Source organism: Metallosphaera sp. D4-4 (genome assembly GCF_046245145.1).
GTDB lineage: Archaea > Thermoproteota > Thermoprotei_A > Sulfolobales > Sulfolobaceae > Metallosphaera > Metallosphaera sedula.
Map to the genome: position 1 here is coordinate 888,479 of NZ_CP176412.1, position 115,343 is coordinate 1,003,821.

The 115,343-nt window shown below is 47.1% G+C and carries 112 protein-coding genes; 62 read left to right on the forward strand and 50 right to left on the reverse strand.

Features of this window, described 5'->3' with window-relative positions; translation table 11 throughout:
• Positions 1-12: 12 nt before the first annotated feature.
• A complete protein-coding gene (locus tag ACI49J_RS05030; protein WP_240253195.1) occupies positions 13-2,052 on the reverse strand; it encodes a xanthine dehydrogenase family protein molybdopterin-binding subunit in 2,040 nt (679 codons plus the stop codon).
• Positions 2,053-2,331: 279 nt separating this feature from the next.
• The gene (locus ACI49J_RS05035; protein ID WP_240253197.1) at positions 2,332-3,837 is read right to left on the reverse strand and encodes an APC family permease; all 1,506 of its coding nucleotides are present in this window, start codon (positions 3,835-3,837) and stop codon (positions 2,332-2,334) included.
• A 90-nt stretch (positions 3,838-3,927) separates the two neighbouring features.
• Here ACI49J_RS05035 and ACI49J_RS05040 point away from each other — a divergent pair, with 90 nt between their 5' ends.
• Entirely contained in the window at positions 3,928-4,908 is a 981-nt protein-coding gene (locus tag ACI49J_RS05040; RefSeq protein ID WP_240253199.1) for an N-acetylmuramoyl-L-alanine amidase, read from the forward strand.
• A 154-nt stretch (positions 4,909-5,062) separates the two neighbouring features.
• On the opposite strand, the gene ACI49J_RS05045 is transcribed toward ACI49J_RS05040, so the two are convergent.
• From ACI49J_RS05045 to ACI49J_RS05055, 3 genes are all read right to left on the reverse strand, one after another.
• The gene (locus tag ACI49J_RS05045; protein ID WP_012021214.1) at positions 5,063-5,389 is read right to left on the reverse strand and encodes a winged helix-turn-helix domain-containing protein; all 327 of its coding nucleotides are present in this window, start codon (positions 5,387-5,389) and stop codon (positions 5,063-5,065) included.
• A gap of 460 nt (positions 5,390-5,849) precedes the next feature.
• Entirely contained in the window at positions 5,850-6,551 is a 702-nt protein-coding gene (locus ACI49J_RS05050) for a hypothetical protein (protein ID WP_240253201.1), read from the reverse strand.
• A 265-nt stretch (positions 6,552-6,816) separates the two neighbouring features.
• Complete coding sequence (locus ACI49J_RS05055; protein ID WP_240253205.1) at positions 6,817-7,989, reverse strand: NRAMP family divalent metal transporter; 1,173 nt, start codon at positions 7,987-7,989, stop codon at positions 6,817-6,819.
• A gap of 273 nt (positions 7,990-8,262) precedes the next feature.
• Between ACI49J_RS05055 and dps the strand changes: the two genes are divergently transcribed.
• Together dps and ACI49J_RS05065 are read left to right on the forward strand one after the other, a co-directional pair.
• On the forward strand, positions 8,263-8,847 hold the full coding sequence (gene dps, locus ACI49J_RS05060; RefSeq protein WP_240253210.1) for a DNA protection during starvation protein: 585 nt from the start codon (positions 8,263-8,265) through the stop codon (positions 8,845-8,847).
• A 21-nt stretch (positions 8,848-8,868) separates the two neighbouring features.
• A complete protein-coding gene (locus tag ACI49J_RS05065) occupies positions 8,869-9,204 on the forward strand; it encodes a Rieske 2Fe-2S domain-containing protein (protein ID WP_240253220.1) in 336 nt (111 codons plus the stop codon).
• Between the two features lie 195 nt (positions 9,205-9,399).
• Here ACI49J_RS05065 and ACI49J_RS05070 read toward each other — a convergent pair whose 3' ends face one another.
• Positions 9,400-9,906 carry a hypothetical protein gene (locus tag ACI49J_RS05070; RefSeq protein WP_240253222.1) on the reverse strand — a complete coding sequence of 169 codons (507 nt, stop codon included), beginning with the start codon at positions 9,904-9,906 and terminating at the stop codon, positions 9,400-9,402.
• Between the two features lie 337 nt (positions 9,907-10,243).
• On the opposite strand from ACI49J_RS05070, the gene ACI49J_RS05075 reads away from it, so the two are divergent.
• The 4 genes from ACI49J_RS05075 to ACI49J_RS05090 all read left to right on the forward strand — a co-directional run bounded on the left by ACI49J_RS05075 (position 10,244) and on the right by ACI49J_RS05090 (position 13,451).
• Positions 10,244-11,353: a signal peptidase I gene (locus tag ACI49J_RS05075; RefSeq protein WP_240253223.1), complete on the forward strand. Its 1,110-nt coding sequence runs from the start codon at positions 10,244-10,246 to the stop codon at positions 11,351-11,353.
• Positions 11,343-11,768: a hypothetical protein gene (locus ACI49J_RS05080; RefSeq protein WP_240253224.1), complete on the forward strand. Its 426-nt coding sequence runs from the start codon at positions 11,343-11,345 to the stop codon at positions 11,766-11,768. The genes ACI49J_RS05075 and ACI49J_RS05080 overlap by 11 nt, the downstream gene beginning before the upstream one ends.
• Positions 11,765-12,718: a DUF5305 family protein gene (locus tag ACI49J_RS05085; protein WP_240253229.1), complete on the forward strand. Its 954-nt coding sequence runs from the start codon at positions 11,765-11,767 to the stop codon at positions 12,716-12,718. The genes ACI49J_RS05080 and ACI49J_RS05085 overlap by 4 nt, the downstream gene beginning before the upstream one ends.
• 493 nt (positions 12,719-13,211) lie before the next feature.
• On the forward strand, positions 13,212-13,451 hold the full coding sequence (locus ACI49J_RS05090; protein WP_240253230.1) for a winged helix-turn-helix domain-containing protein: 240 nt from the start codon (positions 13,212-13,214) through the stop codon (positions 13,449-13,451).
• Positions 13,452-13,627: 176 nt separating this feature from the next.
• Here the strand turns inward: ACI49J_RS05090 and ACI49J_RS05095 are convergent, their stop codons facing one another.
• Complete coding sequence (locus ACI49J_RS05095) at positions 13,628-14,443, reverse strand: hypothetical protein (protein WP_240253231.1); 816 nt, start codon at positions 14,441-14,443, stop codon at positions 13,628-13,630.
• The gene (locus ACI49J_RS05100; RefSeq protein ID WP_240253233.1) at positions 14,431-15,039 is read right to left on the reverse strand and encodes a maleate cis-trans isomerase; all 609 of its coding nucleotides are present in this window, start codon (positions 15,037-15,039) and stop codon (positions 14,431-14,433) included. Before ACI49J_RS05100 ends, ACI49J_RS05095 begins: the two co-directional genes overlap by 13 nt.
• A 101-nt stretch (positions 15,040-15,140) precedes the next feature.
• Between ACI49J_RS05100 and ACI49J_RS05105 the strand changes: the two genes are divergently transcribed.
• Positions 15,141-16,022 (forward strand): SDR family oxidoreductase, encoded by an 882-nt coding sequence (locus tag ACI49J_RS05105; RefSeq protein WP_240253236.1) that lies wholly within the window; start codon positions 15,141-15,143, stop codon positions 16,020-16,022.
• A gap of 149 nt (positions 16,023-16,171) precedes the next feature.
• Here ACI49J_RS05105 and ACI49J_RS05110 read toward each other — a convergent pair whose 3' ends face one another.
• Complete coding sequence (locus tag ACI49J_RS05110) at positions 16,172-16,579, reverse strand: DUF3211 domain-containing protein (RefSeq protein WP_240253239.1); 408 nt, start codon at positions 16,577-16,579, stop codon at positions 16,172-16,174.
• A 194-nt stretch (positions 16,580-16,773) separates the two neighbouring features.
• On the opposite strand from ACI49J_RS05110, the gene ACI49J_RS05115 reads away from it, so the two are divergent.
• Both ACI49J_RS05115 and ACI49J_RS05120 read left to right on the forward strand, forming a co-directional pair.
• On the forward strand, positions 16,774-18,462 hold the full coding sequence (locus tag ACI49J_RS05115) for an MFS transporter (protein WP_240253242.1): 1,689 nt from the start codon (positions 16,774-16,776) through the stop codon (positions 18,460-18,462).
• Between the two features lie 31 nt (positions 18,463-18,493).
• Positions 18,494-19,633, forward strand: coding sequence for an MFS transporter (locus tag ACI49J_RS05120; protein ID WP_240253244.1), 1,140 nt, complete (start codon positions 18,494-18,496; stop codon positions 19,631-19,633).
• A 14-nt stretch (positions 19,634-19,647) separates the two neighbouring features.
• Here ACI49J_RS05120 and ACI49J_RS05125 read toward each other — a convergent pair whose 3' ends face one another.
• The 5 genes from ACI49J_RS05125 to ACI49J_RS05145 all read right to left on the reverse strand — a co-directional run bounded on the left by ACI49J_RS05125 (position 19,648) and on the right by ACI49J_RS05145 (position 23,877).
• Positions 19,648-20,037 (reverse strand): CBS domain-containing protein, encoded by a 390-nt coding sequence (locus tag ACI49J_RS05125; RefSeq protein WP_240253247.1) that lies wholly within the window; start codon positions 20,035-20,037, stop codon positions 19,648-19,650.
• A 40-nt stretch (positions 20,038-20,077) separates the two neighbouring features.
• Positions 20,078-20,365: a ferredoxin family protein gene (locus ACI49J_RS05130; protein ID WP_240253254.1), complete on the reverse strand. Its 288-nt coding sequence runs from the start codon at positions 20,363-20,365 to the stop codon at positions 20,078-20,080.
• A complete protein-coding gene (locus ACI49J_RS05135; protein WP_240253256.1) occupies positions 20,365-21,528 on the reverse strand; it encodes an NAD(P)/FAD-dependent oxidoreductase in 1,164 nt (387 codons plus the stop codon). Before ACI49J_RS05135 ends, ACI49J_RS05130 begins: the two co-directional genes overlap by 1 nt.
• Positions 21,529-21,530: 2 nt before the next feature.
• Positions 21,531-23,324, reverse strand: a complete 1,794-nt coding sequence (locus ACI49J_RS05140) for an FAD-binding protein (protein WP_240253258.1) — start codon at positions 23,322-23,324, stop codon at positions 21,531-21,533.
• Positions 23,325-23,430: 106 nt separating this feature from the next.
• Positions 23,431-23,877 (reverse strand): hypothetical protein, encoded by a 447-nt coding sequence (locus tag ACI49J_RS05145; RefSeq protein WP_240253259.1) that lies wholly within the window; start codon positions 23,875-23,877, stop codon positions 23,431-23,433.
• A 159-nt stretch (positions 23,878-24,036) separates the two neighbouring features.
• Here ACI49J_RS05145 and ACI49J_RS05150 point away from each other — a divergent pair, with 159 nt between their 5' ends.
• Positions 24,037-24,279, forward strand: a complete 243-nt coding sequence (locus ACI49J_RS05150) for a hypothetical protein (RefSeq protein WP_012021193.1) — start codon at positions 24,037-24,039, stop codon at positions 24,277-24,279.
• Positions 24,251-24,649 (forward strand): PIN domain-containing protein, encoded by a 399-nt coding sequence (locus tag ACI49J_RS05155; protein ID WP_240253260.1) that lies wholly within the window; start codon positions 24,251-24,253, stop codon positions 24,647-24,649. Before ACI49J_RS05150 ends, ACI49J_RS05155 begins: the two co-directional genes overlap by 29 nt.
• Here the strand turns inward: ACI49J_RS05155 and ACI49J_RS05160 are convergent.
• Positions 24,646-25,170 carry a hypothetical protein gene (locus ACI49J_RS05160; RefSeq protein WP_240253261.1) on the reverse strand — a complete coding sequence of 175 codons (525 nt, stop codon included), beginning with the start codon at positions 25,168-25,170 and terminating at the stop codon, positions 24,646-24,648. The two genes, ACI49J_RS05155 and ACI49J_RS05160, sit on opposite strands and share 4 nt — an antisense overlap.
• A gap of 329 nt (positions 25,171-25,499) precedes the next feature.
• Between ACI49J_RS05160 and ACI49J_RS05165 the strand changes: the two genes are divergently transcribed.
• The 3 genes from ACI49J_RS05165 to merA all read left to right on the forward strand — a co-directional run bounded on the left by ACI49J_RS05165 (position 25,500) and on the right by merA (position 28,729).
• Complete coding sequence (locus ACI49J_RS05165) at positions 25,500-27,092, forward strand: B12-binding domain-containing radical SAM protein (RefSeq protein ID WP_240253262.1); 1,593 nt, start codon at positions 25,500-25,502, stop codon at positions 27,090-27,092.
• Positions 27,093-27,199: 107 nt separating this feature from the next.
• Positions 27,200-27,373 carry a TRASH domain-containing protein gene (locus ACI49J_RS05170; RefSeq protein WP_240253263.1) on the forward strand — a complete coding sequence of 58 codons (174 nt, stop codon included), beginning with the start codon at positions 27,200-27,202 and terminating at the stop codon, positions 27,371-27,373.
• A gap of 9 nt (positions 27,374-27,382) precedes the next feature.
• Positions 27,383-28,729: a mercury(II) reductase gene (gene merA, locus ACI49J_RS05175; RefSeq protein ID WP_240253264.1), complete on the forward strand. Its 1,347-nt coding sequence runs from the start codon at positions 27,383-27,385 to the stop codon at positions 28,727-28,729.
• A 14-nt stretch (positions 28,730-28,743) separates the two neighbouring features.
• Here merA and uvsE read toward each other — a convergent pair whose 3' ends face one another.
• Entirely contained in the window at positions 28,744-29,721 is a 978-nt protein-coding gene (gene uvsE / locus ACI49J_RS05180; protein WP_240253266.1) for a UV DNA damage repair endonuclease UvsE, read from the reverse strand.
• Between uvsE and ACI49J_RS05185 the strand changes: the two genes are divergently transcribed.
• Positions 29,710-30,141 carry a cation-binding protein gene (locus ACI49J_RS05185; RefSeq protein ID WP_240253268.1) on the forward strand — a complete coding sequence of 144 codons (432 nt, stop codon included), beginning with the start codon at positions 29,710-29,712 and terminating at the stop codon, positions 30,139-30,141. The genes uvsE and ACI49J_RS05185 overlap by 12 nt on opposite strands.
• A 185-nt stretch (positions 30,142-30,326) precedes the next feature.
• Positions 30,327-30,956: a DUF981 family protein gene (locus tag ACI49J_RS05190; RefSeq protein WP_240253270.1), complete on the forward strand. Its 630-nt coding sequence runs from the start codon at positions 30,327-30,329 to the stop codon at positions 30,954-30,956.
• A 17-nt stretch (positions 30,957-30,973) separates the two neighbouring features.
• Here the strand turns inward: ACI49J_RS05190 and ACI49J_RS05195 are convergent, their stop codons facing one another.
• The 5 genes from ACI49J_RS05195 to ACI49J_RS05215 all read right to left on the reverse strand — a co-directional run bounded on the left by ACI49J_RS05195 (position 30,974) and on the right by ACI49J_RS05215 (position 36,162).
• Entirely contained in the window at positions 30,974-31,666 is a 693-nt protein-coding gene (locus tag ACI49J_RS05195; RefSeq protein ID WP_240253271.1) for a class I SAM-dependent methyltransferase, read from the reverse strand.
• Positions 31,667-31,697: 31 nt separating this feature from the next.
• On the reverse strand, positions 31,698-32,525 hold the full coding sequence (locus ACI49J_RS05200) for an MBL fold metallo-hydrolase (protein WP_240253272.1): 828 nt from the start codon (positions 32,523-32,525) through the stop codon (positions 31,698-31,700).
• Positions 32,526-32,721: 196 nt separating this feature from the next.
• Positions 32,722-33,810 carry an AAA family ATPase gene (locus ACI49J_RS05205; RefSeq protein WP_240253273.1) on the reverse strand — a complete coding sequence of 363 codons (1,089 nt, stop codon included), beginning with the start codon at positions 33,808-33,810 and terminating at the stop codon, positions 32,722-32,724.
• A 302-nt stretch (positions 33,811-34,112) separates the two neighbouring features.
• A complete protein-coding gene (locus tag ACI49J_RS05210) occupies positions 34,113-35,462 on the reverse strand; it encodes a hypothetical protein (protein WP_409366467.1) in 1,350 nt (449 codons plus the stop codon).
• Positions 35,452-36,162 (reverse strand): ABC transporter ATP-binding protein, encoded by a 711-nt coding sequence (locus ACI49J_RS05215; RefSeq protein ID WP_240253277.1) that lies wholly within the window; start codon positions 36,160-36,162, stop codon positions 35,452-35,454. Before ACI49J_RS05215 ends, ACI49J_RS05210 begins: the two co-directional genes overlap by 11 nt.
• 297 nt (positions 36,163-36,459) lie before the next feature.
• Between ACI49J_RS05215 and ACI49J_RS05220 the strand changes: the two genes are divergently transcribed.
• Both ACI49J_RS05220 and ACI49J_RS05225 read left to right on the forward strand, forming a co-directional pair.
• Complete coding sequence (locus ACI49J_RS05220) at positions 36,460-37,443, forward strand: thermopsin (RefSeq protein ID WP_275691871.1); 984 nt, start codon at positions 36,460-36,462, stop codon at positions 37,441-37,443.
• A 43-nt stretch (positions 37,444-37,486) separates the two neighbouring features.
• Positions 37,487-37,843 (forward strand): hypothetical protein, encoded by a 357-nt coding sequence (locus ACI49J_RS05225; protein ID WP_240253279.1) that lies wholly within the window; start codon positions 37,487-37,489, stop codon positions 37,841-37,843.
• 369 nt (positions 37,844-38,212) lie between these two features.
• Here the strand turns inward: ACI49J_RS05225 and ACI49J_RS05230 are convergent, their stop codons facing one another.
• The 3 genes from ACI49J_RS05230 to ACI49J_RS05240 form a co-directional block, all read right to left on the reverse strand.
• Positions 38,213-39,031 (reverse strand): mechanosensitive ion channel family protein, encoded by an 819-nt coding sequence (locus tag ACI49J_RS05230; protein ID WP_240253281.1) that lies wholly within the window; start codon positions 39,029-39,031, stop codon positions 38,213-38,215.
• A 964-nt stretch (positions 39,032-39,995) separates the two neighbouring features.
• On the reverse strand, positions 39,996-41,105 hold the full coding sequence (locus ACI49J_RS05235; RefSeq protein WP_240253283.1) for a hypothetical protein: 1,110 nt from the start codon (positions 41,103-41,105) through the stop codon (positions 39,996-39,998).
• A gap of 113 nt (positions 41,106-41,218) precedes the next feature.
• On the reverse strand, positions 41,219-41,356 hold the full coding sequence (locus ACI49J_RS05240) for a hypothetical protein (protein WP_240253285.1): 138 nt from the start codon (positions 41,354-41,356) through the stop codon (positions 41,219-41,221).
• A gap of 742 nt (positions 41,357-42,098) precedes the next feature.
• Between ACI49J_RS05240 and ACI49J_RS05245 the strand changes: the two genes are divergently transcribed.
• The 4 genes from ACI49J_RS05245 to ACI49J_RS05260 all read left to right on the forward strand — a co-directional run bounded on the left by ACI49J_RS05245 (position 42,099) and on the right by ACI49J_RS05260 (position 45,718).
• A complete protein-coding gene (locus tag ACI49J_RS05245; RefSeq protein WP_240253287.1) occupies positions 42,099-43,256 on the forward strand; it encodes a helix-turn-helix transcriptional regulator in 1,158 nt (385 codons plus the stop codon).
• The gene (locus tag ACI49J_RS05250) at positions 43,257-44,060 is read left to right on the forward strand and encodes an ABC transporter ATP-binding protein (RefSeq protein ID WP_240253289.1); all 804 of its coding nucleotides are present in this window, start codon (positions 43,257-43,259) and stop codon (positions 44,058-44,060) included.
• Positions 44,057-44,734 (forward strand): ABC transporter permease, encoded by a 678-nt coding sequence (locus ACI49J_RS05255; RefSeq protein ID WP_240253291.1) that lies wholly within the window; start codon positions 44,057-44,059, stop codon positions 44,732-44,734. Before ACI49J_RS05250 ends, ACI49J_RS05255 begins: the two co-directional genes overlap by 4 nt.
• Before the next feature lie 90 nt (positions 44,735-44,824).
• The gene (locus tag ACI49J_RS05260) at positions 44,825-45,718 is read left to right on the forward strand and encodes an oxaloacetate decarboxylase (protein WP_240253292.1); all 894 of its coding nucleotides are present in this window, start codon (positions 44,825-44,827) and stop codon (positions 45,716-45,718) included.
• On the opposite strand, the gene ACI49J_RS05265 is transcribed toward ACI49J_RS05260, so the two are convergent.
• Positions 45,705-46,106, reverse strand: coding sequence for a PIN domain-containing protein (locus ACI49J_RS05265; protein WP_240253295.1), 402 nt, complete (start codon positions 46,104-46,106; stop codon positions 45,705-45,707). The two genes, ACI49J_RS05260 and ACI49J_RS05265, sit on opposite strands and share 14 nt — an antisense overlap.
• The gene (locus tag ACI49J_RS05270) at positions 46,103-46,315 is read right to left on the reverse strand and encodes an AbrB/MazE/SpoVT family DNA-binding domain-containing protein (protein ID WP_240253299.1); all 213 of its coding nucleotides are present in this window, start codon (positions 46,313-46,315) and stop codon (positions 46,103-46,105) included. The genes ACI49J_RS05265 and ACI49J_RS05270 overlap by 4 nt, the downstream gene beginning before the upstream one ends.
• A gap of 157 nt (positions 46,316-46,472) precedes the next feature.
• On the opposite strand from ACI49J_RS05270, the gene ACI49J_RS05275 reads away from it, so the two are divergent.
• A complete protein-coding gene (locus tag ACI49J_RS05275) occupies positions 46,473-47,978 on the forward strand; it encodes an AMP-binding protein (RefSeq protein WP_240253303.1) in 1,506 nt (501 codons plus the stop codon).
• On the opposite strand, the gene ACI49J_RS05280 is transcribed toward ACI49J_RS05275, so the two are convergent.
• The 3 genes from ACI49J_RS05280 to ACI49J_RS05290 form a co-directional block, all read right to left on the reverse strand.
• A complete protein-coding gene (locus tag ACI49J_RS05280; protein ID WP_240253304.1) occupies positions 47,953-48,717 on the reverse strand; it encodes an SDR family oxidoreductase in 765 nt (254 codons plus the stop codon). The genes ACI49J_RS05275 and ACI49J_RS05280 overlap by 26 nt on opposite strands.
• Before the next feature lie 103 nt (positions 48,718-48,820).
• Positions 48,821-50,221, reverse strand: a complete 1,401-nt coding sequence (locus ACI49J_RS05285; protein ID WP_240253305.1) for an MFS transporter — start codon at positions 50,219-50,221, stop codon at positions 48,821-48,823.
• Positions 50,222-50,399: 178 nt separating this feature from the next.
• The gene (locus ACI49J_RS05290) at positions 50,400-51,047 is read right to left on the reverse strand and encodes a helix-turn-helix domain-containing protein (RefSeq protein ID WP_240253306.1); all 648 of its coding nucleotides are present in this window, start codon (positions 51,045-51,047) and stop codon (positions 50,400-50,402) included.
• Between the two features lie 422 nt (positions 51,048-51,469).
• Here ACI49J_RS05290 and ACI49J_RS05295 point away from each other — a divergent pair, with 422 nt between their 5' ends.
• Positions 51,470-52,849 carry a 4-hydroxyphenylacetate 3-hydroxylase N-terminal domain-containing protein gene (locus tag ACI49J_RS05295; protein WP_240253307.1) on the forward strand — a complete coding sequence of 460 codons (1,380 nt, stop codon included), beginning with the start codon at positions 51,470-51,472 and terminating at the stop codon, positions 52,847-52,849.
• A gap of 36 nt (positions 52,850-52,885) precedes the next feature.
• Positions 52,886-54,058: an amidohydrolase family protein gene (locus ACI49J_RS05300; RefSeq protein ID WP_240253308.1), complete on the forward strand. Its 1,173-nt coding sequence runs from the start codon at positions 52,886-52,888 to the stop codon at positions 54,056-54,058.
• Here ACI49J_RS05300 and ACI49J_RS05305 read toward each other — a convergent pair.
• Genes ACI49J_RS05305 through ACI49J_RS05315 form a run of 3 tightly spaced genes read right to left on the reverse strand, consistent with a single transcriptional unit; the run spans position 54,055 to position 57,719 of the window.
• Positions 54,055-55,236, reverse strand: a complete 1,182-nt coding sequence (locus ACI49J_RS05305) for an acyl-CoA dehydrogenase family protein (RefSeq protein ID WP_240253311.1) — start codon at positions 55,234-55,236, stop codon at positions 54,055-54,057. The genes ACI49J_RS05300 and ACI49J_RS05305 overlap by 4 nt on opposite strands.
• 9 nt (positions 55,237-55,245) lie before the next feature.
• Complete coding sequence (locus ACI49J_RS05310; protein ID WP_240253313.1) at positions 55,246-56,697, reverse strand: acetyl-CoA hydrolase/transferase C-terminal domain-containing protein; 1,452 nt, start codon at positions 56,695-56,697, stop codon at positions 55,246-55,248.
• Positions 56,685-57,719 (reverse strand): MaoC family dehydratase, encoded by a 1,035-nt coding sequence (locus ACI49J_RS05315; protein WP_240253316.1) that lies wholly within the window; start codon positions 57,717-57,719, stop codon positions 56,685-56,687. Before ACI49J_RS05315 ends, ACI49J_RS05310 begins: the two co-directional genes overlap by 13 nt.
• Positions 57,720-58,166: 447 nt before the next feature.
• Here ACI49J_RS05315 and ACI49J_RS05320 point away from each other — a divergent pair, with 447 nt between their 5' ends.
• The 4 genes from ACI49J_RS05320 (at position 58,167) to ACI49J_RS05335 (ending at position 61,003) form a co-directional block, all read left to right on the forward strand.
• Positions 58,167-58,403 (forward strand): antitoxin, encoded by a 237-nt coding sequence (locus ACI49J_RS05320; RefSeq protein WP_240253317.1) that lies wholly within the window; start codon positions 58,167-58,169, stop codon positions 58,401-58,403.
• Positions 58,387-58,794 carry a type II toxin-antitoxin system VapC family toxin gene (locus ACI49J_RS05325; RefSeq protein ID WP_240253318.1) on the forward strand — a complete coding sequence of 136 codons (408 nt, stop codon included), beginning with the start codon at positions 58,387-58,389 and terminating at the stop codon, positions 58,792-58,794. Before ACI49J_RS05320 ends, ACI49J_RS05325 begins: the two co-directional genes overlap by 17 nt.
• A 179-nt stretch (positions 58,795-58,973) precedes the next feature.
• Positions 58,974-60,008 carry a thiamine pyrophosphate-dependent dehydrogenase E1 component subunit alpha gene (locus ACI49J_RS05330; protein ID WP_404809755.1) on the forward strand — a complete coding sequence of 345 codons (1,035 nt, stop codon included), beginning with the start codon at positions 58,974-58,976 and terminating at the stop codon, positions 60,006-60,008.
• On the forward strand, positions 60,005-61,003 hold the full coding sequence (locus tag ACI49J_RS05335) for an alpha-ketoacid dehydrogenase subunit beta (protein WP_240253328.1): 999 nt from the start codon (positions 60,005-60,007) through the stop codon (positions 61,001-61,003). Before ACI49J_RS05330 ends, ACI49J_RS05335 begins: the two co-directional genes overlap by 4 nt.
• A gap of 35 nt (positions 61,004-61,038) precedes the next feature.
• Here the strand turns inward: ACI49J_RS05335 and ACI49J_RS05340 are convergent, their stop codons facing one another.
• Both ACI49J_RS05340 and ACI49J_RS05345 read right to left on the reverse strand, forming a co-directional pair.
• Positions 61,039-61,278 carry a hypothetical protein gene (locus ACI49J_RS05340; RefSeq protein WP_240253331.1) on the reverse strand — a complete coding sequence of 80 codons (240 nt, stop codon included), beginning with the start codon at positions 61,276-61,278 and terminating at the stop codon, positions 61,039-61,041.
• Complete coding sequence (locus ACI49J_RS05345) at positions 61,275-62,144, reverse strand: sulfurtransferase (RefSeq protein ID WP_240253340.1); 870 nt, start codon at positions 62,142-62,144, stop codon at positions 61,275-61,277. The genes ACI49J_RS05340 and ACI49J_RS05345 overlap by 4 nt, the downstream gene beginning before the upstream one ends.
• Positions 62,145-62,909: 765 nt before the next feature.
• Between ACI49J_RS05345 and ACI49J_RS05350 the strand changes: the two genes are divergently transcribed.
• Positions 62,910-63,368 (forward strand): Lrp/AsnC family transcriptional regulator, encoded by a 459-nt coding sequence (locus tag ACI49J_RS05350; RefSeq protein WP_240253343.1) that lies wholly within the window; start codon positions 62,910-62,912, stop codon positions 63,366-63,368.
• Between the two features lie 191 nt (positions 63,369-63,559).
• On the opposite strand, the gene ACI49J_RS05355 is transcribed toward ACI49J_RS05350, so the two are convergent.
• Positions 63,560-64,123: a hypothetical protein gene (locus tag ACI49J_RS05355; RefSeq protein ID WP_240253344.1), complete on the reverse strand. Its 564-nt coding sequence runs from the start codon at positions 64,121-64,123 to the stop codon at positions 63,560-63,562.
• A gap of 621 nt (positions 64,124-64,744) precedes the next feature.
• On the opposite strand from ACI49J_RS05355, the gene ACI49J_RS05360 reads away from it, so the two are divergent.
• Together ACI49J_RS05360 and ACI49J_RS05365 are read left to right on the forward strand one after the other, a co-directional pair.
• Complete coding sequence (locus ACI49J_RS05360; protein WP_240253345.1) at positions 64,745-65,293, forward strand: hypothetical protein; 549 nt, start codon at positions 64,745-64,747, stop codon at positions 65,291-65,293.
• 441 nt (positions 65,294-65,734) lie between these two features.
• On the forward strand, positions 65,735-67,414 hold the full coding sequence (locus ACI49J_RS05365) for a plastocyanin/azurin family copper-binding protein (RefSeq protein WP_342780701.1): 1,680 nt from the start codon (positions 65,735-65,737) through the stop codon (positions 67,412-67,414).
• 162 nt (positions 67,415-67,576) lie between these two features.
• Here the strand turns inward: ACI49J_RS05365 and ACI49J_RS05370 are convergent, their stop codons facing one another.
• Entirely contained in the window at positions 67,577-67,747 is a 171-nt protein-coding gene (locus ACI49J_RS05370) for a hypothetical protein (protein ID WP_240253347.1), read from the reverse strand.
• Positions 67,748-68,211: 464 nt separating this feature from the next.
• Between ACI49J_RS05370 and ACI49J_RS05375 the strand changes: the two genes are divergently transcribed.
• The 7 genes from ACI49J_RS05375 to ACI49J_RS05405 all read left to right on the forward strand — a co-directional run bounded on the left by ACI49J_RS05375 (position 68,212) and on the right by ACI49J_RS05405 (position 74,907).
• On the forward strand, positions 68,212-68,478 hold the full coding sequence (locus ACI49J_RS05375) for a hypothetical protein (protein WP_240253349.1): 267 nt from the start codon (positions 68,212-68,214) through the stop codon (positions 68,476-68,478).
• A gap of 302 nt (positions 68,479-68,780) precedes the next feature.
• Complete coding sequence (locus ACI49J_RS05380) at positions 68,781-70,316, forward strand: MFS transporter (RefSeq protein ID WP_240253351.1); 1,536 nt, start codon at positions 68,781-68,783, stop codon at positions 70,314-70,316.
• Between the two features lie 119 nt (positions 70,317-70,435).
• Positions 70,436-70,693 (forward strand): hypothetical protein, encoded by a 258-nt coding sequence (locus ACI49J_RS05385; protein ID WP_240253353.1) that lies wholly within the window; start codon positions 70,436-70,438, stop codon positions 70,691-70,693.
• Positions 70,694-70,885: 192 nt separating this feature from the next.
• Positions 70,886-71,344: an Lrp/AsnC family transcriptional regulator gene (locus ACI49J_RS05390; RefSeq protein WP_240253355.1), complete on the forward strand. Its 459-nt coding sequence runs from the start codon at positions 70,886-70,888 to the stop codon at positions 71,342-71,344.
• A 209-nt stretch (positions 71,345-71,553) separates the two neighbouring features.
• Positions 71,554-72,642 (forward strand): 4Fe-4S dicluster-binding protein, encoded by a 1,089-nt coding sequence (locus ACI49J_RS05395; RefSeq protein WP_342780717.1) that lies wholly within the window; start codon positions 71,554-71,556, stop codon positions 72,640-72,642.
• Positions 72,639-73,877, forward strand: a complete 1,239-nt coding sequence (locus ACI49J_RS05400) for a pyruvate ferredoxin oxidoreductase (RefSeq protein WP_240253499.1) — start codon at positions 72,639-72,641, stop codon at positions 73,875-73,877. The genes ACI49J_RS05395 and ACI49J_RS05400 overlap by 4 nt, the downstream gene beginning before the upstream one ends.
• Positions 73,878-73,893: 16 nt before the next feature.
• Entirely contained in the window at positions 73,894-74,907 is a 1,014-nt protein-coding gene (locus tag ACI49J_RS05405; RefSeq protein ID WP_240253361.1) for a thiamine pyrophosphate-dependent enzyme, read from the forward strand.
• Positions 74,908-75,011: 104 nt separating this feature from the next.
• On the opposite strand, the gene araD is transcribed toward ACI49J_RS05405, so the two are convergent.
• Both araD and glcS (ACI49J_RS05415) read right to left on the reverse strand, forming a co-directional pair.
• On the reverse strand, positions 75,012-76,130 hold the full coding sequence (gene araD / locus ACI49J_RS05410; protein WP_240253363.1) for an arabinonate dehydratase: 1,119 nt from the start codon (positions 76,128-76,130) through the stop codon (positions 75,012-75,014).
• 225 nt (positions 76,131-76,355) lie between these two features.
• Positions 76,356-78,020 carry a glucose ABC transporter substrate-binding protein GlcS gene (glcS, locus tag ACI49J_RS05415; protein ID WP_240253365.1) on the reverse strand — a complete coding sequence of 555 codons (1,665 nt, stop codon included), beginning with the start codon at positions 78,018-78,020 and terminating at the stop codon, positions 76,356-76,358.
• A 473-nt stretch (positions 78,021-78,493) separates the two neighbouring features.
• Here glcS (ACI49J_RS05415) and glcT point away from each other — a divergent pair, with 473 nt between their 5' ends.
• Genes glcT through glcV form a run of 3 tightly spaced genes read left to right on the forward strand, consistent with a single transcriptional unit; the run spans position 78,494 to position 81,279 of the window.
• Positions 78,494-79,351, forward strand: a complete 858-nt coding sequence (gene glcT, locus ACI49J_RS05420; RefSeq protein WP_240253367.1) for a glucose ABC transporter permease GlcT — start codon at positions 78,494-78,496, stop codon at positions 79,349-79,351.
• Positions 79,348-80,199 (forward strand): glucose ABC transporter permease GlcU, encoded by an 852-nt coding sequence (gene glcU / locus ACI49J_RS05425; RefSeq protein WP_240253369.1) that lies wholly within the window; start codon positions 79,348-79,350, stop codon positions 80,197-80,199. The genes glcT and glcU overlap by 4 nt, the downstream gene beginning before the upstream one ends.
• Before the next feature lie 3 nt (positions 80,200-80,202).
• Positions 80,203-81,279: a glucose ABC transporter ATP-binding protein GlcV gene (gene glcV / locus ACI49J_RS05430; protein WP_240253373.1), complete on the forward strand. Its 1,077-nt coding sequence runs from the start codon at positions 80,203-80,205 to the stop codon at positions 81,277-81,279.
• 15 nt (positions 81,280-81,294) lie between these two features.
• Here glcV and ACI49J_RS05435 read toward each other — a convergent pair whose 3' ends face one another.
• The gene (locus tag ACI49J_RS05435) at positions 81,295-82,275 is read right to left on the reverse strand and encodes a Gfo/Idh/MocA family protein (protein WP_240253374.1); all 981 of its coding nucleotides are present in this window, start codon (positions 82,273-82,275) and stop codon (positions 81,295-81,297) included.
• Positions 82,276-82,486: 211 nt separating this feature from the next.
• Here ACI49J_RS05435 and ACI49J_RS05440 point away from each other — a divergent pair, with 211 nt between their 5' ends.
• From ACI49J_RS05440 to ACI49J_RS05460, 5 genes are all read left to right on the forward strand, one after another.
• Positions 82,487-83,587, forward strand: coding sequence for a glucose 1-dehydrogenase (locus ACI49J_RS05440; protein WP_240253375.1), 1,101 nt, complete (start codon positions 82,487-82,489; stop codon positions 83,585-83,587).
• 122 nt (positions 83,588-83,709) lie between these two features.
• Positions 83,710-85,386, forward strand: coding sequence for a dihydroxy-acid dehydratase (gene ilvD, locus ACI49J_RS05445; protein WP_240253377.1), 1,677 nt, complete (start codon positions 83,710-83,712; stop codon positions 85,384-85,386).
• A 241-nt stretch (positions 85,387-85,627) separates the two neighbouring features.
• Positions 85,628-87,208 carry a glucose ABC transporter substrate-binding protein GlcS gene (gene glcS, locus ACI49J_RS05450; RefSeq protein WP_240253387.1) on the forward strand — a complete coding sequence of 527 codons (1,581 nt, stop codon included), beginning with the start codon at positions 85,628-85,630 and terminating at the stop codon, positions 87,206-87,208.
• A 333-nt stretch (positions 87,209-87,541) separates the two neighbouring features.
• On the forward strand, positions 87,542-87,721 hold the full coding sequence (locus ACI49J_RS05455) for a hypothetical protein (protein WP_240253388.1): 180 nt from the start codon (positions 87,542-87,544) through the stop codon (positions 87,719-87,721).
• 134 nt (positions 87,722-87,855) lie between these two features.
• The gene (locus ACI49J_RS05460) at positions 87,856-87,993 is read left to right on the forward strand and encodes a hypothetical protein (protein ID WP_240253390.1); all 138 of its coding nucleotides are present in this window, start codon (positions 87,856-87,858) and stop codon (positions 87,991-87,993) included.
• Between the two features lie 140 nt (positions 87,994-88,133).
• On the opposite strand, the gene ACI49J_RS05465 is transcribed toward ACI49J_RS05460, so the two are convergent.
• Genes ACI49J_RS05465 through ACI49J_RS05490 form a run of 6 tightly spaced genes read right to left on the reverse strand, consistent with a single transcriptional unit; the run spans position 88,134 to position 93,383 of the window.
• A complete protein-coding gene (locus ACI49J_RS05465) occupies positions 88,134-89,996 on the reverse strand; it encodes a secretion system protein (protein WP_240253392.1) in 1,863 nt (620 codons plus the stop codon).
• On the reverse strand, positions 89,993-91,441 hold the full coding sequence (locus tag ACI49J_RS05470) for a type II/IV secretion system ATPase subunit (RefSeq protein ID WP_240253394.1): 1,449 nt from the start codon (positions 91,439-91,441) through the stop codon (positions 89,993-89,995). Before ACI49J_RS05470 ends, ACI49J_RS05465 begins: the two co-directional genes overlap by 4 nt.
• Positions 91,442-91,443: 2 nt before the next feature.
• The gene (locus ACI49J_RS05475; protein ID WP_240253397.1) at positions 91,444-91,887 is read right to left on the reverse strand and encodes a hypothetical protein; all 444 of its coding nucleotides are present in this window, start codon (positions 91,885-91,887) and stop codon (positions 91,444-91,446) included.
• Entirely contained in the window at positions 91,884-92,312 is a 429-nt protein-coding gene (locus tag ACI49J_RS05480; RefSeq protein ID WP_240253399.1) for a hypothetical protein, read from the reverse strand. The genes ACI49J_RS05475 and ACI49J_RS05480 overlap by 4 nt, the downstream gene beginning before the upstream one ends.
• Positions 92,309-92,797, reverse strand: coding sequence for a hypothetical protein (locus tag ACI49J_RS05485; protein ID WP_240253401.1), 489 nt, complete (start codon positions 92,795-92,797; stop codon positions 92,309-92,311). Before ACI49J_RS05485 ends, ACI49J_RS05480 begins: the two co-directional genes overlap by 4 nt.
• A gap of 19 nt (positions 92,798-92,816) precedes the next feature.
• Entirely contained in the window at positions 92,817-93,383 is a 567-nt protein-coding gene (locus ACI49J_RS05490) for an archaellin/type IV pilin N-terminal domain-containing protein (protein ID WP_240253402.1), read from the reverse strand.
• 221 nt (positions 93,384-93,604) lie between these two features.
• Between ACI49J_RS05490 and ACI49J_RS05495 the strand changes: the two genes are divergently transcribed.
• The 3 genes from ACI49J_RS05495 (at position 93,605) to ACI49J_RS05505 (ending at position 97,233) form a co-directional block, all read left to right on the forward strand.
• Positions 93,605-94,438 (forward strand): hypothetical protein, encoded by an 834-nt coding sequence (locus ACI49J_RS05495; RefSeq protein ID WP_342780696.1) that lies wholly within the window; start codon positions 93,605-93,607, stop codon positions 94,436-94,438.
• 283 nt (positions 94,439-94,721) lie between these two features.
• On the forward strand, positions 94,722-95,906 hold the full coding sequence (locus ACI49J_RS05500) for a cytochrome b/b6 domain-containing protein (protein ID WP_240253407.1): 1,185 nt from the start codon (positions 94,722-94,724) through the stop codon (positions 95,904-95,906).
• Positions 95,907-96,387: 481 nt separating this feature from the next.
• Positions 96,388-97,233 carry a winged helix-turn-helix domain-containing protein gene (locus ACI49J_RS05505; protein WP_240253409.1) on the forward strand — a complete coding sequence of 282 codons (846 nt, stop codon included), beginning with the start codon at positions 96,388-96,390 and terminating at the stop codon, positions 97,231-97,233.
• A gap of 161 nt (positions 97,234-97,394) precedes the next feature.
• Here ACI49J_RS05505 and ACI49J_RS05510 read toward each other — a convergent pair whose 3' ends face one another.
• Positions 97,395-97,526: a hypothetical protein gene (locus ACI49J_RS05510; RefSeq protein WP_256464100.1), complete on the reverse strand. Its 132-nt coding sequence runs from the start codon at positions 97,524-97,526 to the stop codon at positions 97,395-97,397.
• A 401-nt stretch (positions 97,527-97,927) separates the two neighbouring features.
• Between ACI49J_RS05510 and ACI49J_RS05515 the strand changes: the two genes are divergently transcribed.
• A complete protein-coding gene (locus tag ACI49J_RS05515; protein WP_240253410.1) occupies positions 97,928-98,398 on the forward strand; it encodes a hypothetical protein in 471 nt (156 codons plus the stop codon).
• A gap of 288 nt (positions 98,399-98,686) precedes the next feature.
• Positions 98,687-99,745: an ATP-binding protein gene (locus ACI49J_RS05520; RefSeq protein ID WP_240253415.1), complete on the forward strand. Its 1,059-nt coding sequence runs from the start codon at positions 98,687-98,689 to the stop codon at positions 99,743-99,745.
• Between the two features lie 121 nt (positions 99,746-99,866).
• Here the strand turns inward: ACI49J_RS05520 and ACI49J_RS05525 are convergent, their stop codons facing one another.
• From ACI49J_RS05525 to ACI49J_RS05535, 3 genes are all read right to left on the reverse strand, one after another.
• Positions 99,867-100,052, reverse strand: coding sequence for a DUF4145 domain-containing protein (locus tag ACI49J_RS05525; protein WP_240253416.1), 186 nt, complete (start codon positions 100,050-100,052; stop codon positions 99,867-99,869).
• Between the two features lie 90 nt (positions 100,053-100,142).
• On the reverse strand, positions 100,143-100,367 hold the full coding sequence (locus ACI49J_RS05530) for an AbrB/MazE/SpoVT family DNA-binding domain-containing protein (protein ID WP_240253417.1): 225 nt from the start codon (positions 100,365-100,367) through the stop codon (positions 100,143-100,145).
• Between the two features lie 474 nt (positions 100,368-100,841).
• Positions 100,842-102,260 carry an APC family permease gene (locus ACI49J_RS05535; RefSeq protein ID WP_240253418.1) on the reverse strand — a complete coding sequence of 473 codons (1,419 nt, stop codon included), beginning with the start codon at positions 102,258-102,260 and terminating at the stop codon, positions 100,842-100,844.
• 253 nt (positions 102,261-102,513) lie between these two features.
• Here ACI49J_RS05535 and ACI49J_RS05540 point away from each other — a divergent pair, with 253 nt between their 5' ends.
• From ACI49J_RS05540 to ACI49J_RS05580, 9 genes are all read left to right on the forward strand, one after another.
• Positions 102,514-104,046, forward strand: a complete 1,533-nt coding sequence (locus ACI49J_RS05540; RefSeq protein WP_240253421.1) for an extracellular solute-binding protein — start codon at positions 102,514-102,516, stop codon at positions 104,044-104,046.
• A gap of 9 nt (positions 104,047-104,055) precedes the next feature.
• Positions 104,056-104,994 (forward strand): ABC transporter ATP-binding protein, encoded by a 939-nt coding sequence (locus tag ACI49J_RS05545; RefSeq protein ID WP_240253423.1) that lies wholly within the window; start codon positions 104,056-104,058, stop codon positions 104,992-104,994.
• Complete coding sequence (locus ACI49J_RS05550) at positions 104,942-106,642, forward strand: ABC transporter permease subunit (RefSeq protein ID WP_240253425.1); 1,701 nt, start codon at positions 104,942-104,944, stop codon at positions 106,640-106,642. Before ACI49J_RS05545 ends, ACI49J_RS05550 begins: the two co-directional genes overlap by 53 nt.
• Before the next feature lie 44 nt (positions 106,643-106,686).
• Positions 106,687-107,412: a glycerophosphodiester phosphodiesterase family protein gene (locus ACI49J_RS05555; protein WP_240253427.1), complete on the forward strand. Its 726-nt coding sequence runs from the start codon at positions 106,687-106,689 to the stop codon at positions 107,410-107,412.
• A gap of 11 nt (positions 107,413-107,423) precedes the next feature.
• On the forward strand, positions 107,424-108,731 hold the full coding sequence (locus ACI49J_RS05560; RefSeq protein ID WP_240253429.1) for an FAD-dependent oxidoreductase: 1,308 nt from the start codon (positions 107,424-107,426) through the stop codon (positions 108,729-108,731).
• Entirely contained in the window at positions 108,710-109,144 is a 435-nt protein-coding gene (locus ACI49J_RS05565) for a CoxG family protein (RefSeq protein WP_240253431.1), read from the forward strand. Before ACI49J_RS05560 ends, ACI49J_RS05565 begins: the two co-directional genes overlap by 22 nt.
• Before the next feature lie 240 nt (positions 109,145-109,384).
• Positions 109,385-110,965 (forward strand): thiamine pyrophosphate-binding protein, encoded by a 1,581-nt coding sequence (locus ACI49J_RS05570; protein WP_240253434.1) that lies wholly within the window; start codon positions 109,385-109,387, stop codon positions 110,963-110,965.
• A 204-nt stretch (positions 110,966-111,169) separates the two neighbouring features.
• On the forward strand, positions 111,170-113,665 hold the full coding sequence (locus tag ACI49J_RS05575) for a penicillin acylase family protein (RefSeq protein ID WP_240253436.1): 2,496 nt from the start codon (positions 111,170-111,172) through the stop codon (positions 113,663-113,665).
• Positions 113,662-113,976 carry a hypothetical protein gene (locus ACI49J_RS05580; RefSeq protein ID WP_240253438.1) on the forward strand — a complete coding sequence of 105 codons (315 nt, stop codon included), beginning with the start codon at positions 113,662-113,664 and terminating at the stop codon, positions 113,974-113,976. The genes ACI49J_RS05575 and ACI49J_RS05580 overlap by 4 nt, the downstream gene beginning before the upstream one ends.
• A gap of 124 nt (positions 113,977-114,100) precedes the next feature.
• On the opposite strand, the gene ACI49J_RS05585 is transcribed toward ACI49J_RS05580, so the two are convergent.
• Positions 114,101-115,258, reverse strand: a complete 1,158-nt coding sequence (locus ACI49J_RS05585; protein WP_240253440.1) for an ATP-binding protein — start codon at positions 115,256-115,258, stop codon at positions 114,101-114,103.
• Between the last annotated feature and the right edge of the window lie 85 nt (positions 115,259-115,343).

Sequence of the window (115,343 nt, forward strand, 5' to 3'; positions counted from 1 at the left end):
CAAGAAAAAATCTTACCCTGGTAGGTAGGGGGTCCCGTTCAACTTCCTGTTGAGTGCCTTTTCAAGGGCAATGAAAACTGCAGGGAGAGCCCCAGTGGTTCCGGCCTCACCGACACCCCTTGCCTGGCTCAAGGTGTTGGAGGGGGTAGAGAAGGACTCGGAAGTTACTCTGCGAACTGCCTCAACAGCGGTCGGGAACCCGTTATCTGCGATTGATCCATACACAGGGTTACCGTTCTCGTCATACGGGGCGTACTCAAGCAGTACCTGGGAAGCTCCCTGTAGAACGCCTCCCACGATCTGTCCCTCGACCTCCGATGGGATTATTGCCCTCCCAACGTCGTCGATAGCGTAATACTCGAGGACCCTGGCGAAGCCCGTCTCCTTGTCCAGGTCTAGGACTGCCATATGTATTCCAGGGGTGTAGAGGTCCGAAGTCTTGGTGAAGGTCTCAGCCTCGAAAACCTCGTCTGAGTTTATGGCCTGCCTCACCGTGAGACCTCTTTCCCTTATCTTCTGGAGGACTGCCCTGGAGGCCTCAATCACGGCGGATCCACCGGCAGCCGCGCTCCTACTCCCGAAGCTACCTATCCCCTCCTTGATTAGGGAGGTGTTGTTTACCTCAACCTTGATCTCGTTCGGGTCAACCCCGAGCACCTCTCCTGCTAGGAGAGCGAATGTGGTTCTGTGGGCTTGTCCGTGGGGTCCACTGCCCACCGCAACGAAGACTTCTCCCCTCCCGATCCTCACCTTAGCTCCCTCGCCGGGGGACGCCCTCACGACTTCAGTGAAGGCTATGAAGGAGATCGCCTTTCCCTTGTGCCTCTCCTTGAGAGAGTGGTAAACCTGCTCGGCCCTGGTAAACATCTCCCTATAGGCAGCCTTGTCTATCTTTACCCCCAGTGGAGTCGTGAACTCCCCATCGAGGAAGTTCTTCTTCCTAACTTCAAGGGGGCTAAGACCCAGCGTCTCTGCCAGATCCTCAACAAGAGTCTCAGTGATCAGGGCTGCTTCAGGTCTCCCGGCTCCGCGGTAGGGGCCAGTGGGAGGTTTGTTCGTGTAAACGCCTAGGGCCCTCAACTTCGCGAACCTCATCTTATAGGGACCGTTCGTGAGGGAGGCAATGAATGCCGGGGTAGTCGTGTTGAGGGTGAAGGCGTAAGCACCTAGATCCACGGCAATGGTCCCCTCAAGGCCTAGGATTGTGCCGTCCCTCTTAGCATGAAGTTTAACCCTAGACCAGACTCCCCTCCCCTGGGTTGGGTTAGTAAGGTGTTCTCTCCTAGTCTCGATCCATTTCACAGGCCTTCTCAGCTTCGTAGAGGCCAGGGCAGTCAGGACGTACTCCGGGTAGGCAGGGACCTTGTTCCCAAAGCCTCCACCAACGTTTGGAGGTGACTGAACCACAATCTTCTCGGGTGAGACCCCAAGTGCTTCCTGGAGATCTGCCCTCACCCTGAAGGCTGATTGGAAGGATCCAATCACGGTGAGTGTTTCACCGTTGTAGTACGAGATGACACCCTTAGGCTCCATGGGGTGCTGGACGATCCTGTCTTGGAGGAGCTCCCTCTCGACCGTGACCTCGGAGTTCACCAGTTGCTCTAGATCTCCGCCACTTAGATCAAGGTCTATTGCAATGTTCCCTTTCTCATGTATCTTGATCTCCTCCCTCATGGAGTCCTTCACGGAGACTACTGGAGTCTCCTGGGCGTAGTCCACGCCTACCTCGTCAATCACGTCCTCAATGTCATATCTATCCTTAACAACGAAGGCGACCACGGGCTGACCAACGAAGTTCACTCTTCCATCGCTCACGATCGGCATCTTCACAAGGTTCTTAGTCCTGGGGTCTGGTCTAACTGGCATGTAAGTTGAGACTGAGTCCCAATCGAGGAAGAGGAGTACATTATCGCTTCTCGAGATGTCGAGCACCTTCCCCCTGGCCACCTGTGATCTAACCACGCCAAGGTAGACCGTGTTGGGGAGATTCACGTCGTCTGTGTATTTACCCTGTCCCGTGATTTCATCTAGGTGTTCCCTAATCTTGGTCATAACGATTGGCTATGAGATGGGCATTAAAAGCCTTTCTTGAACGTGTTTCATTACCACGTGATCAGCGTCATATAAGCGATTCCAACCTAAGTACATGATTTTATTTTGGCTTTAGATGAACTTGGTGTCGAAAAACTTACTATTATACGACATAACTCAAGGTTTCTCCTGTTTAGCTCAAGCTGTCTAAGTTCCTACTATCTAGAAACGTGATGCTAGTTATCACCAAGATAACACCTTAGCAAGTTCATCTGACCTGGATTAGGCACCCTTCACCAGTTAGTCAGGCGGGATCTCTTGAAACACCTCCCTGAGCTCGATGCCTTGTCTCCTCCTGAGCCAGCTCGCGACGGCGTAAATTATTGCCCCGCTCCCGACCAGCGCCACAAGGTACCCGGTCCCAATCACGTTAATCCCCGAGCTCGAGACTACCCCGAAGAAGGGATTGGCCACAGATTCATACGCGAGGAAGGCCATAAAGGTAGACGAGAGTCCTCCCAGTATCATCAATGGCCTGCTCCTCTCCTCCTTTCCCACTTTCATTCCCGTTAATCCTACTAGAAAAAGGTAGATGGCAGCTAATGGCGTATATGCATACAGCGATTCAGCACCATTCACGGAGATCAGGGGAATTGCGAGGAAGATCAGCGTCAGGATGAGGTCAAGTACGTGGGCTAGATAAGGAGAAGACGCCCTATTCAACTTGGCAAAGAAGCTAGGGAAGACCCTGTCAAAGGAGAACGCGAAGACGTACCTCGAGAAAACGACGACGCCGAAGGCCATGACAAAGAAGTTCCAGGAGATGAGACCAAGTCCCAGTATCCACTGTATCACGGGTGGCGACACGGCTATTGCCGCAGTCCAGAAGTTGTAGGTGAAAGAAGGATACAGGGATGCATTGTACGCGTACCCTCCCACTAAATCCATGACCAGGAAGGGTACCGTAATCATTGCCGTGGTTAGGAGGCTTCCGAGCACGAGGTTAAGTTTCACGTTACCCTTGGCCTCACTTGCAACTGCGGGTCCAGCGTAGAGCCAGATATACGCATACGACGCGAAGTAGGGAATCATGTAGATTGTGGACCCCCAGCTGAACGACGGACCAGCATAACTCGTTGGCGTAACGCCCTCCCTAGAGAGGAAGATCCCCACGGTCTGGTGAAAGTCATCAGCATTCACTAGGATCATCACAACCCCGAGTGCTAGGGTTGCCGAAGCGAAGATCCCGAGCCACGTCGTTAACGCGTAACCCCACCTCGGCTTCACTATGTTCACTGCAATGATCACTAGGAACGCGAGAGCTGAGAGCCCATAGATCAGGAGTTCTTGCTCCAGGGTGAGGGTTCCGTAGGGATTCACGAACACATTATTGCTGAGGTAGACCAACGACTTCACGTTGTCCAGTACCCCGATCTCTGAGAGCACTGCATTGATCGCGGACACAGAGAAGAAGGCAGATAACGCAAAGAAGGGAGGCATGTTGAAGGCTATGGCTATCCCCATAATGCTACCTAGGGCACCATTTAACTTCCTGGATAACCACACGTAATCCCCACCCGTCCTCGGCATCCTTGTCATGAGTGACGTGTACAGGAGGACGAGCGGAAGCGAGATAAGGAAGGTGAGGAGAGAGGCCACCCACAGCCTTGCCCCAGGAACTATGTAGGGCGAAATCCCTTGGAAAACTGCCAGCCCTGCTCCCATGTTTGCAACGTTGAGCATTACGAGATCCTTGAGGGTGGCCTGTTTCACGAGTCCGGAGGACTGTCTGAGGAACTTGGACATGTTAACCCAAACTCTAAAATAAGAAAATGTTCATAAATCATCATTATCCTAACAGAATATGCATACTGGGTAGGAGGGGATCGGCAAAAAATGCCAGATGCCGTGAAGAGAGTCCTCCTTCACGCGGAGGGGGATGGCAGAACAAGGGAGAGGGTGAGGAGACTCCTGAGGGAGTACGGGATTCAGGAGGTTTCAGAGGGTTATGACGCAGTGATAGAGATCGGAACTGACGGGGATCTCCTGAAACTCCTCCAGATACTAGGCGTTCCCAAGGTTCCAGTGTTCCACGTGAGCCCTCCAGGTTACTCCACCTTCTACTCCTCGGTGGACTGGGACCAACTCAGGCCCGGGTTGGAGAGGCTTTCCAGGGGCGATTATCGCGTGGAGCAACTCACGAGGTTAAGGGTTTGTGTCGGGAATAACGAGCCCGTGTACGCCCTTAACGAGCTCGCGCTCTTCCCCTCTAGGAGTGCAACTCTCATGGAGTATTCCCTCGTCGTTGATGACGAGGTCCTGTGGAGCGATAAGGCTGATGGTATCATTGTGGCCACGCCTGCAGGATCAACCGCCTACGCTTTCTCCGCTGGAGGTCCCATGGTTCTGAAGGGGGCCCCCGTGTTCGTTCTAGTCCCCGTGAATTCCCTAAACCCCATAAGGAGAAGTCTGGTGGTCCCGGACGAGTCGAGGATGGTGATAAGGGACATCTCAAGTCAGGTGAACGTTGAGGCAATCCTCGATGGGGTCGCTAGGGTCAGGGTGAATGGTGCGGTCACTGTGGAGAGAGGAGAATCAATATCCCTCATTAGGTTCACCGAGAAGGTTGGAGAGAACATCGAGAGGAAGGTAAAGCTTACCCTCGAAAGTCAGGACATACCACCAAGTGCAAAGTTTGTGTTAAAGATGCTTCAGATTTACGGTGAGGCCACACCGAAGGAGTTAGTGGAGAAGACGGGGCTTCCAGACAGGACCATAAGATACGCCCTCTCAATTCTCGTGAAAAAGGGGATTGTGAAAAGAGTTGCGAATCCTCGAAACATTCAGCAGAGAATCTACAGAGTCAGTAGAGCATGACTAGCATCTTGACCCAGCCTCAAATGACTATTAAGATAGTGAAGAATTCGAATTTAGAGCTTCTAGATAGTGAATGTCATGTTGTTCCATTGCGAAGATAAAACATCTCTCAAGAGGAATAAGTACCTTATCCAGAGTTTTTAACTGGTCCTTTCTAGTTGATTTTACTAATTTCGATCTCTTTCAGGCTCCCTGCACGAGAGGTCATCATTGATATTCTGAATTCCAGATCCTCTACCTCTTTCCTAACATTTTCGCGTTTCACCAGAAGGTCAAGCAGTCTCTGACCCTTATCAGTTAAACACCTTAGATTACCGGTTGTAACTATAAACCCGTTCTGCTCAAGATCGTTAAGGTACTTGTTAAGTAGGTCATAGCTTAAGTTTGCCCTATACATGATTTCAGTCTTTTTCCCTCCCATGGCACAGATCGACAGAATATCGAGGTAAATTTCGAGTTTCCCACGCCTTTTCGTCGTCATGATAAATAGATCTCTCGGGAATATTTAAGAAGTCTCTCATGTTGCGTATGTATCATTTGACAGAAATCACCTAACGCCTGTCAACTTTTTCTTGGTGTAAGGCTATCTAGGTTTTCCATTTGATCATAACTTTGGTAGTCTAACGGACACCTGGTTGACCTTGATTGTCGTAATGCCACCAAAGGCCATCCCTTCATGGAAGACTTGTGGTCAAAGGGCGAATGATAACTGCAGTTGTGAGCTTATTCGCGGCCTTATGGGACTTAACTTACATTTGGATTTTCCAGGTTCAAGGAGGCCCTGCTCATCCTAAACTCTACATAATCTGGGATCATGAAAAACGGTTTTAGATGCTCAATAAGAATCTTTATCCAGTACTGTAAATCAGAATTTGGGATAGATTAACATGAAATAAAATAAAATTTATATATAAAAAGAAAAAAAAAGAAAATATTTCGTGTTACTCGGTTAACTGATAGCCGTAGAGGTTCAGGTAGTAATCGAAGGTTGTCTGTTGAGGAGCACCTGGGTTGTTGACTAATAGTTCTACTATCAATATATCATAGCCAGGCTGTCCACCAGTCAAGGTTACACCTGATGTAGCGAAGTGTTGGTTTATATTCTCTGTTGCTAGCAATGTGAACGTAACTCCACCAAGACTTATTTGTCCACTTTTAGCTTGGGTAGCTGACTGAGAGACTGGGATCATGTTACTGGAGAACAACTCATTAGAGTTTAGAGTTGAAGTGTTTGGATAAGCAAGTATAAGGAACCCAATATTTTGATCTACGCTAGATGGAGAGAAGTGTGCATCCTCGATAGAGGCATTAACCATTAATGTACCATTTCCATTATATTCTACATCAACTACTTTCCAGACATATATAGCTGTATAGCTATTGTTCTGATCATTAACTAAATTTGTAGCTGGGGCGCTACCAGGTCCTACCTCAGGTAGTTGCACAGTCAACTGACCTCCGCTGTTAACAGTAGCGAAGCTTTCAAGAGGTTGAATCTCGATTAGAGCATCATGACTATTAATGTTCACGACGCTTCCACCAACGTCAGTTCCAATGCTGAAACCCACTAAAAACATCTGGGCAAACAACACTGTAGCTAACGCGACTAACACGGATATTGCGGTTATAGTTTTCAGATTCACGGTTTCACTGAAAACATAAGAGCGAGGCCAACTATTTAAATTAAGTTCATCATGTTAAAATAAAATATATATCAAAAATTGTGTGATATATATCTAGCACTAGACTTCGTATCTACTAAAAAGAGAGTAAGAATCTAACTTGGTCAATTTCTTGAAACGGGCCAATCATCGTCAAATGAACTACGTCAGTTCATCCTTTGTCTGTCCGCTTAAGACGAAGAAACGTTACCTATTACTGTGATTCTTGGTAGAGATGACACTATCACTATGCCAGTTCAATAATACCTATAATTCCGCCCAACGTTATCAACGCTATTGTCACAAAATACAGGATTAGTCTCGCCTTGCCATATGCATATCCTCCCATGATTTCGCGTTTGCTCACAAGTATCCCTATGAGTATACCTGGCAATGCAACAACTATGGGCGACAGCGAGAGTAAGGTCAAGGCGAAGTTAACTATCGTCGAATAGTTACTACCCATTATTAAGATGACAAGAATTGCGGGAATAGATTCCAGGACATATAACTTTATAGTATTACTGTAGCTGTTTCTGTTAGTGGCCTCTAAAACTCCCCAGGCACTACTCAAGGAGACTACTACGAGTGTAAGAAAACCTGCAGTAATCAGGGTCACACCAAATATGAAACGGAGCTGACCTAGGACATTTCCCAGCTTTAATGGATCCTCCGGGTCAACCCCACCTAGGACTGTTCCCACGATCTCAGCTATTACAACAACGATCTCGGTCACTATAGACCCCAGGACTGTTTCCAAATTTAGCCAGGACACCTTTTTTGAGGTATCTATCCTCAGGGAAGAGTATTTGGTTGCCGTGGCAGAGCTCTGGTAAATCAGCATACAAGGAGGCGTGACCACGGCACCAACGTTAATTGCTAGATAAAAGAGGTAGTTCCGAGAACTCGAAAAATAAACTAGGCTCTCCCCAGAGTTAATTCTTGGTGCCACTATAATGAGGGACGACAAGATCAAGATAACCGATGTGAGAATAAGGGATTTCTCAGTAATCTGATAATTTCTGGTTACAATAACCAGAACGTGAAGTCCAAAGAACATCACTAACCCAACTAGGGGATTTATTCCAACCAAAACAGATCCAATCGCTATCCCAGCATATTCGCTGAGATAAGTGAAAAAGTCGACCACGAAGATTGGAATTGTAGCCAGTATAGATGTTCTCCTAGAATAGTTTTCCCTGATTAGCGTACCAATACCCCGATTTGATACCGCTCCCAACCTTCCGGAGGCTTCCTGAATGATGAACAGAGGAATGGACAGAACTAGCAGGAACCAGATTAGCCTGTAACCAAATTCTTCTCCGGACGATATTCCTCCTAAAATACTGGCTGCATCGGAATCTGCCAAGAGAGCTATCCATGCAGGTCCAAAAAGTTTAGCTGAATCCCTTATGCTCATTTTCTTCACCTCAGCTAAAGAGTGGATGACGTAATCTCACCCTGTTGTGTGTCCTCGATGGTCAAGACACTCCTTTGAATTTCATGGTTCTTTGTACAATTCATAAACATCCTACCAGATCTTGCCACTGTCCAGATTATAAGTATTCTTATCTAGAATTAACTTTCAACAACTATTGTTTCTTACTATAAGATCATGTTAGGAAGATTGGAGTAACTCTTAATTAGAATGTTTTATAATATAGTATTCATTCTAGATTATGAGGGTGAATAAATGCAAGATAAACCTCAAAGGGATGAGCCTACGGTAGTGGGCGTAGAAATCCTGGAAAAATCTGGATTAGATGTCAAGAAACTTATAGAGAAGCTCGTGAGAGCAACTGCAGCGGAGTTCACGACGTACTACTACTACACGAATCTCAGGATGCATCTATCGGGTATGGAAGGAGAGGGATTTAAGGAGATAGCCGAGGACGCTAGATTAGAGGACAGACTACACTTTGAACTCATGTCGCAAAGAATCTACGAATTAGGTGGAACATTACCTAAGGACATAAGGCAAGTGGCTGAGTTGTCTGCATGTGCTGATGCGTACCTGCCCGAGAACTGGAAAGACCCCAAGGAGATATTGAAGGTGCTGCTAGAGGCGGAGCAATGTGCCATAAGAACATGGAAGGAGGTATGTGATATGACCTACGGAAAAGATCCCAGAACCTATGACCTTGCACAGAGAATATTGCAGGAAGAGATAGAGCATGAGGCTTGGTTCATGGAGTTACTCCACAGTAGACCATCGGGTCACTTCAGGAGAAACTATCCAGGGGAAGGTCCCTTCTCTAGGAAATCAAGATATGAGTAATTTTTTGGGATAAAGATGTATGTGAAGGTATGTAAGGTACCGGAACTTAAGGAGGGAAAACCCACTATGTTCCGGCTTGACTATGTAGACGCTGTTATTGTGAAAGTCGGTGATAGGATATTTGCCATGGATGCGTACTGTCCGCATAAGGGAGGAAATCTGGAGTATGGAGACGTCTTATGTGACGGGAGATGCAGAATAAGGTGTCATCTGCATTATTACGAGTATGATTTGTCTGACGGAAAACTGATACCAAACATTTACAGCAATAAACCAGGATCGTGGTATCAGTCCCCAGATTTGAAAGTCTACGATACCAAGATAATTAATGATGAGGTTTTCGTTAACGTAGACTAGTGTGGAGCATATGAAAATTAACGTCATTCTCTTAATCAGGACTATCCATATAACTGGGGCTAAGTAATCAAATACTACACATGCTGCACGTAAACATAAAATGAGGTCTGACAAGCGGGACTTGATCGATTAGTTGCGTACTCTAGGCATCTTGGACGTCAAATACATAATCTCGGGTAGTCCTCAAGCGATCTATTAATTTGTCTTACTCACGGATGACATCAGTTTAACGGTGTTGGAAACATGAATCAAGAGAACAATGATGATCAAAATAAGAAGGATGACATTTCCGTAAAGCACGACCTGAAACTGAAAAGAGCTCATTAGTCTAGAGAAGGGTCCTAGCACTGCCTCTATCACAGCTATGACTGAGAGAATCTTGATCGACCTGGTGATGAACCTAGAAGAATTGATTCTGTTTGTCAAGTTACCTATCACGTTGGCCTTACTCAACACGAGCTCCAGTTGCCTCTTTATGGGAACAAACTTGCTGATAACCTCGGAGTATATATCGTTCCACTCCTTTCCCTGAAGATTGGTTATGTATACTAGTAAATCTTCAAGCAGGTTCATTGCATCTCCCTGGGTTAACAGGTCAGTGAGCGACATCAAAAAGTCAAGGACAACTCCGTTTATCGCCTTGGTCTTCATGGATGAGATCATCTTATCGTAGTAATCAACTAATTTCCATAACAGTATCAAACTGGTCGCGGATAGTACAAGGTTAATTAATTCGAGTAATGTCAAAAACATAACATCACGGTTAATTATCATGGAGAGTTAATAAAATAGGACTGAGCAAAGCTTAAACTACTATATATCTGCCTCAACAGGTAATTCATGAGTAGGGAGTCACAGATTAAATCTTCTGAATGAAATCTTATCTGCAGGAATTAACTACCTTGTGGAGATTTTCGTGACTACAAGTGAGATAACGAAGTATGTACTAGGGCAGGATTAAATGAGAGTATTTTAAATATTTTTCAAACAGTCATTAGACCATGATATTAATTAGCTTAGGCTATGGAGTTGAGCTTCCTTGAACCCTGTTGTCAACCTGACCTGGGAATACGTTAAGCCTATTCTGAAACTGCTGTTTAAGGTTTTCCTTGTCATCCTCTTGATCTTCTCAATTGCCGTGATCTCTGCGAATCTCGACGGAAGACCCCTATTTGTTGCATTTACTAGCGGATATAGTATGTATCCCTACCTTAAGCCGGGGGAGTTGGTGTTTATTGTACCGGAACCCTTTGCAGGAAAGGTGAATGTAGGAGACATAATAGTGTTTCACGATCCAGATTACGGGAAGATACCGGGATATCCACCTTACATAATCCACCAGGTGGTAAATTCCACTGCCAAGGGGTTCATCACTAAGGGGATAAATGACAATTACGTGGATCAGATATACATGCCTCCTGTGAACTCCTCAGAGGTCTACGGGAAGCTCCTTATCCTAGGTGGTAACCCCGTAATTGTTCCGGGAATAGGATCTATGGTCTATTTCCTAGAAAATAACTCCTTGGAGGGGGTTATAGTTCTCACGCTGATGGGAATATCCTTCCTAGTTCTGGATACGTCCTTCAACAGAAGGTATCAACGCAGACAGCTGAGGATTTCCACAAAGGGAATTATGTTGGCTATAGGTATTGTGATCATCTCCTTCACGATTATCGCCTCTCTCGCGATGTCCTTCTCCGCCACCTTTTCGTATTTTACCTCGAATACTCCTGTTGAGATCGGAGGCGGAGCTCTAAACACGCCCTCAATAAACCTAGGAGTCATCTTACATGGACATTCATCTTCCTACGTCGTTAACGTGACTAACAGACTTCTAATACCTGAATATGTCGAGGTATCCTCGGTTAAGGGTTCTAGCTCAGCTTACTATAACGTGACTCCAACAAACATGATCCTTATGCCCTCTCAAACTCTTCACCTGAGGTTCACCGCAATAGGAAACGGATCTCAGGGACTTAAGTTGGTTGTAGTCAAGGCCTTCGTAATTCCGTCCCTTTTCCCTATTTCTGCGCTGGCAGAGGGTCTGAAATACTATCCCCTGGAGTTGCTATTGATTAGTTCGGTCATTAGTACATTGCCATTTATAATGTTCGTGTACATTGTGAGGTTGAAAAGCGATGATTGGTAAGATAGCTCTAACCATGTTCATGATCGCAGTTGCATCCTTTCTGGTCCTCTCTTCCTGGATGCCAGGTTTTGGTGTCTCGAATCGTGGGGTCTTTGAAATAGGACCCACAATGGCATATGGCTCCATTTCGTATGAGGGGAATCAGACTTATGATCTATCATTGAATGACGTGTACCTAGTATCCTATACAAACCAAATTCAAGTGGTTATTATCTGCCCCCACGCTTCCATAGTTAACGTGAAAACAGATGGATCGTACACGATCCAGAACGGGGAACTAGTGATTCAGTACTTTGATCAACTACCGTGCGCTGAGGTCACACTCAACTCAACCTCAATACCTACTCCAACCGTGTCCATGCAAATGTTCATTGCTCAAGGTAGTTTAGGGTTGGTAGGGGTTGATCTCTCATGAAAACTAAAACTATGTTGGCACTTGCAATATGCCTGCTATTTCTGTCCATTTCAGGGACCATGATCTATTACGGCTACGCCTCTAACGTTCCTTATTACAGGAGTTATGAGGTCCCAACGTATAGCTATCAGGCTCAACTAAACCTGTGGAGCAATTTCCATATCAACAACTCCATCCTGTTTAACAATGCCTCGTGCGTGAACGCCAGTACAATGTTCTCCAAACTCGTGGAGAGCGTGAATCTACACGCCAACGTTAATGCCACAGGAAGTTCGCCTACCTCGTATAATGGAAGTTATGTAGTTTATGAATATCTTTCCACAAGTGATTGGACAAAATACTTGGGAAGCTTCCATGGGGTGATCCAAAACTCCTCAGGAGAGTTACTCTTCTTCCAGTACTCTCCCAACATAACTCAGTACAATAACTTAACCCAGAAAATTAATCAGCAGGTGGGAATCAGTTTCAGCAGGTTTACAATAAAACTTGTAGTTGTCGCTAACTTGACTCTCCACAGTAGCCAGGGAAATATTCCAGTGACCCTTGACAAGAGCATGGAGGTATATTTCGGCTCGCTGAACTATACTTTCTCTCAGGATCCAGGGGGTAACGTGACCCAGACGCTTTATCATCAGGACCTTGTGAAGGGGATGACTGGATACAACAAGATGCTGTTCATATCTGGAGGAATATTTGCACTGTTTGGAGGAGTCTCCTTCGTTTATGGACCCAAGGCAGGAGAAGCCATGAATCCGGAGGCAGTGGCAGAGAGGACATTGAGGAAGTTGTCAGTGAGCGGGACAAATCCACCTGGTACTCGTGAAGTCAAGGTTGAAAGTGCTAGGGGGCTGCTAAAGCTCGCGAAAACGTTATCCAGAACTCCTGTCAGGTTTGATAAGGGATATTACGTTATCGACTCTGATACGGCTTATGTTTGGTATAAAAGTTAATTATTTTTAGTTTTTTATTAATCTTTACTACACTTATTTTTGAAGAGTTATGTAGTGTGTGGAGTATCCGAAAATTAACATCATCCGAATCAGAACCATTCGTAGATTTGGCGTTAAGTAATCAAATACTCCACACACTAAGAGTCACATGAGGTTATTCAGGCTGATATCTGATGATCCGCCTTCTCCTGGTGCCTTTTTGATAGAACCCCACTAGAAGAACGTGTTATGATCTTCTGTCTTCGTTATCCTTAAAGTTCTAGAATTACTCACTCTATGAAGATAGAAAACATCGTGAGTCAGTGGACACCACTATCACTCTCTTGTGCTGGCTCATCAAGTTTTTGTCCGTATTAGGATATAAAGATTTGACAAACGAATCACAATTCTGTCAAGGTTACGAGCTCACACGTACATTTAGTTTATAAGTTAAAGGTTGTTAATTTGACTGGTTATGATGATAAGAAGAACTAGACAAGAAATTGTTTTAAGTATGCTAGAGGGCTGTTCGGGTATTGGAACCAATAAGACCAACTTGATGTATAAGTCTGGTCTCAACTATGATTCGTTTCTTAGATACTTAAATCACCTCATGGACCTCGGTCTAATCTCCTTCTCCGAAGGGAAGTATAGGTTGACGGGAGAGGGGATGAAGACCATGGATAAGCTGAGGAAATTCAAGGAACTTAAGAAAAGCATGCAAAAGATGATGGATGACATTGCTGACGTTTGAGAGGTAGAGAAGGTACTCCCTCTACGATCAATTTTTTTTTATACGAATTAAATCCTTAAAATTCGTACATCTTTGGTATTGATTAAGTAAAAATTCTTCCTAAGTCCTTGGTATCTATAGTTATAATATTCATCTTCTACGATATAAAACTAGGGAAAACTAGATTATTTTAATCATTATATATCAATCTTCATTATTTTACTGAATTCTGTCGATAGCATGAAGTAATCCCTAAACCAGATCAGGATTGCCTTCTCCCTATCCATCTTCACGAAACCGTAGGGATGAACTATTCTAGAGAGGTTGCTGTAAATCCTTTCGAGTGTCCTAGAGTCATGGCCCAAGAGGTAACACGTGAGTCCAATCAGTGCGCTCACCTTTGGCATAGCCAGCGTTAAGGCCACGGCGGGTGCACCGCACTTACATTTCACCTTTCCCTTGATCCTAAACCTGGAGATATCCCTAGAGTACTCTGGAAAGGTTAGATGTCTCCTGCACACCGGTTTCCCAGCAAGGAATATCCCCTCTCCCTCCAGACTAGCTTTCGTGCCTAACCTCTTCCTCCGGGAGAGCGCCTCACCTAGACTCGTGATTATGAACCCGCTATCCACAAGCCTGTGCCAGGTTCTACTCTTTATGAGATCCAGGTAGATATTACTCGTCCTCTCGACGAACCTAGAGAGACAGAACCTTTCCAAGATAAACCTGTTGCTCTCCTCAGCAGAGTGGAGATTCCCCCTTAGGGCACTGTGATAACCCTCGATCACAGCGTGACGTATCTCGTCCTCAAACACTAGACCACGGTAAAGGATCATGGACCTCCTGACGTATTCCCTCACTAGCTTGTTGAGGCCTGACCATCCGGACGGAACTTGATCCATGATATCCAGTGTGTTCCTCCTAGTTCTGAACAGGTTATCCGACACGAAAAGGAGGGCCTCCTCGCAGGCTCTTGATCTGCATCTCCTTATCTTGTCCTCTATCCATCCCATTTAACTCCCTCGATCAATACAGAGGACGCAGTTATCACAGGTTTTTCTCCCTTTAACCTGTCAAGATAGGGAAGCGTGGACAGAATGGTACAAGCAACGTAAACTATCTCAGCCTCGTGATTTTCGTGGCCTATCTTTACAGCGCTTTCCACAAGGTGAGGAGGAGTGCTCGATATTGCGTCTCCACCTGTTCTTCCCAGAGCCACTGAACCCACTACCTTACTAAACTCTCTCAGCCACTTGACCTCGTAGTCATGCCTGTACTGATTGTACGGTGACACGAGGAAAACCTTCTTTTCCCTCACGCGTTTAGCTATCTCCTCGGTGGAGATGATCATGGGTTTCGAGAAGAATGAGTGAAGTAGTTTCCATCCTTCACTTGAGAATACCCCATAGGATCTCGCGTATAGGATAAGGTCGGCTTTCTCTATCTCCGCCTTCATCTTGGAGAGCTCCTGGAACATTCTTCTCCTCTCCTTGGGGGTCTCACCGTGACCTGGATAGTATCTCATGTAGAAGGTGTTAACGTCCATTAACCTGGAAATATCCCTTTCAAGTGTTTTATTTTCCTCAGAGATTATGAGAGAAATTCTCATTTTACATTTTAAAAGATTAATCAATTTTTTACTTATAAGTTTATTGGAAGGTGAGATTCAGAGAGACATAAAGATAAAGGTTGAGGAGACCGGGTTTACCCATGAGAGTTGTGGTAACGGGGGCTGGTGGTCTCCTTGGTAAGAGGATAGTGCAGGCCTTCAAGGATCACGAGGTTGTGGGGGTATACCACAGGAGCCAACCGGAGACCTCCCCTTTCCTTATCCTTGACCTTAGCTCCCTAAACTTGAAGCCCATTGAGGAGCTATCGCCGGACGTCATTATTCACGCCGCAGCCCTCACTGATGTGGATAAATGTGAAAAGGAACCAGATCTCGCCAGACTCCTCAACGTTGACGTAACTGGGGAGATCGTAAGGGTTAGCAAGAGGACCAACGCCTTCCTCGTTTACATTTCAACGGATTACGTCTTTGACGGGACTAGGGGCGATTATCGAGAGGAGGACGAGACCAATCCCGTGAACATTTATGGTCTAACGAAACTCGAGGGAGAAAAGCTGGTGAGCGACGTGGATAGCCTAGTAGTTAGGACGAGCACGCCCTACGGGAGTAATCCTGCTAGCGGAAAGGACAACTTCGCGCTCTGGTTGCTCAAGAGGCTGAAGGCTGGGGAGAGGGTTAACGCCCTCGTGGATCAGGTTACTTCTCCGACCCTCAACACGAACTTTTCCCTGATGTTGAGGGAGGCCGTGGACAAGAGGATTAAGGGTGTGTTGCACCTGGCTGGTCGATCCCAGGTTAGCAGATATGACTTCTCCCTAGCCCTCGCAAGGACCTTTGGGCTCGATGAGGCCCTGATTAACCCAGCTCACTTTAACGAGATGAAGTGGTTCGCGAAAAGGCCCATGAACTCCTCCCTCAACGTAAGCAAGGCAATGTCGCTTGAACATAAACCCATGAGCCTTCAGGAGGCCTTGAGCGAGTTCAGGAGGGAGATTGAGGCCAACGATAGAGTCTGGAAGTGAGATGGAAGGATTTCTAGTAATTGCAATCCAATCCAGAAGCAAGACCCCCTTCCCCGCCATATTCAGCATTGAGTAGAGTAATTAGCCCATTAATCCTCAGCATTGCATTAACTCCGTGTACTTGACATGTGGAACCTTTATCGAGAATCTCATATCTTTCTCCTAATTCTTTCAAGTCTAATCTCTTCGTTCAACTTCTCCAGAAACCCTCCAATCCACCTGTTCCGAGAAGTTAGGGAAAACAGACGTTCAAACGCTCCCTCATATTCGAACTTAAGGATCAGCTCATCATCCTTTGGAGCGAAGGTTAATCTTCCCGTCCCTGATCCACTACTCTTGACTTGGAAGACGTATCTAATCTCTGTTCCCTTGAAAACCGTTCCCGATATCTCGAAGTCCCTCATTGCATATTTTCCGCTACCCCTAAAGGAAGAACCGTTAACCGTGATACTTTTGACTGGTGGAAAGACTCTAGGAATCACGAACTCAGGATCAGATAGAATAGTGTTTACCGCTTCCCATTCATGATCCAGTTTTATGCTTCTCGTTATTTCCATACATAAGAATGAGGCGACTTATGCCTAAAAGTATTTTTGAAACGGAATTTAATCACAGGTATAAATCTCTTGATATTCATGAGTAATCTAGGGCGTGATCTATCACATTTAATATAGAGAAAATCACCTTTTTTAAGCCCTGACTCGGATCATGCGAAGAAACTTTAATAAATAAAGATTAACCCTCTAATTGTATGGTTCAGTACAAATGGATAGCTTTATCAAACACTAGCCTCGGCGTCTTCATGGGTTTCATGAACGCCAACATCGTGTTAATCTCTTTACCGGCGATATTCCGCGGAATAGGAGTGAATCCCTTCAATTCATTTCAGTACTTGTTGTGGATTCTATTTGGGTATAGCATAGTCTCAGCGATCCTAGTCGTGAACGTGGGGAGGATCTCAGACATTTTTGGCAGGGTGAGGATGTACAACCTTGGGTTTCTGATTTTTACTGTGGCATCGATCCTCCTCTACCTGACTCCTGGACAGGGGGATGTGGCAGCCCTTCAGCTGGTGATTTACAGGGTGATACAGGCAGTTGGGGGAGCACTCTTAATGGCGAACAGCGCGGCGATCCTGTCAGAGGCTTTCCCTCCAAAGGAGAGGGGATTTGCTCTAGGCCTCAACGGAGTCATAGGAATATTTGGAGGAGTAGCTGGGATAATTATAGGGGGTATACTGGCCTCAATCTATTGGAGAGACGTCTTTCTAGTTAACGTCCCCATAGGGATCCTAGGGACAATCTGGTCAATGAAGTCCCTCAAGCAACTGAGCAAACCGGAAAGGAACCAGAGGATAGACATTCCAGGTAATGTCCTGTTCGCGGTCTCCCTGATCCTAATCCTTGTGGGAATAACGTACGGGATACTCCCCTACGGGAACCAGGTGACCGGGTGGTCAAATCCATACGTAATCTCGGCGATTGTGAGCGGGTTAGCCCTGTTGGGAGTCTTCCTTTTTGTGGAGACCAAGTTTCCAGATCCCATGTTTAGGTTGGAGCTCTTTAAGATTAGGGCTTTCTCAATGGCATCTCTGGCAGTGATCTTGGCCCAATTAGCCTTTGGCGGTCTCCAGTTGATGCTTGTCCTCCTGTTACAGGCCATATGGTTACCCCTTCACGGTTACAGTTATGAGGTGACTCCATTCTGGGCAGGGATATATCTACTTCCTCTATTGGCAGGGTTCGGAATAATGGGTTCAATTGCCGGAAAGCTCTCCGACAGATATGGGGCTAGGACCCTAGCTACCCTTGGGCTAGTGATTCTGGGAGTTGGGCTTTTGGGACTCACCACATTGCCTTACAACTTCAATTATCTCGAGTTTGCCACAATCATCTTCTTCATGGGTATTGGGAATGGACTTTTCGTGTCCCCGAATACGGCATCCCTCATGAATGCCTCCCCTCCACAACACAGGGGATCGGCATCAGGGATAAGGGCAATGCTTACCAACACGGGAAGTACACTGAGCATTGGTGTATTCTTCACAATAGTGATCGAGGTACTCTACCTAGTATTACCAACAACCTTATCTACGGCATTGACATCTGCGGGAGCTCCTCAGTTAATTCCCTACATGACCAAGATTCCGCCCACTGCAGCAATATTTGCGGCGTTTCTTGGTTACAACCCGGTTTCTGCTATTCTGTCACAGCTTCCGCCTTCAGTTGCAAGCTCAATCCCAAGCTCAGTCGTTTCCACGATAACTGCAAATACCTGGTTCCCGAACGTCATAGCGCCTGCGTTCATGCAAGCGTTGAGGATAGCATTCTTCACCGCTTCAGGACTTTCCTTTGCCGCAGCAGTAGCCTCAGCCCTTAGGGGTAAGACAGTGATTTATGAGGAGAGAGTTGTGGAGACTACCAGGGGACAAGGTAAATGATCCTTTTTACTCGGTTCTCGCTTAAGCTTCCATGGACAGGAAACTAGCACTTCTGGCCTTAACCTTAGTTCTCTCCACGATGTTAATAAGGGCTTCAAGTAATGTGATCTCAACTACTCTACCGATCCTGGCCAAGTATTACCTCGGGTTCTCAAACCTGTTGGTTGGGGTCCTAAGTGCTATCTTTACCGTTGCTACCTTCGTGGGAAGTGCATTCCTAGTCAGGTATTCCAGCAGAGTAGTCCTGGTCACGACTCTCCTGGTTTACTCCCTGTCTTTGGCCCTTCTCTCTGTGGTTTCCTCTCTCTCCGTCTGGATTGTGACCGGGATCTCTGGGGTCACTCTCGGCGTCATTATGCCTAACCTTATCACGATCTCAGGTAAGGCCGAGGATAGGAGGACAAGGGAAAGGCTACTGAACATCTATGCCCTGTCCCTTAGCATTGGCCTAGTTGTGGGTCCCCTGATCGAGGCGAGACTAATCCCGTTCTTAGGAGTCCGAGGCGTTTTCCTAGCGTTCGCCCTAGCTCCTCTAGTGGCTATACCCCTCCTTCGTGGGGCTTCAGTCTCTTCAGGTTCAGGCAGAACCACGGTGAGGAACCCAGCTCTCACGGTGGCGATCCTCAACATAGCTAGCTATGAACTGGTCTTCTCCTTCCTTCTTACCTTTGGTGGGATCTTCATGAGGGAGAGTTTCGGGTCTAGTCCACCTGAGATCGAAATAGGATTTTCCCTGTTCTTCCTGGCATCTCTCCTGACTAGGTTAATCCTCTCTATTTCCCCGGTGGAGAGGGTGAGTAGGGGAGTATTACTATCACTTCTGCTTACTATGACTGGAGTTGTGGTCATGATAGTCTCAAGATCCTTAGTTGACTTCATGATATCCTTGACGATACTGGGAATACCTCATGGAATAACAATGCCCATGTCCACCGTGGTGATTACAAGGGGAATTCCACCGGAGATGAGGAACGTTGCAAACGGTCTCTTCTTTGCGTCCCTAACCATGATAGGATCTACGACCGCGTTCCTTTCCGGGATAGGGATCACCCTTTTAGGATTTAGGGACGTCCTCCTCACTATCCTTGGTCTCGTGTTGTTAATAGGTGTTGTACTCATGAGCAGGGTTAGAATAGTGGATACATGGACAAGTAGAAAGATGAACAAATAGAAAGAAAAAAAGAACTAGTATGAATCTGCGAAGTTCATCAACGAGATCGTGTTAGCTATTTCCCTTAAGGACACAATCCCCAAGGGTTGGTCCTTGTCCTTCACTAGGAGATGGCGAATCTTCTTCTCACCCATTAACTCGAGGGCCTCAAACAGGGGCAAGTCCCTGTCCACAGATATGACTGGCCCCTTCCCAATCTTTCCTGCAGGAGTTGAGTAGTCAAGTCCGTCCGCCACGGCCCTGGTTATATCCCTTTCAGTAACTATGGCCACGATCTCTCCCCTCTCGTTAGTGAGGACAACCGAGCTAACGTCATTTTCCCTCATGACCTGAGCAACTTCCCTAATAGATGAGGCAATGGGTAGTGAAACCATCTTTTTTACAACTAATTGTCCAACATTCATTATCATATATTATAATAACTACTACTTAAAAAACTTTGACTTACCCGTACCTGAGGGACATTCCAAGGCCATACCTTGGGTAACTCCAGGCTATGTTGTGGAAGGGACATGCAATTCTGCACGCACCGCACTCTACGCAGTTCTCGTAGGATAGCACAAGCTTATGTCCGTCCCACGTGTAAACGTTGGCAGGGCAGACAGATATGCAGGGTTGCGGAGTTCCATACTCCTGTTCACACTTGATGCATTGCGCCTGGTCCCTTATCCTCAGATGCGGTTCTTCGTCCCTCTTGTACCTAAGGGTGTAAAGTTTCTCCTCGACTCTCATTATAGAGCACCCATGAGTAGTAATGCATGTTTAAACAGTCTCCACGAGTTCCTCTTGACTGGGTCAAGGGAAAGCTCGCCTGAGACCCAGGACGAGGATAGCTCGGTCGCCATGGAAATATACGAGCTCATGTTCTCCTCTCGAAGGAGCTCCTTTACCAGAGGTCTCAGCTTAACTGACTGGGACACGATCCTGTCTCCTAGGAGAGCCCTCTCATACCCCTGGCATTCTCCCTTGACCGCATACTCTCCCGCAAGGGCACCTGAAATCACTGCGGGGCCAATTCCGTTAAAGGTGATCGGATTGACTAGACCCAGGGCGTCTCCAGCCAGGAAGACGTTCCCGTGGCAGGGTTTCCATGCGGGGAAACCGTTCTCTGGGATAATCTTGGCAGAGTACTCCCTAAGCGAGAAACCCTTCACCAGTTCCTGAATCCCAAGGGTTCTCTTAACCTCCTCAAGGACGTCCTGTGGTCTAATCTTGTGGGAGATGAGGGAGGTCATGTGAATTCCTATGCCAAAGGCGATCGAGTCCTTGTACGTGTAGAGGAATCCTGCCCCAGGTACAGGATCCTGAAACAGATACCTCACGGATAACCCCTCCTGATCACTGGACAGGCCTAGCCTCTTGTTTACCTCGTCCTTGTTCAGGGAATACACCTCCTTCACCGTCTGAACGGTTTCCTCAGGGGTTAGGTCTCTCCTTAGGCCTGCCCCCATGGATACGAGTGCGTTGGCACCCTCTGCCAGGATTATGGTTTTCCCCTGGACCTCCCCCCTATCTGTGATAACTCCCTCTGGCCCAAGTTTCAGGGCTGTAGTCTTGGTCAGGACCAGTGCCCCCGCACCCTCGGCTTGGGAGGCCATCCACTTATCTAGCTTAAGCCTGCCCACGTTTATTAACCTCTCCTTTGGCCTTATCTCCAGCTGGACCTCCCCGCTGTTACCCATGACAAGTCTGACTCTCTTAACCTCCCTTTCCACAGGAATGCTCTTGACATCAAACACCTTTAGGTCGTCGACCCTGACCATCGCCCCTGACACGTTCTTCGCTCCCGGCTCAGATCCCCTCTCCAGCACCAGGGTCTTGGCACCTAAGCTGGCAGCCTTGAGCGCAGCTGCGCTCCCCGCAGGCCCAGCACCAACAACTATGACGTCGTACATCCTCACAACCTCCTGATGAGTTCTGGTATTACCTCAAACAGGTCCCCAACAAGGCCGTAATCAGAGTTGTTGAAGATCTGTGCATCGGGATCGTTGTTTATGGCTATGACCTTCTTAGCACCTGAGATGCCCACTAGGTGTTGAACTGCACCAGAGATTCCCACAGCGACGTAAAGCTTGGGCCTTATGGTTACACCTGTCTGTCCCACTTGCCTTTCCTTGGGGTACCAGCCAGAGTCGGCGAGGGGCTTAGTCACTCCCACGACTCCGCCCAGTTTCGACGCCAATTCCTCAATCATCTTTATGTTGGAGGGATCCCTGATCCCTCTCCCAACACCCACAACCACCTCAGCCTCAGCCAGCACATTTCTCCTCTCCAGAGCCTTTCTCTCTAGGACCCTGAACCTTGTGAAGAGGTCCTCGATCTCCTCCCTCACTATCTCCCCCTTCTGCTCCAGTCTGATTGGCCTAAACACTCCAGGTCTAACCGTGACCATCACTGGTCTCGAGGTGGGACATATTATGGTGGACATCTCCTTTCCTCCAAAGTCAGGCCTGGTGGAGTTCAGGACTCCCTTATCATCAACCTCAAAACTCGTGCAATCAGCTATCAACCCCGTGTTAACCGTGATCGCTGTAGTGGACGCAAGCTCCCTCGCGTTCCTGGTCCCTGGGAACATGACCGCCTCTGGCTTGTATTTCTGAATGAGACGGGAGAGGGCCTGAGTGAAGACGTCGTTATCGTAGTAGTTGAAACCCTTGGTTACGGCGTGATACACCTTATCGGCCCCATGTTTAAAGGAGAGCTCCGCCAGGGACTCTACGTTCTCTCCCACGACGACGGCCCCAAGCTTCGTTGACATTAAATCTGCAATTCTCCTTGCCTCAGCCATGATCTCGAATGATGCCAGGTTTGGATTGCCTCCCACATGATCCACGTAAACCCACACCTCCCCCTGTACCTTTACCTTGGGTTGTGGTTTCACGTATTGTTCCGTACCCGAGGAGTCGTCCTTGAGGGACTCCCTTATCTTCTCCACCAACCAGTCTATGGCTCCTGGCTCACTCGCCTTCTTTATCTCTGGATTCCTAGTCTTGGGTGGAGGATGAACCTTAATCACCTTTGTGGGCGAGCCCGCAAGCCCAATCTTGTTTGGTTCCGCCCCAATGTCATCCTTCGAGAGTTTGACTATCTTGGTGGTTTTAGCCCTGATTAAGGAGTTTATGTCAGGTTCCCTGGGCTTGTTCGCTGTGTCCATAATTGTGAGCACCGCAGGGATGGGAGCCTCCATTGTTACCTCCTCAACTTCGGTTGCCTTCACTGCAATCACATGCCTCTCATCCAGTTCCTTCACCTCCTTAACGTAACCCAGGACTGGTATTCCAAGCCACTTCGCAGTTTGAGGACCCACTTGCTCCGTTTCACCGTCTACTGCCCTTCTTCCAAAGAGGTAGAGATCGGCTCCTCCAAGCTTCTGTATGGCCTTGAACAGGGTGTATGACGTGGCCCAGGTATCCGCACCGGCCATTGCCCTGTCAGTGATGAGGTAGGCATCATCTGCTCCCATGGCAAGGGCGTCTCGAAGGGCCTGTTCTCCCTGGGGTGGTCCCATGGTGATTACCGTGACCTTACCCCCATACTTTTCCTTGAGTCTCACTGCCTCCTCTATGGCGTGAAGATCTGGGGGATTAACCACCGCAGGAACTCCTTCCCTCACAAGGGTGTTGGTTACTGGATCAACCCTAAGATCGTCAGCGTCTGGGACCTGTTTGATGGAGACGATAATTCTTACCATGTTTTTCATCATTAATTACGATACTCACGTATATAAATTCACCATCAATTGTAATGAACATGATGATAGATGTTTTAACAGGAATTGTTGTATAAAATGACCGTCTTCAATCCTGTATCTCGCGACAGGTCTCGTCCAGTAGGTCTTTCCACTCCCCTGTGGCAACTTCCCTGCAGTAATCAGTCAACATCTTCACGTCAGCTAGGTTCACGTAACTTAGAAGCTTAGGTAAGGTCACATACCAGGACAATCTCCTCACGTTCACGTCCTTGTCCTGGAGCAATTCCAGGAAACAGGGTATTCCCGATATGATGACCTCCCTCTTCACGTGGGGGAGATCGGGAATCAAGTTCCATACCCTATACCTAGTTCCATGATCTGGGAAACATAGGAGTGGTTGTAACTCAAGCTTTCCGCTCCTTATCAATTTCTCTGCGGTCACCCACGCCTCATGTTTGATGTCCTTATCGTCGCTCTGAAGGTATCTAAAAAGGTCCTCGCTCTTCACCCTAAGCTCCCTGAGGTCGGAGAGAACACGTTCTTTCTCTTCCATTAGGCTACATACTCAAGTCAGAATAAAAGGGTTCAGGACTCAGATTACCGTGACATGTCAGGTAGTTGCTTAATTCGAAGTCACGCATTAGAGGATCTGTTGAACTCGGAGAGAGAAAATATAGGATAGTTTAATATTTAGATAGCTAGATATTCAGACATGAGAAAGACATTGGTTCGTCTAGACGAAAACATTTACAGGGAGCTCGTAAGACTCTCCCTTAAGGAGTACGGAAATACCAGGCATATCTCAGACGTGTTGAATGAATTGCTGAGGAAACAGTTAGCTGAAGGTAGAAGGAAAAAGGTTGAGATGAAAATCTCCGTGAAAGTTGAGGGAGCCGAGAATCTTACGCCTGAGGAGATAGATAGGCTTGCAGAGGACGCATATAGCGGTAGTTGATACCAACGTCCTTGTTTACGATCTAGTCGAGAACTCGCCCTTTCACATGGATGCCAGGGAGAGGTTGAACAAGTTGGACGCAGTGGTGCTCCTCCCAAACATTCTCGTGGAATTTATCCTGGTTACCTCGGTGAAACTTAAGATGGACCAGGAAATAGTGAAGGGGAAGGTAGAGGAGATACTCAGGAACTCGGTGATTGCAAGGGTAACAAGAAGAGACTTCAAGACAGTTCTAGGCCTTCACCTCAACATGAGGGAGATAAATGATCATCTTCTCGTCGCTGTTGCCAAGAGACTGAAACTCCCAGTCCTAAGTTATGATTCTGACGTGATCAACCTGTGTACTAGGTTTGGGGTTGAGACGATCTAGCACATGCTCTTGGACACAGGATATCCGCTCATAATGGGAACCACGTGCCCCTTTATCATATGTTCCATGAACTCAGAGAAATTGAAACCTGAGGCCCTGAGCCAGAAATTGGAACTGGACGTGATATTTACCATGATCTTGACTAAGCTTCCCTCGTTCATCTTATTCACGGAGATGTCCATCTCAAACTTCGTTTCATGATCCAGTAATTCGCCCCTATAGGAAATCCCCAGAGGTGAGTATATAGGTCCCTCTAGAAATCCCTCCCTGGTTTTCACTCCGTTCCCGATCTTTATCCAAGCCTTCCCAGCCCCGAAGAGGTAAGCTACGTGAAACCTGGAGAAGTTTGGGGAGGTGGCCTGAGACGGCATGACAAAGTTTTGGGATGATTCGTCAAATAGCTCAAGGATAGCCACGTGTCCCAAACTCCCCACGAAAAAGAAGGGATTGGCAAACCGTGACATCACCGTCTCTCTGGGAACGTTAACTGTGAACTCAAAGTTCTCAATCAAGGGTATCATGTAAATAATCGCATTTTAGTATAAAAACTTTCACTTATATCTTCTATTTATAATTATAATAATTCTTTAGAAACAGGATTAGACTTGTCCCTTAGGAGAAGATTCGCGTAGACTCTATTCTGGATGAGGTGTAGGGATCAAGATCAAGAAAACTCTACTTTTTTCTGAGCGTTCACGATAGGATGTGAATCGAGCCATCTCACTACCGTACAAACAAGAACGAGCTTTGAGGATCTGATCGCGAATGAGCCAATATCTGTGTCACAAAACTTCGTGTGCTCATTCCACAGGATACTAAAGTATTTAATTATAAGATCATGAAACAATATATGAAAGTCGTTTTCATACGCCCCAGTAATCCAACTGGGAGTGGATATCTTAGGTCCTTTGGATTCCTTCCCGTTCCCCTAGGTTTGCTACAATTAGCTGGCGATGTGAGGGCGACGGGGAATCATGAGATCAAGATCATTGACATGGAGGCTGATCAGATGTCTATTCCAGACGTAATCAACGACACTGTCAGATTTAACCCAGATATTGTTGGGCTAACACTCCACGCCACCGCTGCCCATAACGTGTCTGCGTCCATAGCCAAGGGAGTAAAGGAGATGAAGCCTGACGTAATTACCCTGGCTGGAGGTCACCACGCTACATTCGTCCCTGAGGAGATGCTGAGAAGCAATTTCGACGTTGTAGTGATGGGGGAGGGCGATGAGACTATGATGGAGTTGGTTAACGTGCTCGAGAACAACGATGACTTGGGTAAGGTGAAGGGAATAGTATACAAGGATAAGGAAGGGAACATTAAGAGGACACCGCCCAGGCCACTCATAAAAAGTTTAGATAAGCTTCCCATGCCGGCCTTCGACCTAGTGGATAGGGAAAAGTACACTTTTGATGTATTTGGTAGGAACGAGACAGTAGCCTGTATGGAGACCAGTAGGGGATGTCCCTACGCCTGTGAGTTCTGTTCCGTAACCCCTACCTGGGGGAACTCGTGGAGAAACAAGTCCAATGAGAGGATACTCAAGGAACTCTCGGAGATAAGAAGGTTAGGTTATAGCTGGGTGTTCTTCACGGACGATATCTTCATCGTTCAGCCCAATATAAAGGATAGGATGAAGCTCTTCGACCAGATGATGGAGATGGGGTTAAGTACCAACTTCATAGCCCAAATGAGGGTTGACATTACGGCGAGGAACCCAGAGGTAATTAAAAAGGCCTCAGATGCTGGGCTAAGAATAGCTTTCCTAGGGGTGGAATCAGGGGACGATGAGACCCTGAAGAAACTTCATAAGGGAACAGTTACGTCTTTGGCAGAGAAGGCAGTCGAGGTTCTTCACGAGAATGGGGTAGTAATCCTGATAGGCCTAATACTGGGTGCACCTTACGATACCTTCAAGAAAATGATGAAGACCATAAGGTTTGCCTACAGGCTATCCGATCTTGGGGCTGATAGCGTTCAGTTCAGTATTTACACCCCACTACCTGGGACTAGGGTTTTCGTTAAGGCGCTTAAGGAGAAGAGGTTGTTCACCCTAAATTGGGACTACTATGATATCCTGCTTCCAGTTATGAAAACAAAGAGCAACCCCCTTCTGGTTCAGTTCCTTCAATATTACGGTAATTACACCTTCTACGTGAGGAAGTGGATAAGGAGCAAGTTCGTGCGCAATAGGGTTCCTGAGAGGAAAATGGAATTGTTGAGGAGGGCCGAGAAGTATTTCGCCGGAAAACTGGGATATTACATGAAGGAAATAGTCGTGAGCCTTCCCATGGGATTAATCAAGACCGCAAGACTAATGAGGCAGGAATCTCTTCCTCCAGACGGGAAATTGCAGGAACTTATCGCCTCTAGTAAGGTTATAGTGTACAGTGAGACCGAGGACAAGAGGAACAAGTACTTTTCCATAGATGATTAAGGAGGCGACGATTAAAGATGAAGGGTTAGTATGCTCGGGATTTAATGATAGATGAACAACTGTTCAGATATAGAAATGTTTATTAGAGATGAGGGTGACTTGAGGTTATGAAGCTAAATCTTAGAATTAACCCTGAAGCATCCACCGGTGAAAAGTGCGAGACTTGTGGTAAACCCCTCACTCCTGAAAACCTTTACACCAGGAGAATAGGCGGGCAGGTCCACTACTTCTGTTGCTCCCACTGTGCTGACGCCTTTGAGAAGGATCAGCATTGTTGTTAGTGAAGGGAAATGCATAAGCTGGCCATAATCGGGTATGGGGCGGCCGGATTTGCGGCAATGATTAAGGCCAACGAGTTGGGAGTTAAACCTGTTCTAATAGGGAAGGGGGAAATAGGAGGAACTTGCGTTAACGTGGGCTGCGTTCCTTCCAAGAGGATGTTACACGTCGCAGAAATCTACAAGAAAGCTAGGGAGGTCACGGGAAGCGAGGTATATCCACCCTTCAGTTCTTTTCAGGAGAAAGATGCTCTAGTTCAGGAGATGAGGAAGACGAAGTACGAAGATCTCCTCTCGTATTACGACGTGGAGCTTATTCAGGGCGAGGCCAGGTTCATCTCTCCCCACGCGGTAAAGGTGAATGGTCAGGTAATTGAGGCCGAGAAATTCGTGATTGCAACCGGATCATCTCCCCTAATCCCTCAGATACCTGGCCTGGACAAGGTTGGGTTCTGGACCAACAGGGAGGCCCTGTCCCCAGATAGGAAAATTGACTCCCTTGCAGTGATAGGTGGAAGGGTCCTGGCCCTCGAGTTCGCACAGATGTACTCTAGGATGAAGGTTGAGGTCGCGATCCTTCAGAGGAGTCCGATGTTGATCCCAGACTGGGAGCCTGAGGCCTCAGTAGAGGCAAGGAGGATCATGGAAAATGACGGAGTGGCCGTAGTCACAGGTGTGAACGTGAAGGAGGTCAGGAAAGGGGCAGGAAAGATCGTGGTAACAGATAAGGGTGAAGTTGAGGCTGACGAGATACTCCTGGCCACGGGGAGGAAGCCCAACGTTGACCTAGGACTTGAGAACGCTGGTATTCGCCTAAATGAGAGGGGAGGGATTAAGGTGGATGACGAACTGAGGACTGACAACCCACACATATACGCGGCAGGGGACGTCTTGGGAGGTAAAATGTTGGAGGCCCTGGCTGGAAGGCAAGGTTCAATTGCCACAGAGAACGCGTTAACAGGTTCGCACAAAAGAGTGGACGAGAACGCAGTCCCTCAGGTCATCTTTACTCAGCCCAACCTTGCGAGGGTTGGTCTCACGGAGGCTGAAGCTAGAGCTGGGGAAGGTGAAGTTGAGGCAAGGGTTCTCCCCATGAGTTCAGTGGCAAAGGCTGAGATCATCAACTCCAGACTAGGTTTCGTCAAGATGGTGACCATGAACGGTAGGATCGTGGGAGTTCATGCTGTCGGAGAGAACGTTGCGGAGATGATCGGTGAAGCTGCTCTTGCGATAAGGTTTGGGGCCACAGTGGACGACCTCATAGACACAGTGCACGTGTTTCCAACAATCGCCGAATCCCTCAGGTTAGTTGCACTGGCATTTAGGTCTGACGTGAGTAGGTTAAGCTGTTGTGTGTGATTGAATGCTGATAGCTAACCGAGCAGGTTAACAGCCTTGAGAATCTCAACTGCCCTAAGCGCGCTTCTCTCTTTGTCTCTTATCTCCAACATGATGTCTGCGTCTCCAATCCTGGATATTTCCCCAATGTACTCTCTGAAGTCGTTTTCATCTAGGGTATTGGCGTGAACCCCTGGCATCTGGCCAGGTTCCTGAGAACTATAGTCAGTCATCGGGGTTCCTCTCCACGTGTCCTTGGCGAGGGAGAAGGCTTCAGATAGGGTCTCCCCGTTACCGTTAACCTGGTGATGGAGGTTGTCAAATACTACGGGAACTCCAAGTTCCCTGTGCAATGAGAGACAATCCCGGAGTGTATATATCTTGTCATCGTTTTCCACGGCAAGCCTCTTCGCAACATTTTCTGGAAGAAGGGAGAAGCCCCTCACGAACCTCTCGATACCACTTTCCTTCCCACTGGATCTGCCTCCAACGTGTATCTGAATATACCCCTCGACTCCCATGATGTCTAGGAGATTTGCATGGTACTCCAGCTCCCTAATGCTTGCCTCAATAATCTCCCTTCTTTCAGAGTTTATTACTGTGTATTGTCCAGGATGCATGGAGACCCTTATTCCGTTATTTCTCACGTAAGACCCAATTTCCTTAAGCAAGTCTCTCAGCTCATCCCTCCAGTTCGTCGTGTTCTTGGGATGAGACGCGAAGGGGATGGTGTTCGAGCTTATCCTGAAGAAGAGGATTACGTGTTCCACATTCCACGCTAGAATCCTCTTGAGACAGTTGAGGTTTGAGGAGGCAGTATCTAAAACCTTTTCCTCAGTCAAGTTCTTCAATCTGAACGTTGCGTCAGCCCTACAGTCCAGGGAATAGTTGGTGGACACGTATCCTATCTTCACGAAATCGACTGCGGTCCTTAGCTTAAATTTTAGTTTTAGTGCGGAGTTTACATCAAGATTCTTTACCTTGAGTCTTGAAATAATATCATGTTCGTTCATAACGCCCTGGATCTCCTGAGGTTTGAGCACGCGGTGATTAGGTTGAGGTTCTCCATAGCCATGGAGATACTAGATCGCGATCCTGAACTTGGTTTATCTCTTCTCAGGGATACGCATAACTTCGTTGTGAAATGGCACGCCATGATAGAGGACAAATACGTCTTTCCCTCGTTTGGGGACAAGGCGAAGCCCTTCAGCAACGATCACCTACTCATAGACAAGTATGGTACCAACTCCATTTCCCAGGGAAGAAAAGACTGGATTCAGAGATATGTGAAGATCGTCCTCGATCACAACCTCAATGAGGAAAGGGAACTTTTCGTCATGCCAGTTGATCAAGGTTCCTGGAGCAAGATTCTGGAGGAGATTAGACGGTACCCGGACTACACTAGGATTACGGGAATGAGGGTAGAGTCTTGACGATGTAAGCGTGTCTTGCTTGGCATCCACATCAATCCACAATTGAACATAATTGTAGTTTTCCCATTTAGTTAAAGTATTAACTAAGATAAATCGCGGATAACGTAGTTAGAAACTATAAACAAAATACAAATCAACATGCCATATTTAAAATCTTGAAAATCAAAGGTAACATGGTGATTAAAATGGTGTTTATAGATGATTTAGCCTTAATGTTATTCACCTTACCCTTGGTCTCGGTTCTCATAGCTTATACAACAATACAGGCCTATCTTGGCTTCAGGAAGGAGGGATATAGTGCCATAAAGAGAAGCCTTGATGACTCTATCATTCCAGCCAGCGTCCTAGGAGTTGTCATCACAGTTATGGCTCTTTGGGGAGAGTTTACCTGGACCTTACCGGGCAGTTACAATATTCTTTTCTATGACGTTTACCTCCTAATGGGAATCATAATCCTCTCCTACTCTATTGCCGTTTACATGGAGAAGAGGCTTCAGACCACGGGGATATTTGCCCTCTTCGTTGGTCTAATCACAATATACTACGGAGTTGTAGGCTATAGGCTAGGGTTGACAGAGGAACCACTGGCGTTGTTGGGACTTTACGTTGCGTATGGTATTGCAGGAATTCTAGGTTACCCCGTGACAGTGATACTTGATAGGTTGAGGTCTCAGGCAGTTGAAAACAAGGATCCGCCAATTGGTGCTTGGATTGTGGTTTTCGTGTTATTCTGGTTAGCTGTAATAGTGGCAGGAATACTAGGGGCAGTAATCGGAATTGAGACGATCCCGGCACACCTGGCCCATGCGCCGTGATACTCTCTTTTTTTATTTTACCTCTCGTCTTCTCCCCTTTTCTCTCCCACAACAAAGTAGAACAGGTTGAGTGCTAACTCCCTGTAAACCCTAAGGTTCAGCAGTCTAGAGAACAGTTGTCTGTAGTACGAGTTAGTGTATAACCTCCTGTAAATATAGTAGATGTACCTGTAATCGCTGGCCTTGGCTCCACCCAACGCGGCAATGTATGGCATCACGTAATGAAGATAGAACCCCACGTAAGCCCTTTTCCACACGGAATCGGGCTTCCCCATGGCAATGAACGCTAGAACATGACGAGAGACCCTCTCCATCTCCCTCACCACCGCTTCAACGTTGTCTGAGGCGTGAAGCGCGAAACTACTCATCACAAGGTCAAAGGAATTATCCCTGAAGGGGAGCGCGTCAAAAGAGCCCTGAATCCTATCTCCCTCCACCAGGGAGTGCCTCAACATGTTTTCTGAGTAATCCACCATCACTGAGTAGGCTTGGGTGAACTTCCTAAGAACGTATGTGAGCTCTCCCTTACCTGATGCGACATCGAGGACTGACCCTGGATTGGGACAGAACTTCAATGCAGTCTTAACTAGATTGGCTCTCCATCTAACGTCTTGATTGAAGGAGATGAACCTGTTTGCCCTATCGTAACTGGAAGGTATATCCTCGTAAATTCTCTTGAGCTCGTCGTCAGTAGCCTTAATTTCCTGCATGGCTAGAGTATCACTTGAGGATTTAAACGTTTCACGTTAACTTGAAGGTCTTGCCCACTCCCATGTCCACGAATACCTTCTGGTTCTGGGCTAGGGATTTCACCAAGTTCCCGCTACAGTGAGCTGGCCCTATTCTCTTGCTCTCCTTGAGCAGGCTTGAGAACACCTCCTCCACATGTTCCCGTGGAGAGGAAAGGAGATGAAAACCTCCCAGGACGGCCTGAATCTCCTCGGGCTTAACCTTCTCCTTGAGATCCCTTACTATGTTTAGGACTCCCGCATGACCGCAACCTGTGACGGCAACGGCTCCTTCTCTCGTCTTAATGTAGAGTGACGCGTCATCCTCCATGTTATCCTGGGTAACTCCCTCGCTAACCTTGAAGAGGCCTCCCGTATACTGCGGGAAACCAAACCTCTTCACCTCTCCGCTGAACACCAGCCCGTCAACGAATTCCAGGGGACTCTTGGTAAGGACTAGTGAGAACTCCTTCTCCATTTCCTCCCTAGTGAGGGGAATAGAGATATCCTGCAATTTCCCAGACCAGTTGAGTAGTTTCCGCTCAAATACGCCAGGGTGAGCAATCACCATCTTTCCCCTGAGTTTCTTGAGTAGCTTGGGGTTACCAAGCCCGCCAATGTGGTCTCTATGTCCGTGGCTTAGGACAACGTAATCTACCTGCGTTAGGTCCAAACCTAGGAGGGACGCGTTGTGCAGGACTGGAATCCCAGAGTTCCCAACGTCAAACAGGACCTTGACCCCTTGGTACTCCACTAGTGCTGAGAAGCCCCACTCTCCTAGAAGGGGAGGTATCACCGTCGAGGAGAAGTTGTCACTCAGAACCGTGATTTTGAGTTCCATAAGTATTATACTTACGGCGGGTTATGAAACTTCTTTAACCGGGGAGTTAAAGGAGAGGGTCAAGGGTCGCCTATCGCTTTCAAGAAATCTTGGAAACTTGCTTTCCAGAGACATTGAAATCCACGTTTTCGCCAGTTTTGGAGGTAGCTCATCTCGAAATCTTGATGGGATCTTCCGCAGATCCTCAAAGAATCATCTAGTACATGATCCATTCACTCAGGGTCAAGCCCCTTTCCAAGAGCTTCTTCTTTAGCCCCTGAGGATCTTGAATCATAGTTACCCTAGTCTCTCCCGTCTCTCTATCAAGGATGACCAGCTCTGATGGATACAGGAAGTCCATGACCATGGGCGAGTGCGTTGTGATCAGGAATTGGGGTTTAGAGTACCTAAGAATATCAATTAACTTCTCCATGAAGCTCAGATGCAGGGAATTTTCCAATCCATCTATGATTATCAGGCTAGGCTTAAGTACGTAGATTGAAGTCAAAAGGATTATCATCTTGAGTACGCCCGAGGGAATCGAGGTTGAGGGAATGGCTATCTCTTTCCCATTCACGACCTCCACAGCGAACATTGTAACATTACCGTCGTCGGAGACAGTTTCCCTCAGGTTCATGTTTAGGGAGTTCAGGAGATCGCTTATCTGATCTGGCAGAGGTTTCCCCAGCAGAACCCTAGGGAGACCTGCCCCATCCTCTCCAATACCCTCAGGAGCTGAGACGTGAACAGGTTGGAGAGCGTTCTCCGTGGAACGAAGAATAAGGACGTCGTTGAAGAAGTTTAGCATGAAGTCCTTCAATTCGCTTTCCAGCACAGAAAGGGAGAACAAGTTATCAAGTGTACCGTGATCAAGCGCATTAAATAAATTGAAAACACTATGGTTCACGGGGATATTGATTCTTTTGTCCCCAATCTTGACCGCGTCTCTCTCCCTCTCTATTTCCCTGTCCCCTAGCCTGACCTCCTCCCTTTTTATGGTGAAGGAGTGCTCTCCGTTGATCTCAAGGAAATATCTGTATTCCATTCCCTTGTATTTTCCCTCTAGCTCGAAGGAAATATCCAAACCAGGATCTTGCATGAAAACTACGTTCTTGTATTCGCCCCATCTCGCGAAAGGGTAGGGTGAAAGCGAGGAGGGTCTCAAAACCTGCTTTAGAAGGGAGAACGCATCAACTAGGTTAGTCTTTCCACTACCATTTGGGCCTACTACTGCACTTATTTTTCCGAGATTAAGTGTGACGTCCCTGAAGCTCTTGAAGTTCTTGATTTTGATGGTAGTAATCAAGGTTTTCCTGATTAGTTCCTCCTCCTACGTAAAAAACTTTAGACGAGACCTACACAAGCCTAAGGAATAGCGCGTAATTGATTGCCTGTTTCGGAGAAAGCTAGGATATGATGCAAGGGAAACATACTCCCTAAGGAGTCATATTAATGTTAGTAGGAGCTAAATTATACCTCTTTCGAAGAGGATTTTTATGTATCCCTATAATGGACTAAACCTCTCTTAAGGTAGAAAGTTCCTCGTCATAAAGTCTACATGTGGAGGGAAGTCACCACCAAGTTCAGAATAACAACCTAGTTCAGAAATCACACTGTGGTCACTATCTTTTCCACAACCCTCTCCCAGTACCTCTTCATTGCCAGGAAGGGCAGAGAGATCAAGGCCTCAAAAACCGTTACCCCCTCCATCACTCCGGGGGTAGGTAGGAACGCAATCAAGACTATCCCCACTAGGGGAATCATGGTGAGGAATCCCACAAGGTACCTAGACGGACTGAAGGTCATGGGGTTCTGGAAGTTGATCTGATAGAACCTGGCATAAAGTGAGATGATCATGATCGAGCTCAGCGGCAAATCCACTAGCATGGCAACAGCTATTCCAATCCTCCCCAGGGCAAGGAAAGACAGGGAGATTGGGAGCAACATTAGCCCAACAGATAACGCTTTACTTAGCATGTAATACCTCGCGAACTGGATCGGACTCATCACGTTCATGTCCAGCCAGATAGGTTCCGAGATAAACGCCGAGTTCGAGTAGGATACCGTGAAGATCCAAGTTCCGAGGAGGACGTAGAACCCCAGCTGAAAGCTCCTGAATCCCAGGGCTGACAACACGTAGATCGCGACCCCGACACCTGCGGTGACACTCAAAATCTTCCACCACTCAATCCTCCTGGACACGAATGTATAGCTCCCCATCAGGTTCATTCTTCCGCCAATCTCGAATATCCTCAAGTTCCTCTCCAGCATGAGGAGGAAGGGATTCCCCGCGTTAAAGGTAATCTCCCTCTTGACCTCCTGTTTCCCTGGAGGAGTGTAGGACATCGTGGAGAAGGTGGCGTAATTGAACCTCTTCAGGGCCAGGACCAGGAGGGCCAGCGAGAAAACCGGTAATATCACGTAGCCGTACCAGAAACCAGCAAACATGGATAAGGGACTTAAGGGAAACCTCGCCAAGGCTGACAGGAACCAGGCCACCATGACCACGCTGACCACCGCCTTCTTCCTATTATCAAGGTTGTAAAGGGTTCCGGACATCGACGATATCGCAAGCGCAAGGAAGGGAGGTATCACCAGTCCCGAGAGTCCGAGGGCGTACACGAACCAGGCAACAAACACGGCAGAGAAGAGTAAACTCACGACGAAGTACCCCAGGATGAAGGAGGCAATCAGTTCCCTATCATCCACAGGAAGCATCACTAGGAAGTCGGAGTCTGACTTGGTAACTAGGTTGAACCTAGAATTGAAAGGTGAAATCCCAACAAGGAAGGTAATGTAAAGGATCGAGAGAAGCGAGAACTCAGGAGATATTGCGGGGGAGATTCCTCTTCCAGGAACGCTCATGCCCACTAGGACTGCGTCCAGGAGGACGATCATCATGATTGTGGACTTGGGGAAACGTGATAGAATGATGACCTTCAGAAGTTTAGTGATCATCGGTCATCATCCTCGAAACTACGCTTTCTATGGGCTCGTCCTCCCTTCCTAGGGCCCTTAACTCAGAGATGCTACCGGCCCATATAACCTTCCCCCTCGAGATCATGATCACGTGATCCGTGAGCCTTGAGGCAATCGACATTATGTGGGTCGAGACTAGGAAGGTCGAGTTCATTCCCCTCAGAATGTTGATTACCCTCTCCTGCGTGGGTATGTCCAGGTAGTTGAGGGGTTCGTCGAGGAGGACTATCTCAGGCTCGTGAAGTAGGACGAGGGCAAGAGAGAGCTTCTGTTGGTTTCCCCTGGATAATTTCCCCGCTTGAATCCTTTCGTACTCCCTCAGATCAAACAGGTCAATCATCTCCTCTGCCTTCTCCCTTGGGTTCGGGATCCCCCTAAGGGAGGCGAAATACTCCAGGTTCTCCCTGACCGTCAGAATCCTGTACGGGACTGGGTCCTCAGGGAGGTAGGCGAGTATCCTCTTGACCTCCTTGCTCCCAGGGGGCATTCCCTTGATCGTGACCTCTCCGCTGTCAGGTCTAATTAGGCCAGCGAGGATCTTCATGGTCGTGGACTTACCAGCACCATTTGGTCCTAGGAGGGAGTATCTGCCACCACAGGGGATAGAGAAGGAGAGTCCGTTCAAGGCGTACGTTAGTCCAAATCTCTTGACGACATTGGTCAGCGATATGCAGTCCATTGAAGGAGTAAATCGCCCTGAAAATTAAAATAATTTTGCAAAGCGAATTGAACCCGGGTGATAGGCTAATCGACCTTGTGGAAGATTTGAGGGAAATGAGAAGGTCTAAGAGGCAAAGACCTTTTTCCAGATCTCATGAGTCCACCAGGGGCAGGTCTTCAAAGATCTAGGCTACGAGGTATTGGGAACTAAAACCTAACATTTTGATGGATTTGTACTTAGAAAGATTAAAATAACCCATACCCAGAGATTATTCAAATGTTAAAATTAAAAGTCCTAGGTCTCATAACTATTTTATTGTTACCCTCCTTTTTCGCAATATCCGCAGCCCAACAATCTCCCATGTTTTTCCCTCCAATCCACGGCAAGCCACAACCCCGCGGAGAGTACGTGAACCCATTCCTTTACTACACATCTCCGCCAGCCCCCTCAGGAATAGCGTCCTTCGGCCTCTATAACTACTCAGGTAAGGTAACGCCATACGTCATAGAGACCTCCAAGGTATTGGGTTACGCCAACATTACCAGCTTGCTCGCATACTACAAGCAGGCCAGAAAATACGGCGTAAATCCATACTCTGCTACCCTGCAAATGAACGTCGTATTGCAGGTAAACACTACGCAGGGAACCTTCGCGTATTGGCTACAGGACGTTGGAAGTTTCCAGACAAACAAGAACCAGGTCACCTTCATTGACAATATCTGGAACCTCACAGGGAACCCCTCAACCCTTTCGTCATCTGCGGTGTCCGGGAACGGAAAGGTCGCCTCTGCTGGGAGTGGGAACACCTTCTATTACGACGTGGGTCCAACCTTTACCTACTCCTTCCCGTTCTCATACGTGTATGTGGTGAACACGTCATACACGTCTAACTCAGTGAGTATATGGTTCGGGTATGAGATCCTGCAGGGTAGTCAAGTCACCTCGGTTCAGTACTACGACAAGGTTACCATATCCCAGCCTGGGATAAAGTCCGCGGAGATCACAATTAACGGGAACACGTATACGCCTGACGGTCTCTACTACGACGCGGAGCTAGTGTGGGGAGGTGGAGGAAATGGTGCACCGACACAGTTCACCCATCTCAACTCGTCGCTAGGGCTATACTACTTATCGAGCACTGGGGTGACCCCCATCCCATCACTTTATACCTTCGGTTCCAACACGGCTGAGAGCGCATATAACGTGCACGACAACCTGGTGAACGGGGTACCGGAGAGCTACGTGGGCACAGAGGAGCTCACGATACTAACCAACAACTTCAGTGTGGTGCTCGTCTGACAGAGTTAAAATCTTTTTTAGTTTTCCTTATCTTCATTACTTTATGGCTAAACTCCTTTTCGTAGTAATGAGTGATCCCTCGAGCCTTTCCGAATCCATTAAGGCAGCCCACGCATTTCATTATGCGGTTGAACTGAGTCAGAAGGGGAACGAGGTCCTAGTTTACCTCGACGGGTTGGGGACTAAGATACCCATCTCTGATAGTCCATACAAGGGATTGAAACCCGCCTTTGACGAGGTTGTGAAGAGAGGTCTCCTCCTCGGGGCCTGTGGGTACTGCGCATCCCCTCCGCACCTAAATATAAGGGACCGACTTAAGGTCAAGTTACTGGGAGACGAGCACGACCACTACGCCTTCCAGGACCTCGTGGAAAAGGGGTTCCAGCTAGTTTTAACGTGAATATACCCGGTCCTCTGTAACATGCAAGTGGGTTCTTAAGTAAATCCCTTTTGCAGTAGAATCATTACCACTTATGACCTCCTAAGTCACTTGGGGGGGGGGAGTTAGACGCTATCGGGCCTAGATCAAAAAGGTCAGTGAAAGAAGTTTCGAAGGAAAATTGAACGATTGAGATCTCTAGATACGCTGAGTATTTTCAACCATAATAAACAACCGATTCATCTTTCCTTATGAGGCCCAACTAGGGTTACGAGCTTGCAGGTGGGTTGGCAGAGATTTCATGAGTGTTCTACATAACTATGAGTGGGTTTACGGGTTGTCATGATTAGAAATCAAGAGAAAAAAAAAAGAGTGGTTTACTTACACCTATTACCTTGACATCTCCGCAGCTAGCCTCTTGGCGTAGGCATACACGAGGGGTATCAAGAGTAGACCGAAACCTATGGCCAGTCCCCACGCGAGGACCTGCAGGACACCTGACACGTTAGCGAAGGGCTGAGTTATGATAGCCACTGCAATTAGTATGAAGATAGTGTAGAGGATGAACTTCCCGTAGGACGTCAGCGTAGTCGCGTTTGGATCAGACCTGGAGATGGATTCGAAGGCCTTGTCCGTGATCGTGAAGGCGAACATCAGGATAACTGACGCTAGTATGATGTCGTAGAACAGGTAGGGGCTAATGCTCGGTATCCAGTAAAATATGGCGAGGGTTGCAGCGACGGTGATGATCACGGCATATATTCCGAACCTCAGAACTGCGAAAATGGTCTGGACGAACGGGTCACCTGTGTTCATTTGCTTCATCATGTAGTCGATAAGGATGTTGACCAGGGAAAGTCCCAGCGTTAGCAGGAGAATTGCTCCCGCAAGCGCTGGTAAGTATCTAGCCACATCAGCGACGTAGACCGTTGCTGGTCCTAGGTTAAGTACCGAAAAAGCGACTGCTAACGCTAACAGTATTATTAGCGCCTTCACAACGCCTGGAACTAGGTCAGTGCTAATGGCAGAGGATGGTCCAGTCATTATTCTCGGTAGTATTCTCCTTATCACACTTGCTACTATATTGGCTATGATATAGCCTATTATGACGATGATGACAAATAAAATGATCGAGGGTATGGCATTAACAAATTCAGTTCCTAATTGACTTAGAGATTGGGATATTGTTTGAGCTTGGGCTATTATCATTGTGAGATATAATCAGCGAGTTAACTTAAATCCTTGAGTTTATTTAAGTAGTTTAAAGTTAAATAGTAAAGGAAAGCAGTTAGGTGCGATGAAGGGTGAGAGGTCACTCCAGTTTCGTTCAGGATCCCGACCAGGTTCTGATCTAGTCTCCTACCCCAGGAGTCCTGAGATACTATCTCGGATAGGGGAAGTCCGTAGTTCCGGCCTCTCCGCTCCAGCCCTGGTCTTCCCGAGAAAGAGGTCACATATCCCATGGTAAGATAGGGGACAGATCGATATCCCTTGGAATTCCAAGTAGGTCCTTTACCTTCCCTTTATTAAGGAGGCTCAGCCAACACCGATGTCTTTGGGCTAGCCGTAAGCCAAAGATTTTCAGGGAGTCAACACTATACCAACACGTTTCTGGCCTGTTATCTTGCCTAAGACATGTGGACCGAATTTCGATCAGCCAGGATCCACTGTTAGATTTGGTGGGTACATTATTCCCTCTTTGATGGTATCGAAGAGCATTTTCCTCCTCTCGTCAGGCAGTTCCTACTAGTTCTTCGTATTTCTACCTCCTCAACATCCCTCTTGATGTTTGGTTCCTTTATTATGAAAGTCCACGGTTGGGAATAACCCACTGATGGAATTAGATGAGCAGCTAGGAGGATTCTGGAAAGGACTTGTTATGGTATCGGACCTTGGTTTAAAATAACTTCTTACATCTCTTCTTTCCTAATTTCTTCGTGGACGTCCATATAGACAGAATATCCAGGATATTAAATAGTTTAGGATCCAATTGAGGAGTGAAGAAGTGGTTAACCTATTCCCTCTAGCAGGTCGTGAAATCTAACTGAAGGATACGGCTTCTAGTTTCTCGAAATGATAAACGTAGCGAGCATGAAGGGTTATTCGTGATTTAAGAGGAAATGAATAAGTTCTGAAATGCCAAGTCGAATGTACAGTTCACGAAGTTAAGCTACTACTCTATTCTGCCCAGTCTGGGAATGTGGTAGCTCTGTGTTGAACTAGGAGCCTTGAGTTTCCTCACGACTCTTTCTATGTTATCTCTTACTCTTTGCTTGTCCATAGTCCATCTTCCGTCCACTGTGAAATGTTCATATGGTATCGAAGCTGCAAGAAGATACTTCAGTTTCGGTTCATAGGGATGTATCATTACATCTGCGTCAACATGATATTTATATTTTAGCTGAGAGATATATTCTAGGATCCCGCTAGCAATCGAATCTTCCAGAAAGGCTGTAGCATAGTACTTGTTCTTGCTTAGCTTATGAACGTGAGTCAGTGTAGGTATTCTAGTAAGTTCTCTGAGAAAATTTTCATTTTTATCAAAAATTATAGATATCCTTGTTTGATACTTTCCGTTGAGTCGTATTCCAAATGCGCTAATTAACCCTTTTCCAATTATATGCTCTTGATAGTGTCTTAGGACAGTTCTATAATTTACGCCGATCATCTTAGCTATATCCTTTAGTGTTAGATAATTCCTTGCTTGTTTCTTTCCAATTATTTGAAGATCGATCCAATCTGGTTCAAACCCATCACTTAAATCAGGGAAATAGACAGGTTCCCTAGGTTCTACTAGAAATTGTTCTTTATACCTTCGAAGTTTAAAATCGTACGTAGAGAAATCATATGTAAACTGTATACTATCTTCAACGTCAAGGAAATCAATTATCTCAAATATTCTACGCTCCTCTAGTACGCTTACAACATTCGTTATATCTTCTTCAAATTTTGGGGGAAGAACTAAACTAATAATAAGTCTCTCATTAGATATTTGATCTCTTCCTATAAATCCAGGAAAACCGTCAAACATTTCATATATATCAGCAAGTTCTAACCTAGGATCTGCATTCACTAATAAAAATAAAGCCTTCAATCCAAGTGATTTGTATCTAGCTATGTAAGATACGTTAAGAGAAAATTCCTCTTTGATTAATTTAACAACAGAGTCCATGTTTTTAATATGAGCCAGAGCACCAAGTATTCTAGGATTAAGATCTCCAAACCTTTGAATGTACATAAGAGCCTTTGAAATCGTAATATCGTCGACAGTGACTCTATTCATTTTATCCTATACATAGACTAATGATAGTGTTCATTCTTAAATTTTGAGGTTAAAATGAGAGTTGGATTGTGCGACAAAATAAGAGAAAATGTAAAATTTGCTTCTAAAATATTTTATACTCCTCCCAAGTTTCCATCCGCTATTTCTCCATGTATTATAACTCCGTGGCTAGCTAACAGCAACGCAGTTGCTGCTGCTCCCATCATGGCTAACTTGATTACGAGTTGGGTTTGAACTGGGTTTAACCTCATTTTTCTTCAATTTCCTATTATCCTGTTCATCCTATTATTTTTTCTATCCTAATACTATAGAAACCCAATTTGATTCACAATCATTGTCGCGAGCAATCTGAACAGTTTTTAGTTAATTCTGGACTTCGAGATTCAGGTTTCCAAGGGCGACTCACTATCAAGAGTGTATTATGATATAAAAGCTTTTATAGTCACTGCTCTCCCTCATGCTGCCTCAAATAGATCTAGGTAACTTTTTGGAACTCCATATATATAGCTTCGTTAGAAGGTTTCTTACGTATCAAACTCCTTCGTTTTCTAGACTCCATCCTAAAAATATAGTTCATTGCGTTTCCATCGTTATATCCATCTAGCGGGGGGGGGGGTTCGATTCAAATGCGACTACCCTTAAAGATGGAGGTTAGTCCTTAACTCTGAGCCTGTCCAGGGAGGTTAAATCCGACTTCCCTAGAGATATACTGTGCGTATGTATATCATTAAAGATCTCGTTAGCTAGTTGCATGTCTCACTCTATTCTAAGTCATTTCTCAGCCACTCCCTCTCCTCTATCTGTTCCTCCAAATTTTAGCCATTCCTACCTCAGGAGGGGAGAGGCCCAAGATCCAAAGGTATTGAGATCTTTTTCTTCGGGGAATTTCCAAGCCTCATCCCTAGAAGTGACCCCTACCTGTCAAGAGTAAATTTTTCTTTACTAAACAGAAAATTACGAAAAACTTAAATGTGTAAATATTCTTTTGGACTTATGGATATATTCGAGGCGATATCAAATGAGACGAGGAGGAGGATAATCCAGTCGCTATCGACTCCGAAAACCTTCTCTGAGTTGGCTAACGAGCTGGGGTTGGACAGTCCTAGTCTATCCTTTCACCTCCGTAAGCTTGGCGGGCTAGTCACTAAAAATGAACACGGAACTTATCGCCTGACCGATGATGGAGTTAAGGCATTGAATTTGTTGTCCATGATAAGTTCTGGGGATACTCGCCTCTTTCCTATGGTCGTGGAGCACTTGAATTACGTGAAGATTGACGATGAACTTCTGGTTAAGCTCAGGAACGAAGGTAGAAAGTTAGTAATTAGAAAGGTCAAGAACCTGGACCTGTCTGAGGTAAATTCCTCTTTACTTAATGAGGTCCTGGAAGTCATAGAGAACGTGGACAATCTGGCGTGTTCCAATGACACACTCTCACTCATTAAGGACAGGATTAAGGGAAAGTATAACTTGTTGATGGCAGACCAGGAAAAGTTACCAGACGAGGCCAAACACGAAAACCCCTCTCCAGAATCCTTATTGACCAGCTTTCTCTCCTATACTATCTCGAAATTACCTGTCCTGAATGATTTGCACATAGTCTATGACGATCAAATTCCCCTCTCTAACACCCTTGAAATAAACTTGAGTGGTGGATTGGTTAAACTTGTAAAGGGTAAACCCCATGTCTTGGCAGAGTGTCATGATCTTAATGACCTTGATCTATCTCAGGGCAAGATTGACGCCGACGGTTGCAATCTTAAGGTTTCCTACCCAGACCTGAACAGCCTGGAACTCAACGTTGATGGGGGAAAGGCAACAATAGAGGGACTAAAGGTAGACTCCCTCATGACTGACATGAGCGGAGGACTACTACGTCTAGACCTCACAACAAGGGAATGTGAGCTAAGAATAGATGGAGGAAAAGTGGATGGGAAGCTGTCCTATCCCTTGACTGAGAGTTCCCTCTCCTTAACCGTGGATGGAGGCATAATAGACCTTTCACTCTCTCTGCCGAAGGATCTGGGAATAGTCACGTCCTCCTCCACCGACCTGGGATTAACGTCAATACCAAGGCCACGTCCTGGAAAGGTGAACCTGACAATTTCGACCAAGGTTAACGGGGGCTTGGTCAGGATTAGGGGTGATTAGATGTCGCAGATGGAGGCAAGGGACGTCTGGAAGAGCTACGGTAAGAACGTGGCCAACCAGGGCGTCTCCTTCAACATTGATGAGGGTGAATTCGTGACGTTCCTGGGTCCTAACGGTGGCGGGAAGACCACGCTCATGAGGCAGATTTACGGAGAGCTCTACCCAGACAGGGGAGAAATACGGATCATGGGAGAGAGACCGCAGAAAGCGCTCAGATTTATGGGAGTTGTACCTCAGGAGGGGAGACCATTGGACTCGTTGACAGCAGAGGAACATGTTACCCTACTTGGTATGTTGAAGAGGTTCTCTAGACAAGAGGCCAGAGCCAAGGCTAGGGAACTCCTTGAACTCATGGGAATAGATCCTAAGGCAAGGGTCGACAACCTCTCGGGAGGCAACAAGAGAAAGGTTCTGATAATCTCTGCCATAATCTCAGACCCCAAAATCCTGGTCCTCGACGAGCCCACGGTGGGCCTGGATCCAGAGGCAAGAAGAGAAGTCTGGAATTACCTTGTGGAGATGAAAAAGGAAGGGAAAACCATAATCCTGACGACCCATTACCTGGAGGAAGCGGAGACCTTGTCCGACAGGGTTTACTTCTTGAACAAAAAGATACTCCTAGAGGGTAAGGTTTCGGAAATCAAGCAGAAGTTCTCCGAGTATTACGTTGTCACCAACGTGGATAGTGGTGAAAAGTACTACGTGAAGAGGGAGGAACTGATGGAGTTTCTGGGAAAGGCGAACTTCAGGTTTGAGGTAAAGCTCTCCTCGCTAGAGGAAATCTTCATGAGGTTGTTCCAATGAAGTTCCTTACCCTGGTTGAGATCTACCTTAGGCAGGTGCGCTTCTATATTTTAACTACCTTGTTCTACCTCCTCTTCTTCCCAATCGCCCTGATACTGAACCTGCCAAGCCAGAACACGTTAGTGGGAACGTTGACCCTATACATTTTCCTGGACGGCTTTCTATCTATCTCGCAACAGATTTCATTCATGAAAACGGAGCAACAGTTGACACTACTTTACGTGTCCGGATCTCCAAAGTGGTTAACGGCCCTCTCCTTAGCTTTCATAACCTTGATAATATCCATTCCTCTAGTGGTGTTGATAATGGTGATATCTAGGACCGCGGTGCTGTTCAGTATTAATTGGGTCTACCTCATGGCAACCCTTATCCTGTCATTGATCACGTCAATCGTCCTTGGAATGGATCTGGGACTCGCCCTGGGACAGAGGCAGGTCAATCAGTTATCTCAGGTTCTGGGTCTAGGGCTCTCCTTCTTCGCCCCAACCTTTGTTCCATATTCGGTGTTGCCACTTTACCTACAGTTACCATCACTGGTGGAACCGACTACCTACGTTGCACAGGCCCTGAGATATGACCTGCAGGGTAGCTTTTCCTGGGAATGGAATGCAGGAGTTATGATCTTCCTAGTCATTGGGATTCTGATTTACTTGAGGGTGAGCAGGAGGCCATGATATCCTTTTCATTAACGCTGATTGAATGCCGTGTGGATCTCGTGATCTTAGATCCTCAAGATTGATTTTTATCCTCTCCCTATCTATCCCATGTCTCGACTTGTAAAGGAAAGGGTAAACGGTCCACGTAAATTAAGGGAACTCCTCTCCTCAAGGGAAATACTCCTTGCACCTGGAGCGTTTGACGCCCTCTCAGCCAGACTTGTGGAATTCACGGGTTTCGAAGTCGTCTATATGACGGGGTTCGGGACATCAGCCGGATTACTGGGTTATCCTGACGTAGGTCTTCTAACCATGAGCGAGATGGTGGATAACGCAAGAAGGATTGTTGATGCCGTGAATATCCCCGTCATTGCGGACGCAGACACAGGGTATGGTAACCCGATCAACGTGATAAGGACGGTTCAGGAGTACGAGAGGGCCGGAGTTGCAGGGATTCACATTGAGGACCAGGTTTTCCCCAAGAAATGTGGTCACATCTCAGGGAAAGAGGTCATCCCCGCGGACGACATGGTTCAGAAGATAGGGGCAGCCAAGGACGTGAAGTCCCCAGACTTCCTCCTAATTGCAAGGACAGATGCCATCGCGGTCGAGGGGCTTGATTCCGCCCTGGAGAGGGCAAGGCAGTACCATCGCGCTGGGGCCGACATGATCTTCGTCGAGGCTCCGGAGAACCTGGAACAGATCGAGATTATTGGAAGGGAACTTAGAGGGATTCCCCTCCTTTTCAACTGGGCTGAGGGTGGTAGGACTCCCCCAGTGAGTCTAGACATGTTGAGGAGACTCGGGTTTAAGCTCGTGATATTTCCCGTGAGCGCTCTGCTTTCCGCCACCTTAGCCATGAAGAGTGTGCTAGAGCAGATAAAGAGGGATGGAACTCCGGCGAATGTCATGGATAAACTTTACCCATTCAAGGAATTCCTCAATTTTATAGGCCTGCCCGAGGTCCAGAGTCTGGAGAAGAAATACGTTACGCGACGTTGAGGAGGATCGAGTCTTGCTTCGCCTTCACTATCTCAGGGTTCGCAGTCACAATCCTCGATCCCAGCCTCGTAGAGCTGGACACGAGATAACAATCGTTAAGCGAAAGCGAGGGATACTGTTCCCTAATCCTGACTGAGTCCTGGATCACCTCTAGGGTCAAGGGTATAACCCTGATGGGTGATTCGAGAATCAACCTTAGTTTAACTAAAGCATCAGTTAAACCACTCACTCTCCTGTAAACGTCAAGGAACTCACCCAGGTGGGTCGTGAGAAGGTAAGCCTCGTAATCCCCCAAGTATATTTTCTCCATCACACGCCTAGACTCCTCGTTAAGACCTGAGAAGTACACCGTGAAGAAGCTGGAGTCGAGGCTAATTCTCTCCTTCACTTTCTCCCCTCTTGGATCAGTTTCAACGCCTCTAGACCCTTCTCCCTTTTATCCACGCCAAAAGCGTCCAGAAGACTTATCTTGGGTCGCAAGATAATTGCTCCATCCTTAACCTCCAACTCCAATCTGGAACCCTCCCTTATGTTCAGTTCCTGTCTAACGCTCTGCGGGAGGACAATGATCCCCTTCCTATGAACCTTGACCTCCATGGGCTAGATTGGTTTAACTAATAGAAAAGTTTAACTCAAGACACTCCGAACTAGGTGTAACCGACTCCAAGATAAGATTCCAGGCTCAGGGATTGTCACGTTAACTCGAGGTTTTAGTGTAATGAACAAATATTACCATCCTTTCGTTGTTTATTTTATGGACTCAACAATCATGGATTACGAGCTCAACATAAAGTCCATTTTCTGGAGAATTGAGAAGTTGTATAGGGACAGACTCATTGTATCCAGGTTCTCCAACTCCAGGAGAACCTACACCTATGAGGACTTTGCCAGGAGGGTGAGGAAGACCGTAACTTTCCTTAAACGCAACGGGCTCGAGGGGAAGAACGTTGCGTCGATTGCCTGGAACACGAGCAGACATCTGGAGCTCTACTTTGCAGTGCCTCTCAGTGGTGGAGTCCTTCACACAGTAAATGTGAGGTTTCACCCAAGGGAAATGGATTACGTCGTCGAGGAGATGCAGGACTCCGCAGTTTTCATGGATGAGGACATAGAGGCTTCCTTCAACGTGAAAACCTTCAGGCTGAATGAGTCCTACGACGAGATGATTGATTCGCAGGAGCCGGCGCAGGAACTTCCCGATCTTGAGGAGAAGAGAGGTGCCGTGAGCTGTTTCACCTCAGGCACCACTGGTAAACCTAAGGGTGTAATCTACAGCCATAGGAGCATTTTCATTCACTCCCTTTCCCTACTGGCAGGTGACGTTCTAGGTCTCTCCTCGAACGAGGTGGTCATGGACGTGGTGCCTATGTTTCACATCTCAGGGTGGGACATACCCTTCGCCTCCCTCATGACGGGAGCGAAACTGGTTCTTCCTGGAATTAGGCCTAGGCCCAGGGACCTGGTGGATCTCATCAAGGAGGAAGGGGTCACCCTAGCAGCTGGTGCCCCCACTGTCTGGATTGACGTCATGAACTACGTGGAGAAGGAGAGGGAGGACCTCGGTAAGCTTAGGACGGTGGTGATGGGTGGGGCAGAGCCACCCAAGGGATTAATGGAGAGAATGAGAAAGCTGGGCGTTAGGACCTACCACGCCTGGGGGATGACCGAGACCGAGGCCATAGCAACGGTTAACAGGAGCGATGATCTGAACGTCCTGACCAAACAGGGTTATCCCATCTTCGGATTTGAGATATCACTCCTGGACCCAGCTGGGAAGGAGTTACCCTGGGATGGGAAAACCATGGGCGAGCTCGCAGTTCGAGGTGCATTCGTTACGGGTAGATACTACAAGGGGGAGGCAAAGTTCACGTGGTTCAGGACAGGTGACATTGCAGTTGTGGATCCTGACGGTAACGTGAAGGTTGTGGATAGACAGAAGGACCTGATCAAGAGCGGGGGAGAGTGGATCAGTAGTGTTCAACTCGAGAACGCGATCATGTCCTTCCATAAGGTTTCAGAGGCCGTAGTTGTGGGAGTTCATGACGAAAGGTGGGGAGAGAGGCCTGTCGCCCTGGTGGTCCCCAAGGAACCCACTACCCCACAGGAAATTGTGGAATACCTCAAGTCCTTGAACGCCTTTCCCAGCTGGTGGATTCCCGACAGGATAATCTTCGTGGACTCCATTCCCAAGACGAGTACGGGCAAACTGGACAAGAAGGTGGTAAGGGAGGAGGTCAAAAAACTCCTACAGAGCCCTTAAGTGACTCCCCAGCATCTAACGTGATAACCTGACCGGTCATTCCCTCAACCTTGATGATGGACAAGATCAGTTGAGCCACGTCTGCTGGATCGAGGATTCTCCCGGTCAAGGTAAACTTCTTCGCGTATTCCTCTTCCGTCATTCCCCACACCTTGGGAAGGCTCTCTCCCAACTTCGTCCTCACGAGGCCTGGGGCAACTGCGTTTACCCTGATCCTGGGGGCAAGTTCGAGGGCCATGTATCTGGTAAGGGAGATAACTGCTCCCTTCATTGCCCCATAGATTGAGAGACCCTTGAACGGGAGGATCCCTGCGAGGGAGGCAACATTGAGGATTTCTCCTCCCTCGGAGATCTGGGGAGAGGCGAGTTTTGAGCAGTATAGGACAGACTTAAAGTCAGTCTGAAAGTGCTTCTCCACAATCCTGTCGTCAACCCCGATGAAGGGAGAATAGATTCCCACACCCGCATTATTAACCAGGACGTCAAGCCGTCCAAAACCTGAGACCGCCCTATCCACCAGTTCCTTACATCCCTGTTCCGTGGACACATCTGCAAGAACTCCCAGCACCTCTCCACCCCTCTCCCTTATCTCCCTCATGGTCTCCTCCATTTCCTCCTTTCCCCTCTTCGCGTTGACCACAACCTTCGCACCCTCAAGGGAGGCCCCTATCGCTACCTCCCTTCCTATGCCTCTTCCCGATCCCGTGACCACGAAAACTTTTCCTTTCAACTGGTACATGGTTTAAGATCCTGAAAACTCGTTAATATTTTCAGCTTCAGTACAGGAACAGGGAAAAAGGGAGTCGTCAAAAACTTGTTAGGAGAGTAACATGAGTGGAAGATCACACCTGATCCGTAGCTTCATTTACCTCCTCCAGTCTAACCTTCACGGTCTTTGGCAGAGTAAACACTGTAATTATCGCCATCACTATTGCAGGTATCCACGGTACTGTCCAAGCCCCTATATTACCCAGGATCGGGATCAGCGGGAAAACCGTGAGTAATCCTATTGCTCCTCCCGCGTGTCCAATACCGTCTGTAATGGCGTAACCTGTCGCCCTTGCACCTGTGGGAAAGTTCTCACTGCACAGCAGGTAATAAACGTTGAACCATCCAACTCCCACGAGTTCGGCAATGAATGCCCCAAGGAAGAATGTGGGAATGCTTCTTGCAATTCCTCCAATGGCCATTATGGCAGTACCAATTGTGAACACAACAACTCCAAATACTGTCATGTATCTCCTATCAAATCTGTCAATAATGAACCTCAGAAGTATTGACCCTAGGAAGGCCCCAATCCCGGCTAACCCAAAATAGAAGACGGCGGAGGAGAACAGGGACCCGCTATATCCCAGCACATCCTTCACCCATGTTTCTGGTAACACAAGGAATGGGTAGTCCATAAAGTATATGGTGAACATCAGTAGGAAGAGAACTATGAGCCTCTTAAGATACTTCGGCTTAGCGAGAATCTTGAACGGGTTCTCCTTGGGTACATTGTACACCTTCATGTTGGGCTCAGGTAATTGATTTACGCCAGCCCTCTTCATGGACGTTGTCTCCATGTGCCCAACTAAACTATCAACTTCGCTAAACTTCCCCTTCATGGCCAAGAACCTCACTGTCTCGGGGGCATATGCCCTTATTGCCAGGGCAAGGACAGCGAGAATTCCTCCCACGGCGAAAACTATCCTCCATCCTATGGAGGGTAAGGAGGTAACAATAAGCGCTGCGATAAAGGGACCAATTCCTATTCCAGCCCATCCCCCTATGAAGGCAAGGTTTGTGTATTGACCTCTTTTAGCGGCAGGGGACATCTCTGCCATGTAGGTCATGACCAGTACCAAGTCAGCCCCTATGGCCATCCCAGTGATGAACCTGAATACGGCCAGCATGGGGTAATTTACGGATAGGGCATCCCCGAAACTTCCTAACGCAGTCAACAGGGCAGTGAAGACTAGAGTGGGTCTCCTCCCCACCACGTCAGCCATGTATGAGAAGATGGGAGCGCCCACAACGTAACCCCATAGACCCAACGATGCTATTAATGACGCCTGACCTGCGCTTACCACGAAGGGTACGTAGGGAAGAGCGAAACCCACGTTAATGACGTCATATAGGGTTATAAAAAAGGAAAATCCCATGGCCCATATTAGGGCATATGACAGGCCCCAAGTAGGTAGCCTGTCCACTCTGGCCACGTACCATTCTGGTGACTGCCTTAAATTAGAGTTATCTGCCATTATAGTTCTTTAAACTTGTGAAATATATAAACCTTTATTGTAGAACAATATTTTAAAAACATGTGAAAGTTATGGTCTTTCTAAACTAAAGTCACAATTGGGTTCATAGATGATTACCAAGTGACATGTACCTCTTGGCGGATAGTGGCAGTGAAAACCTTAGAAAATTTCGTGAATTTCACCATGTTTTGGGCAGGTACCTCCACTTTTTCAGCAACTCCATAATTCCTCGTATTATTTTTCTCTCCCCACTTCTTAAGGAGTAGGCCACCGCGTTCACCGATTTCCCTGTGGCCCTAGCCACGTCCTTCAAGTTAACCTCCCTCGGTACGTTGAAATATCCCATTTCGAGGGCAGTTGAAAGGACTTCCAGCTCCTCCTCGCTGAGTTCCAGTCCATCGAAGTCCTGCACTCTAACCTCGTTTACCCTAGATATTCCTCGAAGTTCACGCAAGACCTCGTTAACCTGGTACTCGTAAGCTAGGAAGCTCCAGATCTCATTACCGTAAACTATGGTGGGTTCCACAACCAAGAGATTACTGGCGTCCAGCAAGGAGAATACAGAATTCCTGTAATCTAGCATCATGTCAACGAGGACTCTCCCGTCATCAAGGTAACTCACGTTTGATATGGAGTTTATTCGCGTTGATCTATCCAAGCGCTTAATGACCTTAAAGCTATCAGGTTTACCGACCACTAGGTCTCTCACCACATGCCCGTTACTGTGATGGGCTATGACCTGAACCTTGTTGTCAAGGAAACTTGTCCAGCAACCCTCATGTAACAAGTCAACGGTTACAAGCTTCAGGGGATATCTAGAGTACATAACCAGTAATATTCACTCAAAATTTTAAACTTTAAAGTAATCCTTTTAAACGTTTATTAATTGATTAAGATGAAAAAGAAACAATGATTATTGGTCACGTGTGGACATGGTTATCAACATGAATTCTTTAAACATGAGGCGACTGGGATCAATGAGTAACGTTCTTGATGTCTGAATACAACTTGACGTTCAGAATCCCATGAAACCGAGATTCGAGATGGGGGACTTCCCGCGAATCTATCTCGAGTTGGTGATAGGCCCTGGGAAATAGCTCGAGACTGTTCCACTTTCCTTAGGTGTTTTTAGGGAAGGCTTCAAGAAAAGTCACACTGGACAGGATAATGAGCTTTAGCCAGGATAATGAGCTTTAGCACACACGCCAACTTGAAAAGTTATTAGCTAGGTTTTTAGAGAAATTAACCATGAGAACCAAGGAGGAATTCGTGACTGGGTTAAGGGATAAGAGAAAGGTTTTCTATCGCGGAAAGTTGATCGATCCCACAGAGCATCCCATTGTAAAGGTAGCCGTTTCCCACGCCTCCAAGTTGTTTGAGTATCCTGGAAGAGTCGACCAGGAGGGAAAAAGTAAGTTCTTTCATGTCCCAAGGAACAGTCAAGATCTCATGGAGAGACATGGTCTCATATACGGGCTGACCATGTACTGTAACGGGATATTTAACATATCTCAGGCTATTGGTAGCGACGCCCTTTTCGCGCTACTTATCACCTCGAGGAGAGTGGACAGGGAGAGGGGAACGGACTACACGAAAAGGCTAGAGAACTATCTTGCTCACGTGAGGGATAAGGACCTTACCATCGCCACGGCCCAAACGGACGTCAAAGGGGATAGGTCCAAGAGACCAAAGGAGCAGGAGGACCCCGACCTGTACCTGAGGGTGAAGGAGGTGAGAAGCGACGGAATAGTGGTTAGGGGAGCAAAGGCCCACACCACGCAGGCTGCCGTCTCAGACGAGATAATAGTGATCCCCACTAGGGCAATGCGCGAAGAGGAAAAGGAATATGCCGTGGCATTTGCTGTGCCGGCCAATACCCCAGGGCTCAGGATGTACGTGAGACCCATAGATGAACTGGAGGGAAACTCATCCGCGGTCCTCTCCAGGCAGGACTACGAGCTTGAGACCTTGACCGTTTTCGATGACGTATTTGTGCCCTGGGATAGGGTGTTCCTATTTCAGGAGAGCAAGTTCGCTGGTCAGCTCGCCACACTCTTCGCCACCTTCCACAGGTTCACAGCCCTCTCATACAGGGTAGCAACTGCCAATCTCTTCCTAGGGGCAGCAAGGCTTGCGTCCTTCGTTAACGGAATTCAGAACGAAAAGCAGGTCAGGGATGACATAGTGGACATGATAATGTACAAGGAGGTAATGAGGGCAACAGCCCTGTCAGCTGCCATGTCTCCAGTGATCGATGAGGGGGTAGCTATCCCGAACCCGGTTTTCACCAACGTGGGTAAGCTCTACTCCAACGCTCACTTCCATGATGTGGTTAGGGACCTCATAGATGTCTCGGGTGGGATAATTGCTACCATGCCCTCGGAGGAGGACCTGACAGGGGAGGGAAGGGAGGAGATCATGAAGTACTTGAGGGGAGCCGTGGATGGAAAGGAGAGGACTCAGGCGTTAAAGATTGCTAAGGAGCTTGGATCCAGTAACTTCACGGGGTACATTCTAACTCTCATGATTCACGCGGAGGGCTCCATGGAGGCCAGCAAGATAGAGTTGTACCGAGGATATGACTTCTCGGACTCCGAGAAACTGGTGAAATCCCTTCTAAAGGGCTGAGGAAAACGATTTATTCAAGGGGTCTTATCTCCCTTCATGTTAAAATTTAGCGGTAAAATTTTCGACGGGACAAGGGTCATTGAGGGGACAGTCATAGTTGAGGGTAATCAAATCGTTGAGGTCGAGGAGGGAAAAATGGAGAGCGATTCCACTAAGGGTTTCATCATCCCTGGAATGATTGATGCCCACCTCCACTTCTTCGGAGTTCATGAGGACAACGTAATGTCTTGGAACCTCGTGAACGAGATCGACGTGGCCATTAGGAGCACCAGGGATATGGAGAGACTTCTTAGGTCAGGGTTTACAACGGTCAGGGATCTGGGAAGTAAGGTGGCAACTAGGCTCTCCAACCTGGAGAGATCTGGGGAGATCATAGGCCCTAGAGTAATAGCCTCAGGTTACTCCTTGGCCATCACGGGAGGAGACGACGATCCGCGGGATTTGCCCCTTGAGATGGCACAAAAGCTGTCGTACTCCTTCTATTGTGATTCTCCCTACGAGTGCAGGAAGGCCGTGAGGTTAGCCGTGAGGCAGGGAGCTGGAGTCATAAAGGTCTACGCCTCGGGAGCGTTTTCCCAGGGCGGAAAGATCCTTCCAGGGCTGGGACCAGACGAGCTGAAATCCATCGTGGAGGAGTCTCATAGGTTTGGGCTTAAGGTAGCGTCCCACGCCTATGGAAGGGAGGCAATCCTCAACTCAGTTGAGGCAGGAGTGGACACCATTGAACACGGGCTTGGCCTCGATAAGGACACGGCATCCATGATGTTGGACAGGGGGACATGTTATATCCCTACCCTAGCTACGTACGAGATCCCGTTTCACGTGGCAAACCCTGAGGTAAGGAGATATAGGGAGGAGGCGGTCACTAGGCACATGAAGGAAGACGTTAAGTTAGCCAAGTCCGTGGGACTTAAGATCGCCACCGGGACGGATTACGTGGGTTCAGATGCTAGGCCACATGGGAAAAATTACAGGGAAGCGGTCCTCCTCTCGCAGTTCATGGGAAACGACGAAGTTCTTGCATCAACAACTTCCGTGGCAGCGGAGTGCCTGGGAATATGGGCTGGTAGGATAGAGAAGGGATATCTGGCAGACCTTGTGGTTCTGAGGAATGATCCTCTTCAGAACGTGGAGAACCTTTCGCCCGATAACGTGCTCTACATCGTTAAGGACGGGAAAATGTATCGAGGGGCGGGAAGGGAGGACTAGAAGGATCTGGGTAGCTTGAGGGCGTTATGCGCCAGGTCCGCAAGTATCAGGTTTCTGGACACAGGGGCAACAAGGAAAAGTCTGGTCTCCCTCAATTTCCTCTCTATTCCAGTGTCCCTGGCGTATCCAAGCCCGCCGAACACGTCCATGACCACATTTCCAAGGAACCACGCGGTCTCACTTGCCTTATACTTTGCAATGTTGGCGTAAGTCCCAACAACCCTATTATCAGCGTTGGAGTCATAAAGCTCTCCTGCGTATTTCAGGGCGAGGGTGGATGTTACGAGGTCAGCGAAGCCCTGGGCTAGCGGGAACTGTATTCCTTGGTTTTGTCCAATGGGTCTATCAAACACCTGTCTGGTTCTAGCGTATTCTGTCCCCCTCTCCAGGAAATACTCCGCATTTCCTATCATTTCAGATGCGATCATGATCCTCTCGGCGTTCAGGCAGGATAGAAGGCATTGAAATCCCTGGTCCACCTCCCCTATCACGTTGGTATCTGGAACCTCGAGGTTCTCTATGAACAACTCGTATGCGTCAGTGTTGGCCATGGTCCTTATCCTCCTCATCTCAATCCTTCCCCTCAAATCTCTCATGTCCACGAGGAACATGGTAATTCCATGGGACTTCCTCTCCCGAGAGTAGGGTTTGGTCCTCGCAACCACGATCAAAAAGTCCGTCTTATCAACCCTGGAAATGAAGATCTTGTGGCCGTTGATCAGGAAGCGATTTCCCTCCTTCTGTGCCGTGGTCTTAATCTTCGTTGTGTCCGAGCCGACTTCTGGTTCAGTGAGGGCAAGGCTAAGCACCTTCAGGTTGTTCTCCACGATCTCGGGGTAATACCTCCTCTTCAGCGATTCCTGGGCACACCTGTTAAGGAGGACCGCGTTGTAGTATTGACCGTGAACGAAATAGGCGTTTCCCCCCAACAAGTTGATCTCCCTCAGGAGTAGGGAGGCATCTAGTACCCCAAGCCCCCCACCGCCAAACTCCCTGGGAAAGAGAACGTTTCCGAAACCTAGGCTCATGAAGTCGTGTAGAAAGGACGAGGGGAACTCCTCCTTGAGATCGAGATCCCCCCAGTATTTCTCCGGGTACTTGGCCATCATTTCCCTGAGGGACTCGAGGAGAAGGGACATGTCCTCCCCAACGTTTAGGAGAGACGTTATCTCATTCATGAGTCCACCTCAAAGACCGAACAGTTCATGGGCCAGCCTCAGGTCATGCGCCTCATGTCCCATCTCCCTGACCTTCCCATAATATTGTAGAAGGGAGTCCCTAAACCTAGGGTGAGCGCACTTGTTTATTATTTCCTCAGCCCTCTCGTGAGGAGATTTTCCCCTTAAGTCCGCATATCCCTGTTCCGTTACCACCACATCCACGTAGTGCTCTGGAACGTCTACGTGAGTCGTGAGCGGGACAATCCGGGAGGTCATACCGTCTCCCGTGACTGAGGGCAGTGCGATCACGGTAATGTAAGCGTTTGGGGCAAAGTCCACGGACCCACCGACGCCGTTATATATCTTTCCGTGTATGTGAGATATATTGGCATTACCGTAAATGTCGAGGTCGATTGCCTGTAGTATGGACACCAGGTTAAGCCTTTGAATCACCTCGGGGTTGTTCGTGACGTTCTGTCCGCGTAGCACTACCCGCCTAAAATCCCTGGCTTCGAGGAATTTACGAAGGAAGTTCTCCTCCCCACGTAGGGTAAAAAGGGCTGAGGAGCTAATGAATTTCACGTTATCCTCAGGGATGAGGGCCCATTTTGCGGGCAAGGTCTCAGCCCATATACTGAGGGTCAAACCTGACTGTGGGAACACATCTGCGAGCTTGCTAGAGAGGGATCCAGCTCCTGGTTGGATCACGAAATCTCCCCGTTCGTATAGTTCTCGGGAGAAGCCCTCTCTGATCTCGTTCATCATGAACTCCATGATGTTCTCCGAGATCCTCGCCTCCACGTCTCCAGGAGACTTATACGCTCCAGGAGATCCATCTTCCTCCCTAGTGACCAGTATTGCCCCTATCCTTGAGGGGGGTATAGTCAGCCTAGTATCCCCAATCCTTTGGTACACCCTCCCAATCGAAACGTCATCCCCCAAGTAGATGTCGTGAAGGCCCTCCAACTCGGGTTTACTCTCATTGACTTCCAGGATCACCTTCTTGGCGACGCCAATAAAGGAGATGGAGGAGTCCAGGGAGAGAGAGGGTATCACGGAGCAGTCCTCGAGAATTGCAGTTGCCTCAATTACTGCAAGGTCTATTGGTCCCAGTTCTCCTGATCTGATTTTTCTGTTAAACTTGTGGAGACCGTAATCGAAGAACTCGAGCTCGTTTTTGTTCACAAGTTCCCTATGTGATCCCCCACTGAGGAAAGGATACCTTCTACGAAATGCGTGACCTATCCTAGAGATGTTCCTCTCGAACTCCTCCGATGTCGCTCCTCCCGTGAAAAGGGTTAAGGCGTATCCTTTCTCCCCCTCCAGATGCTGGGCCATGGCCCTGGGGAACTCCTTGGGAACGGAAGAGCCGGACATTCCACCGAAGGCGATTATCCCGTGTCTGGGAAGGTGTCTCTTCACTGCGTCCATCGGGTCCGTGACTAACGACCTCATTTCACGGCAAGCTATCCTTTCCATATTTTCACCCATGGGGAGGACTCTCTCCTGAAAACCTCGATTTCCCTGATGAAAGTTGCCACCTCTACCGAGAAGTTATTCTTGTAAATCCTAGTTCTCAGGGTGACCCTTCCGCTCTCCTTACCAGGTTGAACCTCAACCACCTCACTCACGGCGTGTAGAGTGTCTCCATCAAAAACTGGAGCCCTCAACTTAAGTTCCCTGATCCCGCGGTCAGCTGAGATGTTCCCCCCAAGTTCAAAGGACGAAATTCCCGTCCCAACTCCCACGACGAAGGGACCCTGAACCACTGACTTTCCGTACTCGTGGTACTTCATGTACTCGTCGTCCAGGTGGAGCGTTGCGGTATTCATGGACAACACAGTTGTTAACAGATTGTCGTACTGGGATACTGTCCTACCTAGGCGATGAATCACCGTCTCCCCAGGTGTGAAATCCTCGAGGTATCTTCCCTCCCACCCTGGGTGAGACAGGCCCCTTTCCTCCGTGTTTAGCCCTATTCTCTCCCCTTTCTGCACGTTAACTTCAGGCTTCGCCTCCCCACCCTCAAGGAACTTCAACCATGGGGAGTAAGACCTCTTATACACTAGGTTATTTCTCCTTATTTCATACACGGGTTCACCCCTCTGATTGAAGACCCTATGCACCCAGCTCACCACCCCTACGTTGGGCCTCTTGGACTCCCTCTTCCCCACGACCTCGGTCTCGACGCAGAGGGTGTCCCCTGGGTATATGGGTCTCCTCATTTCCTCGTAGTCAATCCCAAGAAAGGCCAGGGTGTTAATGCTGGTGTCCCTAGTGGAGAGGCCTATTACCGTGGAGTGGACAAGCCTTGGGTTCATGATCACCTTTCCATACTCCGTGTAAGACGCGTAGACGCTGTCCAGGTAGAGAGGAGTGTAATCCAGGGTGAGCGTAGACCAAAGCACGTTATCTGACTGCTCCAGGGTTCTACAAGGTCTGTGCCTTATGACCTGTCCTATCTCAAAGTCCTCAAAGAAGGGGCCAAATCCCCCAAACATTACCAAATCACCGTATTCTTTGAGAAAAAGTAAGTTAAAAACTGTTTGCGAGGACGAGCTAACCTAGGTCAGGTTGAGTCTAGCCGGACACTAGAGTTGATTAATAATCAGTAAAAAATTGACTGTGGCAGTTAAGATCTAGTCGAGGACACCAAAAATCACGCGTAACAAAGCGTAGCGGAAAAGGCTTACGCGAAAACCACATGGGAACTCCTCCTACATCTCCACCCGTTGAGAATCCCCTTTGATACCGAGTTAGTTGATGTACAACGTAACAAAAACTGTTCAGAAATTAAGGTGAAGGGCGTGTATAACACGCTTAACTGCAGTGGAGTTTATCGGGATATTGGCCCATCCGTGATCCATGAGGGTATGCCCTCGACGTCACAATTTTCTCGTTTACAGGGGAGTAAACCTTAAAGGTTTGCAAACCATGTATATCTCGAAATGAGCGACACAATCTCCATAAGGGTGAGCAAGAGGCTGAAGGAAGAGCTTGAAAGACTGGGCATAGATTACGCCGATCTGGTCAGGCAGTACCTGGAGGATGTCGTGAGGAGGGAGAAGAAGAGGGCAATCTTGAGGGAGGCAGATAAAATAAGGGAGGAACTCAGGGCAAAGTACGGGGTGCTGTCCCCCTCGTCCCCGCTTGTGAGGGAGGATAGGGATGAGGTTGATCGTTGATACCTCCGCCCTGGTCTCCGTGTTCCTTCCGGAGACGGGTAGCGAGTGCGTTAGGAAATTACTTGAGGAACACGACGATCTCCATTTCTTGGACCTGATCTACTACGAGTTTACGAACGTTTTGAGGAAGAGGGTGGTGAGGGGAGAGATCTCTCCCAAGGACGCAGAGCTAGTTCTGGAAAGGGGTATGGACCTCATCTCCAACTTTCCAGTTCATCAAGGCAGAGAACTTGTGGGGGAGGCCTACGGGATTTCCCTGAGGTATAGTATAACGGTGTACGACGCGTCACTAGTTGCCCTGGCAAATCGCGTGGACGGTCATGTGTTAACCTTAGACCAGAAGCTAGTCACGGCCGTGAAGGGAGACAGAATGATTCCCTGTCCAGGCTAGGACTTCTTCGGGTCGCACCAACATCTTCACCGAACCCGTTCAATTTACCTGGAAGGGTTGCATCAACTAAACATGTTGATTCTGGTTATCTTCATGCCACCAACTTAATTAACTAAATATGAAAATCTAAATTACAAGAGAATCTTTAAATCTCTTAAATGAAAAAGACAGTGATACCCATGTTTCTAAAACCCGAACCCACGATTAAGGACCTCAAGGGATTGCTTGAATCAGCTAACCTAACCCTAGATCAACTCTTGAACATGTACTATCAAATGAACTTGATTCGAGAGTTTGAGGAGGCCATAGGGGCGAAGTACTACGAGGGAAAGAATCCCTTTAACATGGCCTCAGGCCCCATAAGGGGTGAGATGCACCTATCCTCCGGTCAAGAGGCTGTAGCGGTCGGCGTAGGTAGCAACTTGAGGAAAGATGACGTGGTTGTAAGCACGCATAGGCCACACCATCACGCAATAGCCAAGGGGACTGATATCAGAAAGCTCGCGGCGGAGATATTTGGCAAGAGCACGGGATTGTGTGGAGGGAAAGGTGGACATATGCACCTTTTCGACAAGGAGGTGAGGTTTTCCTGTAGCGGGATTGTTGGGGCATCATTTCCCCAGGCTGCAGGTGCAGCCTTCGCCTTCAAGTACAGGGGAGAGGACAACATTGCCGTGGCCTTTGCTGGAGAGGGGGCTGCAAATCATGGAACCTTTTACGAGACCTTGAACGCCGCTTCCCTGTGGGAACTTCCGCTGATAGTTGTGATAGAGGATAACATGTACGCTGATTCTACCCCGAAGAGCGTGGCCCTGGCTACACCCCATCACTTCCAGAGGGCAATGTCATTGAACGTGCCATCTTTCCTAGTGGACGGAATGGACGTGATTGACGTATATCTCGCTACGAGAAAGGCAGTTCAAAGGGCAAGAAGTGGAGGTGGTCCCTCCCTGATCGAGGCCGTTACCTACAGGTTTAGGGGACATTTTGAGGGGGATGGACAGGAGTATAGGGAAAGGGATGAGGTTGAGTTGTGGAGGGTAATGGACCCCATCACTAGACTAGGTAACAGGCTAACCAAGCTCGGTGTCGAGAAGGAGAGATTGGAGAATGAGAGAAGGAAGGCAAGGGAAAGGATTGAGGATGCTCTGAAGTTCGCTGAGGAAAGTCCCTATCCCGAACCTTCCACAGCTTTAGTGGGGGTGTTCAAATGAAGATGAAGGGAATTTCCCAGGCAATAGCCCAGGCAATATCTCAGGAGATGGAGAGGAGGAGCGACATCATCGTCTTGGGAGAGGACGTGACGTACTGGGGCGCAGTTTTCGGGTTCACCATGGGACTCTTTGACAAGTTCGGCAGGAAGAGAGTGGTGGACACACCTATCACGGAGCAAACTTTCATGGGAATGGCAGTGGGAATGGCCTCAGTGGGACTTCATCCCGTAGTGTCGCTCATGTTCGTAGACTTTCTAGGAGCTGGGTTCGATCAAATGTACAACCACATGGCTAAGAACCACTACATGTCGGGCGGACAATTCCCCATGCCGGTAACCGTGATCACAGCAATAGGAGGAGGTTATGGAGACGCGGAACAACACTCCCAGGTGCTTTATGGACTCTTCGCTCACGTCCCAGGTTTCAAGGTCGTGGTTCCGTCTAACGCATATGATGCTAAGGGCTTAACCATAAGGGCGTTGAGGGATCCCAACCCAGTGGTCATATTCGGTCACAAACTCCTCACAGGGTTACCCTTTCTACCCTATGAGGGAGGGGAGGACGAGGTTCCTGAGGAACCCTATGAGCTGGAGTTTGGGAAGGCCTCCGTGAGGATGGAGGGGAGCGATCTGACCGTAGCCTCTGCCGGAGTGATGGTCCACAGGGCAATGAGGGTTGCAGAGAAGTTAAGAAAGGAGGGAATCTCCGTGGAGGTTGTGGATTTGAGGACCCTAGTCCCCCTAGACGAGGAGACGCTCTCCAGGTCAGTAAAGAAGACTGGTAGGTTACTCATCCTAGACGAGGATTACATGAGCTATGGGATGACAGGCGAGGTGGCGTTCAGGGTTCAATCAAGAGCCTTAAGGGATCTGAAGGCCCCGATTCAAAGGTTAGCAGTCCCTGATGTACCAATCCCCTTCAGTGAGCCCCTAGAGAGGGAGGTAATTCCCAACGAGCTGAGAATAGAGACCAAAATCAGGGAAATGGTAAGCTAGAATGAGGAATAAAGGTACAAAGCACTTGTTTAACCCTAACATCGTTTATATATTATTAAATTCAAAAAATTATTTTCCTTTTCCCCTTCTTCTACCTCGAAGTCGTGTATTTCTGCCAAATTACGTAGAGTTAGGACCCAGTCGTAATCGTTCACCTTTACCTTGATCCCTTCACAATCTCCTAATTCCCTTACCGTGTTTATAATGATTCTGACGGGGTTATTTGCCCCACATATTTCCTCTCGCCTGAACTCAAGTTCCCTCAATATCTTCAAGGTTCAGTTCCCTTTTTCACAGGTATTCCAACCACGTTGTTCCATTCAGCTGAGGACCCATCATAAACTCTGACAGCTGGATATCCCAGAAGGTACTTCAACACGAACCAAGTATGGGCTGCTCTCTCGCCAATTCTGCAGTACGTGATGATCTCCTTGTCCTTCGGCACATTGGAGTATATTCTGAGGAGTTCCTCATAGGGTTTGAATTCTCCCGTATCTGGATTTACTGCCTGGGCCCATGGAATGTTTATTGCCCCAGGAATATGACCTCCTACTTGCGTTTGCTCATCGGCGTACTCTGGCGGTGCCTTGATTTCTCCTGTGTACTCCTTGGGAGATCTCACATCAATTAGCGTCACGATTTTCCCTGTCTCTACCCTAGACACCTTCTGAAGAACTTCCCACATGAGAACCCTATGGCTTCCCCAATCTACCTTACTCACCTTGTATTCCGTCTTTGGATAACTTGGGACGTCCTTTGATGTTGGAAGACCCAGTTTTGCCCACTTGGTCCTTCCACCGTTAAGCAATCTAACGTCCTGATGTCCGTATGCCTTAAACAGCCAAAAGGCATATGTGGCGAACCAGTTGTTGTAGTCGCCGTAAAGAATCACGGTACTATCGTTGGATATTCCCAGTCTACTCATGAGGTCCTCAAATTGTTGCGGAGTTATGAAGTCCCTGATCTCTGGATGCCTCAGGTCCTCCCTCCATCTCACTAGGATGGCGTTTGGTATGTGCCATGCATCATAGGCTGTGGAGTGGTCATAGTCGACTTCAACTATCCGTACCTTCTCGTTTCTGACGTTATCCAGCACGTATTTGGTATCCACCAGTACTTCCTGATTAACGTATTTGGACATGGTTCCCTAACATAACATGTGAAAGAGAAAGTAATAAATAATTTTATGTATGCAAAAACTGCACTAATACTAGAAGATATTTATTGAATACCCAAAATATTCATAGGATTTCCCAGGTTTTGTCGCGATCGTGACCATACGTGAGATTCCCTCGTTATTATAATTCGACGAACTCAGGATTATACAATTTCTTTCTCAAAAAGAGAAAGTAATAATGGACGGACACCATGAACTATTCATAGTTAAAAAGTTTTTAATATAGCGATGGTGATAAATCGGTCATTATAATATAGGGATAGATAAATATGAGTCTCTTTTAAAGATAAATCAACTTTGTATATAAATCTGACCTTTAATATTCAACATTTTAGGACCAAGAAACCTCTCATGGCACACTTTCACAGAAAAGATGGAAATCAAACGAGACATGCTAAGGCCTGTCACTAACTGCGCCTCTGCCGTTACTTATTCCAAGATAAAAATTCATTAGCATACTATGACGTTGCAAAGGCCGTGTATTGAAACCCTTTAATTTCCTGTGTTTGCGTTTCCAAGAATTATCATCATAAAACGTTGTTGATTCCGCAACTTCAGTAAGAAATATCTATGAAGGTAACAAACACTCCATCTCAAAATCTGTTGACCAACTAGAAAAACTTTTTGTATTTATATTTTTTTAGTGGTTATTACTAATTTTTCTATCTTTCTATTTGTAAATATCTAAGTAAAACTTTAATACCCGTTTATCAAATAACAAAGTGGAATATGCCTAGTTACAGACTTGACCACGTTGATATGAGGATCCTAGATAAACTGAGATCTAACGCTAGGTTTACTTTTTCAGATCTCTCGAAGGAGCTGGATATCCCTGCTAGCACTCTGAGATATAGGATAAGAAAGTTGGAAGATAACAAGGTTATCTTAGGTTACTACCCACTAATAGATGGGATCAACTTAGGCTTCAAGGTCTCCATGATATTGATTATCGATTCGGTTCCTAAGTATATTGAGAGTGTAGTTAGGGAGATCTTACAATTTCCCTCAGTAATTAGAATTTATGGCGTAGATACCGGACCAAGACTTTATGTACATGCCCTCTTCAGGGAGGAAGAGGAGGCATACGCGTTCATCTCAGAGAGGCTATATAAAATAGAGGGAATAACCTCAGTGGAGATGTCTAAGGTGATAAAAAGGTATAAAACAGATCCCTCATTTTCACTCTAACCCTGAGAGGGAATTTTTCCCTAAGTGTTAGGTAACTGACTCAACCCGTCTACTGTGCAAGTTAATTTTAATCAAACCAGGTTAGTGCGGGGAGAATTCAAGTATTATACTCCAAAAATCTCAGTTAAAAAGGGTTTGTCACGTGAATGTTCCCATGAAAGATAGGTGGATGCCCCATGAGAGATAGAGACCTATGGAGGATAGGCGGACAATATCATCAAAATTACCGTCATAAGCATGAGACCCAGCTCAACCTTTGAGACCTTTTCAATTTTTTCAGATATTCTATGGAAATCTCTAGCTAAGTTGGCCATGTCCTGAGATGGAGGATCTATCTCCTCGTTAGATTCCCTTCTCATGTTGTCCACACCCTGTGACGCCATTGATATGTTTTTGGCCATCCTATTTAATTTCCCTGTTTGAGAACCCAGATACATACCCAAAATGAACACAAGTAGTCCTAGGGATGCCCCTGTCAACAGGTATATCCCTGGACTTGACTGAATCAGGACGCTCCAGTCTCCACCTGTGAACAGGTACATGAATATCCCACCGAATATTACTGTCAGCAGGGCAAAGAAGGTAAACGCTATCGGCAATCCTGAAGATATCATGGAGCTAATTACTTGACCCTTAACTTGGTTGTTTAATCTATTTAGGGCCCTCATAACAATCAAGTCGAAGAAAATAGTTGAGCCCACCCATAGGGAACCAAAAAGAACATGTATTATGGGAACTACAGAGTAAACTATCATGATATTTTCTCCTATAGTTAGTTTCTATATCCCTTATAAAAATTTTATTGTTCTGTAAATTGATAGAGGTATCCACGGGATCGTTATATTTCCTGATTCTAGGCAAATTATTCATTCCCCTCTCCATGGGAAGAGTCGATTCGACGGAGTTATGAAAACGGGGAATCCTTTAGTGGTATTCTCCTAAAATATGGAATATTTGATTACTTAACGCTAATTCTATGAATAGTTCTGATCCAGAGAATGACGTTATTTTCCAACAGTCCGCACACTAGGACTCTCTTGACTGTATTCACGGAGCTAAGTTAAAGAGCAGTTGTGGTAAAGGACACACTTAACTTCAAGGAACTAGGACAAAATCCTGTGGGGGGTTATCTATTGGGGACTATCTTATTCTCTATAGAAGAAAACTCATTAATTTTCTATTCAGTCAGCGGTAACTACCAATGAATGTGACTTTCCTTAAGTTAACAATAGAGGCTCATGTAATGGAAGTTCCAGATCTAAGTGTAGTTGACTTAAAGTTTCTTGAAACCTTTGACGATATCTGACAATTTTATTTTTAAAAACTTAAAATGTCAGTAAGCAAAAATTTTTTAGTTAGCATTTATAAAGTACTTTATGGCAAGTCAAGTAAAATTGTTCTCCCCAACGTCTTTACTCACTCTCCTATTACCCATCGTTGCCCTATTAGGTGCCCTTGTTTCTAGAAGTTATCTTTTCCTAGATTACGTTCACGTTATAACAGGTGGTACGTGGACTGGAATAGATCTATTCATGGGGGTAGTGTTCGGTAGATTGTTAAGGTCTTTAGATCCACGTACTAGAGCCGAGATAATAAAAAGGATGGTGCCAATGATGTTGTTCCTCATGCCTGCCTTGGCCTCTGTCGCAACGACCGCGGGAATGTACCTTGCAATGGATAACGGAATACTTTCCCTCTCCAATAGGCTCTTCCTGACCGCGGGCGCAATAGTCCTAGTTCTCATAGTCCAGGGATTTGGTCTAATTCTCCCAAACGAGATCAGATTATATATGGAGTTGAGGAAACCAAACCCTGATATAAATAAGGTGGTTAGATTGGGAATGAGGAACATATACATCTCGGGAAGTCAGGTTATATTTCAGATAGCAGTGATATTTGTGATGGCAGAGCTTGCCGTACAATGACTTCAGCACACCTAGATCACTCGGTCTAATATCTGTCAATATATGGAGTTTAATTGTAATGAACGTTTGTTAAGGAAGAGCCTTCACGGTTGCAAAGCTAATTTTCTTCCTTAAGTAACAAATTTCTCAGGGCCTGAACATCATGGATCTATTTAGACCAATTATTCTCAAGCACTCTCATGAGATTTGGTGGTATTTATAGCATCAAAGGACGGTTTAACTCATGGTTTGAACTTGCTCCTGATGAAACTTATCGTCGAATTGGAATAGGTTTATTCTATATGAACAGATACTACGTACTAGATCGAGCCCAATAGAAATTCAGGAAACTCAAACTATTACTTGTTCCTTTTTTGAAGGTTAAAATAACTTATTCTATTCAAAGTTGATATGAAATCTTTCCCCACAAAACTTAAATATTTCTTGTTTAGAAGTATTTCAATGGATAAGTTGTCTCTATTCAAATCGAGTCAAAATAAGGCAATGCACAGAATTTTCAAGAGAATTCCAAAGGCTTCACTACTCTTTTTCCTGGTAGCAGGACTCTTTGGGCTTCCAATGGCTATCAGCGCAACTACTCCAACTCCACAGCATTGGACAGTTTACGTAGGCGGACAAGCAATGAGTGGTAACACCATGATTATGACCATGGGCTATTTTCCTGAAATAATCACCATTGACGTGGGAGACAGTATCACCTTCGTTATCAACTCAACGGAGCCTCACACTATCACATTCCTCAGTGGGAATCCACCCTTGAATCCCTTCTCTCCACAGGCCCTTGCACCCATAGGAGGATCGGTCTATAACGGCACGGGGATAGTGTCCTCAGGCCTTCTATCTCAAGGTCAAAACTATACCCTAACTTTCACCAAGCCGGGAGTTTACGTATACCAATGTCTGATTCATCCAGGTATGATGGGTGTAGTCATCGTTAATCCTGCAGGCACCCCATACCCCATGACTCAGGCACAGTACGATCAGCTAGCATCACAACAAAGCTCCCAATCCCTGGCAAGCGGTTTATCTCTACTGCAACAGGTTAATCTACCCGCAAGCCAAGGTCCTAACGGAACGGTTATCTGGCATGTAGATGTGGGTCAGCAGACTCCAGTTAGCACCGAAGTCACCCTTAACTCGGTGAACTCTAAGGTTAGCGGTTCTGCCATCTTGACAATGACGGCTCCTGGAGTGCTCACCGTTCAGGTGAGTCTCACAGGTTTACTTCCAGGAGAGACCTACAATGTTGGTATCTTCCAAGGAGCAGCAGAGGCTGGAGGAAAATCATTATATAATCTTAACCCAGTGGTTGGAGCATCAAACGGGACTGGAAGCTCTGTCACAACTCTCACGCTTCCGCCACTTAGCCCATTTATACCAACAAGCTTTGGAATACCCTCTGCCGGATGGTATATTAACGTCAGCAACTCCGGTAACGCCGTTGCTGCCGGAGATATAATTTTCCCAGTTTCTAGTGTAATGGGATTCCTTCCAAATACCCTAACGATACACGCAGGAGATACCGTGGTGTGGACAGACGTTGATCCGGACGAAGTGCATACGGTTACATTTGTTCCACAGGGGATGCCGATTCCTGAGTTTGGAACGCCCATAAGCCTCATACCTACAAAGGGTCATATATTCAATGGAACAGGTTACTATAACTCCGGCCCCATGATAGCGGGAGTAAGCTACAACCTGACCTTCGTTACGCCAGGAGTTTATACCTATGTTTGTTTGCTACACGACAACATGGGTATGGTCGGGACAATAATCGTATTGCCCGCCACACCATCGTCAAATCCACAAGCGACACTTCTTAGCAAGCAAATATCTGAACTTAATAATACCCTAAACTCATTAAACTCACAGGTTAGTCAAATAGGCTCCCTAACCTCTCAGGTGGGTCAACTCAACAGTCAAGTAAGCTCATTAAACTCACAGGTTAGTCAAATAGGCTCCCTCAGCTCCCAGATATCATCCTTGAATGGCTCCCAGGCCTCCTATGAGAACAGCGTAAACAGCAAGATCTCCTCACTTTACTCACTCCTCACAGTCCTCATAGTTCTTGTGGTAATCTCTCTAATTCTAAACATTGTCCTGATAGCTAGAAGAAGGTAAGAATTTCCGTAGTAATATCTTAAGTAAATCTCCTTTTTTGGACTAGACGTTAATGGTATTTCCCCGTAGAACTTCACCACCTTCCCGTTATCCTCGCGTATCAACTTGATCGCCTTTATCACCGACTTAACCTTGGAGTTCTCGACCTCGCCTTTAGGCCCTTCATGGACTTCGGATCAGCGTGAACCATGATCTTGAGGAACTTCTCTCTCCTTCTCCCTTTTCCCACTTCACCCTTATGTATCTACCATACTCAACGCTTATTCCCGTACTTTCAGTCATGAGTTCAACCTCGTCCTTGATCTTTTCGAAGTCGAGCGATATCTTCCTCACCCTTAACGAGGAACGGTGCGAAGGATCGATATTTTATACTTTGTATCTGTTATCTTATTTAAACGAATATTTTGATAATAGTAAAATCTTTTACGCATATCTATGGACTTTTTTAGAGATAAACGGTTCTAGATTAAAAATATTTCAAGAATTAAGCAGGATTATATTGATTTTTGTTGAACTATATTAATAAACAAACTATTCTGGCCAAATCTCTATTAATAAATTCATGTGTTATACCCTCTGGGACCATCTTTATGTGGATTAAGATGCGGGAGGAAGTAAGCGAAGCTTCTTGATCTGTGATGCAGAGCGAGAGAGGTTGCAGACGAAGGCGTGAAGGTTGTTGACGAGATGTGAACTTATGTGAAGAGGAACACGAAGGTGTTCTCCACATGATTCTTCACGGCTTTCCTGTTCTTGAGGAACGGTATCTACGTCGCGTTCTCTAGGGACAGGGGAGAGTGAATCTTTCAAGAGTTTCGACAATACCTCCCCGAGAAGGAGATGTGATAAGTGACGATCACAATATGTATTTCTTCCTACCTACGCATACCGTCGTGCCTCCCGTGAACCCCAACGAGTCGCTTCCGGACAGGTTCGTGAGGCTCAAGGGGGAGACCAAGATGAACAGGAGCCTCGAGATGATGAAGTACTCCGTCGGGCTTGTCCTGTGGGAACGTGGCCTAACTCCGGAATTCATAACTTCATTTCAGTATCTGCACCAATAAATTCTGAAGACTAACCTACTGTTTATAGTCCTTTAAAATATTTACAATATCATACCACCTTTATCATTAACGAGAACATTAGGCCTAGGGGCTCTTTTTGTCAAGTGTTGTTGTTTTTATCATCTCTACGTAGAGGGATTTAACATTATAATTATAGACTACGACTGTTACTGCGCGTATTGCAACCTGTCCAATTTTCCATTTATAGGTTATTAGCGTATTTTAGGCAACTATAAATCAATAATAGTTTTTACTTACTTAATGGAGAATGATGCCTGATATATATGGGGTGTGAATGGTAAATGGAAAGTGGAATAAAACATAGGTCTCCATATGGCGAATACGCCATCGTTGTAGATGACGTGGGAAGAAAATATAGGGTAGGAGAAGACGTAAAGGCAATAACCAAGAGGATGCTAGGTTATCCCATAGGTAGAAGGCTGTTATTGCTGGGAGCCTGGATGTCATTCTTCTTCGGAAGCGTGCTGGAGTACGGTTGGGGTGCTGCATCCGGCACTGTTATCTCTCACTATGGATGGTCGCTGGCCGAAGGTTTCTTCAACTACACGGTCTACGTCCTGTTTCAGGCGACCATATGTGCAACGATATTCCAAAGGTTAAGGGAAAAAGGATTGATTAGCCCCAGGAGGGCTTTGCTGTTCGGCGGAGCCCTACTCATGGTGGCGTATTATCTCTTCGCCAACTCCTTCGAACCTTGGATAGCGTATGTAGGTTACGCCGCAATAGGAGGTATAGGGGCGGGCCTTGGATATGCCATAGGTGGAGGAATAGTTAACAAGTGGTTCCCCGAAAAGAGAGGATGGAGACTCGGACTTGCCAACGGTGCATGGGCGTACGGTGCTGTTCCCTTTATTCTGCTTTACATTTTTGACTTCAACTCGAGCAACTTCCAGGAGATACTATACATAACCGGTCTCAGTATAGGGATAGGACTGATAATAGCTGGACTCCTAGTGGCCGATCCTCCTAAGCATTGGTGGCCGAAGGACGTGGATCCGATTGCAGCCAGACAGGCTAAGTTGAAGTCAAGGGAGTTGAAAGCTAATCCTCCTGCTGTGGCACAGTGGACTTCTAGGGAAATGTTGGCAACTCCCATAGGGAAGGCACAGATGATTTCCTTCACCCTTGCTCTCGCTGCATCCCTCTTCAACGTATCTTTCTACGCTCCGTTCGGAGCTGCCATGGGTTTCGGTGGAGGTATCGCATTCGCTGTAGGTGCAGCTGGATTCGCTTTAACCGATGGTCTAGGAAGACCCACACAGGGTTTCATCTCTAGCCTGATTGGAAGGAGGAAAGCCCTGACCATATTCTATGCGTTCATGGGAATAGGAGGTCTAGGAGTCCTTTATGCCGGACTGGCTCACTTAGCAATACCGTGGGCAATACTTGCAGTAGCTACTGGCGCTGTTTCAGGTGCATGCTTTGTCTTCGATTGGCTAATTATTGCGGACTATTTCGGGGAGAATCATATAGGCAGGAACTGGAGCGTTCCATACGCACTAAAGGTGGTGGGAGGAGCCTTCGGAGGTATAATAGCCTCAGTGATACTAACTTTCGTGAGCGGGGGTACATGGGCTGACGTTGTGACGGGAGCTTCAATTACCATCACTTCGCTAGCCTGGACAGTAGTGTTCTGGATAGGCGCCATTTTCTCATTGATAGCTGCGGCCTTGGTATGGTTTGTTGAGAAGCCTCCAACCATAGAAGACTACATAAAAACTAGAATAAAGTTGAACGAGCCGATACCCGAAGAGGTCATCTCGAAGATACCGAAAGAAAAGCTACAAGAACTGACGCAAAGGTACGGCAGAAAATAGCATTTTAAATTAAAGTTAAATCAAGAAAATGTCTTTTTATATAATACATATTCTATTTTATCTCAGATTTTAAAGCGAAAGATTTTTAAACCATAAAAGCATAATTATAATGATAAGTCATGAGTGAAAAGTCGGATGAAGAACAAGAAGGATGGAGAGTGCATAAGGGTCTCATCAATGTATCAGACACAGTTATCTACGTCCTAGGATGGGTTTTCCTTCTAGTGGGACTAGGGGTAGATGCGTTGGGAGTTAATGCACACTCCGGCTCCATTGTAGCTGCGGGAATTGGACTGAATTGGATAGGAATAATTCTTGCGTTTGGTAGCGGTGCAATAGGAAATAGAAAGATACCGCCAGGTTATGGAGAAGAGTAAAAAGTTAAATGAATTTCTTTTTTTATTTTATCGAGATAATAATGTCTTTGATCCTTATCTAACCTCGAGTGGGTTGTCATAATTGCTAACTCATAGGTGGTGGTATTGTAGACTTTTCAATATCGTCTGTCATCTTATTGTAAAACAGTTAGAAAAACTTAATATGCTTAAGATACGTTATTAATCTCATATATGCAAGACTACAAACTTGACGAGATAGATATGAAGATTCTTGAGAGGCTGAGATACAATGCAAAGTTTACTCTTACCGTGCTGTCAAAGGAACTTGATATGCCAGTAAGCACCATAAGATACAGGATAAAGAAATTAGAGGAGAGCAAGGTTATCCTAGGCTACGTCCCCCTAATAGATAGGACAAATCTTGGATACAAGGTCTCGCTGATCCTAGAAATCGACACAATTCCTAAGTACATAGAGAGAGTAGTCAATGAAATTTCCCAGTTCCCTCCCATAGTTAGGGTATATGGCGTAGATAGTGGACCTAAGCTTCACGTTCACGCCATATTTAAGGAAGAGGAGGAGGCGTATTCTTTCATCTCACATAGACTCTATAATATTAAGGGGATTAACTCCGTCGAAACCTCCAAGATCATAAGGAGGTATAAGATCGATCCTTCTATCCTACTTTAAAGGCGTAAGTTCTCTTTTTCTTTCATGATGATGAATTCAAAGTAAACGTATTTGTCCTTGAAAAGCCTGTTCCAAATCAGGTTCGGATTTGAAGGTTTTGCAAGACTTCACGGCAATAGTTGAATTTTTTATCGAGATGTAAACTGGATATTTTGAAAAAATTGCTTAAAACTATAAATGTAAGCAACTACTATAATATACATGAGAAAATGGGAGAAGATGTAAAGTATGTGGAGATAACATATAGGGGGATATTCCAGAAGAGGCTGGCTAAGTATATTGCAGAAGGGTTAGTGTACATGTCGAGATCCATGGGGAAGTCTGCCGTTTCCTTCGGAAGGTATGGAGACTCTCCTGAGAGGAACGGAGTACCAGCAAAATACTACGTGGCTCTGGGAAGCGTGAGCGAAGAAGATCTCATAGGTTATTCCACTAGAGTTGAACCAGAGTACGTGGACGTTATAGCTGTTCTAGATGATACCCTTCTCAAGGGAGTTGAGTCTTGGGCATGGCAGGGCGTTCAACCAATCAATCTTAAGCTCAGGGAGGGTGGGGCCATGATAGTTACCTCAAGGAAGCCCATGGAAGAGGTCGTGAAGCTGACTCCTTCAAAGGAATTTAAGTGGACTCTTGGGAAACTGAACTGGGACAGATCATTCTCAGGGTTGTGGGCCTTCAACGACGACACCACAATGGAAAGGGTTTGGGGAGCCATAGCCAGGGTGAGGCCCGATATAGTGGATATCCAGCACGTGGTCGAGTATGTTAAGTCGCATAAGAAGGATAAGTTAAACGAGAGATTGAAGGCTGTGGAGGAGGCGTATGAGGGGCTAGTCACCAAAACCATGAATCCTGGAGAAGGTGTGGAATTCAAGTACAATCCTCCTAGACTCCTAACCTGGCAAGAGATGATGGAGGGGACAGCAATCCCCGCTGTTCCACGCGGAGGTAGAAACGAGCAGTTCAAGAGGGGGACGACGAAAACGGAGAGACCCACGGTGGATTTTGACGCCTGCATAAAGTGCGACCTATGCTGGGTCTATTGCCCCGACGGCTGTTTCGACAAGACGCCAGAGGGTTATTACGACATAGCCTATGACTACTGCGTGGGATGCGGGATTTGCGCCGAGGTATGCCCAGTGAAGAACTGCATAGTCATGGTCGATGAGAAAAGACTACCGGACTACACAAGGCCTTACTCCATGTGGAAGGCCAACAAGGCTGAGTACAAGAAATGGCTCCAGAACGCAAGACAAGAGGTAAGGGAAAGACCAATTGTACCGGGGTTGGGAAGATGACTCAGGTAGCAGAGAAGGAAATTCTCCTTAACGGAACGCAGGCCGTTGCATACGCTGCAATGTATGCTGACGTTGATGTTACCGCAGCCTACCCCATCAGACCCTATACGGAGGTTATGGACACAATATCGAAGCTAATCGCCGACGGACAGCTTGACGCAGAGTTCATAGTGGCTGAGGGAGAGCACGGCCAATTCGAAATAGTGAAGCACGCCTCCCTAGTGGGAGCTAGAACATTGGTGGGAACCAGCGGAGTTGGATGGCTCTATGCAATGGAGGCCATAGTTGTCACTGCGACTGATAGGGCACCCGTGGTGGCAGTGATAGGGAACAGGGCGCTTGACGACCCTGGAGCTTACGGTGTAGAGCACAACGACGCATTAATGGTGAGGGATGTGGGATGGCTCCTGGTCTGGGTTGATACAGCGCAGGAAGCCTTCGATACTGCACTCTTAGCCTATAGGATTGGTGAGGATCCCAGGGTTCTGATTCCAGTGGGCGTTTCCATGGACGGCGGTTTCTTGACCCACTCAGAGCAGATCGTGAGACTCCCGGACAAGGAACTAGTCAAGAGTTTCCTACCCCCATACGACAGGGGCAAGCTCAGGGTTCACCCAGATAACCCCATTAGCGTGGCCCCGCAGGTAAATGAGGACTGGGTTACGGAAATTAGAAGACAGCATGACGAAGGTATGGAGAGGGCTAGGACCGTGATCAAGGAGGCCTACGAGTCGTTCAAGAAGACCTTTGGGAGATATCCTGGTACCACAAGAGACATTACCATGCCGGAGAACCCATTCGTTGAGCCCTACATGGTGGAGGACGCGGACGTCGTTCTAGTGGGGATGGGAACAGTCTCGAAACCCATGAAGGTTGCCATAAAGAACATGAGGGAGAAGGGGATTAAGGCTGGAATGCTCAGGATTAGGTGGTTCAGGCCATTCCCGGCAGAAGACGTAATGAAGTATCTAGCTAACGCGAAGGTGGTCTGCGTAGTTGACAGGGACTATTCCCTAGGTTCGCCATTCAGGGGAGGTGTGGTATACCACGAGGTTAGATCTTCACTCTACGATCTCGACGAGAGACCCAAGGTACTCAGCTTCATAGGCGGTCTAGGGGGTAGGGAGATCACGATTCAAGACGTAGAAAAGATAATCAAGATTGGAGTGGAACAAAGGGATACTCCCCTCACTAGACACACCTACTGGGTGAACGTGAGGGGTGATCCCTGGTAGTTATGAGGTGTGAAACATGAGTGAAGAGTTAGAAAAAGAGGAAAGAATGTATAAGTCAATAATCAAAACAATAAAGCAGGCTCCTCTGGAGGAGTTTTACGCCTCCGGCCATAGGACCTGCCAAGGTTGCGAGTCAGCCCTACTCATGAGGTATCTCGCCAAGATATCTGGAGAGAGAACCATAGTCGTTGGAGCGACAGGGTGCATGTATGTCGCAAACACCACATACTACACGACGTCATGGGTAGTCCCGTGGGTTCACACTCAGCTCGGAGGATCGGGTGGAGCTGCCCTGGGGACAGCAGCGGCGCTGAGGGCTCTCATGAGAAAGGGAAAGATAAAGGAGGAACCCATAAACGTAATAGTGTTCTGCGGAGATCTGGGTTGCGCAGACATGGGTCTCTCAGGCGTATCCAACGCCATGACCTACGACTATAATCTCCTAATAATATTATATGATAATGAGTCATCCGCCAACACCGACATCCAGGAAACGAGCATGACCCCCTACGGGGCACAAACTTCCTTCAGTAGACCAGGTACAGCCAGGAGAATCATGAAGAGAAGGTGGAAGAAGAGCGTAGTCCCCATGATAATAGCTGGGCACAGAAACGTGAGATATGCCGCGACCACTAGTCCCGCATATCCTCTGGACACCTTAAACAAGATAAAGAAGGCGCTTAGTGCAGGCGGTCCAACGTTCATTCACTCGCTAGATCCCTGCCCGAAGGGATGGGACTACGACCCCATGTACTCACATGAGCTTGGGACCCTTGCTGTGGAGACTGGTATATGGCCTCTCTATGAGTATATTGACGGTAAGATAATCTATAACGAACCAACCAAGGGTATTGTGGAGGGGAGGATAAAGAGGAAACCCGTCAGGGAGTATCTGGAGAAGCAAGGAAGGTTCTCCCACTTCGTGGAGGAGGACTTCGAGCATTTCCAGAAAATGGTAGATGAGATGTATGAGAAGTGGGAGATACCTGGAGTGATGCCCATCAAATCTGTGGAATTGGATAAAAAATAATAATTTTTTCTTGTAAATATAATTTTTTTATAATTTTGCTGTATGGATAAACCTCGATGCCCTTACATTAATCCGTCTAGATTAGATCTGACATAATCATTAAATTATTTACATGTATATTTCTCGAATACCTCGTCCCGTATGGTGAAGCCCAAACCGGGAGAATCTGGGACCACTAGGTGACCATCTTCTATGGGAATCTTCTCATTGAATATCTTGTCACGAAGATCATTCTTTCTTAGATGCATCTCTATCCACTCTAAGCCTAGCGCTGAAGCCACGTGTAGATTGGCAATTAACGAGATACCTCCCGCTGAGTAATGGGGAATTAAGGGATATCCCATGACCTTTGCCAAATTTCCGATTTTCATCATTTCGGATATTCCACCAGTCCACATGGCGTCCGTCTGGACTATGTCCACGGCGCCTTTTCTCATAATCTCATAAAATTCCCATCTGGTGAATGCAGTTTCATATCCAGCAATAGGTATTCTCAATTCCAATGCAAGCTTAGCACTTAGATCTAGGTAGTCGGTCTGGATTGGCTCCTCAAAAAACCATATGTTTAGCGCTTCCAATTTTCTTCCCATCTCCAAGGCTTCCTCGTAGGAGTAAACGTTGTTGGCATCAACCGCAATTCTCACGTCTTCACCAACAACTTCTCTTATGGCCTTCAACCTCTCTAGATCTTCTTCCATGCTCTTAGCCCCTATCTTCACTTTTATCCCCTTAAAGCCGTTCTTAACGTAATAAGCTTCTTCTTCCCTAAGCTTGTCAATATCTTTTTTATCGGAATAGTACCCTCCCGTGATATAGGCCTTAACCCTCTTCTTTGAACCTCCTAGAAGTTTATAGATTGGTTTCTTGGTTTTCTTGCCCATAAGATCCCAGAGCGCAATGTCAACTCCACTGATTCCTGCTATTACTATCCCCCTACGGCCGAACCTCAAAGTGGCCTTGTACATTTTCTCCCACAAATGTCCTATGAGTTCTTCATCCTCTCCGAGAAGAAGGGGTTTCAATATCTTTTCCAAGGTAGCCTGAACTGCGTCTGAACAACCGTATGCAAGGGATTCTCCGTAACCCAAGTAACCGTCCGAGGTTTCAATCTCAGTCACGACGATTTCCATGGGATGTTCTGCCAGTCCCTTTATGGCCAATGCGTCTCTCTCATCACTTATCCCTTCATAACAAAGCTTGTAAGATCTGATATCTTTTATCATAGAAATAAATCGGATTTTATTGGCTTAATAAATATCGGTTTGGGATCTAGTCTGCCTACTAGTGATATAGGTTCTCTGGAATTATCTCGTAATGCTTATCTTGGTAAAATCTCAAGGATTTAGAACTGAAACTAGGATTTCGTTGACATTAGACGAGACAGGAGATTCTTTTAAAATGATTTAATAATTATACTTGGTACAAAATCAAATCATTAAAATAAAAAATTAAAGGGACCTCAGAACAAACATTCTTCGAAGGAAAACAGCTAATCCAGCATCCATCACTAGAAGTAGAGGGAATAGTAATATGAGTGCGCTGCTGTTGTTTTGTGTCTGTTGAGCTGGATCTAATCCATACGCTGATGGGTTAGTAACCCACGGTGGATAGTAGTTTGCAAATGGGTGGTTGGGGAATCCCAAGTATCCAAGCCCTAATTTCGCTGCGGACAACCATTCTTGCTGTTCTTGATGCATGGCTGAAACTAACGTTGAATTCCAAGCCGATAGTCCAGGAGTACCTATCTGTTGTAATGTGAGCAATCCTGAAATTAATTGTGCAAATACATCGTCAAATGTACCACCATCGGATAATTGATAGACAAAATTCTGCTCTGGTGTGTTCAGTAGTTGCTGATAGTCATACCATTGAGCCGGAGTGTTATAGTAGTCCGTGGCGTTCTTATAATACGTTACGGCCTTCCATTTTGTCCATATTTCCTGTCCCTGATAGGATGACCAGTATTGTGCTAGCTTTAGAGCATCTTGTTGCTGAGGTCCTACGGGAATTCCAATTGAATCTATAACTAGGGCATAGTAGTTCTGTGTACCTGGGAACGGAGTCTCAATTAAAGTGACGCTAGAGTTATTGATATATTGTGGCAATGGCGGATAAGAAGTGACGTTCAGAAAGTCATAAGCGTAATTAGTTAACCAGTTTCCGTTTGCCTGGAAAGCCACTTTTCCTTGCACTAGTAGGGTAAGTCCCTGAGTCCACGTCATCGATTGCCATCCAGGATAGTCATAGCTCGTAAAGTTCAGGAACCAGTAGTTTGTCTCATTAATATATTTTTGTACAGTAGCATTATTGAAGTTGATAGTGCCATACACCATTTCATTATATAGGTGTGGCCCAGCAATGTACAAGAATATGTCCTCCCACAAGTTAAGCTGGTCCCATCCTCCATCTCCGCCAGGAACCATCCATGGATGAATTCCATGATTGGATAATTGAACTGTATCGTAAACTAGGGTGGAGAAGTTGTTTGGAAATGGCAAGTTGTACTCTCTCAGTAATTGATTATTAACCCATAATAGGGCTCCCCTATGTACGTTTACGGGTATTGATAACAGTGTGCCATTGAACGCCCCTGCCTGTAGTACCGCATAGACCGCATTGTTCATCAAGCCCCATTGCATAGCATATGGGGTCATATTCACGAAACTGGAGATTCCATTGGGAGCTGACTCCACGTAACTAATCATTTCTGGACCGAAATGAACCTGGAACGAGGCTGGAGGCTTGCCAGCTTCAATTAGGGCTATTATGGCATATTTAGCGTTGGTCCCACCTGCTCCAGGTACAACGTTAGGCTCAACCTGTAAACCAGTTGCGCTCTCAAATGATGGTATTAAATGATTAAGAGCTATCTTCCCCTCAGTAGCCCACCACGTATAAAATACTAAGGGGGAAGTCGTGGTCGTGGTGGTTGGGGGAGTGGTTGTGGTCGTAGTCACGTTAGTAGTGGTCGTGGGAGTAACAGTAGTGGGTTTCCTAGTTAGCATGATTCCAGCTATAGCGCCTATGACGATTATTATTACTACTACTCCTACTATTATTCCGACTTGCCTAGAAGAGAGGCCCCTAACTAAACTATAGGGGTATTTTCTCATATCTATCTCACTCTACTAAAATCTCTAGCTAAGCCTAATAAACCTTTTCTAAAAAGCTATTATCCATTGAATATAGATTTATATATAAAAATCATGTTTAAAAACGAAGATACATTATATGCTACAATATTTTTGTGATACTTTTATAGATATATATGTTCTCTAGATATGGAAACCGTTAGTTTTGATACAAACCAGTTAGACAATACACAAGTAGGTTTTTGTACAAATAATAAGTAATTATACAAATCTAAATAATATAGTTTTCTATTACAATAGGCTTAATCATGACCAGTATATAGTTCATAGGGATATAATGATAAAAATCTATCCGTATCTAAGTATGTATATCCATTAAACTGTTCAAATCATTCATTACATTAGGAAAAACGGGTAGTGGAAGCGCGGACCTAGTCACATCGGTAATCATGAACTTAAATATCCCTCGTCATAGATTAATTTGATGGAATAACATGAGAAGGGGAACAGTTATTCTTGTAATTCCCACGGCGCTGTTTTCGGTTATCCTGTTGTATCTGGTATTATGGAACGCTGGGGTGTCTTTTACTAACTGGTCCCTTCTTAATCCTAAACCTTCGATTGTTGGGTTGCAAACATATACATCCGTAGCTAGTACTTTTCAATTCACTAATTCCCTTATTCATTCCTTGGAGCTTTCTGTAAGCCTCGTTGTGATAGGTAATTTGCTTGGGATATTATTGGCCACATTGTTGTACTTTCTTGGGTCCAACGGCGCCAGGTCCCTGTTCATGTCCATTATAATATATCCACTAGCCATATCAATGGCCGTGAATGGGTTGATTTGGTTGTGGTTATATAACATTAACATAGGTCTGGACTGGGTTCTCGCAAAGATTGGATTACCACAGCTACCATGGTTATCCTCCACGTCTACAATGTTTCCCAGTCTAATTTTGGTGGCTGTATGGGCCTATACTGGAATAGCGGCCCTCTTCTACCTGGCAGGATTCATGAATATAGACAAGACGGTGATTGAGGCTGCGAGATTGGACGGCGCAGGGGCGTTTAAGATAATGTATAAACTCCTAATTCCAAATTCATTTAACTCATTCGTTATATCAACTGCTCTCCTATTTCTGTTCTCATTCAGAATATTTAGTTTACCATTCATTTTATCCGGTGGAACAACCAATATATTCCTTCAGACTTCAGTATTATACATGTATTATCTCTTCACCGTAGAGTTCTTCTCGAGTGCTACAGCTGTAGCCACCATAGTCACCGTTATAGCTACAATCGTGATAATACCGTACGCGTTGATAATGATAAGGAGGTGGATTAGGAGATGAGACCTGTGTTAAAGGTCTCGTTACATTACTTGGCCTTGGCCATTATCAGTGTATTATGGTTGATTCCGGTTTATGCCATGGTTGTTAACGGTTTTAAGACAGACCTAGAGGTCACGTCGTCACCCGTCCTCGTACCACCTAGTCAATTTTCTATTGGTGCCTACATTGCAGTGTTTAGTGCACTAGCTAGACCATTATTGAATAGCTTAATCGTTGTAGTTCCAACCTCAGTCGTCTCAGCCTTCCTTGGAGCCATGGGAGCGTATTTCTTCTACACTCTTTCTTATTCACACAGTAGATTTTCGTCGACCATGAGTGATGTCCTATTCTCCTTAATAGCCTTAGCTACGTTTATACCGTATCAGGCAACTCTCATACCACTAACTAGGTTAATTGTGGATATGGGACTTTTGAACACATACGCTGGAATCATATTTGCAATGCTAATCTTTTACATTCCCACTGGCGCTCTACTCATGTCCATGTTCATATCCGTACTACCCAGGAGCCTAGTTGAGGCAGCGAAAATAGACGGAACGGGAGACTTGAAAATATTTCTGAGAATAGTATTTCCGTTATCAATGCCAGGTTTTATATCTACCTTAATCTTTATAATTATTCAGTCATGGAATAATTTCTTCATACCTCTTGTTCTGGTCACTACACCCAACATGAAATTAGTATCAGTTGCCGTTGAATCTTATACAGGTGGCTACGGTACACTGTATAATGAGACCTTTGCAGCAGCAATGTTGGCAAGCATAATACCCCTGGCCATATTCATATTTTTAGGTAGATACTTCATAAGAGGCTTGATAGCCCTAGGAGGGGGAGGTAAAGGGGTGTAATTTATGGTAAAAGTCGTCGCGAAAAACCTCTCAAAAGTTTTCAAGAAAGGGAAAGTTGTCGCGCTAGACAACATCAACCTAACCATAGGCAATGGTGAAAGATTTGGGATTTTAGGGCCCAGTGGCGCAGGGAAGACAACATTAATGAGGAGTATTGCGGGTCTAGATGTACCATCGAGCGGGGAACTATATTTCGATGATAAATTGGTCGCGGGTAACGGTAAACTCTACGTCCCGCCAGAGGATAGGAGAATAGGAATGGTGTTTCAAACTTGGGCATTATATCCTAATTTGACTGCCTTCGAAAATATTGCCTTTCCACTAACTAACATGAAAATTAGTAAGGAGGAAATCAAGAAAAAAGTGGAGGAAGTCGCTAAGATCCTCGACATCTCCCATGTACTTCACCATTATCCAAGGGAATTGTCTGGCGGACAGCAACAGAGGGTCTCGTTGGCGAGGGCTCTGGTCAAACAACCATCCTTACTGCTCCTGGATGAGCCGTTCAGTAACTTGGACGCAAGAATGAGGGACAGCGCTAGAGCCTTGGTAAGGGATGTTCAAAATGAGCTTGGGATTACACTAATCATCGTTAGTCATGATCCTGCAGATATTTTCGCCATAGCGGATAGGGTTGGGGTACTTGTTAAAGGTAGATTCGCTCAGATAGGAAACCCAGATGAGATATACAACAACCCAGTATCCGTTGAGGTTGCGAGTTTAATAGGTGAAATAAACGAAATGGAGGGTAAAACCAGTAATGAAGGAGTGATTGTTAGCTCATTCAAGTTTCCGCCTGACACCTTCAGATCAGGTAATCCAACTTCAGAGAAGGTCGTCATTGGGATTAGACCAGAAAATGTTAGACTATCCAAGGAAGTGATTAACGACGAGTCATGGGTCCTGGTTGGAAAGGGAAAGGTAAAGGTAGTGGGCTACCAAGGCGGTCTCTTTAGGATAACTGTGTCACCCTTTGAATCTGAGGAGGAGATAATAACTTACACCGATCATAGGATGAACGCTGATGAGGAAATATTAGTATATGTTAAAAGACAATCTGTCATGGTTTTTAATAAATAATGACTTAATTTTTCATCATGTAATGTTACATGACTTGTAAATGTCATAGACTGCCCTTAAGTCCCTCAATGCTATTTCGGGAGGCATTGGGACCTCCCTATCTTGCTCTATTGCGTTGATGAATCCCTTAATTTCTACCTCGATTGGGCTAGTCTTTTCCACCGTTACTCGCTCCTCTTTCCCCTCAATATTAAGTATTAGATCTCCGAAGGGTTTAGTCCTTGATCTTGTGTCAGGATCAACTGCTCTTGTGTCGGGGTCCTCTATTATACTGCCCATAGTTCCGTAGATCTCAATCCCTGGATTCTTTGGAGGTGCTGGTGTGGCCCAACTGTAGATCAATAAACCTAGGCCTCCTCCTTTGAACCTGAACGTGGCCAAAGACGTATCCTCTCCCTCGATGTTGGAATAGTATCTCCCGCATTGGGCCTTGACCTGATCATACTCTCCCCCTATGTTAAGTAATACATCAATGAAATGTACACCGCCGTCAATGAGGGCTCCTCCTCCCATCCTATCCTTTTCCCTTCTCCAACCTGCTGGCCTAAAGGCATGCGTTGATCGCACAATAACCAACGATAGACTTCCCAATTTAGGTAGGAGTTGCACGGCCGTTCTAACTGAACTATCAAAATAATATTGTTCTAAAACCATAAATTTTTTATTCATTTCCTTCGCCGTCTTTATTAATTTCTCTCCTTCCTCAACACTTTTAGCTATGGGTTTTTCCACCATGAGATGTTTTCCAGACCTCAACGCCTGAACTCCCATGGTGTAGTGCATGTCATGGCTCACCAATAGATCAATTACATCAACGTCAGATTGTAATATTTTATCATAGTCAGTAAAATATCCGTTTGCATTGAATTCCTTCATGCACTCCTTTGCCTTCGTCTCTTCCCTGCTAAATACATAATATTCTATACCTTTAACCCTCTGCAGAACGTTTAAATGAACTTTTCCGAAACCGTTACATCCTACTACCGCAATTTTCATGGAAACATTCTCATGGGCTACAATATTAAGGATTTCTATTCACAAGTTATGATCATAATTAAAGGATATATCTACATACTAAATGAAAAAATGGTTTATTAACCGAATATATACGCTTAAGCTTATGATAAGAGATATACCTCCAAAATTTTAAATTTTAAAACTTATATATACCGCAAGACTTATTTTCTTTTACTAGTCCTAGGTACTAATGAAGGCGATAATTGTTAAACCGCCAGAGAATGGTGCATGGATATCAGATGTTAGTGAAAGGGAACTGGACAACTATGGAAAGGTTAAGGTAAGAACATTGTATAATGGGGTTTGTGGAACGGACAGGGAAATTGTTAACGGAAAACTAACCCTTTCTGAGTTATCTAGGGATAAAAAATTCTTGGTGCTAGGTCATGAGGCTATCGGTGTGGTTGAGGAGTCAGGTTTTGGCTTCAAGAAGGGAGACTTAGTAATGCCTGTAAATAGAAGGGGATGTGGAGTTTGTAAAAACTGTTTAGTGGGAAGGCCTGACTTTTGTGAGACCGGGAGTTTCCGTGAGGCTGGGATAATTGGGATGGATGGGTTTATGAGAGAAGAGTGGTACGATGATCCTAGATACCTAGTGAAGATTCCTAGGTCTCTTGAGGATATTGGAATCCTAGCTCAACCTCTTGCTGATATAGAGAAATCCATTGAGGAAATTCTTGAGGTTCAAAGGAGGGTTCCAGTCTGGAGCTGTGATGATGGCACGCTTAACTGCAGGAAGGTCTTAATTGTGGGAACAGGGCCAATAGGAGTTCTGTTCTCGTTGTTGTTCAGGACCTTGGGACTTGAGGTATGGATTTCCAATAGGCGGGACCCGAGGGAGAGGGAGCAGATCTTGTTGGAAGAGACTGAGGCTAACTATTTTAATTCAGTGAACGGTTACGAAGATTTAGGCAAGAGAGTTGGAAAATTTGATATTATCATTGATGCCACAGGTGCAGACGCCAGTCTAATCACAAAGGTCCTCCCACTACTGCAAAGAAATGGTGTGCTGGGCCTCTTTGGCTTTCCCACCTCCGGCTCCTTGTCAATGGATTTTGAATTGATACAACAACTAGTTCACGCAAATAGGGCGGTTATTGGTCTAGTTAACGGTCAAAAGCCACACTTTCAGCAGGCTGTTACACACTTGGCATCATGGAAAATGTTGTATCCGAAACTATCTCAGCAACTAATTACAGATACAGTGAGTATAAATGAGGAAAAGGAGGTTCTGAGGATACTGAGGGAAAAGGAACACGATGAAATTAAGATGAGGATAAGCTGGAATTAAGGAACCAGGAATTTTTCCTTGTTTGGGATTGTGGCACCTCTTAGATTATGCGATGATTTTGATGATCTGTTGGGTTTACGACCAACATGTAACTTTTAAGCTTGGGGCAGTATTGGGAACACATGCCTTCTAACCTTAATAGTCCATCCAGGTATCAGGGTTTGTACAACTCTCCACATAGGGCTTTTCTTAGGTCAGTGGGTTTAACTGATAGCGAAATAAATAAGCCATTGATTGCAGTGGCAACGGCTTGGAGTGAGGCAGGTCCATGCAACTTTCACACCCTAACCCTCGCGAGAGTTGCCAAGGAGGGGGCAAAGGAGGCTGGTCTATCACCGCTAGCATTTCCTACTATGGTGGTTAACGATAACATAGGAATGGGATCCGAGGGTATGAGATATAGCCTGGTCAGCAGGGATCTCATTGCGGACATGGTGGAGGGTCAATTTAACGCTCACGCCTTTGATGGCCTAATTGGTATCGGAGGATGTGACAAGACCACTCCCGGTATTTTAATGGGCATGGCAAGGTTAAACGTCCCTTCAATTTACGTTTATGGTGGATCGGCAGAACCGGGATTCTACATGGGAAAGAAACTCACCATAGAGGACGTACACGAGGCAATAGGCGCTTATCTTGCAAATAAAATAAGCGAGAACGAGCTTTACGAAATAGAAAAGAGATCCCATCCTACCTTGGGAACCTGTGCTGGTCTATTTACCGCAAACACCATGGCCTCCATGTCAGAGGCACTGGGAATGGCATTGCCGGGAAGCGCTTCTCCCACAGCCACGTCGTCTAGAAGAGTCATGTATGTTAGGGAAACGGGAAAGGCACTGGGACAACTCATAGAGAACGGGATAAAATCGAGGGATATCCTAACCTTTGAGGCATTTGAGAACGCAATATCCACTTTGATGGCCATGGGTGGTTCCACCAACGCAGTCCTACACCTGTTGGCCATAGCATATGAGGCTGGAGTTAAGCTAACCCTTGACGATTTCAACAGAATATCCAGAAGAACGCCCTATATCGCCAGCATGAGACCCGGTGGGGAGTACGTAATGGCAGACCTGGACGAGGTAGGAGGAGTTCCCATAGTCCTACGAAAGTTGCTAGAGGGAGGCCTCCTGAATGGTGACGTTTTAACAGTTACAGGAAAGTCCATGAAACAAAACCTTATGGAGTACAAGTATCCGCAGGTACCTCATGAACATATAGTAAAGAGCATCTCAAATCCCATAAAGCCAAGGGGTGGAATTGTGATATTGAAGGGGTCATTAGCACCTGAAGGAGCTGTAATTAAGGTAGCGGCGACCAACGTAGTGAAGTTTGAGGGAAAGGCTAGGGTCTATAACTCAGAGGACGAGGCATTCAAGGGGATTCAAAATAACGAAGTGAAAGAGGGAGAAGTGGTAATCATTAGATATGAAGGTCCCAAGGGTGCACCAGGAATGCCGGAAATGCTGAGAGTAACCGCTGCCATAATGGGTGCTGGACTTAACAAGGTTGCAATGGTTACCGATGGAAGATTCTCCGGAGCCACAAGGGGTCCCATGATCGGGCACGTTTCTCCCGAGGCGATGGTGGGAGGACCTATAGCTATTGTGGAAGACGGAGACGTCATAGTGATTGATGCAGAAAATGAGAGACTTGATCTCAAGCTCAGTGAGGAAGAAATAAAAAGCAGGCTCAGGAAATGGTCTCCCCCACAGCCGAGGTATAAATCTGGACTCCTCGCTAAATATGCCTCCCTCGTATCCCAGGCATCAATGGGGGCAGTTACTAGGCCTCTATAGCATATCTTTTTCAATTATAAGTTATAGTTAGATTTATTTATAAAAATTCAGTAACATCGGATCAGATCCCAATTAGTTTATCCGATGAATTGTATATTTTATTCAATATGCCAGGAAAGGACCTTTAGTCCACCGTGGTTCTATTGATCGAGGATTCACATATTTATCAACTAACTCATTTTTACAATATCTATTGTTCTTACCCAGAAGGTTTATTAATGATGGATTACAAGTTTTTCTAATGAAAAGCCGTGCTATGTCTACCACGACCTGGGCTATAATTGCCGCAGTTGTGGTGATAATAGTAATAGGAGCCGTAGCAGCAGTTCTCCTCGTTCCCCACACTAAGCCTACTTCAACTCCGTCGACTACATCGCCCCCATCAACCTCTACCACCAACGTTACGTCCACTAATCTCGTCTTCTATACGTGGTGGGCAACGACAGGTAAGGTTGCCCTAAACCATCTTATTCCGGCCTTTGAATCCTCTTATCCAGAGTACACAGTCACCAAGAATCTAGTACCTGGAGCTGGTGGTACAAACGCTAAGTATGCGATCTTAGCGCTCATAGAAGCAGGTAAGCCTCCCGCAATTTTTCAGAGCCTTGTAGGTGCAAACATGTTAAGTTATGTGGAATCTAGTCCTGGGGGGCTTTCCACATTCGTGAATCTTACTCCCGTGGCACAACAGGAAGGATTGTTGAGCAATACGGTTCTCCCAGTAATGGAAGCTGCTTCCTATAATGGTACAATGTTGAACGTTCCTGTCAGTGTCCATAGCGGATTGGTATTATACTATAACTTGAACTTATTGAGGGAATATAACTTACCTATCCCACAAAACTTGACCGAACTCACCTATGACACGGTCCAGTTAGCAAAGCATGGCGTAACGCCATGGATGGTACCAGGAGCTGATGGCGGTTACGATCAGGAACAGTTATGGTTCGCGATCTTCCTTAGTCTGGGAGGACCTAGACTAATGGACGAGCTTTTGTACGGTACATTACAGCTGAGCAATTCCACGGTTCAAACCATATTCAATGAGACTAACGCCCTCTTCCTGAACTACACCTCCTATAATTATCCGGGATGGCAATCCATGACATGGACGCAGGGAATCGCCCTAGTATATCAGGGCAAAGCTGCGTTCGAGGTTGATGTAGATTCCGCCACCAACTATCTCTATGACTTCTTAAACGTGACAACATATCCTGCGGTTCAACCTTACTTAAGCTGGAGCAACGTGACCATGGTAGCTCAACCTTTCCCAGGTACGCAAAACTACTTTCCAATAGTTTCTGATGCGGTGGCATTGCCTGTAAGTAGTCAGCAACAAGCAGCTATAACTTTCATTAAGTATTGGACCTCATATCAAGGCCAGGAAGTATGGACAAAATGGAAGGCAGTAACGTATTATAAGAATGGGACAGATTGGTATAACACACCGCAGCAGTACTGGATGTATCAACACTTGTTAAACATATCACCTAATAACTTCGTCATAGATCCGTTATCGCTCTTCGCCGATGTAGACGCTCAATTATATTCAGGTTTACTCACACTGCAACAGACCGGATCCTCTGCCCTTCCCATATGGGAATCCCAATTTAACTCGTCAGTCCATGAGGAATATTTGGAATGGCAGACAGCTGCTAAACTAGGGTTAGGGTACCTGGGATTTCAAGGACATCCCTTTGGAGGATATTATCCACCATGGGTAAAATCCAATGATCCCTCACAGTCCAATAGCTCTGCTGAGCAACAATATAATTTGCAATTGATTTCCGCAATTATAGGAGAAGCTAAACTCTGGTATTGAGAATGGGGGGGGGGGAATTTAAACAGGTTTAAGGAAAATTTTTTATTAAAGAATAAATATATTGTGCGCTCTGGTTTCATTTAAGATGTCAATCTAAGAATCGAAGTATTTACTTGCTCAGAGAACTGGGAGACGAAGTCCATCTCCATCAACTCGCGAAATCATATTGACATGAAGTTACAGGTTCCGAGAGTAGATCGCGTTCCTAACGGGCCCAATCAAGTCATCATCTCAAGGTTCCTATTCACCGCCTTAGCACCCGTCCTTAACTTCACGAGTCTATTGTGAAATGATTAGTGAAGAGATTAGTTTTGATTCACGGGAATGATGTTATTGGGTAAAAGGAAGTACACGTTGTCGTCACTCACTCCTTATCAGATAGACTCCCTAGATTCTTGGAAGGTCTGCTCTCCTCTATCTCAGGGAAAATCAACGTATGTGCCCGTGCTCGAGAACAGAAAAGTGAAGCATTGCTACAACAGCAGCATGGAGGAGAGGATAATCAAGACATGAGCAGGATGAAGGTGAGATCTCCAAGACAAGGGCCCCTTTGGACGGTCTTGATGTGGCTCAAGAGCTGGGGAGATGTACGCAAAGCTCCTCCACTTGTATAGCGCAAAGGAGGTCACGGGAGGTGTTGGCGAGATATGGACGTGAAGAGAAACGCTAGGGCTTTCTACACGTGGGTCTCCTCCTGGGAGTCTTCCATTATTCTTGCAAAGATACTCCTGCTCCCCCACACTTACCTTACTTGGCCACATGGTACTAACAAGGAAATAAATTAAAGAAAAATTTTTAATCTTCTAAAAAATAAAAATGCACTTTGATCTAGATTTCGATTTCGCTTTGTTCAAGATGTTCTCCATTGTCTTCTTGAGGGCTAGATCCTTCTTCTTGTTGAACTCCACACCCTTCATTTTCTCACCTAGATGATCTTAAGAACGATAAACTGGAATATCACCACAGCTATCACCGAGACCACCATGAGCTCGAATATCCTGAACGTGTTCCTAACCGTTCCGTCATAACCCTTGGCCAGGAGGATTCCGTATATGATCCCTGTCTCGACGATGGCAACCTCAAGTCCGGGGATCATGGATTGTATGACCTGTCCCACGTTCTGGAACACCGAGAAGAACTGAAGTAGGGCCTGGGCTTGAGGCGGGAACTGGACTCCAGGCGTTTGTTGTATTGAAGGTATCTGGGCCAGGCTCGAGATCTGATTCAACACAAAGTAGGTCAGGGCTATCATGGCGACTAGGATTAGGGGGGAGGCTATGGCGGATCCAAGGAACATGTAGAGTCCCCTTCTCTTCGCCAGGATGGCGTCATAATATGAGTCTGCGAATTCCGCCAACCTCTTCATTATGTCATATCTGAGAACACCTTCCCTGTCAGCCTTAACCATTATCTCAAAGATGGTTTTCCCCATCCATGATTCGGACTCGGGCACGGGTTCCTCCTCCACGGTAGACAGGATAAGATATCTCTTCAACATCATGTTGATCTCCTTCCCGAACCCCTTATTCCCTAGGAGCTTCGAGATTGCGGTGAAAAGGTTGTCCCCAGTTGTCCTAATATGTTCCCCTATAGACCTCACGAAGACGGCCATGTGAGCCTCTATGCTGTTCTTCCTTTGGATTGCCGTCTGGGCAGAGTAACCGTACCCGAGGGAGAAGCCTATGACAGGAAGCGCCAAGAGCAACCATTCGTATTGAATTCCCTTGAATAGTAGAATAGCATCGACGGCAATCCCGGCAGCGAGCCCGATTAACCCTTTCTTTAGGTCCCCCTTGGCTGGGATCTTGTCGAGGGGGGCCTGAAGCGACACGTAAAAGTAGAGCGAGGCACCGATCAGGGGTATGAGGAAGTAGGTCACCATATCAACTCCGTAAGTCGCGTTACCTTGAACTATTCCGAACCATATGGCCACAAGTGGAACCATGAGGAGGAACAACATTGAGAGTTCCCCAAGGTTCGAGACGGCCCTTCCGTAAGCCTCCCAAGTCTCCTTCATCCACGCAAGGATCTCCTGGGTAGTCCTGGACAGGTGGACTGAGAGTTCTCCACCTATTGAGGAGATCGTGATTGCTCCGCCCAGTAACCTCTCGAAGAGCTTCGAGGGGTGATTGTCCGTCTCCCTCAGAACGGCCTCATCTGGGGAAAGGTTGAAGGTCGTGAAGTCGCGGTGGATCTTTGCGAACTCCCTGGGTATGGCAACTAACTCGCTGGTCTCCTTTCTAAGGGCGTTAATTATCCTCATGACGTCATATCCAATCTCTGAGAGACCCCACATCAGGAGAGACACAACAGGGAGCTCTAGCTCAACCTGCCTCTTGAGGGTTGACCTGATGTCCATGTATCTCATCCAAGGTAGAAAGTAGGTCACTAGGACTATGGCACCTCCCACTGGGGATGCAAGCGGGTACATCATCATGAGCGCCATTCCGATTATCACGGAGACTGGTAGGCCTACGTAGTAGAGGTTAACCATCTCATTACCCCATCTCCCTGGCCACTCCAACACCTTACTTCCAGCCACCAGCCTCTCCATCATGGAGAAGATTGTCTCGTCCCTGTGTAGTGTTCTGTGAATTGCGGGAGGCCAGGCATACACCGGTAACGGGAGTAGAACGAGCCAGGCAGGGAAGCCCAGGATCGTAAGCCTGAGGAAGAACAGGATGGGAACTAGGGCAGTCGCTACTGAGGCAATCGCTAACATTACAACGAAGTTAAGATCCTTGGTCTTCACAATACTAGTGGATTTTACCTTGGTCTTGGCAATCATACTATACCCTCCTCCTCGTAGTAGGACCTTATCCTTTTCTCGTATTCAGGTTGCGGCAGACCGGCGGTCTCTAGCATAAACTTAACCTTCTTCTCTAAGTTTGCCTTAAGATCTCCCTCAGTGTAACCCTTGAGTGAGGCCATGGTCATTAACCTCTTGCTGTGGAGTATGTCCACCACGTAAGAGTCAGACACGGGAGAGTAGGTCGCAAGCGGAACGTAATGTGCCTCACCGTCCCTCAGGACTACCTCACCGACCTCCTGGACCCTCCTCACGAGTTTACCACTAACGTTGTAGGAGTTGACGAATACCACCATGGACACAATCGCGAAGAAGGAGTCATCTACCCCAGCGTAGTTGAACCTAGCCTTTAGGGAGGCAAAGTCCTCAGCGTGTAGCGAAGTGATTCCACCGTGACCTGCAGCTACAGAGTGAATGAATTCCCTTATCTCCTCCTTAGACCTTACCTCACCCACCGAGACCAGGTCTGGCCTAACCCTGAAGGTGTGGGAGATGAGTCGGTCCAGTGGAATCTCGGCAGACTCACTGTACTCGGTCATTAAGGTTGGCTTCCTGGACACAAGCCTCACCCAGTTGGGGTAGATTACCCTTAGCTCTGGTATCTCCTCCACCGTGACTATCTTCCAGGAGGGTGGGGCAACTGTGAGCAGGGCGTTGATCAGGGTCGTTTTACCCGAACCTGATCTCCCGACCACGAGTATGACACCGCGATTCTGAAGGACGAACCAGAGCGCTGAGGCCACGAGGGGTGGCATTATCCTCCTCCTCATTACCATGTAGGGGAGAGTCCAGACCTCCTTCACCGGCTTCCTTATGGAGATAGTTGAGCCATTGGGAGAGACCTCCCTTCCGTAGGTCAGGGCAATACGGTAACCCTCAGGGGTCATGGCGTCTAGGATTGGCCTAGCTAGGGTGATGGATTTACCGCTCTTGAAGGCGATCTTCTGAACCAGATAGTTGGCCTCGCTTGAGTCAAGGATCACGTTAGTGGGGATCCAGGTTCCGTACTCTCTGTGGAACACGAACACGGGTGAGGATGGAGCGGTGGGAGAGTAGGACACATCTTCTATCTGCTCGTCGTCTAGGAGGGTTGTGAGGACGTCGTACCTCAGGATGTCCCTGACCACGTAATAGCCTATAACCTTGTCCCTACCAACGTAGTCTAGGTAGGAGGTGACCAAGCGGTCCACCTCAGAGGGCTTGAGGGTGTAGTAGAGTGCCTTGTGAGCCTTCTTCAGGAGCTCAAGTTGGGACTGGTTTATGTTGGGCTCCTCGATGTCGTAATATACGTCAGTTTGGTTCCTGATGATCTTAACCTTGGGGAAGGCAACATCATAATCGGGGTAGATTCCCTTGACGTCGTACTCCTGGATGATGTCGCCCTGATACTTGGGTCTTATCACCTTAACGTCCTTCGGCTCCATCATTAACCACCTCCGAGATTTCCTCCCCAGAACAAGTTTCCATAAGCAGTCACTACGCCAACGGCGGAGTTAGCTGGTAGATTTAAGGTGAACGAGACCTCAGTATTGGGCTGAAGTACAGTATTCTGGAGCAAGGTACTGGCGCTATATACTGTCGGTGGTCCTTTTATTTGACCGTTATTATTTAATGGTACCACGATTATCCATAAAATCTGAGATGCAATAGTACCTGTGTTTTTAATCATAACCTGACCCTGATTCCCATTACATTGTACCTGCAAGCTTTCAGCGTTCTTCAGGGAGGTGATGGTCTGTGCCTGAGACACCTCTGTAGCGAAAAGTTCAGATCTGTAACTTATGATGAGGAGAGATCCTATCACGGAGATTGCGATTAAAAGAAAGATTACCGTTCCAACTACGGTTCCTAAACCCCTGTTCAATTTCATAAACTCACCTCGAAGAAAGAACCATCAGTTTCGAAAAATGTAACCGGAGTACCCCCTCCAACAACCTTCACCTGAAGAACGTACAGATATCCAGCCAGGAGTGTGTTTGATGTAACAGGCACCGGATTAACTTGATTAGCCCCGTTATTTGGATAGCAGTACACGCTAACACTTTCAATGGTATTTCCAACCACAGCGTAGGCTATGGTTATGGGTGTCGATCCGTAATTCTCCACGTAAACGCAACCTGTTCCTCCATTGTTGTTGGTCCACAGCACGGAGAGGAGATGAACCGAGGGAGTCTGGACAACGTTACTGGAGGGAAGGATGTACTGGCTGTTGTACGCCAGGAAGATCCCCATCAGGGATAGGGTGACCACTAGAGAAAGGAACGCAGCCACTACCTCGGAGAGACCTTTCCTCATCCATACATCACCTGTGCAGAGGATTGAATCTCAATGTAATTCGATCCGAAGTATCCCTCTATGGAGACCACGGGGTGTTGGGTGTTGATAGGTTGTTGAGCAATAAAGAAATATATCGTGTAATCCTGGTTAGGTCTCAAGCTCAAGGGAAGAGACACAGCATTAGGTGTCTGATTAAACGATGTGTAAACAGATCCGGCGTTTTTGTTAAACACCACATTTCCATTCACACTTACCACTATTCCCGTTAAAGTGAAGGGGAGATCTCCATTCTTCACGTTCACCTCCACCATGCATACACCTCCGTTGTTCACACCTCCATTCAACTGTAGCACGGTGGAGGAGAGGGAGATATCTGGGTTACCCTGTGCTACATAAACGTAAAAGAGCGTATACCTGAATAAGAAGGTCCACGCAACAAAGACCAGAACGATCAAAAAAAGGGACCCCATCACGGAGGAGAGTCCCTTTCTTGCCTTCAGCATGTTTTACACCTTCACGGGTCTAGTCTTGGACTACGGTGCTTATCTGGGTCGCTAGAGTCTGGTGAGTTACTATGTCGGTAGCAGTAACTTGAACTACCACTGTACTGCCTACGTTGTACGAGTTAGTGTTGAAAGTGGCGACGCCAGTAGTAAGTGCACCGTTAAGGGCAATATTGTTCGTGGTTGTTAGCTTGCTCGACGTAACCGTAGAACTTATCGTACCAGTTAAAGATATGCTCTGTCCAGGCTGTATCGTTATGTAAGAATTTGCTGCTGGCGTAAAAGTCACTTCTCCTATGGTGACGGAAGTTATGTTCACAGGGTCGTTACCAGTATCAGTTATAGTTAGAGCAACACTTACGCCACTTCCACCAGCCTGGAGTCCTGTACCTCCGGGATTTATCAAACTCACGTCAGACACTGAGATCTGGGCATTATGACTGTTCGACGAGAATAAACCGAAGGCGAAGTGCCCCAAAAGCAGGGCTGCCACTATTGTTAATACTATCATGAGGAGGGACCCCACAATGTTTGAGAGTCCCTTTCTACCCTTTGAACTGATTTTTTTGCCTTTTAGGTGTAACATTTTTTCTCTGTGAAACATGGGTGTCAAAAGTGTCTTAAAAAGTACAACCGGAACACACCTGTTTCACAAAAGAATTTTTCTCAATGAAAATAAGTGAAACACTATATTTCCAACATATATTTGTTTCAGTGAAACAGTGAAACGGAAACAGGTCTCAGTTCCCGTGTATTTAGGGCATTATTCCGCATCATAATCTTATAAAGAAAACTCACTAAATTATCATGATTGAGATGAGGCAGAACTTACTCATAGGCATAACCATTGTGGTTCTGATATCCAATATCTTTCTTGGTTACGAACTTTATGTCACTACTCACCCCCAGCAGACGAGTGCTTCAACCCCCATTAGTATCAGTGGGCTAACTGTATATAACAATACAAGGATAATCACTGTCACCAACGGGAGCGGTTTCAGTTACGAGTACAAGTTCAATTTATCGTTCCCCAAAACGGGAATCTATTATATTGGGATTAACCCGCACGGTTTCAGCTCCCTCTACGTTTTGATTTATCTGGATGACGGAAACTCCATTTCACTGACCCTAAACAATACTAAGGCTCAGTTCACAGCAGATGATAGGAATTTTCAAGTTACCATGTTTGTCTCGGGTGTCCTGAATGAGTCGCCGACTCCCCAGACGGTGATTGAGTTGCTGGGACTTTATTATCAGTACGTGGGTCCGCTAAACGTTTATGGCAACGTGACAGGCTCCACAGGGCATGAAAACGACAACTCCACGGACATTCAGAACCATATGGATTCCCAAGACCAGAACGCGACCAGTGACGTGACCAGCCAGGACGTGATCAACTCGACCAATGTAAATTCCACGGTAAGCTCCTCACAGGAACATGAAAATAATGTTACCAATTCAACTTCACAGAGTCATTCGGATCAGGGAGGTACATCAGATCAAAGCTCCTCCCAAGATTCAGGTCAGAGCTCCTCAAGTTCCCAGGGATCCTCAAGTTCCCAATCAGGTTCACAGGACTCGGGTCAAGGCTCTAGTGATTCCTCGAGCTCTTCAGGTTCTGATAGTGGAGGAGATAATTAATTTCATCAGTATTTTTTAGATCGTCTTTCATATTTCTTTAAAGAGCCTATATAGAGTAATTATCTATTCTAGATTATTAAGGCTTTTTCCTCCCTATACTGTGGGGCCAGGTCATACTGCCCAAAAACGTGGTGTTTCGCGTTCCACTGAAACCAATAAATGAGTGAAACACCGATTATTTTCCATTTATTTAAACCTAAAAAAGTATTTATCCAAGTGATTAGCCAGCGATACAAAAGAGTTTGGAAATCTCTTATAAATAACCCTAAGATTAGAGCAACTCATGCGATTCTTACAATTCCTTGCCGAATTCGTAATCCTTATCTCGTTGGCGGGAATTTTTCTTTATCACTTAGCTAGAGGAAAATTGGTCGAGGCAAGTCCTCCTACCAACGGGAAGAGAACAGTGCTCCTGTACTCCGAGGGGCAGAGGATATTTCATTGGGCCTCCTTTGGTGCGCTGTTAATTGCGGGGATCTCAGGATATTACATGCTCACAACTACCAACCTTGGTCTGCTCAACTTTCACGATTGGACCCTATTACCCATTGGGCTTCTCCTCCTGTATCATTGGGTAAGTGACGGTAGAAGTGGGGAGATGAGGCTAAGTCTAGATCTCAGGGTTAAGAGGGCCAAGGGAAAGTATCATCCTCTTAAGAGAGCCTATCACGTCGGGGTGGTCTTATCCATGATGGGCCTTGGGCTCACGGGACTTGCTTTGTGGAACCCATTGAAACTTAGCTTACTGTTCCCTTACTTCCAGGACTTGCTGATTCTTCACGTTCTGTCTGCCCTTCTCCTTACATCCTTGGCAATTTTTCATGTGTATCTGTCTTTAATGCCGTCTAACAGACCGCTCTTAGAGGCTATGAAGGATGGCCTCCTTGACGAGGGATATCTAAGGGCCCATTATGACTGGACTCCTCCTAGGAAAAGAGTGGAGAAGGTTGTGAACGAGGGTAGAAGAACCTTCCTGAAGACCGTGGGAGTCACGGCTCTTGCCCTGGCTCTAGTGGCAATACTTGGAAGGAATTCAGCCCCATCGTCTCCCTCCTCAAGCGGATCCCAGGGAAGTCTTCAGACTCAAGCGTCATACGGACCCATAGCCAACGCAAACCAGATGGGTCCCAACTCAGCCAAACTGTTCAGGCTTCCCAACGGCTCCCCAGGGATCTTGGTTAAGTTGCCCAACGGTCAATTAAAGGCCTATAGCGCAGTGTGTACACACGCGGGCTGTACGGTTGGTTATCTGCCAGGGCAACAGCTCATAGCGTGTCCCTGTCATGGGGCAGAGTTCTCCCCAAGCAATGGAGGAGTTATTGCTGGTCCGGCCCCATATCCGCTTCCGCAATACCTCGTGACAGTTGACAGCTCTGGCAACGTTTACATTGGAAACGTTTCTTCATCCTCTAGTACCTCTGGATCAACCACCGGTTATGGGGGCGACGATGGTGGAAATGACGATTGAAAGAAGGCTATTTGAGGGGCTCGGTCAGTTCGTGGATCTAAGCGCCTCAAGGGAGAAATAAGATCTAGGTAGCTTACAATTTTTGTTGAGTTTCACTTAAGCTTTTCTTAGGTTCCTTGGTTCCGTTTCATGTTTTGTTTCACTTTTTCACGGGATTCTTAAAAAGGGAGGCACGCCCATATCACTTTAGAGGTGAAGTAAATGGAGATAAAGGAAAAGATAAGTGAAGCTAAACTAACCCTATACATGTTAATAGCAGCTGTAGCATATGTAATAGTTGATGTACTGGCCATAGTACAAAGCGGATTCAATGTGATGTAAACCCATAAACATTTTTTTGAAATTCATACTGCGTTCTCCCTTTTTGAAAAGTCCGAACACGGGATATTTCTGTATCATGATATGAAGAGTCCTTTTCAGTCTTGAAGGTACTCCCACAGTTAACAAAAGAAATTTAAAAATCTCGTCAAATATGTATTCGATGAGATATCTTGGCCTTCTGATGCTCCTAACATTGGCGCCCTTGCTGACATATGGTCAGCAATCCGTTGTCATATATTACAACGGAACCGTTGTGGCTCATCTTAACAATGTGTCCACATTTCACGTTATAGGAGATAACATCACAGATCTTCGGGTTATAGGTTCGAAGTTTAATCTTACTGGAGGTTACCTATACTTCTATAATACATCTCGAGTCACGGTGATCTACGTTGCCAGTTTCCCCAAAGGTGTAATCCAGGGAACAGAGCCCTACAACGTTACCTTCAACGTCATTGTTCCCGGAACCTATACCTTTGCCTATGTATACCCGCCACCCACATCATTGGAAACCAGGGGAAACCTATACAACCTAACTTTGCAGGGTAGCTCTCTAGAGGTGCTTTACTCCACATCTTCTCAAAGCTCGAGTGGATTCGGTAAGGAGGATCTAATAATCTTGGTTGCTGTTCTGGTTACTGATGCCGTTGTTGGTTTCTTCCTATATGAATATTTCAGGTCTAGGAGGAGACCCGTGACTGAGCAGGTGAACCAGACCCAACAGATGAGCCAAGCACAAGCGAGTCAGACTGTCGAGGAGGATGAGAAAGAGGAGGAGGCGGAGCTCACAACTCAGGAGCTCAACGATCGTGATATAATGGTATTGGAGTCCTTCAAAAGGGGAGCAAGAACCCTATCAGACGCAGTGCGAGACACGGGACTACCCAAGTCCACCGTTTATAGAAGGATCAAGAAGCTCGTGAAACTAGGTTACCTTGTGGAGAGGAGGGAAGGTGGGAAAATCTGGTATGAGGTATCCCAACCACCTCCCGATAAGCCAACCTGACTTTCGGGTCTAGTCACTGCACACTCACTTTCACCTACCCAAGGCTATATTCATGCTAACTAAGGGCTTAACCTTGTTAGGTAAACAGGGAAGAGAGGGAAAAAACTCAACTTTTACCCTTGTATTTTACACATGCAAGATAAAAAGAAAAACAAAAACTTTTAAAATATATGCAGATAGCCTAAGATATCAACAATGACATATGCTACCACAACTAAGGCTAAATAGAGGGTTAGTTTACCTTCGCTTATCTCCTTTTGTTCCCTCCTTTCTTCAAGTTCTTGCGCCATCATTTTTATCACTTATTCACTCTCGTTTCTTCTTAATTAGGAACTCAGACGAAATATTGAAACGTGAACGGAACGAAACTTTTCAAGGCATTTTAACGTAGCGAGCTATAAGGCCTAAAACCTGTCCAGTCACGTAAGTAACTTCAAGGAGTGCGTGTAGCTTAGGGAACCAGGTTATCGTTTTTCTCAAGTTGCGGATCTGCCCATAGGGACACGATATATCTCCCATCTATCCAGATAGAAGATAATCTATATGAAACATTCATATCCCACCTTTTCACGTATCCTTTTCACGAAACTAATCACGGTGTGTTTACAGCTATTGACGTTCCACTAGAACGGAATGAAACGCTACCTCGAGATTCCTTATAAATAACGTTAGGCAAGGGAATCTCGGTGATGCCATGAGTAAAATACTCCTAATCCTGTTGGGCCTTGTACTGGCCTCAGGTGCTGTGGTTCTAGGATCCAATGTAAATAATGTGACTAGTAATATAATACATCAGATAAATCCGGCCGTTCAAGGTCAACAGGGAACCCACGATAACTCCCCGGATAATTCAACCAACTCCACCAATGATAATACGCCGGATAACTCGACCGCGACAATCCACGACAACTCCCCAGACAACTCCACCAACTCCACTTACGACGACAGTCATCACGACGATTCAACCAACTCCACCTACTCTGATGACGGTCATCACGATGACTCGTACCAGAACGGGACATACACCAACTCCACTTACGACGACAGTCATCACGACAACTCCACCAACTCCACTTACGACAACTCCCCAGACAACTCCACCAACACAAATTCCACCTACGATAACAGCCCAGATCAAGGATCCTCTGGAGAAGGAGACAGTTAGTAAGTCTCTTCACAGTTTAAATCGTTAAGATAAATTTTTTTTCATTTAATTTGCAATTAAGTTTCAGAGTTCTTGCTCTTTCATGTAGAGAGATCAGGTCATGAGAGGTCCATGCTATTCGCGACACGCCTTCTATCACTTCGCTCTCCTGATGAAAATTTAGTGATACAAATGTCTATGTAAGGATAAATTCACACAACATGTGTAGATCGGGACAACAACGTTCAGATAACGTGCTGTGATATCTAAAGATTTTAGTACTTCAGCCCCAGAACATATATTCAGGGGTTGAAGTTGTTATTTGATGAGAGACCCAAAACTAGGAGGGAGGACCTATTCAACAGGGATGAGGAGTTGAATCAACTTCTCGCAAACCTACACAGGCCGTTAATTGTGGTCTCTGGCGTAAGAAGGATTGGTAAAACTTCCCTCCTTCTAGTTGCACTGAATGAAAGCAAACTCCCTTTCATCCTGGTGGACGCCAGAAAACTAAAGGATAACTACGGCTGGAAAGATGTTTACGGGTTACTCTCCCAGGCCCTGTCCTCCTCCCTGGACAAGATTGTGGACGTGATAAGGAAAGTGAGGGGTGTAAGTATCCTAGGAACGTCGGTGGAACTTTCATGGAAGGGGAAGAGATACGTTTCCCTGGCCGATCTCTTTGATCATTTGAATCAGAAGAGGATTGTGATAGCAATTGACGAAGCCCAGAGGTTGAGGGGACCCCTGTCCAGGGAGATCAGGGAGGCCATCGCTCACGCATACGATTACGACCGGAACCTGACCTTCATCCTGACGGGGTCAGAGGTTGGGTTACTTTACGACTTTGTGGGGGTGGAGGACCACGATTCTCCGCTATACGGGAGGTACTTTTACGAGCTGAGGTTGGACAGGTTCTCAAGGGAGAGCGGAGTCGAGTTCCTGAGGAGGGGGTTCAAGGAGGCAGGGAAGAACGTTGATGAGGGCATGATACAGGAGATCGTGAACTTCTTTGACGGGATCCCGGGCTGGTTGACCCTGGCCGGCAACTACGTTGTGGCGGGGAAGAATATCGAGGAGGTCAAGGAGATGAGTCTGGGGGTGGCTGTCAACGAGATTTCCAACCTGGTGAGGAGCAAGCGGAACGTCTCGGAGATCGTGGGCAGAAGGTACAGGCACACGTTGAAGTGCATCTCCGAGGGGAACAACTCCTGGTCCAAGTTGTATGAGTGCCTAACCAGAAGGGAGGGCTCCACGTTATCGTCCAATTCCCTGAGCAATATTCTGCAACAGCTTGAGAAAATGAGCATAATTCACGATTATGAGTTTCTGGATCCGGTCTACAGGGAGGCGGTGAAGAGGTTGTAAAGGTAACTTCTAGATTAACATCTTGTCTTGATGCAAACGTTACACTTTATGAAGGGAGCTTAGGGCCCTCTCCCACGTTGTATTCTAGGGAGGCGAGTATGCGGGAAACGTCAAAAAGAGCTCACCTCTCATCCCTGCTCTCCCTAACTGCCTTAGCCCAGTCGTTTTCGCTAACACTCAGGTTCTCGAGGATTTCCCTTATTGCCTCTCTCAAATCTTGTTCATCTCCCCTGGTCTGCTCTTTCAAGAGTTCTCCCACGATCTTTCTTGATCTAGAGCCATTTAGTCTTTTTCCTCTATCTGCCACACGGACTCACGTGAGCAATCCCGAGCCTCACGTTAATCCGTGCAGTCCAATCACACATACCTGAAGCATGAAAACCGTCTTTTCCAGTTCCTACTCCTCCGCAAATTCGTCCACTTTCTCGGGAGGCACCTCCATGTCGTTTCGAGAACCGAACAAAATGGGTAGCGGATCCCTCACGGTTCTGGGTTTCCTCCTCACGAGTATTTCGTCCTGATTTAAGGCCACAACCTCGACCTCCTCGAAGGGCTCTAGGCCTATCCTTTCTCTCACTTCCTTAGGTATTGTAACCTGGTACTTCTTGGTAACCTTGACCATGTGAGATGTATGTGTAAGAGGATTTTATGCCTTAGTGGTACATGCGTATTCGCTACTTTCACGCGCGCGAAAGTTCTCTAACTTCTTAGATTAGGTGATGGGGGAGGTGACGGAGCGACTGGTTAGTAAACTAAGTGTGAAAATCCGAACCTATCATGTATTCACTAAACCTGACAATCCGGAATTCTCTCAACGTGTGGGGCCAACAATAATAACTTAATTAAAAATTTTCTAAATTAATCAGGTAAAATTTTAGAGATGTTCATTCACTCCCCAGTTTAAAATTGCGTTACTCAGAAAGTATTTATTATACCACACGTAAAAATGAAATTCTTCTATCACGTAAGGTCTGTTGAACCGATTAGGAGTCTAGGAGGTGATTCTGGAGTTATCTATTTCCTGCGTATCATAGAAGCTTTCACCAATTACATAACGGTCCCGGGTAGTCCCGGATGTAGCGCCACCCATTAAGGCCTAACCGAGACCCTCATGATTGGGTCTTGCCCCTCCGGGACTCTCTTCAACCTCAATTGAATCACGAAGAGCGTACACCATGACCAAGGGTGTAATTACCAATCCCACAAGTATGAAGTAAATCAGGTTGAGGGGAGGATCCAGGTTCTGAAGGGAATAGTAAAGGGCCACAACCAGGATTGAGGATCCAGTGACGGACGGCAACAAGTGATCGAGGACCTTTACTTTTATCCCTCTCCTTCTCAGGAAAAAGGGTAAGGACATATTCGTGACGATCTGAATGAACAGGAAGAGCACCGTTATGACGGTGGCCCAAATTGTAAAGCTGTAAAACAGCCCCTTCCCGACTCCGTAGTCTAGGATCAGGGGAACTATTGTGGAAAGTGACCCGATCATTCCAAGGCCGATAATGAAGGCTGTAGCCCTGAAGGGACTTCCGTTCCGTCTAGTGACCTTGAGGAAATCAGGAAAGAACCCGTCTTGAGCGAGGCTGTACACAGTCCTAGCCCCGCTGTTCCCGAAAAGCACCGATGTAATCACCTGGGAGAACAGGACAATGATGAGGGCCAGTGACGAGACTCTCTCGCCCAACAGCTCCTCGGTCACGTATATACCAGGGGCCAACTGGGCCTGGGCAACCGGGAGGTCTGGGCCCGCCGAGGCCACAATACTGTAAACGACGAAACTAAAGAACAGGACCATGATGGACACCGACACCATCACAGCTCTCTTGATGGTTTTCCTGGATAGCCTGGCCTCCTCCCCAAGGGATATGATTGATCCGTAACCGCTGTAGGCCAGGAGAGCACCCACAACCATGGAGAGAAATAGGCTGTGAAAGTCCTCAACTCTTAAGACAGGAGAAGGATGCATAGATCTCAAGAGGAGGGCGACCCCCAGCACAGAGAAAAAGGCTATCTGAAGAGTTCCAACCACCACTGCAATCCTTGATGATAGGCTTATCCCGAAGTAACTGACAAGCAGGCAGGACATAGGAATTACTAGACTAAGTAGCAACACTACATCAAGGGGGAGAGACACGTGGAACAGGGTAGAGTAGGCCCAACTCAACCACGGAATCACCGAGGATGCCGCGATCATATCCCCAACCACCCAAAACACCTGCCAGAACCCCACGGTCTTAGACAGGTACTTGTTTGGGATCGAGCTCTCAACGTACTTGTAATAACCCCCAGCGCTGGAGATGTACTGACTAAAGAAGTAGATAGGAATCACAGATAGGAACACGGCCAATCCTCCCAGAATGAAGGCAAGCGGGGCCGAGTATCCACCGTAAATAATGGCTGCAGCCCCGGTTATGGCAAAGGCTCCCCCGGGCAAAATCACTGATATAGAGTAGAAAACAAGTCCCCAGAGGCCTATGGCGTCCTTTGCTAGTCCTGACTCGTCCTTATCCACAACGACTCAGGGGTCGAGTACCCTTTAAATCTATCCGTCGCGTGAGAAGATTGACTATTAGATAGGACAACTGGTTGTTCAGTTCTAGTAGTCAAGTGATGTGTCCCCCACTCTGTTTGGCCAGTCATTCCCCACCACTCTTAACTATATAGAATACATAGTATCTAGTGAACTATATAGGATATATATCAATATATATAATATAATCATAGTTTTTAAATATTGTACCTTGGACACCCTACTCAGATGTTAAATGGTAAGCAAGAACGGTCGTGAATTTGGTCGCAAAAGTAGACTTGGGATTTCCACAACCATGATCGCCGTGATTGCGGTGGTCGTGATTGTGATAGCAGCAGTTGCTGGATACATGATGCTTAGTAGACCGAGCTCCACACCTCAGACCTCAACTAGCTCCGGTTCGGGTGGATCATCGAGCAACGGGACTACGACTTCAACCTCCAGCACTTCCAGTGGTGGAAACACGGGTAACGCAACCACGCTAAACATTATTGCCTGGTCAGGTATATGCGGAGATTACATTACCGAGGCCGGTAAGCTTTTTGAGCAACAGCATCCAGGCGTCAAGGTTAACGTGTACACGTATCCCTTCAGCCAATACATCAGCGTAGAGCTAACTTACCTCAAGGCCCACTCCTCGCAGTTCGATATAATGTCATACACTCCAACGTCGTCGGCCCTGATTGCCCCCTATCTAGTTCCCTTAAACCTTACGCAGGACTTTAACACCTCCGACCTAATAATGCCCCAGGAGACGTACGCGGGGATAGTTTACAACTACACAACCCATCAGAACATCACCGCAGGTATAGCTTACGCGACCTGTGTTGACACCCTGGTTTACAACACCACAATCTTTGACAACAAGACCCTACAGAACGAGTTCTACAACGAGTATCACATGAACTTCTCACCCCAAACCTGGCAGAACTGGAGCGTAGTCATAGACGTAGACCAGTTCCTCACCTCTCACCACGTGACCAAGTACGGAATCCTGTTACCTGACGACACCTCCCACAACATATGGAACTCCTACCTGGTGATCTTTGGATACTACTACGCGAGGAACTCGAGCCTGAATGACGGACTCATCTCAGGCCTTCCTGAGTTCCAGGTATACTTCCAGGGTAAGATCCTTCCCGGCTACAACTTCCCATTACCCTCCATTAACTCCACCGCCGGCGTTCAGGCCCTTGAGGTGTATAAACAGCTAGTCTCCTACATGATTCCGCCATCTCAGGTTCAGATAACCTACGACAACATCATCAACTACCTTCCCCAATCCCCAGGAATGATATCGTGGCCCGGACCCCTCGGAGGCCTGAATCAGAGCCAGTTGGAGCAACTTGCCTACGCCCCCTTACCCGGTGGTTACGCCGTTGCCGGTTCAGACTTTGTGGGAATAAGCAAGTACTCTCAGCATCAGCAGTTGGCCCTAGAGTTCCTGCAGTTCCTGGTCTCGCCACAGGTTCAGGCGAAGCTCTTCTACATGTACGAGATATTCCCAATCTCTAAGGAGGCCTACAATATCCTGTTGTCTAACACGTCTCTACCCTCATATGAGAGGCAGTGGTTAACAGTGATGCCCACTATAGCCGAGGAGGGATGGGATGTCGGACCCATCATTCCTCCGACATACGAGCAACTCCTTCCCACCTTCAATAACGAGGTCCTGCTCTACCTAGAGGGCCAGGTGAACAACCCACAGCAGGTCCTGAACACCATAGCCTCGCAGTGGATGCAATACCTCAAGTCCTACTATGGTTAGGGGATCTAAGTGAGCGTTGAGCTGAGGCAGGTCTCAAAGAGGTACGGTAAGGTACAGGCAGTAAAGGGAGTTAACCTGAAGGTAGAAAAGGGAGAGTTTTTTGTCCTTCTCGGAACATCAGGTTCCGGGAAAACAACTATTTTACGTTCCATTGCTGGACTTGAGACAATTGATGAGGGAGAAATCCTCATAGATAACGAGAGGGTTCACCACCTCCCTCCTGGGAGAAGGAACGTGGCTATGGTTTTCCAAAATTTCGCTTTATATCCGCATAAGACCGTGTATGAGAATCTGTCCCTACCTATCGAAAATCTAGATAAAGGAGAAAGAGACGAGAGAATAAATGAAATTTCCAAGAGACTTGACATTCACCACCTCCTTGAAAGGTATCCGGCTGAGCTCTCGGGAGGACAACAGCAGAGGGTTGCCTTGGCTAGGGCGCTGGTGAAGAGGCCTAAGGTCTTTCTCATGGACGAACCCCTCTCCAACATAGACGTCCCCAAGAGGGTAGCAGCTAGGGATCTCATAAAGGAGATCCAGAGGGAGGAATCAATTACCACGATCTACGTGACCCATGATCAGACGGAGGCCATGGCCCTCGCCGACAGGATAGGGGTTATGCTAAACGGGGAGCTCCGCCAGGTCGGCCACCCTGAAGATATTTACCTCAATCCCAACTGCGTGGATGTAGCAACCTTCTTTGGGATGTCAGTGGTTGACGGAGGCCTGGTCAAGGAGAGCGGAAAGGTTGGCGTCCTTCCCGAGCACGTGGACCTAGGTAAAGGTCCGTATAAGGGCGTGGTTAGGAACGTTGAGTTTGCAGGAAACTCCTACATGGTTCACCTCTCCGTGAATGGGGACAGGTTGAGGGCACTATCCAAGGTGAGACCTAGGATTGGCGAGGAAGTGGAGTTCGCAATCACTAGGTATAAGGTCCTGGGGAGTTAGGATGAGGTACTCGATCCCCTATCTTGGATACATAGTTGCCTTGGGGATAGTCCCCTTCCTCTACACCTTCGTCTATTTTGGCCTTAACCTTTCACAGTCCTTGACCTCCTTGAGTACACTCCCAATCTCGGAGGTTTTCTGGAATACCGTGATTTACGCCGGTCTCACGGCGATAATCTCAGCCCTAATTGGGCTCATCCTTGCCGTGGCTGTGGACATCCTACCGAGGGGGAAGCTGATCGTGTCCCTCCTGATCATGCTACCCTACACCTTACCCTTCACCTCCGCAGCCCTTGTGTGGTCCATAAGTCTTTACGCGAACTACGGTTGGTTCTCCTACCTCTTTCACTTGAAGTTTGATCCCCTGAATATCCCATCCCTCGCGATTTACGGCGTGACCATGGTGAGTATTTGGTCAACCATCCCGCTCACCTTCCTCATTACGCTTACCGCGTTAAGGTCAATTCCAAGTTACGTGAAGGAGAACGCCCTCCTGGACAACTTGTCTCTCTCCGAGTATTACGGGAAGATAGCTGTCCCAATGGTGGGAAAGGCCTTCTGGTTAGCGTTCCTCCTAGCTTTCCTCTCAGCACTGGGAAACTTTGACATCCCATATGCGCTGACGGAGGGCGGTCCAGGCTTCGCAACTACTACTCTCCCTCTCCTCGTGTACTACGAGATCATAGACCTCGGTAACTTCTCTGGGGGAGCCCTCGTCGCTGCGCTCCTGAGCGTTATGGCCAGTATCCCCGCAATTCTAATCCTTCTGATTTCAAGGAGCAAGAGGTCAGGTTTCATCTCCCTCTCGCTCAGGATACCGGACAGGGTGTTCAAGCCCCTCATGTACGTGATACTCGGGATTTCACTATTCTTCCTTGTCTTCCCTGTGTATTGGATGGGTTTGGTCGCGTTTAGGCACTCCTCTCTAGACTTTAGGTCTCCTCCCGTGATTGTCCCGGCGGGCTTAACCACGAAGTATTTCATCTCCACGCTGGATCAATCCATTCCCTACATCGTGTCGAGCGTCGTCGTAGCCGTGCTGGCCTCACTCCTGACCATATTCGTGTCCTTTCCCTCAGGATATGAAATTTCCCGAGGTAAGGGGAGATGGATCCTCCCAGTCTCGATCTACCTTTACTCCCTGCCCTCAGCGTCGTACATCATCCCACTATTCATCTTCTTCTCGTCCACGAACCTCATGAACACGTGGTGGGCACTCATCATCTCAACTCCCATATTCACTGCAACCTACGCCGTTTGGCTCTTCCACAACAACTACCTATCCTTCCCAAGGGCCTACGATGACGTAGCTGAGGTCTTCCAGATCAAGCGGAGGTTGTTGAGAGTAGTTATGCCCCTCTCGAGGACCTCAGTTTTCTCAGTCTTTCTCCTCTCCTTCATTTTGAACTGGCACCTGCTCTTCTACCCACTTATCCTCACACAGACTCCCTACAACTGGTCCTTCCCGCCGGAGGGGGCAGAGACCGTAACCGTGTTCGCCCTGGCCCAGATTTATTACAGGACAATTAACTGGGCACTGGTAGCCTCAGCAGCACTCGTCGCCGCACTACCTGTCATGGTGGTTACAATCATAACCTTGAGCAGGATACTCAAGGGAGATCGTAGCGGTGGCCTAAAGTTCATTTGATTTTTCACAATAGACTTAAAATGGGGATAGAGATGATATTCATCATGAAATATTATCCACTCGTGTATGGACATAGGGGTTTCCCTTTGGAGGCACCAGAGAATACTATTCCGTCCTTCCTGCTGGCTAGGGAAGCTGGGGCCTTTGGCGTGGAGATGGACGTCCACATGACAAAGGACGGCGAGCTCGTGGTAATCCACGACGACAAGTTGGATAGGACTACGACGGGAACAGGTTACGTCTCACAGAGGACGTGGGCTGAGGTGAGGCAACTTGACGCTGGGCAAAAGTTCTCCGAGAGGTGGAGAGGGGTGAGGGTGCCCTCCCTGAGGGAAGTCCTAACCCAGGTAAAGGGCGTCAACTACTACGTTGAGGTAAAGCACGGATCTAGGTTCTACCCTGGGATTGAGGAGAGGCTACTGGAGATTCTTGAGGAGACTGGGACCAAGGACTTGACCCAGGTCATATCCTTTGATCTCGAGTCGCTCTCGAGACTGAGGCAGATGGACTCTTCATTGACGCTGGGATTACTAACGTGTAATAACGTGAAACACGCGCTGCTACTGGCGGACAAGATTGGGGTGAACTGGATTCAGGCAGAGTTTGGCCTTCTGGACAGGGAACTCGTGGATATGGCCCATGGGAGAGGGTATAGGGTTGCAACTTGGACAGTCAACACGGAGGAGGAGGTAATGAAGGCTAGAGAGATGGGGGTAGACTCAATAACCACCGACGACCCGCGCATGGCCATACGCGTCCTTTCAAGTTAGGTGATGGGAAAATGGAAAGGTTAAGTTCCAAGGATTCCGCTACTGTCACGGTTATAGGCGGTGGGGCTAACGGCCTTTTCACTGCGTTAGACCTGGCACTGAGGGGAGTCAAGGTGATCCTAGTGGAGAGAGGGGATATAGGCTCAGGGACATCTGGAAAGTTCCATGGACTTCTCCACAGTGGGGCTAGGTATGCCGTGACGGATCCGGGATCGGCCAAGGAGTGCGCCGAGGAGAACGAGGTAATCTCAAGGATTGCGCCACACGTCGTGAGGGACACGGGAGGCCTCTTCCTGGGAATCACGGAAGAGGAGGTGGAGTTCTCTGAGAGGTTCCTGAAGTCGCTAGACTCCCTGGGAATTAAACATAGGGTCATGGACAGGGGTGAGCTTCAAAAGGCTGAGCCCCACGCCAATCCCAGCACCAGAATTGCGGTGTGGGTTCCAGACAAGGTAATCCACGGTTACGATCTATTGGCCAGTGTCGCATTCACAGCCTCGTTGAGCGGAGCCACGATACTCACGCAGGCTGAAGTTGTTGAGATTAGGAGGGGAAGTGAACTTAAGGTTAAGATCCTGGACAGGCTAACTGGAGAGACCCACGTCGTCGAGTCGCAGATCGTTGTAAACGCCTCAGGCCCTTGGTCCTTCAAGGTTACGGAACTTGCGGGGATTGGCGAGGTCCCAGTCCTTCCCACGGCTGGAATCATGGTAGTGTTCGACAGAAGACTCAATAACATGGTCCTGAACAGGTTGAGGCCACCCTCCGACGGGGATATCCTGGTCCCCTACGGTGAGAACTCAATTCTAGGAACCACGGCCACGGTCGTGGATGATCCCGACAACTTCTCAATCGCCGACGAGGAGGTCAACCTCCTGTTGAGGGAAGGAGTGAAACTAGTGCCCGGTTTAGCTCAGGCGAAGGTATCCAGGGTGTACGCATCGGTTAGGCCGTTGATAGCCAACGCTGACTCGGGAAGGCAGGCAAGCAGGGACTACCTTATCCTAGAACATGAAGAAGTCCCAGGTTTGATCTCTGTGATAGGTGGGAAGTTCACGACTGCAAGGCTCTTAGGCGAGAAGGTAGGTGACCTCGTTGCGTCAAAACTTGGAGTCAAGGAAAGGAGTAGGACAAGGGATATTCGACTGTCAGGCCCACTAGACCTTGACCCGTCATGGGTTAGCCCAGACATGCGGGAAATGGTTAGCAAGGTCCTCGCTAGGAGGGGATCACTAGACGAGGAGAGGTACATTACGTCTCTTTACGTTGTCCTATCTACGATCGCGGGGAGGAGAAGATGGAGCTCAGGAGCGATCTGAGGATTAAAGCGGAGAGGGGGAGGGTTGAGGAGTTGTTGTCGAGTCCCTCCCGGTTTGCTGAGTGCCTTCCCGGAATACAGGAGTATGAGGTTAAGGGAGATGAGTTCAGGGCAGTCTTTAAGTTAGACGTCTCAGACTTGACCCCACACATCTCCTCCTTGACCGTGGTCGCCAACTCCAGGTTGGCTAGGGAAGGGCAACGGATCCTCGTGTCTGGGACTGGGAGGTCCGCTGGCGTAAACATAAAGTTCGCGATAAACATTGAGATTGTGGATGACAGGGAAGGAACTAGGATTCTCTGGGACGCGAACCTTAACCTAGGGATCCTGGAGAAACTCCTTGGGAATAGCGTTGGAAGGATTGCTGAGGTTAACGTGAAGAAGATAGTGGAGTGTATTTCAAGGAAGGTTTGAGGCTTAGTGGATCCAGTTCCTTGAGCCGTGACACGTGCAGGATGAATCCAGGTATAGGCCGGAAGGGAAATACGCTAACTCGACTCTTAACTGACAAGGCAGACATCTCCTTATTTAGAGTTAGCCCTCGGTGTAGATCCGACACCTACCGCGTGGTCTTCAGTCACTGTCCCCTTGTGTGAACCTACTCCCCCCCCCCATCACCATAAAAACTAATTTACTTTCCACCATCATTACTCTATGGCCAAAACCACCGCGGAACTCCTGATGGACACGATCTCCTCCCAGGTTGAGGACGTTTTCGGGATACCTGGGACTCACGGCCTCTCCCTCTATGAGGAGATAAGGAAGAGGGTCGAGAGACAAGAGGTTCGTTACTACATGCCGAGACTGGAGTACGGGGGCGCCATAATGGCCGACTACTACGCCAGACTGAAGGGAAACGTGGGAATCTTCATCTCGGTGAACGGACCAGGTTTCACAAACTCCTTAACCGGGCTAGCAGAGGCCTTCTCCGAGGGTTCACCCCTTGTCCTAATCTCCTTCAACAAGGAGTTCAGGTATAGGCATAGGAGACAACTTCACGACACTGGATACTACGACGCACAGATCGAGGTAGCTAAACAAATAACCAAGGCGTCTTTCAGGATCTACTCCCCCGAGGAGGTACCCCTAGTCATGGAAAAGTCCTTCAGGATAGCCCTGCAGGATAGGATGGGGCCTGTTTACGTTGAGGTCCCTGTAGACGTCCTTGAGGAGAAGGGCGAGGCTGAGGTGGAGAGAGTGAAGGTTCCAAGAAGTCTGGTCTACCCTAGTAAGGACGAGGTGAGGGAGGCTGTGAACTTTCTGAGTGAGTGCTCCAAGCCCGTCCTACTCCTGGGATACGGGGCCTCCAGATCCGATCTGGTTCCCTACCTGGAAAAGCTGGGAATTCCTGTCCTGACCACGGTTAGGGGTAAGGGAAGCATCCCTGAGAATCACCCTCTTTACGCTGGCATAACCTTCAACCTCGCCGAGATCCCTGGGGACTGCCTGATCGCCATTGGAACCTCATTCAATGACCTCGAGACTAGGAGGTGGAGCATGAAGCTTCCTAGGACTCTTCACGTCGATCCTGACCCCTCAGTCTTCAACACCTCCTTCAGGGCAGACGTCGTGGTGAGGGCTAGCGCCGAGGCCTTCTTAACCGAGGTGGTGGAGAGGGTCAAGTTGCCCAGGTGGAGTTTCAGGGTTGAGAGGAGGGAGATCAACCTGCAGGGAGAGGGGATAACCCACGACCTTCTCGCCAAGGTCCTAAACGAGACTCTAGGGGAGGACAGGGTGGTGATCGCAGATGCGGGCACGAATCAGGTCATGGCCATTGACATCCAGATGTATAGGCCCAACTCCTACTTCAATTCGTTGATCTTCAACGCCATGGGTTCAGCTATCCCAGCGGGTATAGGGGCAAAGATTGCAGTCCCAGAGAGGCAGGTCGTGAGCATAATAGGTGACATGGGATTTCAGGGGTGTTTTCAGGAGTTGATCACTGCGGTAGAGAACGGGATCAACTTCCTGACAGTCCTCGTGGAGGATGGTGTTCAGCACTTCCTGAGGATGAACCAGAACATGAGATATGGAACCACCTTCACGACGCAGGTCTTCCCAATTGACTACACGAAGGTTCTCGAGGGGATAGGAGTGAAGGTTGTGGAGGCTAGGGATAGGGATGAGCTGAGGAAGGCCACGGAGGAGGCAGTCAGCTGGTCAACTAAGGCGCCAACAGTACTGAGGGTTAAGGTAAACCCGAACAGTGTGCCATCTAGGCTGGCGCGAAGGTGAGACCGTAAACGCGCCACTCCACGAAATCCTCCGTGAAGAAATCGTAAGGATGAGATCTTCGGGAACCGAGTTACATCACTGGTCTTGGCAACATAACTGAGAACTTAACTCTCAATTCCAAAGAAATTTAACCTAGAAATTTACATTAACATTGGTGATTTTTACACGAAAAAGTCAAGGCTGGTTCTTTCCGGAGTTCTCCTCGTGGTAGTGATACTTTTCGGATCACTACCCTTGGCCCCCTTACCTCCCCTATTCTCGTTGTTGAACCCATCTACCGGAGTCTGGGCCACAGAGCCTCTATATTCCACAGGCGTCACAACCTTCACCCTAACCCAGGGGAACAATCACGCCTTGGTCACGGTATATAGGGAGCCCGACGGCTTCATAGGGATAGCTTCCAACGAAACCTGGGCCGTATATTACGAGCAAGGGTACCTAGAGGCGGAGTATAGGCTCGCGCAAATGGAATTCCTTCTCCTAACTGCCACGGGGAACCTATCCACGGTGCTCGGAAAGAGTGCCCTGTCCTCAGATATATTCTTCCGGGAACTGGGGGACTATCAGATCGCCCAGCAAGAGGTAGCCAACCTCTCACCCACGAGTTACACGTACATGGCCGTGAGCGAGTTCGTGAAGGGTATAAACGACTACATAGCCAGCGTAAGTCCAGCTAGGCTTCCCCTCCTGTTCAAGCTTCTCGGTTATAGGCCAACCAACTGGACCATCACCGACGTCTTCGCGCTACAGCAACTCTTCCTGTGGGAGAACACAGCCTCCCAGTTCGACCCGCTCTATTTCACCTTTGCCCTGGAGAAGATGCCCCCAAACGTGGTCAGGGCCTTCTACCCAGCGTATCCAGAGGGAGTACAACATCCCATTGTTCCAAGTAACCTGAACCCAGGGATTTACACGGAGAGTGGAGACGTAGCCAACCTATCCCTGTATACCCCAACCTACTTTTACCCTCTTAACGCAAGTCCACCAGATCCTCCGACTCTTCCCCTTAACTTGACGGTTGGAACTGGGTATTGCACCATTAACGTATCGCAACTCCTTCTCAGCTTGAGGGATTTGGGAAGCAACGACTGGGCAGTCAACTCTCCTCTTACCGGCGGAAGTGGATTGCTGGCCAGCGATCCACACCTTTCAACCACCGTTCCCTCGATCTGGATAGGGTTCCAGCTCGTGTCCCCAGGACAGAACGTGGTAGGGGTCGTGTTCCCTGGATTCCCTGGAATAGTTTTAGGCCACAACCCATACATTGCGTGGGGAGCAACTAACGGTCAAATTCAGCAAACCTATTTTTACGCAGAGGAGACCAGCCCCTCACATCCTGGACAGTACTTCTGGAACGGGAAATGGGTCAACTTCTCCGTGATGAATGAAACCATCTACGTGAAGGGCTCAGCCCCATACCACCTTCAAGTGTTGAGGGCCAGGAACGGGGTAGTAATACAGACTTCTCCCGTCACCATCGCCATGGACTGGGTAGGACTTCAACCTACTTACGAGTTAACCTTCTTCCTCAGGGTGGATAGGGCCACCTCGATCTTGCAGTTTCAGTCCATAGCGGAGCAGTACTTCAAGGTGGCCACGCAGAACTGGGCGGTCGCAGACTCAAGGGGAAACATTGGGATATTCAGCTACGGACTTTTCCCCATCATAGCACAGGGAGATCCAAGGGGTATTCTTCCTGGGACAGGTCAGTACGACTGGGAAGGATTCGTCCCCATTCAATATCAACCTAGTCTATACGATCCACCTACAGGTTTCGTTTTCTCAGCAAACCAGATAACAGTGTCCCCTGGTTACCCCTTCTACTTGGGGTGGGACTACGAGTCAGGAATGAGGGCCAATGAGATCTACACGGTGTTGAGTCAACTCCACTCCGCCAACCTCACCGCGATGGAGGAACTTCAGCTCAATGTCCACGACTTCAGCACGAACGTCTTCCTTAAACCTCTCCTTTCAGCCCTGGCTCAGGCTGGCTACAGTGACACTCCCGAGTATCAGGCCCTGTCACAGTGGAACGGTGATATGTACGCGAATTCCACCGCAGTCACGATCTACTACTTCTGGCTAATCAACTACATCTCCTACGTGTTCAAGCCGTGGTTACTCTACTACAACATAACTCCCAGCGAAGGACTTGGAAGCGTGTCGTTCTTCCTTGGGCCTGACGACTACTATCACGGCCCTCTCGTGGAGGATCTAGAGAACTGGACAGTGAACTACCCCAACGTAACCTGGTTCTCCAATCCCATCACTAAGGTCCGGGGCAACGCGTCTTACGACATGGTTCAGGCCTACCTTGAGACCGTGAAGAACTTGACCTCTACCCTTGGTAACTTCTCATCAGCGTGGGAGTGGGGCAACCTTCACAAGAGAGTTCTAACAAGTTTCTTCGGTATACAGGCACTGAACACGGCGGAGTTGCCAGCCTCTGGAGATGGTAACACCGTGGATGCATCCTACGGACTGATTTCAAGTTTTGGACCCTCATGGAGATTGGTGGTGAACATGTCAGATCCCTTGGACGGTCAGGGAATCTATCCAGGGGGAGTCACGGAGAACCCGGTAAGTCCGTACTATTCCAACACCTTCGAGCCTTGGAATGACGGGGTATACTACACGTTGATACCCAGCAACGCCCCACCGCAGTTCCTTTACCTGTACCAGGAGGGGATTGAACCGTGAAGTGGGCTCCCATAGCTCAGTTCGTGTTGAGCATCTTGGTCTCATTCCTAGGCTACTGGTATCTCCTAGCTGTGGTGGCGATAGTTCTAGGGGTCGTAAGTGGAGGAGTGAGGAGCCTGTATCAGGGATTAGCTTCAGTACTTGGGGTATTGATTGTGGCACTATCTAACCCGGGAGGTCTAGCACAGTCCTACATATTCGCTAATATTGCCGGTTTACCATCCCTAACCCCACTCTTGCTCACAGCGGTGTTAGCCTTCGTGTTGGGTATGCTTGGGTATATTTTCGGTGACTCGTTAAGGAGGAGTTGATCGCGTTTCTTGTGATCACGTTTTGTGTGAAGTGTTTCAAACCAAAGTTGAACCACTCCTCAGTAAATGCGGTCTCTTACTTCGTGGAAATTCCCGTCTTGCCTATCTTCAATCAACTTGGGGACTAATTGCCTCTTAGGTAATGGACAAGCAGAGGATCCACTATTCTGTAGTTTCCTTCGTCCTCCCTCTCAACGATTCCGTAGCGAACGAGTTGCTGTAAGGCTCTCACGACCCCCCACCTATCGTCCCCCAGGTCCCTGGGCCTTCTCTGACCACCTAGCATCGCCAACCTCTTGAGAACGCTCCTGGCCCCTGGGGACAGCTTCCTCAAGTCTCCCTCGATCGCATTGACCACGTTGATGTCCTGCGTAAGCGTGTCTAGCACCTGGTTCACGCTCCTCCCCTCACTCACGACCTTGAGACCCACAAGGTTCAACCACGCTGGTAAACCGTCAACGTAGTCCACCACCCTATCAATTTCCTCGTCCCTAACTTGAACTCCATAGTGCTCGAAACCCCTCCTCAGGAACTCCCTGCTAACATCAGGGGGCAGAGGTCCCACCTTCATCAAGTAGAAAAATTGGTAGAAGGGCTGATCCCTGGAATTGAGCAACTCGTTCATCATTCCAATGAGCGAACCAGATATAACGTAGGAAACCCTGGTGTGGAACTGCCACCTACTCCTTAAAACGTGGAAAATGTTGGGCATTGACTGCTTTGCCAAGTTCAAGTACTGGAACTCGTCGATCGCTATCACAACCCTGGGCACCCCAAACCTCTCAGCCATGATCTGTGGCAAGTCCACAATCCTGGGGAGTTCCTCCTCTAACCTTTTCCTCCTCTCAACCTTTTCCAGGGTAACGTCGAGCGTCGCTGAAACCTCCGGTATGTTGAAAGTCACCTTTATTGCCCCTACGAGGTCTCTTAGTTGCCTCAGCCATGATTTACCCTTCTCCGTTAACACCCTGTAGCCTGCCAGGGAGTAAAGCGTTGAGGTCACGGAGACCACGTAACTTGAGATGAAGGAGTGGAAATCGAAGGACTTCCCAGAGGTGAACTCCTCGGCCGATATGTAAACGTGGGGCAAGGAAGATTGACCCAGGGAAGCCAGGAGGAGCGACGTTTTACCAACCCTCCTAACACCCATCAGCCCCACGGGCTGACCACTCCTCAGGAAGTTGCTCAGGATCCCAATCTCCCTCTCCCTGCCGAACGGGTTGGTGGTGGGAACTCCGTACACGAACATTTGCTGGTACCCGCAAATTGCTGGTACCCGCAACAAAATAAACCTTTTTGTGAAAATCGTGCCTTTCTAAGGCGTGTAATTGGTAGCTGTGATCCCTAGATCACATTTAAAATCCATC

Coding starts and splice junctions, on each gene's coding strand:
- ACI49J_RS05465 (WP_240253392.1), bottom strand. CDS start 89,996: ATGATTGCCAAGACCAAGGTAAAATCCACTAGTATTGTGAAGACCAAG.
- ACI49J_RS05325 (WP_240253318.1), top strand. CDS start 58,387: ATGAGGTTGATCGTTGATACCTCCGCCCTGGTCTCCGTGTTCCTTCCG.
- ACI49J_RS05530 (WP_240253417.1), bottom strand. CDS start 100,367: ATGGTCAAGGTTACCAAGAAGTACCAGGTTACAATACCTAAGGAAGTG.
- ACI49J_RS05540 (WP_240253421.1), top strand. CDS start 102,514: ATGGTAAGCAAGAACGGTCGTGAATTTGGTCGCAAAAGTAGACTTGGG.
- ACI49J_RS05140 (WP_240253258.1), bottom strand. CDS start 23,324: ATGGTAAGAATTATCGTCTCCATCAAACAGGTCCCAGACGCTGACGAT.
- glcU (WP_240253369.1), top strand. CDS start 79,348: ATGAGACCTGTGTTAAAGGTCTCGTTACATTACTTGGCCTTGGCCATT.
- ACI49J_RS05565 (WP_240253431.1), top strand. CDS start 108,710: ATGGAGCTCAGGAGCGATCTGAGGATTAAAGCGGAGAGGGGGAGGGTT.
- ACI49J_RS05110 (WP_240253239.1), bottom strand. CDS start 16,579: ATGGAAATAACGAGAAGCATAAAACTGGATCATGAATGGGAAGCGGTA.
- ACI49J_RS05130 (WP_240253254.1), bottom strand. CDS start 20,365: ATGAGAGTCGAGGAGAAACTTTACACCCTTAGGTACAAGAGGGACGAA.
- ACI49J_RS05480 (WP_240253399.1), bottom strand. CDS start 92,312: ATGAGGAAAGGTCTCTCCGAGGTAGTGGCTGCGTTCCTTTCTCTAGTG.
- ACI49J_RS05120 (WP_240253244.1), top strand. CDS start 18,494: ATGGACAGGAAACTAGCACTTCTGGCCTTAACCTTAGTTCTCTCCACG.
- ACI49J_RS05310 (WP_240253313.1), bottom strand. CDS start 56,697: ATGGAAAGGATAGCTTGCCGTGAAATGAGGTCGTTAGTCACGGACCCG.
- ACI49J_RS05405 (WP_240253361.1), top strand. CDS start 73,894: ATGAGTGAAGAGTTAGAAAAAGAGGAAAGAATGTATAAGTCAATAATC.
- ACI49J_RS05365 (WP_342780701.1), top strand. CDS start 65,735: ATGGATAAGTTGTCTCTATTCAAATCGAGTCAAAATAAGGCAATGCAC.
- ACI49J_RS05115 (WP_240253242.1), top strand. CDS start 16,774: ATGGTTCAGTACAAATGGATAGCTTTATCAAACACTAGCCTCGGCGTC.
- dps (WP_240253210.1), top strand. CDS start 8,263: ATGCAAGATAAACCTCAAAGGGATGAGCCTACGGTAGTGGGCGTAGAA.
- ACI49J_RS05250 (WP_240253289.1), top strand. CDS start 43,257: ATGTCGCAGATGGAGGCAAGGGACGTCTGGAAGAGCTACGGTAAGAAC.
- ACI49J_RS05515 (WP_240253410.1), top strand. CDS start 97,928: ATGAGTAAAATACTCCTAATCCTGTTGGGCCTTGTACTGGCCTCAGGT.
- ACI49J_RS05035 (WP_240253197.1), bottom strand. CDS start 3,837: ATGTCCAAGTTCCTCAGACAGTCCTCCGGACTCGTGAAACAGGCCACC.
- ACI49J_RS05225 (WP_240253279.1), top strand. CDS start 37,487: ATGGCTAAACTCCTTTTCGTAGTAATGAGTGATCCCTCGAGCCTTTCC.
- ACI49J_RS05080 (WP_240253224.1), top strand. CDS start 11,343: ATGATTGGTAAGATAGCTCTAACCATGTTCATGATCGCAGTTGCATCC.
- ACI49J_RS05330 (WP_404809755.1), top strand. CDS start 58,974: ATGTTTCTAAAACCCGAACCCACGATTAAGGACCTCAAGGGATTGCTT.
- ACI49J_RS05290 (WP_240253306.1), bottom strand. CDS start 51,047: ATGTACTCTAGATATCCCCTGAAGCTTGTAACCGTTGACTTGTTACAT.
- ACI49J_RS05555 (WP_240253427.1), top strand. CDS start 106,687: ATGAAATATTATCCACTCGTGTATGGACATAGGGGTTTCCCTTTGGAG.
- ACI49J_RS05510 (WP_256464100.1), bottom strand. CDS start 97,526: ATGATGGCGCAAGAACTTGAAGAAAGGAGGGAACAAAAGGAGATAAGC.
- ACI49J_RS05315 (WP_240253316.1), bottom strand. CDS start 57,719: ATGTTTGGGGGATTTGGCCCCTTCTTTGAGGACTTTGAGATAGGACAG.
- ACI49J_RS05570 (WP_240253434.1), top strand. CDS start 109,385: ATGGCCAAAACCACCGCGGAACTCCTGATGGACACGATCTCCTCCCAG.
- ACI49J_RS05305 (WP_240253311.1), bottom strand. CDS start 55,236: ATGAATGAGATAACGTCTCTCCTAAACGTTGGGGAGGACATGTCCCTT.
- ACI49J_RS05260 (WP_240253292.1), top strand. CDS start 44,825: ATGTCTCGACTTGTAAAGGAAAGGGTAAACGGTCCACGTAAATTAAGG.
- ACI49J_RS05350 (WP_240253343.1), top strand. CDS start 62,910: ATGCCTAGTTACAGACTTGACCACGTTGATATGAGGATCCTAGATAAA.
- ACI49J_RS05170 (WP_240253263.1), top strand. CDS start 27,200: ATGAAGCTAAATCTTAGAATTAACCCTGAAGCATCCACCGGTGAAAAG.
- ACI49J_RS05235 (WP_240253283.1), bottom strand. CDS start 41,105: ATGAATAGAGTCACTGTCGACGATATTACGATTTCAAAGGCTCTTATG.
- araD (WP_240253363.1), bottom strand. CDS start 76,130: ATGATAAAAGATATCAGATCTTACAAGCTTTGTTATGAAGGGATAAGT.
- ACI49J_RS05390 (WP_240253355.1), top strand. CDS start 70,886: ATGCAAGACTACAAACTTGACGAGATAGATATGAAGATTCTTGAGAGG.
- ACI49J_RS05345 (WP_240253340.1), bottom strand. CDS start 62,144: ATGTCCAAATACGTTAATCAGGAAGTACTGGTGGATACCAAATACGTG.
- ACI49J_RS05200 (WP_240253272.1), bottom strand. CDS start 32,525: ATGGAACTCAAAATCACGGTTCTGAGTGACAACTTCTCCTCGACGGTG.
- ACI49J_RS05135 (WP_240253256.1), bottom strand. CDS start 21,528: ATGTACGACGTCATAGTTGTTGGTGCTGGGCCTGCGGGGAGCGCAGCT.
- ACI49J_RS05165 (WP_240253262.1), top strand. CDS start 25,500: ATGAAAGTCGTTTTCATACGCCCCAGTAATCCAACTGGGAGTGGATAT.
- ACI49J_RS05210 (WP_409366467.1), bottom strand. CDS start 35,462: ATGATCACTAAACTTCTGAAGGTCATCATTCTATCACGTTTCCCCAAG.
- ACI49J_RS05145 (WP_240253259.1), bottom strand. CDS start 23,877: ATGGAAGAGAAAGAACGTGTTCTCTCCGACCTCAGGGAGCTTAGGGTG.
- ACI49J_RS05255 (WP_240253291.1), top strand. CDS start 44,057: ATGAAGTTCCTTACCCTGGTTGAGATCTACCTTAGGCAGGTGCGCTTC.
- glcT (WP_240253367.1), top strand. CDS start 78,494: ATGAGAAGGGGAACAGTTATTCTTGTAATTCCCACGGCGCTGTTTTCG.
- ACI49J_RS05280 (WP_240253304.1), bottom strand. CDS start 48,717: ATGTACCAGTTGAAAGGAAAAGTTTTCGTGGTCACGGGATCGGGAAGA.
- ACI49J_RS05090 (WP_240253230.1), top strand. CDS start 13,212: ATGCTAGAGGGCTGTTCGGGTATTGGAACCAATAAGACCAACTTGATG.
- ACI49J_RS05125 (WP_240253247.1), bottom strand. CDS start 20,037: ATGAATGTTGGACAATTAGTTGTAAAAAAGATGGTTTCACTACCCATT.
- glcS (WP_240253365.1), bottom strand. CDS start 78,020: ATGAGAAAATACCCCTATAGTTTAGTTAGGGGCCTCTCTTCTAGGCAA.
- ACI49J_RS05560 (WP_240253429.1), top strand. CDS start 107,424: ATGGAAAGGTTAAGTTCCAAGGATTCCGCTACTGTCACGGTTATAGGC.
- ACI49J_RS05500 (WP_240253407.1), top strand. CDS start 94,722: ATGCGATTCTTACAATTCCTTGCCGAATTCGTAATCCTTATCTCGTTG.
- ACI49J_RS05295 (WP_240253307.1), top strand. CDS start 51,470: ATGAGAACCAAGGAGGAATTCGTGACTGGGTTAAGGGATAAGAGAAAG.
- ACI49J_RS05240 (WP_240253285.1), bottom strand. CDS start 41,356: ATGAGGTTAAACCCAGTTCAAACCCAACTCGTAATCAAGTTAGCCATG.
- ACI49J_RS05380 (WP_240253351.1), top strand. CDS start 68,781: ATGGAAAGTGGAATAAAACATAGGTCTCCATATGGCGAATACGCCATC.
- ACI49J_RS05245 (WP_240253287.1), top strand. CDS start 42,099: ATGGATATATTCGAGGCGATATCAAATGAGACGAGGAGGAGGATAATC.
- ACI49J_RS05355 (WP_240253344.1), bottom strand. CDS start 64,123: ATGATAGTTTACTCTGTAGTTCCCATAATACATGTTCTTTTTGGTTCC.
- ACI49J_RS05270 (WP_240253299.1), bottom strand. CDS start 46,315: ATGGAGGTCAAGGTTCATAGGAAGGGGATCATTGTCCTCCCGCAGAGC.
- ACI49J_RS05470 (WP_240253394.1), bottom strand. CDS start 91,441: ATGGAGCCGAAGGACGTTAAGGTGATAAGACCCAAGTATCAGGGCGAC.
- ACI49J_RS05195 (WP_240253271.1), bottom strand. CDS start 31,666: ATGCAGGAAATTAAGGCTACTGACGACGAGCTCAAGAGAATTTACGAG.
- ACI49J_RS05215 (WP_240253277.1), bottom strand. CDS start 36,162: ATGGACTGCATATCGCTGACCAATGTCGTCAAGAGATTTGGACTAACG.
- ACI49J_RS05160 (WP_240253261.1), bottom strand. CDS start 25,170: ATGATACCCTTGATTGAGAACTTTGAGTTCACAGTTAACGTTCCCAGA.
- ACI49J_RS05395 (WP_342780717.1), top strand. CDS start 71,554: ATGGGAGAAGATGTAAAGTATGTGGAGATAACATATAGGGGGATATTC.
- ACI49J_RS05335 (WP_240253328.1), top strand. CDS start 60,005: ATGAAGATGAAGGGAATTTCCCAGGCAATAGCCCAGGCAATATCTCAG.
- ACI49J_RS05285 (WP_240253305.1), bottom strand. CDS start 50,221: ATGGCAGATAACTCTAATTTAAGGCAGTCACCAGAATGGTACGTGGCC.
- merA (WP_240253264.1), top strand. CDS start 27,383: ATGCATAAGCTGGCCATAATCGGGTATGGGGCGGCCGGATTTGCGGCA.
- ACI49J_RS05435 (WP_240253374.1), bottom strand. CDS start 82,275: ATGAAAATTGCGGTAGTAGGATGTAACGGTTTCGGAAAAGTTCATTTA.
- ACI49J_RS05460 (WP_240253390.1), top strand. CDS start 87,856: ATGGACGTGAAGAGAAACGCTAGGGCTTTCTACACGTGGGTCTCCTCC.
- ACI49J_RS05505 (WP_240253409.1), top strand. CDS start 96,388: ATGAGATATCTTGGCCTTCTGATGCTCCTAACATTGGCGCCCTTGCTG.
- ACI49J_RS05400 (WP_240253499.1), top strand. CDS start 72,639: ATGACTCAGGTAGCAGAGAAGGAAATTCTCCTTAACGGAACGCAGGCC.
- ACI49J_RS05190 (WP_240253270.1), top strand. CDS start 30,327: ATGGTGTTTATAGATGATTTAGCCTTAATGTTATTCACCTTACCCTTG.
- ACI49J_RS05085 (WP_240253229.1), top strand. CDS start 11,765: ATGAAAACTAAAACTATGTTGGCACTTGCAATATGCCTGCTATTTCTG.
- ACI49J_RS05100 (WP_240253233.1), bottom strand. CDS start 15,039: ATGAGAATTTCTCTCATAATCTCTGAGGAAAATAAAACACTTGAAAGG.
- ACI49J_RS05485 (WP_240253401.1), bottom strand. CDS start 92,797: ATGCTGAAGGCAAGAAAGGGACTCTCCTCCGTGATGGGGTCCCTTTTT.
- glcV (WP_240253373.1), top strand. CDS start 80,203: ATGGTAAAAGTCGTCGCGAAAAACCTCTCAAAAGTTTTCAAGAAAGGG.
- ACI49J_RS05045 (WP_012021214.1), bottom strand. CDS start 5,389: ATGACGACGAAAAGGCGTGGGAAACTCGAAATTTACCTCGATATTCTG.
- ACI49J_RS05095 (WP_240253231.1), bottom strand. CDS start 14,443: ATGGGATGGATAGAGGACAAGATAAGGAGATGCAGATCAAGAGCCTGC.
- ACI49J_RS05275 (WP_240253303.1), top strand. CDS start 46,473: ATGGACTCAACAATCATGGATTACGAGCTCAACATAAAGTCCATTTTC.
- ACI49J_RS05030 (WP_240253195.1), bottom strand. CDS start 2,052: ATGACCAAGATTAGGGAACACCTAGATGAAATCACGGGACAGGGTAAA.
- uvsE (WP_240253266.1), bottom strand. CDS start 29,721: ATGAACGAACATGATATTATTTCAAGACTCAAGGTAAAGAATCTTGAT.
- ACI49J_RS05360 (WP_240253345.1), top strand. CDS start 64,745: ATGGCAAGTCAAGTAAAATTGTTCTCCCCAACGTCTTTACTCACTCTC.
- ACI49J_RS05385 (WP_240253353.1), top strand. CDS start 70,436: ATGAGTGAAAAGTCGGATGAAGAACAAGAAGGATGGAGAGTGCATAAG.
- ACI49J_RS05040 (WP_240253199.1), top strand. CDS start 3,928: ATGCCAGATGCCGTGAAGAGAGTCCTCCTTCACGCGGAGGGGGATGGC.
- glcS (WP_240253387.1), top strand. CDS start 85,628: ATGAAAAGCCGTGCTATGTCTACCACGACCTGGGCTATAATTGCCGCA.
- ACI49J_RS05300 (WP_240253308.1), top strand. CDS start 52,886: ATGTTAAAATTTAGCGGTAAAATTTTCGACGGGACAAGGGTCATTGAG.
- ACI49J_RS05150 (WP_012021193.1), top strand. CDS start 24,037: ATGAGAAAGACATTGGTTCGTCTAGACGAAAACATTTACAGGGAGCTC.
- ACI49J_RS05105 (WP_240253236.1), top strand. CDS start 15,141: ATGAGAGTTGTGGTAACGGGGGCTGGTGGTCTCCTTGGTAAGAGGATA.
- ACI49J_RS05440 (WP_240253375.1), top strand. CDS start 82,487: ATGAAGGCGATAATTGTTAAACCGCCAGAGAATGGTGCATGGATATCA.
- ACI49J_RS05055 (WP_240253205.1), bottom strand. CDS start 7,989: ATGAGCATAAGGGATTCAGCTAAACTTTTTGGACCTGCATGGATAGCT.
- ACI49J_RS05230 (WP_240253281.1), bottom strand. CDS start 39,031: ATGATAATAGCCCAAGCTCAAACAATATCCCAATCTCTAAGTCAATTA.
- ACI49J_RS05320 (WP_240253317.1), top strand. CDS start 58,167: ATGAGCGACACAATCTCCATAAGGGTGAGCAAGAGGCTGAAGGAAGAG.
- ACI49J_RS05475 (WP_240253397.1), bottom strand. CDS start 91,887: ATGAAATTGAACAGGGGTTTAGGAACCGTAGTTGGAACGGTAATCTTT.
- ACI49J_RS05185 (WP_240253268.1), top strand. CDS start 29,710: ATGTTCGTTCATAACGCCCTGGATCTCCTGAGGTTTGAGCACGCGGTG.
- ilvD (WP_240253377.1), top strand. CDS start 83,710: ATGCCTTCTAACCTTAATAGTCCATCCAGGTATCAGGGTTTGTACAAC.
- ACI49J_RS05490 (WP_240253402.1), bottom strand. CDS start 93,383: ATGTTACACCTAAAAGGCAAAAAAATCAGTTCAAAGGGTAGAAAGGGA.
- ACI49J_RS05495 (WP_342780696.1), top strand. CDS start 93,605: ATGATTGAGATGAGGCAGAACTTACTCATAGGCATAACCATTGTGGTT.